This is a genomic window from Bifidobacterium sp. LH_743, from assembly GCF_056355775.1.
Window position 1 is genome coordinate 57,672 of record NZ_JBKESZ010000002.1, and the last position, 115,343, is coordinate 173,014.

Here is a 115,343-nt window from a genome sequence, read left to right on the forward strand (position 1 = left end):
GGGGATGATTCGCCGGCCACGACATTCGATGACCTGGACGGAGGGGAGAGCCCGACCGGCGACAGCCGGTCACTGATGAGCGGCCCCGTTCCTGAAATGCGGCGATTCGCCTCTCAAGCGGATGAAATGGATGCCGTACGAGAGTGGATTTATGAATTATGCGGCCAGGCGGAAGATCTGGACGACGATGAGTCCAACGACGAACATGTTGATCCGCGTAACGTATGCGTGGTGGCGAGAAGCCGCTACTGCATTGACCAGTGGTATAAGACGCTTGACGATGGCCTGCCATATGGCGTGTACCGACTTGGCAGAGAAGCGGAAAACAGGCAAAAGCAAGGAATCCGTATCGCTACCATGCATCGAGTCAAAGGACTGGAATTCGATTATGTCGTAGTGGTCGACGTGAACGATGGGATATGCCCGCCAAAGTCTGCATTGCAGTCCGCTGGCACCGACCCGGCCGCATTGAACGAGATCTACAAGGAAGAGCGAAGCCTCATCTACGTAGCCATGACACGTGCAAAAAAGGGTGTGCTGCTGACTGGCGTTTCTGCACAGGTCGGATGAAAAGGGAAGAGGAATCACCATGGACGCTGGCAAGAAAATCCTGCTGGACTTATTCACCGGTTCGCTTCGGTTCGTAGTGCCGGTGTACCAGCGCAGATACTCATGGGGTGAGGCTCAATGCCGGCAATTATGGTCCGACATCGTAACAGCCGGCAGGCACACTGATAGAACGCATTTCACTGGGTCGATCGTATGGATGCAGGAAGGCGGCATCGGCCCGGACGGTGTCAGCCAATGTCAACTCATCGACGGCCAACAGCGTCTCACCTCGGTGACCCTGCTGCTTATCGCTCTTGCCGAATACGCCCGTGAACATTCCAGGAGCCTGAGTTTCTCCGCAGACATGATCATCGACCGTGGTTATCTTATCGACAAGTACGCGAAAGGTGAAAACCGTTACAAAATGACGCTTTACGTGACATTTTGCCTGCCGTAATAAAATGAAGTCCAAGAAACGGCTTCATTCCAACGATTCCAAGCAGACGCCCACGCCGTGTCAAACGGAAACGTTAGGAAAAAAAGCGCATTAAAACCACTCCTGAGGTAGTCTAGAGGTGGTATCTCGAGTGGTACCACCAATCACGAGAAGACACGAAAAAGGAAAATCGAAATGCGCAGGTTCGGCAAGATCGTCGTCAAGCCAAACAAGTCGAATCCAAAATACATCGAGGCATCCTACCCCACACCGGTGGACGCCTTCGGACAATGGCCCGGACTGGCGGCGAGGCAGACCACCACCTTCCCGCTCACACCGGAAGGCCGCGACGATGCGGCCGCATGGCTCTCCGCAGCGCGAAAAAGAATCGATGCCGGAGTCTGGCAGCCCGAGAGGATCATCCGAAGGCGTGAGCGGGAGAAAGGCATGACCTTCGCCGAATTCGTGGACAAGTGGAACCGCGTCCGCTTGGAATCGGGAGTGCTGCACGAAGGCACGACGCGGCTGTCGGAGTATTACGGACGCATCCTCTGCAGACGCTTCGGCCACATGGTGCTCGACCGCATCGGCCCGAAAGACATTGAAGCATACGACCAAGAGCTTGCCGCCGAGACCACGGACCACGAGCGGCGCGTCAGGCTCCTCTACCTTCGGCAGATACTCGCCGCCGCCGCCAAACCGGACGCCGACGGCCATTCCGTCATCAAGCGCTCGCCTTTCGATGTCAGGATCCCACCAGTCCGCCGCCGAAGTGAGACCGAACCGGCCACCGCGGAAGAGCTCCGAGTCATCCACGATTCCATGCCACGCCATCTGCGCCTCGCCATCACGCTCGCCATCGCCGCCGGAGGACTGCGCATCGGAGAGGTCTGCGGACTGCAAAGGCAGGACATCGATCTCGATCGCCGCACCATCACCATCCGCCGGACCAGACTCGCCGAGAAACGCTCGATCGCCGGCGACCCGAAGACGCCGGCCAGCCGACGCACGGAGCCACTGCCCGAATCCGTCATCCCGGAAATCAAAGCACACCTCGACAGATGGGTCCAGGACAAACCGGACGCATGGATCTTCCGCAGCCGAATCAGCATCATCCACGACCGAAATTCGCCGATCGCACTATCGAGCATGCGCAGCGACTTCATAGCCGCCCGCCACAAGGCCGGACGCGACGACCTCAGATTCCACGATTTGCGCGTCACCGCGCTCACCATGCTCGCACAACAGGGCGCCACCGTCCGCGAACTCATGGCCGCCGCCGGACACACCACACCCAACATGGCCATCCACTACCAGCGCGCCACCGAGGAACGGCAGAGGGCGCTCGCCGACAAGGTCGCCGCCAACATCGCCACGCCGCAGCGGGACGCCACAGTCTCGGCTGAGAGCGACAAGGATAAGGAGATCGCCCGGCTCCGCGCGCGTCTGGCAGAGCTAGAGGCGGGGGAGTAGGCAAAGAAAAAGCCCGGCACATACTGCCGGGCTGTGACTGTATTGGTTCATTTACTGCTTGGTCATGGTTCCGCAGGAGCTGATTTTGAGCTGCTGGCCATTGCCTACCGTGACTTCCGGATAGCCGCCGCCAGGGAAATCGTTCTGGACGATGTTGTCGCCGTTGTCGGTCGAGATCTCCCAATAGCAGTCGCTTCCTACCTGGCTTGTGGCGCGATATGTGCCGGCGTCGATGTCCTTGCCGACCTGCCACACGCCGTCGGAAATGGAATTCTTCTTCGCCTGGTCCACTTGGCCGGTCAGGGACTGCAGCTCGGCCTTCTTCGCGTCCACCTTCTTTTGCAGGTCGTCGTGCTGTGCATTGAGGTCCTTGATGCCGGACTTCACGGTATCGGCCTCGGCGATCGCGTCCTTGGCGTCGTTGTATTCGTCGGCGATTCCGTTGTACTCATCCACGAGGCTGTTGTATTTCTTGATGAGCTTCTCGTAATCCTTGTTGTCCGCCGCCATGCTCTGCGCCACTTCCTTCGTGGCCGCTGACTTGGTGCCTCCGACGTATCCGATCGTCGCTGCCGCCATGCCGACTAGACATGCAATTGCGGTTGCCGTGCATACGGCTGAGCGTGCCTTGACGCTTCCTTGCATCCATGTGTTGAGTTGGGCTGCTTTGCGTTTGGCCCAGTTGTTGTTGAGCTGGAGTTTGCGCTGCTTCATGATTGTGTCCCTTCCATTATCGAGTCTTCTGCATTGATTCTGTTGGCCCATGCGTCGATGTCAATTTCTTCCTGGGAGGTTTCGAATTCGGTGATGACGTCTGGATCTTTGCTGATCTGGTCGGCGTCTTCGATGATTTGCGGCAGTGGTGTGCGCAGTGCTTTTGCGATCCGTTGCAGTTGTTCGTAGTCGGCGACTGTGTTTAGCTCCAAGATGCGTCGCAGTGTTCCGTAGGGCACGCCGGAAATTTGCGCGAGTGCTTTGACTTTCAGCTCTCGTGTTGTCATTGCCCTCTTGATTGCTATCGATAGCGCCTTTGATTCGATAGTGGGTATTTTCTTTCCTGTTGCCATGTATTCATGGTATGTCTCTTTCCACATTTTTTGTCTCATATGAGACACGCCGTGTTTTGATGTGGGCAACTTTTCATCTATCATGTCTCATATGAAACAACTAAGGTTTCAGATAAAGCTCAGGAGGTTTGATTTGGCAAAGATAGCGAACGTCACATCCCGCCAGCTGGGAGACGTGGTCAAGGAGTCCATCAAGGACGCCGGGCTAACGCAGGAGCAGGCCGGAATCAAGGCCGGAATCCCGCGCAACAGCCTCAACAGGAAAATCCAAGGCGGCACCTTCAACTTCGACGAACTGGTCCGCATCAGCCAAGCGACGGGACGCAAGCTCTCCAGCATCATCTCCGATGCGGAGGCGCTCGCCGACGCGGCGTGAGGGGGTGGCGGAGATGACCGACGTCACAGAACCGCCCAGGTATGTGCTCTGGGTGCCGCTCAAGGAGGCCGCGGCCATGGTCGGCGTCTGCGAGAAGACGCTCCTGAAGATGGCGCGGGACGGCAAGGTCAGGATCAGGCAGCCGAACGGCCCGCGCGGCAAACGGCTCGTCAAGGTCGCGAGCCTGCAGGACTTCGACGCCAAAGCGAAACACGGAATCTGAAAAACACGGAAGGACACGAAATGAAGGACATCAGGAAGGAATGCGTCAAAGCAATCTTCGACGACTTTGACCAGTGCGGCGACGCCATCAGGCCCGCCGTCAACGGTGAATGGGAGGAGATCGACGCGAGCCGTCCGCTCGGCCACATCGTCGGCTATGTCGACATCTGCGTCGCCGACCTCGTGGACATCGTCGTCGACACGATCAACAAGGAGCTGTGAGATGAGCTGGATGGACGACGGCGGATTCGAGATCAGGACATTCGACGACAAGGCCGGGCGAGCGATGGCGCAGATGAGCTTCCGCACCTCCACGGGACACTTCGACATCATCCTCGGCAAGACCGAAGTGCAGCGCATCCGCCGCGAATGCGGACGCGTCATCAAGGAACTCGACCAGAAAAGGGAACGGAAATGACCGACAGCGACTTCCGCAACGAAGACGACGCACCCACAGCGGAGAAGCCGCGCATGGCGTCCATCCTCCTCCTAGCGCTCTCCGCGGGCCTGTGCCTGTGGGTGCTGTTCGGCACCGACGCGTGCCACCACCCGCTCGAACACGTCGCGGCCTTCGTATGGCTGACCATGGCCACCCCGCCCATCGCGATGGCCTGGGCGGCAGGCCGATGGCCGGGACTGCTCGACAGGGCCATGCGCATGATCGGCGCGTGACCCACCGGCCGGAGCACAAGGACGCGGCACGACCGCCGGCAGGCACGGGGCTGGAAACTGTTCGGATACTTTCCCCGCACATTGCGGTTACATGCACCTCCCCCATCCCACGCCCGCCGGACGCGACGTCGCTGGAGGTTCGAATCCTCCCTCCGGCGCTAGGACGCCGACCCGTCAACGCCACCCATCCGAGGCTTCGCTCAGCTTCGCCCGGACGGGAACGATGGGAGAACCCCTTCTCGTTACTCTCGGGGCTCCCAGCGGGACGGCGCCCGCCACACGACGCAACACAACAGGAAAGGAAGAAGAAAATGCCAAAAGCGACCAACGAGGAACAGGCCGGACGCTGCCAGACGCCGGTGCGCGACCTGCTCAAGGGCGAATACCAGAGCGCCCTCCGCTGGAAATCCAAGCGCGTCGACGACTCCGCGGTCTCCGCGAAGGCGATGCTGCTGATCTCCGACGACATGTCCCTCAGCATCGACCAGGCGTTCGCCCTCGCATCCGGCGACGGATCCACGGCCACACCCGCCACCGAAAGGGACGACGCCAAGGCCACGGAGCCGGAAAGCCACGGGCCCGTCGTCGTGGCCGAACGGCCCAGGCACGTGGACGTCGGCCCCGTCGGCGGAGACGTCGAGCTCGAGTTCGTCGACTTCGGCCAGATCCCGCGCGACACCACGCCCCACGGCGGCAAGACCACCATGTACGCGGACGTCGCCGACCAGCTCAAACGCCACGCCGGACGCTGGGCGTGCATCAAGACGTTCCCCGCCACCCCCGGCAGGGAATGGGCGTCACGCCGGCAGGCGTGCCAGATGAGCCAGCGCATCCGCACCGGCGCGCTCGCCGCCTTCCGCCCGAAGGGACGCTTCGACGCCGTCACCACCACGCCCGAGCAGGGAGGCCCCACCCTCGTGTACGCCACCTGCCACCCGGTCGAAGCCTGACCGAAAGGAGCCACCATGGCCGGAGAGACCACACTCACCATCGTCGGCAACCTCACCGCCGACCCAGAACTGCGCACCACCCGGTTCGGAAAGCAGGTCGTCAACGTCACCATCGCGTCCACGCCACGCAACTACGACCGGAACACCGGACAATGGCAGGACGGACAGGGACTCTTCCTGCGCTGCACCGCATGGGACGACCTCGCCGCCCACATCGCCGCCAGCCTCGCCAAAGGCATGCGCGTCATCGCCCAGGGCAGACTCGGGCAACGCTCGTACCAGGACGACACCGGCGCCAACCGCACCGTCATCGAGATGCAGATCGACGAGATCGGCCCCAGCCTGCGCTACGCCACCGCCCAGGTCACCAAGACCAGCGCCCAGCAGGGACACCGGCCGCCCGCCAACGGCGGATACGCGGGAGGCGCCAACTACGGCGCCACGCCATCCCAGCCGCAGGCGCCCGCCACCGACCCATGGGGCCAGCCCACCGACGGCGGAGCCACCTTCGGAGCCTTCGGCACCACCGACGACAACGAGACGGAGCCCGAATTCTGATGGACATCGACCTCGCGATCAGCAAGCAGCTCTGGTGGACCCAGAACCGCCGCTCGAAAAGCTGGGTGCAGCCATACAGGCGCAAGAAGCAGGTCAAGGCCGTCGCCTACCTCACCTTCCGAAGCCTCATCAACAGCGGACGACTCGAAAAGCCCACCAGCTGGCCAGTCCACGTCACCGCCACCATCCACCCGCTCACCCACGGCAGATTCGACCCCGAGAACGCCGCCCCCATGGTCAAGGCCATCCTCGACGCGATCACCCAATCCGGCTACTGGCCAGACGACAACGCGGAATACGTGGTCGGCCCCGACTACAGGCTCGGCGAGCCAAGCACGGAGAAGGGCGTCTACCACATCACCATCACCATCGAAAACCAATAACAGGCACGGAAGGACACGAACATGGCAACCACCGAAGGATACGCACGCCTGTCCAACGGCCTCTGGCGCAACACCAAGATCCGCAAGACCGCCAGAAAGGACCCGCAGGCGCTCGCCGACTGGATCATGGCCATCAGCTTCTGCAGCGACAAGCTCACCGACGGCCACCTCACCGAGGACGACCTCCTGTTCAACCTCGGACTCGACGAGGACGAGATAGACCGCCTCGTCGAACTCGGCCTGCTCGACAGGACCGACGACGGCTGGGACGTCCACGGATACCTCGACCTGCAGAACAGCAAGGCCGACGTCGAGAAATCCAAGGAGGACGCCCGCCAACGCAAGGCCAGAAGCCGCCGCAGGAACACCGAGACCACCGAGGACACGACGTCACACGTGACCGATGAGGACGTCACAAGTGACTCACGCGTGACCTTTAACCAAAACCAAAACCAAAACCAAAACCAAAACTCCCTCACTCCTGACGTCGTGAGGGAGTGCGCGCCCGCGCTCGAGACCAGATCGGAACGCAGGGAACGGGAGCTCATCGACATGTGGGCGCCCACCGAGGCGCACCAGGGAGTCGCCGACGAACTCGCCGCCCAAGGCAGGCCACGCGTCGACCTCGACGAGCTCGCCACCACCTTCCGCCTCAAACTCCACGCCAAAGGCCTGAAACACTACGGCTACAAGCCCACCCTCGACGGCCTCGACAACGCCTTCTTCGAGTGGATCCGCAGCGAATCCCGCCAGCTCGCCGAAGGCCGACCCGCCCACTCCGGCAAACCGGAGCCAGCCCCGAAGCCACACACGCACACCTGGGCGTGCGAGCACGTACTCGCCCTCCTCGACAGGACGCCCGACACCGCCACGCCCGACGACGCCGCATGCATGCTCGCCGCCCAGCTCAACGACGGACTCGACCCCGGCAAGGCCATACAGGCGCTCATCGACGCGGGGGTCGTGGATCTGGACGGGAGCGTGGCATGAGGGCACGCGGCCACGTGTACGCCCACGTCGACTGGAGACGCATGGACGAATCCCAGCTCGGGGGCATGCGGTACGTCGCCTACACGCCCTCCGGCGTGGTCGACGGCAGGCTCGCGCCCATGACCGCACGCACCGGACTGCCGATGCCGCACCTCGTCGACCGGACGCTCGGCATCCCCGTCATCCTGCTGACCGCGCCCGACAGGGACAACGTCCTCCTGCCACCCTTCGAATCGATACTCACCCTCGAACAGAGATCCTGAAAACAAACCACGAAAGGAAACACCATCATGGAAGACCAGAACGGGACCACCCAATCCGGGCGGACGTCGCCCGCCGACCTCGACAGGAGCCTCGGACGCCTCGACGCGGCCGCCCGGCTCGACAGGCTCGTCACCGACCTGCAGAAGGCCGCCGCCAAGCTCGACGCATACGCCGCGTCGCTCATCGGCAACGACGACATCATCGTCGACGGGGCCGCCAGCCTCATCCTGCACCTCAACCGCAAGGTCACCGACAGGGCGCACAGCATGCGCAACACGTGCGAGAACCTCGACCAGTCCGACAAGCTCCTCGCCGAAAAGGCCAGGAAGGACGCCTTCATGGACCACATCATCGCCATGCGGCTCGACGGGGAGGACGACTGACCATGGCCACCGCCAGCGACACCAGACCCGACGCGCTCCTCTGGATCGACGTGGAGACCACCGGCCCCGACCGCGCCACCGCGCAGCTCCTCGAGATCGGCATGGCATGCACCGACCAGACCGCCACCAGCGATTACGGACGCTTCCACGCCATCGTCCGCCCCGGCACCATCGACCTCGCCCGCATCAGCCTGTGGGCATGGGACACGCACACGGCCAACGGCCTGCTCGACGAGGTGCGCCGCGCCAGCACGAAACAGAACGGGCCATCCGCGGTCGCCAACGCCGTCGAGGAATACCTCGAATCGCTCCAGCAGCGATACCACCTCGTGCCCACCGGCACCAACGTCGACTTCGACCTCGCCTTCCTCGGACGCCTCGGCGTCGACCTGAGCGACCTCAGCTACCGCAAATACGACATGAGCTCCATCCGCCGCCTCATCACCATCCTCGGCGGACCCGACCCATACCGCCACGACGGAAGCCGCCACCGCGTCGAGGACTGCCTCGGCCGCGACATCACCGACTACCGCCACTACCTCCGACTCCTCCAAGTCAGGAAGGACGAAGGCTGATGGACGGACTCGCCGCATTCATCCTCCTCACCGCCATCTTCATCGCCTGGCTCGGAGGAGACCACAACGGCCCCGACAACCCACAGGAATGACACCGACCACGAAAGGAGCCACACGAATGGACACGGACGACACGACACACAAGGGCATCGTCATGGCCATCACAGAGCAATCCGGCATGGATCCCAAACCATACGCGCTCGCCGCCACATCCATCGGACTGGAAGGCATAGCCGCGGGAATCGCGCTCACATGCGGCCACTGGCCGCAATTCCTGCTGTTCCTGGCACTGGACGTCCTCTTCGCCGTCATCGGCTGGCGCGCCGTCGACCGGGCGACCATGCGCAGGACCGAATGCAGGGAATACCTCGTCGACGGATGCCACAACATCATCATCGCCGGAGACGGCGCCACGGACAACGAAAGGACACGGAAATGACCAGCACCACCAACCACGAGGTCTGGGACGAGACCATCGGGCTCTACGGCACATCAGTGCAGAGCGTCGTCTGCATGGAGGAATGCTCCGAACTCATCCAAGCCATCAGCAAACGACTCCGCGGGGAACTCGACCTCGAAGACAACCTCGCAGAGGAGATCGCCGACGTGACCATCAGCATCTACCAATTGCAGCGGATGTACGACGTCAAGGACGAGGACATCCACAAATGGATAGACCGCAAGACCGAACGCCAGCGCGTGCGCAACAGCCTGCGAGCGCGGGACAGGGAGGACCGGTGATCTACGTCATCGTCGACGGCGAGATAGTCGAGATCCTCACCGAGCCGGACGAGGCGCTCGCCATGGCCAGGGCGCTCGCCGAATACAGGGGCGAGGCCGTGTTGGAGGACTGCGTCACCGGAAGGCGCACCGTCATCAGGAAAAAGGGAAAGGACAGGATATGAGCATGTTGGACGAAAGGGTCGAGAGGGAACGCGAGGAGCTTCTCGCCAGATCGCCGAAGAGGCTCTCGCCGATAGGGGACGTGGCCGTCCAGTCCTACGCGGACGGATACCGCGCCGGACTGATCGCCCGGCCGACCGAACGCGAGAGGGACGCGGCCATGCGGTACCTCGCCTCGCAGAACGTCCTGCGCAAGGACATCACCGTCATGGCCGCCATGGCCGTCGTCAACGGCATGTGCTCCGCCATGTCCGACGCGCTCGAAAGCGAGGGGCGTTGAGACGGCGCAATCCACATGGATGCATCACCTCCGGGGGATTGTTCATCTGCGCCAGCAACGGCATCGGCCCCGCGGGCCGCGACCGCCGCATCGGCAGGCTCGCGCACTGCTCCATCTGCGGCAGATGGTGGAGTCGGAGCCATACATCATCGCCATGGCTGACGCTCTGGACGGAAATCCCTGCCTGGACGGTATGGCTGCTCCACCACCACGCATGGAAGGACGCTACGGAACACAAGGAGAAGGAATCATGATAAAAGTCCGATACAAGAGACGTGACCACTTACTTCGCCTCGACGGTGTCCCTGTTGGCCGCTTCAAAGTGGGCGAGGACCCCATGGCTGCGGCCATAGGTGGCGCCAGCTTCAACATCGCCCTTAACGACGATGACGCCATCCGGATACGGGACGCCATCACAGCCGAACATCCGTTCGAACCGACCGACAAGCCGGCGAGCGCGGACCCACGGGACGCCGAGGAGATGCGTGAGCTGCTCTCCGAACTCGAGGAATCCCGGGACAAGGCGATCCACCTCGACCTTATGGCTCACCGGCATGACATGAGCGACGTTCAATTCAACCTGGGCCGCGTGGCCGCGTTCTCCACGGCCATCTCTGACTGCAGGAGCCGACTCATGCTCATGGACCAGCAGGACGACACGGAAGGGGAGTCATGAGCGACACTATCGAATCGGACGAGCTCCGCAGACGGCTCGCGCTGGCATGGGAGGCCGGATACTCAGCCGGATGGACCGACCAGCAATGCGACTTCCCACCCCGCACCGCAGACAATCCATACAAGGAGCACGCATGAGGAAATCCACCGAGGACAACATCATCAAATGGCACGAACGCGGATACACGATCTTGGAGATCCACCGCATCATGCCCCAATGCACCCTCAGCGAGATCAGGGCCGTCATCCTCAACCGCAATCAATTCGACGATGGCGCTCGCCGACGGTAGAATCTAAGGGAACATCCGTTCGAATCTAAGGAAGCCATGAGAACCAGCGCGCCATGTCCGAACTGCGGTAGCAGTCCCGTCCCGTCGGGGTGGACGGTGTGTCCGTCGTGCCTGCGCGGATACATCAGGGACATCGGCTCGCTGGCGCATGTGATTCCGGCGTTGAGGGCGTTGGCCGACCGTGCCGCGCATATCGGCGTGAGGACGCATGCGCCGTCGCGTGGCGTGGCGCCGCTGCCGATCAGCCTGCGCTGGCAGGAGCAGTGGGAGCGTGCCGCGCGTCTCATGCTCGACGTGGCCTCCACGGTGGACATCCGCTATGGCCTGCTCAGGCCGGAATCATGGCGCCGGGCGTGGCGCAAGGCCGTCTCCGGCCGCGACGCCCTGGCGTCCAGCGGCAGGACGCCGGACCTCATGCTCGACCTGCGTGCCACGCTCGTGGACCTCGACGGCATGATGCGCGAGCGCGGTCCACGTGTGACCGTGGTCGAGTGTCCGGAGTGCGGCCAGAAGGTCGCGGCTCCTTATGGCATGAGGGTGGGGGATTGTCCCGCCTGCGGCGTCCGTCTGGATCTCTCGTCGCTGGTCGCGGAGCATGAGCGGGACGCCCGGTCGCGCACCGTGGACGGCTCTCCGGCGCAGCTTGCGTCGTGGCTGTCCGGTGTGATCGGCCGGCATGTGTCCCGCAAGCAGGTCGAGTGGCTGCTGAGGTCCGGCAGACTCCACGGATGCGAGCGTCTCGGACATGGCGTGTGGCGTGTGACGGCCGGCGAGCTGTTGGACGCGTCGCTCGGGCTGGACTGACGCGACACGCCGAACGTTTGTTCGAAGTCCGCTCGCCGTTTAATGTGTATGGTGAGCGCGAACTGTGGGACGAGGTTCCGCGTGTTCGTGTCTTTTCGTGTTTGTGGAGGCCGTCCGGCGTTTGTCGGGCGGCCTCCATGCTTCGGTAGGCTCAGTGGCAGAGCCGCAGAGGCGCGCATCGACAGGGCGGCCAGCCGCCCAGGTTTCTTTCCCTCTTCCAATGCGTCGCGCGCTCCTGTGGGTCGTGGGTTCGACTCCCACCCGAAGCTCCCATGGATGGAGGCCCTGCATGTGGAAGGTATGCTCCACTCCAGGCTGTCCCCGCCTCGTGTCCTCCAGCTCCCTTTGCGACGAATGCAGGAAAGCCAAGAACCAACGCCGAACGCGCGGCCGCAATCCATACACGCTCAAGGCGCACAGGCTCGCAAGAGCCCGGGTGCTGGCACGGGACCCACGGTGCGTGTGCCCCGGCGACGGGCCAGGCGGATGCGGCAGGCACCATGGGCTGTGCGGGGCACCCGCCACCATCGCCGACCATTGGCCTTTGGAAAGAACCGAACTCGTCGAGCTCGGCCTCGACCCGAACGACCCGACGCGAATGCGCGGACTTTGCAAGCGCTGCCACGACAGCAAGACAGGAAGAACGAAACCTTCGGGCTTCAACGACCGAAGCCAAGCATGAGATCTCAAAGCGACGACGCTCCGCGAAGCGCCGGACAAAGGCGCCGAAGCCGCGCGACGCGCGACGGCGAGCGCAAGACCGAAGAGAGACGAAAGCGATCGATGCTTTTTCGTTTTCGTCTCGCGCCCCGTCGCGGCGAAGAGCGCGTCATGACCGAAAACGTTGGAAATTCAACGGAATCAACCCGCCGAAACACCCCGGGGGGTACCCCCTGATGGATTGGTGGCCCGAACCGCCGGAGAGCTGTCTCCGGGGTGCGGAGGGTTCAAAAGTTTCAGAGGGGGCTGGGCGAAAGGCCCGGCCTCCGACAGCGAAGGGGCGGCGCGAGGCCGTTCCGGCGATGGAGGAGACGACATGCCAAGAGGAGGAAGGCGCGTCAGGTCGGGTCCGATGCCGGATCCGTCGAGCGGCGCGAGCGAACGCAGGGGATACACGCTGCGCAGTCTGCCGAACACGGAATACAAGGGACGCCCGCCGAGATTCCCGCTGCCGCCGTACGTGATCCGCGACTTCGACAAGGAGTCGCAGGAGTGGGTCGAGGACAAGGCCGGTTCGGAATCCTGGAACGAGCGCGAGGCGGAACTGTGGAAACAGCTGTGGCGTCTGCCGCAGGCGCGCGCGTGGAAGCTTCCGCAATTGAAATACCTGCATTATCAGATCGGCTCGTACGTGCGCGAGTGCGTGGTCTGCGAGAGTCCGATGGCGAAGGCCGCGGACGTGGCCGTGAAACTCAGGCTGGAGGACCGCATCGGCCTGTCCGAGGCGGGACTGCAGGCGCTCGGCTGGAGGATCGCGGACGAGAACACGGACATGGCCGCCCACGAGACGCCCGCCACGGACGCGGAGGCCGCCGAGAGCGGCATGGACACCAAGATCGTCCAGTTCCCACGTCGCCTGAGGGCGTGACATGGCCGACGATTGGATCATCGACTTCCCGACATTGGCCGACCTGCAGGACGCGTGGGTGCGGAGGCATGTACGCCAGCCGGACGGCATCCTCCGCGGCAAGCCATTCTGCTGGTCCGATTGGCAATTCTGGTACGCCGCGCATCGCTGGCGGGTGCGCGAGGACGCGGAATTCGTGCCTCCCGAGGAGGTCACGGTGGATAATCCGCTCGTCCTCAACCAGGCCTTTCAATATCGTCTGACCGGATGTATCGGACCTCAGAAGACCGGCAAGGGGCCGACCGAGGCCTCATGCGCGATACTCGAGGCCTGCGGTCCGGTCGTGTTCGCCGGTTGGGCGAAGCCCGGCGACGTGTACCGCTGCTCCGACAACGGCTGCCCTTGCGGATGGGTCTACCACTACAATCCGGGCGAACCGAAAGGCATGCGTCACCCTTCGCCACTCATCCAGCTGACCGCGAATTCCGAGGACCAGGTGCGCAACGCCTACCGTCCACTCGTCGCCATGATACGGCTCGGGCCGTTGAAGCGGCTGCTCAAGGTGCGCGAGGGTTTCATCCGCATCCTGCGTCCTGGAATCAACTTGGACGATGACGATCTCGACCTTGACCGCATCGATGTGGTGACCGCCTCGGCAACCAGCCGCTTGGGTAATCCGATTTCGGATGCGGAACAGGACGAGGCAGGTCTGTACACCAAGTCGAACGGCATGCTCGACGTGGCCGACACCCAACGCCGCGGCGCCGCCGGCATGGGCGGCCGAACGCACTTCTGGACCAACGCCTACGACCCCGGCGAAAATTCCTATGCACAACAGCAATTCGAGACATCGGCATCGGATGTGTGGATCTTCTACCGCAACCCCGACCTGAACCCCGACCTGCGGCACAAGGACGGCACACCATACAGCTTCAACAACCGGCGCGAACGCCGCAAGATCCTCGAATGGGTCTACGCCGGCAGCCCCTGGGTGCCATTGGACTCCGTCGAGGCGGAGGCCGAGGCCCTCATGGAGAAGGATCCCGCGCAGGCGGAACGCTTCTTCGGCAACCGCATGGTGCAGGGAGGCGGCGCATGGCTCGAGGACGGACTTTGGGAGAGCTGCTATGCGGGACAATAGACCACTCAACAAATCAAGGATGCGGACGATGAGGCAATACAATCTTCCGCTGCTGCAAAAGGTGCGGACGGTTGGCCGATACGACATGCCAATGCTTGCAAAACAGGACGTCACCCCCCCTGACATGTTGATGGGCTTCAATTACGCGACCGGCAAAAAGACAGTCAAGCATTGCGGAATCCATTTCTTCATCGACGACTACCAATTCCAGCGAGTCTGGAACCAGCCGGACAGATACATCGCACCGCTCAAACGCTTCAAATGCGTGCTGGCACCCGATTTCAGCACATACATGGACATGCCGGAAGCGATGAAGATCTGGAACGTCTTCCGAAGCCGTCTGATCGGAGCATACTGGCAGGCCTGCGGACTGAAAGTCATCCCAACACTTCAATGGGCGGGCCCAGAGTCATTCCCGTACTGCTTTTCAGGCATTCCAAACAACTCCACCGTCGCGGTAAGCACGGTCGGAGTGAACGACAATCCGACGGCAGAACTCTATTGGCGGCTCGGCATGCGATATGCGATCGACAGGCTCGCACCGGAAAAGATTCTCCTCTACGGAGATGCCATTCCGTTTTTCGACTTCAGTGGCATCGAAGTGATCACATACAAAAACAGCAATGCGGAAAGGATGAAAAAATGGGCGGAAGAGGATCAAGCTCAGGCGCAGGACGTGGCGGACATGGCGGCGGAGGGGGAGGCTCTTCCTCTGACCTTTCATCCGTAAGCGACACGGATCTCACCAAGATGATGCGCGACGCGGGAAACCGCATGGACGCCGCATCGGAAATCATGCAGAGAACCGCGCACGGAGCCACGCAATACAACCAGCGCATGCCGGAAAGCGTCTTTCCAGAGGCAACCAAGGCGAACTACGACAAATACCAGGCAGCCTCCAAGGCATTCCGCACCGCCAGGGCACAGCGCGACAGAATCTCCGACGAACAGATCCGACGCCAACCAAAATCAAGCGGCACAAGCCGCGCATTCGTCAATTCCTTCGGCGAAGCGACGACAAGGGAGATCACAAACCAGAACTACCAGCGCTCGCAGAAGAGTTTGTCAAAATCGGTCTTGAGGAACATGGGATATTAGCGTGTCCGAGCATGAGCTTTGGCTTGAGAACCCACCGAAGGGCACCGAGGTGTGCCTCGGCTTCGACGGCTCCGAGAACGACGACTGGACATGCATCAAGGCCGAAACCCGCGAAGGCTTCATCTTCACGCCACGCTACGGCGAGGACCGGCGCCCCACCATTTGGAACCCGAAGACGTGGGGAGGACGCATTCCGAGAAGCGAGGTCAACGCCGCCATGGACGAGCTCAACGACCGGTACAAGATCGTGCGCGCCTACTGCGACCCCGGATTCCGCGACGAGGTGTCGTGGGAGTCGCAGATCGAGGCATGGGACTCGAAATACGGGCCGAAGAAATACATTCCCTGGGCGATGAGCGGCTCCAGCCGCATCACCGCCGTCTGGGAGGCATTGAAACGCTTCGAATCGGACCTCGAACACCACGCCATCACGCAGGACGGCTGCCCGATCACCATCACCCACATGCGCAACGCCCGCCGCTTCGCCAAATCCGGCGAACGGTACGGACTCGGCAAACCGAAACAGACAAGGAAAATCGACGCGGCCGTCACCAGCGTGCTCGCCCACGAGGCGGCATGCGACGCGCGCGCCGCCGGCTGGGGCAGGAAACGCAAGGCCTACCTGCTGACTGGTTCTACTACGAGGGGGTTCTAAATGATTCGTACCGCCGATGACGTGAATCGCATGGCGAATCTTCTCGCCTTGAAGATCGAGAACCGTCGGCCGGACATCAGGAAGCACACGGACTACGTGCGTGGCAAGCGCGGCACCCTGAAATTCGCGTCCGACGAATTCAAACGCTACATGGCGGACCGGTTCTCAGGTTTCGCCGACAACTGGTGTCTGCCTGTGGCGCAGGCGCCGGTCGAACGCATCCACTTCAAGGGCTTCATCCCATATGACGACCGCGAATTGGATTCGCACGTGATGCGCGTGTGGGAGCGCAACGACTGCGACCGCAAGCTGCAGGAGAGCGCGCTGATGATGACCACGACCGGACGTGCTTTCGGCCTGGTCACGTCGATGCCGGACGGCAGGGCGCGCATCAGCTTCGAGCATCCGGACAGCGCGGCAGTGCACTATGATCCGCTCACCGGCGAGGTCGATGCCGGGCTGCTGGTCCGATACGACGAGGAGCACGAGTTCGGCACGCTGCTGCTGCCGGACATGGTCTTCGACGTGGTGCGCGTGCGTGCAGGCGGGGACGACGAGCGTAACCGTCTGCCGCCCGGCGTGGAGGGCTGGCGGTTCGTGCCGGATTCGGCGCGCGAGAATCCTCTCGGCCGAGTTCCGCTGGTCGAATTCCGCAATCAGATGCTCCTGGATGACCTGCCGATCAGTGATGTGGAGCAGGTCGAATCGATGCAGGACGCCGTCAACGTCTGCTGGGCCTACACGCTCAACGCCCTGGACTTCGCGTCCATGCCCGCGAGGGTCATCCTCGGCGGCGACAGCCTGTCCGAACCGGTCTTCGACAGGAACACCGGAGAACAGGTAGGCGAACGCCCCGTGAACCTCGACAAGCAGGTCATGGAGCGCATCATGCAGATCACCGGCGACAACGTGTCGATCGGCGAATGGACAGCCAGCAACCTGCAGGCTTTCCTGCCGATCATCCAGAAGGCCGTCGAGCACATCGCGGCCGAGACACGCACGCCCGGCCACTACCTGCTGACGAATGCGGAGGTGCCGGCCACCGGCTACGAGGTCGCCGAAGCCGGCCTCGTGTCGAAGACATTGGAGCGCATCAGCTTCATGCGTCAGCCGGTGCGCGAATTGTGCGTGATGGCCATGATGCTCGAGGACGATGAGGAATCAGCCCGCATCCTCGAGGATTCAAAGGTCGTGTTCGCCACACCGCAATACCGGTCCGAGGCCCTCATGGCCGACGCGATGCTCAAATACAAGAAGCTCGGATACCCGTTGCAGTGGATCGCCGAGCAGATGGGTCAGAGTCCGGAGGACATCAAGCGCATCATGCGCATGGTGGACGACGAGAATCACGATCCGGAGATGGCGGAGATAGCCCGCAGCCTGCAGGTCGGAGGTGCATCTGATGACGGTGACGCTGGAGAGCCTGTCGGACAGTCGGCACACTCTGGCCAGACTGTGCCTGCTGGCCGTGAGGGCGGCGGACAAAACGTGGAAGGGCGTGGATCCGCGGCGGGTGCGTGACAGCTGGAATCGGACAAACGCCGATTTCCTTACGCTCTTCGCCACACTGCAGACCCGCGCCGCGAGCGACGCGATGGACGCGTCCACGTTGATGCTCGCCGAACAGGGCGACTACGTGCGCCCTGACGGTATTGCGAATCCCCTCGCCTTCGGGACGGGTTTCGCGCCGAGCGGCATCGACCTCGAATCATATTTCGATATCCCGGTGACGCGCACTTTGTCGGCCATCAAGTCAGGCATGGGCGAATCCGATGCCATGACGGCAGGTCGTGCGACGCTTCGCCAGATGGCCATGCAGGCCCTCGAGGACACGTCAATCAGCGCGATGGGCGTCAGCATCACGCAACGTGCCGGCGTCGGCTATGTGCGAGTCGAATCACCCGACTGCTGCCCAAGATGCGCCATCCTCGCCGGAAAATACTTCCGGCACAACAACGATTTCCTTCGTCATCCGAAATGCCACGGCCGCACCATACCCTGCAAAGGCAAGGAAAAGGCCGAGAAACAAGGCTGGATCACATCGCCGATGGACCGCTTCAACAACATGAGCGAAGAGGAGCAGGACAAGGTCTTCGGGCATGCCGACGCGCAGGCAATCAGAGACGGCGCCGACATCTACCAGGTCGTCAACGCGCATCGAGGCATGCGGCCGGTCGGACGCGGCAACATCGGCATGGCCACGTCCGAAGGCACCAGCCGCTACGGGTGGAGCCGCATGATCCGCAAATACGAATACGGCCAACGCCAGAGGCGCAGGCTCACGCCGGAGGGCATCTACAGCTTCAACCTGCCGCGCGAGCAGACCATCGAACTTCTGAAGCGCGAGGGATACATCCTGCCCGACAAGTGGCGTGAGCAGGTGCCGGAGCTTCGCCGCAGCCAATGGCTGCACGACAACGGATACCGCCAGGGACGGCATGAGGAGCTGACCGCGGCGCAGAAGCGTCTGCTCAATGCGCGGCTCCGCTACGAGGCCGCATTGGACGGCCACAATCCCTACCAGCCCGGCAAACCGGTCACGCCTGACGTGCTGGCGAAGGCCGAGAACTCGTATCGCCGCTGGCTTTCCAGCAACGGCGAAAAATACACCGAATGAAAGGAAACACTATGTCCGATGGACAACAGCAGGATCCGAACACCAACGATCCGGGCGCGCAGGAGCCACCCGTCGACTGGCACGACAAGTTCCTAGGCCAGAAAAAGGTCAACAACGACCTCGAGGCGAAGCTCAAGACCGCCTACGAGAAGGCCGACCGCGTGGACGACCTGGAGAAGCAGGTCGCTGACTGGGAGAAGCGCGGCAAGGAATTCGAATCCGCGCAGGCCACGATAGCCGGACTGCAGAAGCAGGTGCTCCAGGCGAATGTCACCGCCGCGGCCACCGGCAAGCTCATCAATCCGGGAGACGCATTGAAGCTTATCGATTTCTCCGACCTGACCGCGGACGATCAGGGAGGATACGACCAGAAGGCGATTTCCAAGAAAATCGACGATCTGGTCACGGCACACCCGTATCTCGCGCAAGGCGGGAACAAGGCTGGCCTGGCGGGAATCATCCCACCGTCAGGCGCCCGCGATGGCGATCATCAGGCGGGACAGCTCACCAGGGACGATCTGAAGAACATGACCCCGAAGCAGATCGAGGAGGCGCGCCGCAAGGGCCGTCTGGATGACCTGCTCGCAGGCCGCAGCAAGTAAGGAGGCCACCAGCAATGGCAATCACCAATTTCATCCCCGAGGTATGGTCCGCCGCCATCCTCGAAGCCCTGCGCGCGAAGCTCGTCTTCCCGAGCCTGTGCAACCGCGATTACGAGGGCGACATCCGTGAGGCCGGTGACACCGTGCACATCACCGGATACGACGACGTGACCGTGCGCAAGTACGTCCGCGGCCAGGCGATCACCGTCGACGATGTCAATGACAAGGAAGCAGCCGTTCTTGAAATCAATCAGTCCGACTATTTCGCCTTCAAGGTCAACGACCTCGACAAGGCTCAGGCCAAGGCGGACATGACTGGAAAGTTCACCAATTCCGCCGCCTACAACATGATGAAGAACGTGGAGAACTACATCTCTAATCTCATGGACACTGCCGTCAGCACGCCGGCGAAGACCGTGGACGTCGGCACCCCCGCCGACGCGTATCTCGCCGTCGTGGAAGCCGGACGGAAGCTTGATGTGCAGAACGTGCCTGACGAGGGACGCTGGCTCGTCGTCAGCCCCGACTTCTACGCGCTCCTGCTGCAGGACTCCCGCTTCATCGAAGGCACCGAAGCGGGCCATAATACGCTGCTCAACGGCGTGGTCGGCCAGGTGCGCGGCTTCACTGTCGTGAAGTCCAACAATGTGCCGCACAAGTCCGCCAGCCCGGACACGCAGTCCATTCTCGCAGGCACGAACGCTGCCGTCACCTTCGCGCAGCAGGTCAGCAACGTCGAGGCTATGCGCATGCAGACCGACTTCGCCGATATGGTGCGCGGCCTCGACCTGTACGGCGCCAAGGTCATCCGCCCCGAGTGCCTGACCAAGATTACCCTGAACCTCTCCACCGCCACCGGTCGTTCCCTGCAGGATGCGCAGACCCCTGTCGTGAGCGGTACCACCGGAGACAGCGACGGTGAAGAGGATGCTGCTGCAGGCAAGAAGAGCGGCAAGTAGTCGAGTCCGATGATCGGAGGCTGAAATGACCGCGCTCGCCACACTGGCCGACCTGAAGCGCAACGGCATCGACGTGGCCGACGAGCAGGCCGCGACCAGTCTGCTCGACTCGGTCTCCGATGCCGTCCGCTCGGCCGCCGGCTGCCCGATCACCCTCGGCGAATGGACCGTCGACATCCCCGGAGAGCAGTCCAGGAAACTCGACCTGCCCTGCAGGGCCGTCAGAAGCGTGTCCAAGGTCCTCGTCGACGGCGAGCCCGTCGACGACTGGAGGCTCCTCGGATCCTCGCTCTACCGCGAAGAGCCGTGGAGCCCCTTCGGACGCATCCCCTCGACCGTGACCGTCACCTTCAAGGGCGGCTGGAATCCGATACCCGCCGACATCGTCAGACTCGTCTGCTCGTACGTCGCGGCCGGACTCCACCAGCTCGAGGACGGCGGCCCCGGCGCCCACGCCGGAGTCAGCTACGAGCGCGTCGACGACGCCCAGGTCGGCTACGCGCAATCCGACACCGCCCAGATCGACGTGACCGAGCTGCCGGAAGCCACCAAGCGCAGCCTGCGCAACCGCTTCGGCGCCAACGTCACCTCGATAGGAGTGTTCCGATGAGAATCAGCGCATCCTTCCTCGCCAAGGCGAGACGCAACGCCGAGAACCTCATGACCGACCACTGCGCCGTCACCCGCCCCGGAGACTCCACCACGGATCCGGAAACCGGACTGCCGAGCACCGGCACCGCGAAGGTGTACGAGGGCAGATGCAAGGTGCAGACCAGCGGCGGGCTCGCCAGCGAGCAGACCGAGGGGAGCGCCGCCCAGAACATGGGCGCCGTCAGCCTGGTCTGGAGCCTGTACGTGCACTTCCCCTACGACACGTCCGGCCTGCGCGCCGGAGACGTCGTGGAGGTCACCGACTCCACGAACCCACTGCTCGAAGGCAGACGGTTCCGGCTCATCTCCCCGCAATCCGAGAAAAGCCACGCCACCGCCTGCCGCTGGAACGCCAAGGAGGACGCATGAGCATCGACGCAAGCCAACTCGAAGCGTTCGGCACGCAACTCACGGCCAACACCCTCGCACGACGCGCGCTCATCTCCGCCGCCGTCAAAAAAGGCGCCCAGAACGTCAAACGCGACATCGAAGCCGACCTGCGCACCTCCACCACCAAGGCATTCCGACGCATCCCCATCCACTACACGATGCAGACCGTCGGAACAAGCGGCATAGCCGCCGACATCAGCCCCACCAAAGGCGGACCCGGCAGCCTCGCCAACATAGCCTTCTTCGGCACCGCCAAAGGCGGAGGCACCCACAGCTTCTACGAACATGCCGAGGACGAACTCCCGGCGCTCGCGGAACAGGTCGCCAGGGTGGCGGGGGAGGTGGTCTGAAATGGCGTCGATCATGACATTGACCGACACGATCCTCGAACACATCCCGCAACCCGCGGACGGGTGGACGGTGTACCGGCAGACCGCGCCGAAGCCGACCGACAAGCCGCCGTGGATCATCGAGACGGTGACCACCAACGGCCACGTGGTCGGCGAGACGCAACGCCTGCAGGGCGGCATCGGCACGTTGCTGGTGCGCGTCGTGAGCACCACGGCCGACTCCGTCAACGTGATCGCCGACGACCTCATGATCCCAGCGCTGACCGGCAAGCGGTTCGTCGCCAAGGGCTTCGATACCGGCTGCCTCACACTGTTCTCCGACTCCGGCGCCTACTCCGCCGGACTGACCGCCGAGGAGACGGCGCTCCTGTACCAGTGCCGCCTGCTCACCTACAAATTCAACTGGTCACGCATGTGACGTGACCGCAACCAATGTTTCCAACCCCTTTCGGCGCGAGCCGCGAGGGGTTTCGTTTTAAGGAGCGAAATATGGTCCTCAATCTGGGAACCGAGATCCCGTCCACGCCAGCGGACGGCAAGGTCAACACCATCTGGGTGCCGACCATCAAGGACATCAACCATCCGACCGCCGCCGAGATCGGCGCCGGCACCGACCTGTCCAACTACGTCACCTTGGGCGGCTGGTCCTGCTCGCCGTCGCAGGACACGATCAGCGACCAGCGCGAAAACTCGTCCATGGATTATGAGAACCCCGGACGCAAGAAGATCAGCGGCCCGTCCGTCGAGGTCATCGACAACACCAACACCGAGCACTCCAGCCAGAACGCCGCCATGGACACCCTCAAGGAGGGCGCGGAAGGCTTCTTCGTCCGCCGATACGGCAAGGACACCGACCGCACCTTCGTCACCGGCGACATCGTCAACGTCTACTCGGTGCGCATCGGCATGAGCGCCAAGGACGCGATCGCCGCGAACACCGTGCTCCGCAGCAAGGTCAACTTCACCGTCAAGGCCCCCGGCTGGGCCGAGAACGTGAAGGTCGCCTGAACCGATTCTTCCCGCGCCGGACTTTTCGTCCCTTTCGCCGGCGCGGGAACCCCACAAAACCACCGCAAGGGACGCCACAGGACTTTTCAGCGCAAAGGAACGAACCATGCTCAAAGTGACCCGCAAGACCAAGACCGTCGAAATCATCCTCGACCAGGAACTCGCCGAACGCATCGCCGCGCTCGGAGACCAGCTCGCCCGAGAACTGACCGCCGAACAGGTCACCGAAGCCGGAGCCAACAACGCCGCCAAACGCACCGCCAAACATATCGAGGAACTCAAAAAGCAGGCCGAGGCCAGCACGCTCGTCATCACCATGCGCGCCATGGGCGTAAGCAAATGGGCGCAGACCCTCGCCGCCAACACCGTCACCAACGGCGCCGCCGCCGGAACCCGCGACATGTTCGGCACCGCCGCCACCGCACTGCCGCAGATGATCGAGACGGCCACCATCGGAGGCAAGCCCGTCGACGACGCCGACCTCACCAAGGACGCCCTGCTCACCCTGTTCGACGAGATGACCGACGGGCAATTCACCCCGCTCTGGCACGCCATCAACGAGCTCAACGGAACCGTCGCCGACCCAAAAGCGGCATTCGACCTAGCCTCGAAGGTTCTCCACGGCTGATCGAGGACCTCAGAATCTGCCGACAGCTCGGCATCAGCTACAAACGCTTCCTCGGCTGGGAACCCACATACGAAACCATCCGCGACAACCATCGCCGCATCATCGGCTACCGTCCCGAACCCGAATGGGACGAGACCGAACGCGACTGGATGCGCGCACTCGCCGCATACGAGCAGACCCTCTGCCCACTGTGCGGATTGCCGCGAGACATCTGCCAGTCACCCGACGCGGAATTCAACCTCCACGCCGAAACCAGCATCTGCTGGGCGTCCACCCACATGCAGGAAGCCATGCGCCGCTGGCAGAAAGCCAACAAGGACAGCCCCGCCAGAGACTCGCTCGTCGCACACCTCACCGACTGAAAAGGAGGGGAAATGGCCGACAACAAGAACATCGTCGTCCGACTCATGGCCGACACCTCGCAATACGAGACCGCGCTCGCCAAAGCCGGCAAAAGCACCGAGGAGCTCGCCGGAGGACTCGAGAAATCCGGCAGCAAGACCGGCATCGTCACCAAAGGCATCACCGCCGCCGGACTCGCCGTCGCCGCCTTCGGCGTCGCCTCCGTCAAAATGGCCGCCGACTTCGACGAACAGATGAGCACCGTCCAAGCCAACAGCGGCGCCACCACCGCCCAACTCGGCCAACTCCGCGAAGCCGCCCTGCAGGCCGGCGCCTCCACGGTATACACGGCATCCGAATCGGCTGGAGCCATCAACGACCTGGCCAAGGCCGGCATGAGCGTCTCCGACATCCTCTCCGGCGGTTTGACCGCATCCCTCAACCTCGCCGCCGCTGGCCAGATGGACGTGGGCGACGCCGCGGAATACATGTCGCAGGCGCTCACCATGTTCCACCTGTCCGGCAAGGACGCCACGTCCACCGCGGATGCATTGGCCGCCGGTGCCGACAAGGCCGTGGGCGACGTCTCCGACTTCGGCGAAGCCCTGAATAACTGCGGCGTCATGGCGAATTCCTTCGGAATGAACCTGCAGGAGACCGTCGGCGTGCTCGGCCTTTTCGCCCAGAACGGCATCGTCGGCGCCGAAGCCGGCACACAGCTCAATTCCATGTTGATGAAGCTCGCCAATCCGGCATCGGACGCGAAGAGCACCATGGAAGAGCTCGGCATCAGCACGCACGACGCATCCGGCAAATTCGTCGGCATGGCCAACCTCGCCGGCCAATTGCACGACAAGCTCGGCAGCCTCACCGACCAGCAACGCCAGCAGGCCGAAGCCACCATCTTCGGCAGCTACGCCATCAAGGGCGCCGGCATCATCATGGACGCCGGCAAACAAGGCGTCGAGGACTGGACCAAGGCCGTCTCCGACAGCGGCTTCGCCGCACAGCAGGCCTCCAACAAGACCAACAACCTCAAAGGCGACCTCAAGATGCTCGAGAGCGCCACCCAATCCGCCATGACCAAGATCGGCGAAGGCGCCCAGGGACCGCTCCGCAGCTTCACCCAAGGACTAACCGACCTCATCACCGACTTCGGCAACCTCCCCGCCGGCGTCCAACAGGCCATCGTCCTCGGCGCAAGCCTCACCGGCATCCTCGCCGGACTCCACAAGGCCGTCACACCACTCAACACCAGCACCAGCGCCGCAGCCCAAGCCTTCGGCCTGCTCGTCGACCCCATCCAACGCATCGCCATCGCGGGACCACAACTCAAAAGCGCCTTCACCGACATCACCACCGCCATCAAAGGCACCGACACCGCCGCCATGGCCGACGGACTCACCCGCACCCAAATCGCCGCCCGAGGACTCCGCGGAGGACTCGAAGGCATCGTCACCCTCCTCGGCGGACCATGGGGAGTCGCACTCACCGTCGCCGGATTCGCGCTCGCCGCTTTCAGCAGCGCCCAGCAGAAGGCCAAGCAGGCGCAGGACGAGCTCAAGACGAGCATCGAATCCAGCAGCAACATCGCCGAGACCATCGCCGGCCATTTCCAGGAGCTGAAGATCGGCGGTGAGGACGCGTCCAAGGCCATGAAGGAGATGGGCGTCAACCTCACCGACGTGACCAGCAGCGCCATGGGCAACGGCACCGCCATGCAGAAGGTCAAGGACGCGCTCGAGGAGTACGTCCAGGCCGCCGGGGACGACACCTCCGAGATGTCCAGGCGCCGCGCCGTGGCCGACGACCTCACGTCCGAAATCAACAAGGAATCCAAGGCGTACAAGGAAGCGTCCGACAAGGTCAAGGAAAAGACGAAGGCCGCGAATGATGCCGTGGGCGCCGATGGCAAGAGCGCCTCCTCCGCCAAGCAGGCGGCCAGCGCAACCAAGGATCTCGGCAGCAGCGCCAAGGACGCGGCCGAGGAAATCGACGGACTCGTCAAATCGCTTTTCGGTCTCGAATCCAACAATTTGACCGCCGACGAGGCCGTGGACCAGCTCAACCAGAAGATCGGCCAGCTGTCGGACACCTGCAAGGACAATGGTGTGGTCTTCGACCAGTACGGCAACCTGCTCGACAAATTCTCCGAGAAAGGCACGAAGACCAAGCAGGCTCTCGAGGACATCGCCAGCAGCGCGCAGAACGCCGCCGAGAAGATCCTCAAGCAGGGCGAGAACACCAACTTCTCCAACGGCGAACTCAATCGCGCCAGAGTGGTGCTGCATGACGCCCGCGAAGCGGTCGTCCGACAGGCCGAGGCGTCCGGCATGAGCGCGCAGGCCGCCAACGACCTCGCCGATCGCTGGGGCTTGAGCTCGTCTCACATCCAGTCCAGCATCACATTAATCGAAAAAGCCGCCCGCGATAACAAGGCGAAGCTTGACGTTGACGATTCCAAGGCCAAGAAGAAGACCAAGGACGCCAAGACGAGCCTCTGCAAGTTCCACGAGATCGACGCGAAGGCCACGCTGGACGCCGACGCGAAGAAGGCCGCGGCCAGCGCCAAGAAGGCGCAGAAGATGATGCAGGCCTTCAACAAGACCCACGTCAAGGCGACCATCGACGCGACCGACAAGGCGTCCAAGAAGGCCAAGACGGCCTCCGCGAACGTCAACAAGCTCAACGGCAAGAAGTCCACCGCCAAGCTCGACGCCAAGGACAACGCGTCGCCGAAGGTCGACAAGGCCAACGCCAAGAAGCTCAACGACAAGAAGAACACGCTCGACTCCACGGACAAGGCGACCCCGAAGACCGACAAGGCCAACTCCAAGAAGCTCAACGACAAGAAGAACACCCTGGACTCGACCGACAAGGCCGGACCGAAGGTCGACGCCGTCAACGCGAAGAAGCTGAAGGACAAGAAGGCCACCGCCTCGGTCAACGACCAGGCCACGCCGGTGCTCCGGTCCATCAACAACTTCAAGATCGCCGACAAGTCCTTCACCGTCACCGAGCACACGAAGAAGGACGGCGGCTACACCGGCGGCATGTTCACGGACGGCACCTTCCAGCATTTCGCCGCCGGCGGCATGTTCTCGGGCTATGTGGACCCCGCATGGGCGCCCGGCAACGGCCTCAGCGACAGCGTCTACCTGCTCAACGCCCGCCTCGCCGCGGGGGAGTACACGCACCGCGCCGCCGCGGTCGACTATTACGGCCTGGAAACGATGCGCGCCATCAACGAGCTACGCGTCCCACGCGAAGCGTTCAGTACCTCACGCGACATGCCGATCGTCGTCAAAGTCGAAATGCCGGCCGAAGCAGGCGCCACCACTGTCAACATGCCGATGAAAATCGTCACCACGCAACAGCCAAGCGTGACAGGCACCATCATCGGCCGCACCGCCAGCGCGGCAGTAAGGAGCGCTCGCTGATGTCAGACGTCACACTCACCGCGAACGGGTCGAGCGTCACCCTCCACGGCGACGGCGACTTCCAAGGGCCCGGCATCGCGCTGACCGGCATCGCCGGATGGTATCAGACGCCGGACCCGAAGATCACCGTCACCGCCAGGGGACAGGGGGACGGCGGCCACGACATCGCCGAATCCGACATCCTCTACGCGGCGCGCGTCGTGACCGTTGGCTACCGCGTCATCGCCGGAGACCGACAGGAGGCGCTCGGCCTGCTCGCCCAGCTCGACCGGGCCGTTCACGGCCTCGTCACCTGCCGCGTCACCGACCAGGGACAGGACACGCAATGTGTCGGCGGCTACTACAGCAGGAGCCTCGAGCAGAAGATCCAGAATCCCCTCTGGCAGAACTTGAGTGGCGACATCACGCTTGTATTCGAGCGTCCGGAACGCGTCACGGCAGAAGCGCGACGCATCCAGCTCACCGCACAGCATGTCAGCATGGCAGGCGGCGGCCTCGACTACAGCACAAACCACACCGGTCTCAGATACCCGCTCTCATACGGCCTCAAGGCCGAAGGCGCCGGCACCAACGTCGGAGTCCTAACCAACCAGGGATCCAGCCGCGCCTACCCGGTCTTCATCGTCAACGGTCCCATGCCCGATGGCGCGAGACTCGACTTCCCCGGATTGCAGCAGTCCATCCACTGCACGCAACCGGTCCAAGACGTGCCCCTCGTCCTCGACTCGCGCACGCGAACCGCCTCGATCGGAGGGCAGGACGTGAGCCGGACGCTGGAGGAGCGCGGCTTTCCTACGGTCCCGCCCGATAGATCCATCAACGTCGTCCTGAGCAGCCTTGGCGGCGGATTCGTCGACTGCGCGGTACGTGACACATACATGTAAGGAGTAGCAATGAGCACTGTTGCATTGGGCATCGCACCGAACACCAGCAACATCGGCGTGACACCGCTCGTCCACCGTCGAATCCTCGGCGCCCAGTTCGCCAACTGCGGCATCATCGACGGGTTGAACGTCACCGGCAGGAACGATCTGCGGTACAACGTCGGCGCGGGAGTGGCCGTCTGCTCGCGTGGTGACAGCGACGGCAAGACCATCGCCTACCACGAGGGAGGCCAGACCCCGGCCGTGTCCGCCGGAGACCCATCAAATCCGCGCATCGACATCGTCTGGATCTGCGCGCACAACCAGCTCGAATACAAGGATTCCGACAATTACGTCACCCTAGGCGTCACCCAAGGCACGCCAAGCGCGAACCCGGCCGAACCGACGATACCCGCCGGCTGCACCATGCTCCGCAAGATGCGCATGCCGGCCGGCGCGACCTCGACGGCCAGCGCCACCCAGATGTGGACGCCGGACTACGCCCTACCATACGGCTCCAGTCTCGGAAAACTCGGCGAGAACTGGGACCGTCGTGACATGACGGGCGATTCGACCGTCAAAAAATACTATTTCGAACAGCCCATCGACTTCACCCTGCCGACCGACAGGATGGTCGAATTCCAGTTCAAAACCAATCTGAGCTCCGCCGGCGCGACCTCCTGGAGCGACATGTCGCACCGGTGCGAATGGGCCATCGGATTCCAGCTCGACGGCAAGGACCTCGACCACTCCTGCGCCAACTTCGTCAGCTACGGCGCATGGCAGACACATGAGACCTCTTATATCGCCGCCGTGGCCGCAGGACGGCACACGGCAAGGCTGCGCACGTGGCTCCAAAACGGATCCGCACCCGTCTTCCACTACAACCCATCACAGGACAACAAGGACGCCCTCTGGTGCGGCCGCCGCTTCATCATCTGGGACAGGGGGCCGGTGGTATGAGCTGGCGCGCCTTCCTCTACGACGTTCAAAGCGGCCAACTGGCGCAGGAAATCGACATCCCCAGCTTCTCCTGGTCCATGACCGTGTCCGACTGCTCGTTCACCACCACCAAGGACAAAGGACTCGGAGACGACTCCATCAGCGGCCTCGACCTTCCCTGGACCGAAATCCCCGGCACCACACCAGCCGCCAGAGCTGCCGCACTCCAACCATATAAGCGTGGACTCGCACTCTTCTGGCGCTCGCCGATGGACGACCCGTCCTCATTGGGTACGCCGATTCTGGCCGGCGCGCTGGGTGTGCGCACGTCCAGCTGGCATGACGTTTCCGTGCCGGTCGTCAGCATGTTCGGCATGCTCGAGGACCGGTATCTCGTCCACGAGGGTGCGTTCGGCACCGGCGCGAACCACACCAGCACACGGAAATACCGGTTCGAAAACCTCAGCTGGCGCGCGTTGGCGTGCGAGGTGATCCGCCAATGCACCGAGACGAAGCCTGGCGGCTCGTTGCCGATCGACCTGCCTTATCTCAACGAGGTCGGCACGCACAGCCTGCCGTCCGACGGCGCGACGGAGGACAAGACCGCGGCCAAGACCAAATCCAAGAGACGCGAGACCTTGGCCGATGGCTACGTCGAGACCGTGGTGGACGGCGACACCAGCACCATCACTGAACAGCACGTGTCGAAGCGGACCAAGCAGGTCGCCGAAACCAAGCCGTACAGTTACCAGACGCGCAAGGGGACAGTGACCAAGCAGCACACGAGCACCAAGACCATCACCACGGCGCAGACCACCGTCACCAAGAAGACCGTCACCAAAAACCACACCGACTATTCGGAGCGCACCGTGACCACCACCACCGTGGTGTTCGCATTCGACGCGGACGGCAAGCAGACGGGAAGCACCACGTCGACGGACGGCCCGCACAAGACCATCCTGCCACGCCAGACCGTCGCGGAATACCAGGACAGCAATATCGGCAGCCACAAGTGCTCGGACATCCTCAAGAACATCGCCGACGCGGACGGCGGCCCCGACATGCAATTCCGCCTGTATCTGGCGGATTCGCAGCACATCCGCTTCCGCTTCCTCGCCGGCAGTGACGGAGACGTCCACCTCAACCAGGGCAGGCGGCTCAGCCTCTCCTGCCACCCGCAGGGCGGCACCCTCGAGAACATCAAGATCGACAGGTGCGCGCCCATCATGCGCGTCTATGCCACGGGGTCGGGCGCGGACAGTGGCACCATGTGCGCTTTGGCCGAAGACCTCTCCCTGACCAGACGCGAGGACCCATGGCCATTGCGCGAGACCACGCTCAGCGCGTCGGACGCGAAGACCTGGGAACTGCTCTCCTCGGCCGCGAATGCCGCGATGCTCGCCAACCGGCGGCCGCTCTGCCAACTGTCCGGCGAGATGGACGCCAACGACACCGACGCCAACGGCATGCCACTGCATCCGCTCGGCAGCTTCTGGCCGGGGGAGACCTTCGATGTCGCCATCGACGGATTCCCCGACTGGCCGGACGGCGTCACCACCATGAGGCTCATGCAGATGAGCGGAGACCAGACCGGCAAGGTCACCCTCAAATTCGACCCGATCGCCGAACCATTCGACTAAAGGAGGCATCACATGGCCAGTCACATGGAGATCAGGCCGGCCGACGACTCCCTCGCGCTCACCCTCGCCGAGGCCGCGTACTCCAAGGCCGGCATGCACGCCACCTATCTGACCGGCACCATCGCCGTGGACAACGGCGACGGCACGCAGACATGGCTCGGAGGCGGAGTGGCCGAGCCCATGCCCGGTGCCGGCGGCCTCATCCCGTTCGTCGGAGACACGACACCTCCAGGCCGTCCGATCGGAGTGTCCGCCACATCCTCATTGGAGGTCGCGTGCGCGCGCTGGGACGGCGAGCTCGAAGGCGGCATCCCCGCCGACTTCGACCACGTGGAGCTCTTCGCGAAGCCTGACAGCACGGGGAAGACCATCGACCTTGGCGCGCTGCGCGGCAGGGGAGAGATCACCACCGGCATCCTGCCCGTCGGCGACGTGGTCGAGATCTGGGCCGTCGCCTACGACTGCGCCCACGACGCCGACGGCCTGCCCGCCCCGAACGCGTCGCCGGCGTCCGACCACGCGACCATCATCATCGCGCCCGTCGTCTCCCAGAAGGACCTCAACGACAGCGCATCGGAAATCCTCGCCGCCGCGAAGACGGACACGGACACACAGGTCGGCAAGGTCTCCGACGACCTCGCGCAGGCACGCAAGGACATCGACGCGAACGCCAAAACCTTCACCGGCACCGCCCGTGGAGCCACCATCATCGGCTCCGAATTCCGCGACAGCGAGGACCCGTCCTCCGCGCACATCAAATTCAACGCGAGCGGCATGTATCTCGGCACCGGCCTCGCATATTCGGTCTCCACCGGCGTCCTGAGCATCAAAGGCGCGGTGCAGTCCGGAGGCTCAATCTCGGGCACCACCGTGACCGGCGCCATCATCCAGACCACTTCGGATGCCAACCGCGGCGTCAAGCTCACCTCCGGCGGTCTCGTCGGCTACGACCAAGCCGGCAACGCCAAATTCGTCCTGAAGACCGATGGCAGCGTCAAAATAGACGGCCCTGTCATGACCAACGGCCGCATCACCGCGCCAATCCTCGAAGGCGGCACGATCACCGGCGGCACGATCACCGGCACGAAAATCCAGTCCAGCACCTCGGACAAGGTCGGATTCAAATTGACAGGCGGGGCGCTCGACTTCTGGGACGACCAAGGCGAGAACACGGTGCACCTGAACGGCAAGGCCAACATGCTCGCCGGCAGCTTCGCCACCGCCCTGTCCGGACCTCGATTGGAGATGCGCAACACCACCACCGACGACGGCAGCGTCTACGGCCTCCTCGAATGCCACGACGCACAGTCAACCGCATGGTACGTCCAAGGCCAATCCCACGGATTCAACACCGACCAGCCGGACCCGGGAGCCTACAGGCGACTCAACATCGGCATCAGCCCCGACAACAGCGAGCTCAGCGTCGTCCGCTACAATTCCGGCGCATCCCGCGTCGTCATGGAAGCCGGACGCATCGACGTCAACGGCAGCGACGGCTGGGCGCGTCAGGTCGGCGGCCTCGGCATCTACGTCAACGGCATCCGCATCGACCCCGTCATCTACACCGACCTCAACGACTGGTTCGTCCCAGCCGCCGGCTGGACAGCCTACGCCGGCGACAGCGGCAAAGACCCACGAAGCCACATGACCGTCGTGGGCAACACCTGCTACATGCAGCTCGAACTCCAACGCTCGGACCGAAAAAGCGTCACATTCCAAACAGGCGACTACCAGGACATCGGATACTTCAAACAAGGATTCATCCCCAAAATCGGTCTCAACGTCCCATGCATCTTCAACAACGGCCAATACGGCGGCGCATTCGTACCAGGCAACATAGTCCCCAGCACCACCACCGGCATCAACGGCGACGGCAAATACCTCCGCGGCCACCTCCGCGTCGGCATGTGCCAAACCAACGACGCATGGTGGGTCAGCGTATTCATGATGTACACCCTCTAGAAAGGACCAAAAAATGACCGACACCACACAAAACATCCTCGACCTCCGACCACCAAAAGAAAGCATGAAAGCCGAACTCTACCGACTCGGCCTCCGCTACACCTACAGCACCGACAACGGCGAAATCTGGCAAAACGACACCCGCGGCATCCGAGCCACCATCACCAACAACAACCCAGACACCACCACACTCGAAGACATCACCACGCACATCACACAAAACATCGCGCTCGCCGACCTGCGGAACGTCACCCGCATCGACACGATGACCGCCTCCGACTGACGAAAGGGACACCAATGGAAATCACAGCGGACGCCACCGCCGTCATCGACGACCTCGCACGCCAGCTCGCCGACCTAGCGAAACAGAACGCCATCCTGCGCGCCCAACTCTCCGAAGCCATGAAAAGGCTCAACGCCACCGAAAACAAGGAGGAACAATGACACAAGTCAAATTCGATCTCGGCAGACTCGCCACGTCAGGAGTCGCCGACCTCGCCAACGAGCCGATCAGCATCACCCCGACCAACCGGTTCACCGCGGCCAACAAGAAGATCATCGTCAACGAGCCGATCGAAACCAACCTCGACACGCACGGCACCACGACTGTCAACCTGCCGCCGACCGGCACCGGATGGGCCTACACCCTGCATGTCGGCGCGAACGGCAGCCGCCACGAATTCGCCGTAACCTTCGACGTGCCGGACACCACCAACGCACTCAACTTCGCCGACCTCGTGACCGTCGACCCAACAACCCTCACACCAACCACCACCGGCAATCCGCTGGCTGACATCGACCAGTCCGACATCGACTGGGCGTTGGCCGCCATCCGCAACTGAGAAAGGACAGAAAATGGCAAATCCGGACAAGTTCATCCGCCTGCGCGATTTCGCGAAGATCATGCGCGCCCTGCGCGAGACCGACGTGGACGGCACGACCTTCCATTACGACGAATCGAAGCACGAATACGCGAATGTCAAGGAGTTCTACAGTCAGCACCGTTCCGGCCGCATCTACGGCGTGCAGTTCCCGCGCTACTCCTTCTCCCATGTGCCCACGGGCGTGAAGACCCACGACAACGCCAACCTGTCCGTGACGGTATCCACTGCCGCGAACGCCGGCCGCGACGACTACGCCTACCTCAACGCCTTCCAATGGCGCGACGTGAACGCCACCGTGGACGATTCCGGCGTGCCGCACATCACCGCCATCGAGGGCGACAGCCGATTCCGCCGCGATGGATCCAACGGCGATGTTTTCGTCATGGTCGCGCCCGGATATTTCCGCATCGACGGAGACGACAACCACATCGAATTGCTTTACAGCGACGAGCAGTACGACGGCTTCGAACCGATGCCGGGCCTGCTCCTGCCGGACGGCACCGAACGTCCCTGCCTGCTCTACGCGAAATACGGCGCGAGCCTGTCCGGCGGCATTCCGCGCTCCTGGAGCGGACAGAAGATAGATGCCGGCTTCGGCTGCCAGAACGACCAGATCACCCTCGCCCAGAAGAAAGGCAAGGGATACGCCGGCCAATGCCAGCCAGACGTCTTCTACTTCCAGCTCATGCTCATGCTGAAATTCGCCACCAAGGACATGGAGACCGCGCTCGGCGGATGCTTCGAGAACTACACCGCACAGGGCGCCGTCACCAAGGCCGAATCCAACGCCAAACGCGTCATCATCGCCAAGGACACCGCCGACAACATCCTCATCGGATCCACCATCAACATCGGCACCGACAAGGAACGCAACAACAGCGGCAACCACTCCGTGGCCGAGGCCCGCACCGTCCTGTCCAAGACCACCATCGACGCGACGAACGTGGCGCTCAACATCGACGGCGCCGCCATCACCACCACGACCACCACCTTCGTCAGCACCATGCCGTGGAAGACCGGCGCTACCGACTCCATCCGCGGCAGGGGAGACGGACGCCCGCAGACCGACCGCGCCGGATGGCAGCCGGTGCGTCTGCAGGGCATCGAACGCGGCAACGGCATCTACGAGGTCGACGCGGACGCCATCGTCAACGCCTACCTCGACGCGGACGGTGTCGGCCACGACGCCCTCTACCTCGTGCACGACATCACCAAGGCATCCAAGACCAGCACCGACAACTATGCGCTCATCGGCGAATTCCCGACCCGCGACAGGACCAACGACTCGAGTTCGCGCTTCGCCGAGGACTTCAATGTCGTCGACGGGCGCGTGTTCCTGCCGACCGGCATCGGCGCCACCTCCAGCACCGGCCTCACCGACGCCGTCTACGCCAATCCGGTCCAGGCGCAGGGACTCCGCCAGGTGCCCCGGTTCGGCGACCTCTGGGATGGCTCGGACTGCGGCGCGTTCCGCGCGAACCTGCACTGGGACCTGACGACCCGCTGGTGGGGCATCGGCGGCCGCCTATCCGCGCTCGGCCGCTCGAAGGCATGAGCCGAGAGCGGTGAGGGGTGAGTGCAGCGAGGGGGCGCAAGCCCCCTCATCATCCCGCTGAAAAACACATGGGACTCGGAGTGGCGCGCCTACCGTCCTTCGCGTCGTGCACCGGTTCGGCAACCTCAGGGATGGCTCGAACTGCGGCGCGTTCCACGCGAACCTGAGCAGGGACCTGACGAACCGCAGGTGGAACATCGGCGGCCGCATACCTGGACAATCCTGTCGAAAACATCAGAACACTCCGATTACCGTCGGCCTCGATCTGGGCCAGACGGCACGCCACGGCCAGATCCGAAAATGCAACACGAGCACGCGGCCGGTAGATGAACCCCGCCGGCACCCAAGGAACCTGACACTGGCGCGCAGATGCGCCAGCTACTACGGATACTTCATCCACTCCGACTCGACGCTCGTGCGCCGCCGCCGGCAGGTGGACGAGACCATGCGCATGGCCATGCGGACGCTGGCCCGCGCCAACCAACAACCAAGGAAGGAAAAAAAGATGAGCAAACTCGTCACCAGCGCTACACCGCTGGAAAAGATTGAATACTTCAGGCGGGGCGACGGCCTCGCCGACGTCTGGCTCCGCGAGGACATCAAGCAGGTCCGGCATCTTGGAACCGACGGCACCGAGACCACCGAATACACGGCGCAGGAAACCTACCTGTGCCGCGACCTGACCGAACAGGAGGTGGTCGAGCAATTCGACAGCCTCATCCAATCGGCCGAGATCGAATCAATGGACGACAAGGAGCGCATCGCACAGCTCGAGCAGCAGGCCGTCGACAACGCCACCGCCATCGCGGCCCTCTACGAAGCGCAGCTCACCACAGCGTCCGCCGCCGATGCCGAAGCAAAGGAGCAGGCATGAACACCTTGCAGCAAGCCATGATCGCCGTTTACACCAACCTCGTCCGCTCCGGAGCCCGCACCATCGAATCCATCCCGGAGTCACTGCGCGCCGAAGTGCAGAAGCGCCTCGACCCATGGAGCTCGGATGACGCCGCTTAGCCTCTTTTCAAGCACGGAATTCTGGACGTCGCTTCTCGTCGCCCTGGTCGGTGGCGGGGGAGTCGGGACCATCATCGGCGCCATCTCCAGCCGCCGCAAGGACACCGCGGACATCGCCGCGAAGGCGTGCGACATCCTCACCGATTCCGTCATCAAGCCATTGAGGGAACAGGTCGAGTCGCAGGAGGAGCAGATCCAGCATCTGGAGGACCAGCAGCGAAAATACTTCGCGCTCACGGCCTACACAAGGAGCCTTTTCCATTGGCTTCAGCAGTTCTGCGAGATCGTCGAGCCCGACTTTTTGAAAAGGCATCCGAAGCCGCATCTGCCGGACGAATTGCGCGCGGACGTGGCGCCGGAGACCGTGGAGGAACAATGACCATCATCGCCATCCTGCTGCTCTGCACGCTCATCCTCGTCTTCAACCACGGTGCGCACATGCACTGACCAGTTTTTCAGGCCATCCCATTCCGGGATGGCCTTTTTTATCGCCCGAAAAGGCAGGAAGGAGAGGACGTGAAGATCCTCAACAAAAGCCATCCGAAACACAAGCGACTGCCGCGTGACTGGCGCAAGCCATTCGCCGCCGCCATGATCGCCATCTGCATGATTGTGGCACCGGTCGCGTCGGCCGATACCGGCGTGGACACCGCAAGCTATCAAGGCTGCTGGAACGGCGCGCAGGCCAAGGCGGCGGGCGTCAATTTCGCGTTCATCAAGCTCAACCAGGGCACGGGATACGTCAACCCCTATGCCAATTGCCAGCTTGACGCCGCCCGGTCGGCCGGCATCCGCGAGGGTGCCTACGATTTCGCCAGCCCGCAGACCAGCACGCCGGAAGCAGAGGCCGATAAATTCGTGTCCGAGGCCCGCGCGCGCGGCATGGTCGGACGCGCCATCCCGGTGCTTGACTGGGAGCCTTCCGCTCCCGGCGGATATTGGGGCAAGCAGACATGGTGGGCTTTGCGCTGGGTCAACCGCGTCAAGGCCACGTGGGGCGTCAACCCGATGATCTACATGAGCGCGGCCATGATTCCGACCGGCGACTGGTCGGCCGTCGTGGCCACGAACGCCGGACTGTGGGTCGCGGGCTATCCGCGCGGCTACATGGGCGACCGGCTGCGTAATCCCGGCTCCGTGCCGTACAGCGTCAGCCCGTGGCCGTTCGCGGCCGCGTGGCAGTACTCCAGTTCCGGCGCGGTCGGCGGCATCAGCGGCGCGGTGGACGTCAACTGGTTCTACGGCGACGCCGTGACCTGGGCGAAGTACGCTGGCGCTCCGGCATCCTCCGTCACGTCCAACGCGACCACGCCGCCGCCGAACAACAAGACCAACGGAGCCCCGGTCGCCGACGCGAACACACTCGCCTCGGCCGTGATCCGAGGCGAGTACGGCAACGACCCGCAACGCCGCCAGCTGCTCGGCAGCCGCTACGCGGAGGTCATGGCCATCGTCAACCGTCGTCTAGCTGGATCCTCGGGCAGCGTGTCCGGAAACAACGGCGGAGCCTACTGCGTCGTCGTCAGCTCCGGTGACACCATGAGCGCGATCGCCGCGCGTTCCGGCCGCACCCCGGCCAGCGCGTGGAGCGTGCCCAGCGGCAACATCAACCGCATCTGGCCTGGGCAGCAAGTTTGCTACGGCGGCTCGACCGCTTCCAGTGTCGGTGCCCATGTCGTAACTACCTCGCATGTGGTCACCGCGGGCGAGAGCTTGTGGAAGATCTATGGTTCCGGCTGGCCGGCCGCGGCCCAACGCAACGGGTTGCGTGCCCCGTACACGATTTATCCCGGTCAGGTCTTGCACTGACCGGCCTCGAATTTTAAGGAGGTGTGGAATGGACGAATCTAATACCAATGGCTACCTGCTGCCAAACAAGACGTATCAGGCGCTCAAGTGGCTCGCGTTGATCGCTTTGCCGGCCGTCGCGTGGCTGGTCGGTGCGGTCGGCCCGCAGTGGGGATTGCCTCACTGCGGCGAGATCGTCACGACCATCAACGCCGTCGGCGTTTTCGTCGGCGCTCTGATCGGCGTGAGCCAGCTCACGGCCACCAAGCCGGACGATGATTCCGACAAAGATTAAGCGTTGCCACAAAATCAGCGACAACACTTAACAGAACTTCGTATCGGACTTAACAGCTGTTAAGCTGCCGCTAAGTCCATACGAAGTTTCCCCTCTCTCAGCCAAGGCTGGGGGAGGGGCTTTTCTTGTTATTCGGTCTTGTTCTTGCGTGGGCGTCCTCCGCCGACGCCGCGACCGGGACGACTGGCGTTCCATCGGTCGATGGTGTCGGGGAGCCATCCGCGAGTGCGGCCGATCGTGGCGTCCGGCTCGGGGAGCTTGTAGGCGCTGACTGCGGCCGTGCTGATGCCGAGCCGTTTGGCCACGTCGGTGACGCCCAGGTATTCGGTGGTCATTCGCCGTCCTCCCATTTCGTGGAGGCGAGGGCGAGGATTCCGGCGAAGCATCCGAGCGTGCCTGCCGGGAGGGCCTTGCCGCCGACGCCGAGCAGCAGGCTCACGATTCCTGCCGCGAACGCGATTTTGATTAGTTTGTCCTTCATTGTGCGCATGGGTTAATCTGGTGGGGCCGAGTCCCGGATAGGTAGAGAATCCGGGACTCGGTTTTCAGCGCCGTCCGTGTCGGCTTGGCCGGTGGATGAATATCAGGATGACGGTTGATATTCCGACCAGCGCGGAGCCGATGTCGCCGAGTATCGCGGCGATGTCCTTGACGGTCTGCCAGATGTTTTCCATGTTCACCTCCTTTCCTTGACATAAACTATATTAGCACAGTAAATAAAGTAATGCAAGTCGAAACACAAGAAAAACACCATGGAAGGCGGAGTCAGGCAATGCAAGGCTCCGCCTCTCTTTATCCATCCACCGCCAACCGAAGAGGTGGTGACCGCCGCAGTGGAAAAATGATGAATCCAACGACACTCTGGGAGTGGTATCTCGGGTGGTGCGACAATCCATCACCATTGAGAAACGGCTTCATTCCAACGATTAGATAGAGTTATCACGAAATTTGACGCTTTCCGGCGATGACCGGGAAGTGCTGCACGGCATGTGCGACCATGTGGCAGCCCCCGACCGTCCGAACCATACTGAAACGGACTCCCGTCTGAAAGCGAACCTTGATTTGTTCCGCTCACTTGTCGCCGCCATCGATGACGCGAACGTGGTATGGAACGGATTGCAGCGCCTTGAAGTCGTGTCCGTCACCCTGGACCAGGGGCGTGACGAACCGCAGCTGGTATTCGAATCGATGAATTCCACCGGACTTGATCTTGATACGTCCGACCTGGTGCGCAACTACATGCTCATGGGGTGCCCCATGGCCGAACAGAAAACCCTGTATGCCGACTATTGGCTGCCCATGGAACGCATTCTTGGCAATCTCTCATTCGACGCCTTCCTGCACGACTGGATGGTCGTCACTCTGAAGAGGCCCGTGCCCAAAGGCCGAACCATGTATTCGGAATTCAAGCGTTTCGCAGCCGATAGCTCCATGCCGCGTATGGAACGCACGCGTGGTCTCCTGGAGAGCATGCTGGAACATGCCGGATACTATGCCGTCATCAAAGGCGCTGCGGCCGCTGGCAGCGGCGACGCGAACGTGGACTACCGCCTCGAATCGATCCAAAACCTGGACAGCACGGTTACGGACCCGCTGCTTCTGTACATGTTCGCGGCATGGAAACATAATCGCATAAGCCGTGACGGACAGCTGCGCATGCTTGCGGATCTCGAATCGTATCTGTTCCGCCGAATGGTCTGCTCGGTATCCAGCAACGGATTGAACAAGCTTGTCCCGTCGCTGATCGCCAGACTCGACTCGGCCGAAAACGATTTGGCCGAAACCTTCGCCGCGCTGCTGCTCACCGAAACCGCCAAAGCCACACGCATGCCCACAGACGAAGAATTCAGGCAGGCTTTGCTTGGCGAAGACCTGTATCGCCCGGCATCGCGATGCAAGTACTTGCTTGCCGGATTGGAGAACCACAACCATCCCAAGGACCCGCGGACCTTCAGTGAATACTCTATCGAACACATCATGCCGCAGAACGCCATGGCGCATGCCGAATGGCGCGACATGCTCGGCGATCCCGACCGTTTCCCGCTGCTGGTGAACAGTCTGGGCAACTTGACATTGACCGCATACAACTCGGAACTTTCCGACGGAACATTCGAACAGAAGAAAAGCCGCGCGATCGGCGGGTACAAGAGTGAATACCTGTCTATTTCCGCCGAACTGCATGACGCCTCGCAATGGGATGAACGCGCGATCGCACAGCGAGGTGCCCGGCTTGCCGATATCGCATTGCAGGTGTGGGCGAGCCCCACAGCAGGGGAGCAGACCATGCAGGCCCTGCACGATTGGAATGTAAACCAGGGTGAGCGTGAACGGAACACCATTGATTTCGCCGGCCTGTGCAGCCGGGGAATCCTTTCCGCCGGGGATGTATTGGAAAGCCGATATGCCGGTGTAACTGCTACCGCGACCGTAACCGCCGACCATCGTATTCGGTTGTCCAATGGTGAGCTGTTCGACAGTCCATCCGGAGCATTCCGCCGCGCCAGAATGCTTGAAACCGGCGAAGACAAGCAGATCAACGGATGGACCGCGTGGAAACTTGCGGACGGAAGAACACTGAACGAGCTGCGGCAAGCTGCCAGCAATCCAGCGTTACGGCGCGATTTATGGAACGAGATGTACCGCTATGCCGCAACGCGAGCCGATTTCGTCACCGTATACGGCGACCCATCCGATCGCAAGCCGAACAGCGCCACATGGGCGAGCTTCGGGGTCGGCTCCAACTTCTGTCACCCTGACGGAACTTTGAATATCCGTGGCGGCTATATCGCGGTCGACCTATATTTCACCGACACATTCCAGTACTCGAAGCTATACGGCATGAAGGATTCCGTCGAACGGATACTATCGGATTCGGGCGAGGTGATGTGGGACGAACCGGATGCCGACAAGAAGAACCGGCATCTTTGGGTGCGGCATGATGTGGATTTCTCCGGCGATATGACGGGTGCCTACCAGTGGATGACGGACGGACTGCTCGCCATGCGCAACGTGTACGATCTGCTCGACTGATCGTCTTGACCGTTCTGACCGTTGTGCGTTCAACGCTTTATACAATGAACGTAGTCATCCGAAAAGAGGCCGCCATGAAATACGGAATGAGGAAACCCAGCTGGAAGAAAAGCCTGTCCGCGCGCACGAAGGGTCGTGCCACCCGCGCGGTCAAGCGGGCGCTGATCCCCGGCTACGGCAAGAAGGGCATGGGATGGCTGCACCCCAAGCGCAAGCTGTACAACACGGTCTACAAGAAGACCACGTTCAGCCTATTCGACCTGTTCAAGTAATCCGGACTAAAAGGAAAAACACATGTGTTCCAATCCAGACGCGCACGAGTCCCGACTTTCATTAGACCTTCCTCAACGGAACGCTGTTCCTGCCGATACGCTTTCCGCCTTCCAGGAAGTCCATGAATATTCAGCGAAGAACGGCCCACGCTTCCGTACAGCCGCTGCGATGTTTGATTCTCTCGGAATATGACAGGTCTCGCCATACGGGCATTGCATATGGCGAGATCTGTCTTTTCTGTTACTGCCTAGCCGTCAGCACTCAGACGAGCATGGCTTCGATGTTGTTGCCTTCCGGATCATGCACGAAGGCGGCGTAGTAGGTCGGACCGTAGTTCGGGCGCGGGCCGGGCTGGCCGTTGTCGGTGCCGCCGTTGGCAAGGCCGGCCTCGTAGAACGCCTTCACGGCGTCATTGTCGGCGGCCTGGAACGCCACATGGATCGGCGCGACGGCATCGCCCTCGGCGGCGGTGCTCACCCATACGGCGGAACCATCCTCGGCCACGAAAGCCTGAACACCCGGGAAAGCCGGGCCCTTGCCGTATCCGAGCGGTGCCAGAGCGGCCTCGTAGAATGCCTCTTCCTTCTCGAAATCCTTCACCTTGACGGTCACATGATTGATCATGCCATGTCCTTTCGTAGCAGGTGGCCCGTGCAGGCCTTTCACTACAGCATCGTAGGACGGAACAACGCTCGGCGGAAGAACGCACAACGAAGTGCCTTGGTTACCTCGAGGAAACCTTTGTGCGATTCCGCCGCTCAACGCGAGCTCGCGCACCCGAATTGTATTCGTGCGGCGTGTCGTTTATCGTGCCGCCAGCTCAGAGCGAGTCGGTCACGAACTGACGGATGAGCGCGACGGTTTTGTTGCGTTGCGTGGCGGAGGAGATGGTCGCGGTGCTGTCGCCCTGCTGCACGCCGTAGCTGCCGAACTGCGCATGGTTTGCGCCGGGGATCGTCTTCTCGTAGTACTTCTTCGGCATGCGGCCGCGTGATTCCTTCACTTTCCTGCGGTTGAGCACGCCGTCCCTGCTGCCGTACGCGGACAGCGCGCGCAGTTTCGTGCCGCTCAAGTCGACGGGTGAATAGGCGGCGAGCAGGATGATTCCGTCCCAGTCGTCCGCATGGTTGCCGACGTATTGCGCGGCCATCGCGCCACCCAGCGAATGGCCTCCTATATACCAGTGCTCGTACGAGTATCCGGCGATGTCGCCGCGTACCACGTTGGCGCGATTGATGCCGAGGATCGCGAGATTGCCGGGCATCTTCATCAGGAAGCAGTCGATTCCGGAGGCGGCGGTCTCCTGCATGAGCAACGCGTACGCGCTCGGCTCGACCTTCGCACCCGGATAGAACACCATCGCCGTCGATGAGCCCGGACCGTCGAACATCCATCCGTTCTCGATCTCGGTGACCTTCACCGTGGCGTTGGAAGAGATCGCATCATCGATACCGACCGCGTGATGGTAGTCGTTGACGTAGTACACGCAGTATCCCGCGACGACCAGGATGACGGCCACGATCGCGGCGAGAATACGATGGAATGTGCGCTGTCCCAATGAAACCTCCGAACCCTAAAAACACTCTTTCCCAACTGTAGCCGGTTCGTCTCTCCGGCCGTGTCGCCGAAATCCGTCTCGATATGTGGTCAGTCAATCGATTGATGTTGCATACAAAACAGCAAATAGGGGTTTTAAAGGGAAATCACGCCGATCGTTCTGTACAATCCGAAAACAGTTGCTTCAAAGGAAAGAAGACATGTCGTAAGGAATAATCAATGGGGAATTACCAGCATAACAACGGGCCATATGGTCCCATGCCGAACGGTGCCGACCCGACGCAGGAAAACAGGCAGTACGGGCGGTCGCCACAAAACCCGAGCGGGCAGTATTCCGGACCGCAAACCCCGAGCGGACCTCAGTACTCGGACCCACGATATGCGGGACCGCCATATGCGGCTCCATACATGCGGCAGCCCCCTGCATATCCCGGCCCTCAATCGCCGTATCCTCCGAATCCGGACTACGCCATGGTCCAGGAGAAGCCGAAAGCCAGCAGGGTTTCGTTCATCGTGCTCGGCGTCATCCTGCTGCTGATGGTCGGCATGTGCGTCTCATGCTCGGTGATCGCAGGCAATTCGGTCAGCAAAGGCATGCAGGTGCTCAGCGAGAAGCAGGCGCAATGGTGCCAGATCAAGAACGCGCAGCCCACCGACGGGCTCGACTCCGAGAAGGCGGTCAAGGAGGCGGAACGGCTTACAGACGTGCACAAAGGCGAGTCGCGGTGGTCGGTCTGCTCCACGCTGATGGGCGAATACGATGAGCAGACCGCCACATGGGCGTTGGGTCAGGTTGACGTCGACTGGGGTCGCAACGCGTTGCGGTATGCGGAATTGAACGATCTGAAGGACGAGGATCCCGCCGATGACAACGGCAATGAGATGATCACCATGAGGCTGAAGATAGCCGGTTTCACGCAGCAGCAGATCGACTACGCGAAAGCGCATTGGGACGAGACGATAGGCGACGGCGACACGGAGAATGATACGCCGCGGCATAACGAATATGGAAGCAGCGAGGAGGACGACAGCCTGTGAACAACCCGAATCCATACGGTCCGAACCCGTATAATCCGAATCCCCAAGGCAACAATCCGAACAATCCGCAACATGGCGCGCCCCGACAGGGCGGCCCGCAGTACGGTATGCCACCGTACAGCGGCCCCCAAAACGGGCAATATGGCCAACAATACGGACCGAATGGCCAATACGGACAAAGCGGACCATACGGCCAGTACGGTCATCAGTACGGTCAGCCGCGACGGCCGGAACCGCCCCGCATGCCGCAGATGCAACCGAATCTGCCATACGGCCGTCCGCCGCGCAAACTAAAAAGAACGATCGGCGGAGGCGGCGTTGCGGCGATCATCGTCAGCGTCCTGCTCGTGCCGATCCTGCTATTCGTGCTCCTGTTCGGCGGAGGCCTCATCTTCTACAGCAAGAAAATCGACGAAGCCACAGCCGACGGCGGCTCCCAAATCGACAAGAACAAGCCCAAGGCCGGCAGCATCGACGTATGGTACAACATTTCGGAACGACCGGACTACCAGAAAACCGTCGACTACATCCACAAACTAGCCAAAGAAACGAAACAGGCCGTCAACGATGATGAAAAAGGCTTCCTGAAGAACAATAATCTGCCCTACAACAAAACCAACAGGGAATACGTCGAAACCTACGTGCACATGCTCCAGACGTACGACGAATACAAAACCAAGGACAGCGAGCTCAACAGCGTCGACACCCAGGAACTGGACGACATGATCTCCTACCGCAAAACCCAAGTGGACCAGATCGTGGAACAATTCGACAAACATGAACATCTCGGCGCGAAAACCGTCGCCACGGACGAGGAAGGCGGCAAACGCGACGTCTACACGGACACCCGAACCAACATGCGCAAAGCATGGGACGAGCACGAACAGCAGGTCGCCCAATACCAATACAACGGCAACGATTGGATCGGCGCAGCCAAGGAGGCCGCAAGGCTGGCCGGCATAGAAATCGACTGGAACATCTACAACGCCGACAAAGTATGCACGCCCCAAGACTACACCTACGTGCAGGCGCTGTACTGTCCCATGACCCCGAACCTGATATACGCCAATTCAAACCAATCCCACTGGGACACCGCGTACGCATTGGCGACAGTGAAACACGAGATCGCCCACCACGCCATCCACATGCGCTGCGGAACCTTATCGCCGCCAGTCGTCAGGTCCGGCAGCACGAACCGCACCGAAGCTGTGACCAGCAGCTACGCGATTATGTTCCTCGGTGCCGACTCCGAACAACTGAACATGGTGCGTGGAAACCAATACCGTTTCGACGACGAATCAAACGCCATGGCCGCGAAGATCCACAACAACCAATGCAAAGTGGAATGACAACGGTTGTAGCCGGTGCCGCCTAGCATGCATAACGGAAACGACGCCGAACGCAAAAACCGGCGCCGCAAAAAAATGCAGGAGAGGCGGTTCGAATCGACATGGACAGCAACAGCACCGACAACGCACGGCCGACAGCAACGAAAAACGTGACACCCGCAGTCACCCCATGGGGCAAAAACCGGGTGAAGAACACCGAAACCGGCAAACACGTGCTCATCATGCCAGGCATCGGCTACACCGTGGACCGGCCACTACTGTACTGGGCTGCGCAGGCGCTCGCGGCCAACGGCTGGTTCGTGGACCGGCTCGACCTGAAACTCACGGAAAGCGTCGAATTCCCGGAAATGATCGCATGCATGGAACGCGTGGTGGACGAATGGCGTGACGCTGCAATCGAACACGCCGCAGAATCCGGAGAGGAAGCACAGCTTCTGGTCGTCACCAAATCACTGTCCACACTCTCATACCCGCATTCCGCGAAACTCGGCCTACGCGTCGTACTGCTCACCCCGGTACTGAACCCGCCGCCATTCGACAAGCACAAGTCAATCATCCCCGCACCCCTCCCAGGAGCGGCGTCAAGCCCAATGCCACTAATCTGCGCCGGCGACGCCGACCCCTACTACGACGACACCAAAGCACACCTACTCACCGACCACGTGCGCACATACGCCGGAGCCAACCACTCCATCGAAGTACCAGACGACTGGCAGACCTCACTCGACTACCTGAAACAAGTCACACAAGCCATCGTCGACTACGCCGGCTGAAAAACCAAAAGAGACCGAGCAAAGAACGGACCCGCCATGCGCATCATACTGCAGAAGGTAAGCCAGGCATCCGTCGACGTCGTCGACGAGACAAGCGGAAAACCCGACCCCACATTCGAACCACAACACATCGACACCGGCTACATGCTGCTCGTCGGCGTAGAAGACACGGACGGAACAAAACAAGTGGAATGGCTCGCCCGAAAAATCGCCAACCTACGCGTCTTCGAAGACAACAACGGCAAAATGAACCATTCCATCCACGACGTGAACGGCAGCATACTATCAATCTCCCAATTCACCCTCTACGCGGACATACGCAAAGGCAACCGACCAAGCTTCGTAAAAGCCGGCGCCCCAGACCACGCCGAACAAGTATGGCACCAACTCAACAACGCCCTACGCGCCCAAAACCTCACCGTCAAAGAAGGACGATTCGGCACCCACATGCGCGTAACCCTCACCAACGACGGCCCAGTCACCATCATCCTCGACACCAACGAACTCGGCATATAAGACACCGACACGTCACACATAAGATACGCCATCGGCACCAAAGAAAACACCACGCATATCCTACGGTTGACATAGGGTTAACCGCATGGGAACAGGGAACCAACACAAACTCATCGTCAACTGCCTACCGTTGACCGACACCGAACGCGCGCAATTCACACGCGCCGCAAAAGGCATGCCACAAGAATTCATAGGCAACCCAACACAACGCGGCAACATGGGATGGACAGCCGAAATCCCCGACAACCTCAAAACCAAAGCCACCGCAATCATCGGCAACATCCCACCCGAACAATGCGCACAATGCCCCAAACTCGAATGGCTACAAACCTGGAGCGCCGGAGTCGACAAATACCAACAACCCGGCATCCTACAACCCGGCTCCATGCTCACCAACGCCACCGGCGCATACGGACAAAGCGTATCCGAACACATGTTCGCCATGATGTGGGCCATCATGAAAAACCTCCACATCTACGCCGCCAACAACCCACAAGCCACATGGCACGACGCCGGCCGCGCCATCAGCCCAACCGACAAAACCGCACTCATCATCGGCACCGGAGACATCGGATCACACTTCGCACAACTCTGCAAAAACACCGGCATGAACACCATCGGCATCCGCCGCCACACCACAGTCAACACACCAGGCATCGACCACATGGTCGGCATCGAATCACTCGACAACGTCATCCAATACGCCGACATCATCGCCATGAGCGTCCCCTCAACCCCAGCCACACACCACCTACTCAACACACAACGACTCACAAAACTCAAACCCAACGCCATCATCCTCAACGCCGGACGAGGAGACGCCATCGACAACCAGGCACTCGCCAAAGCGCTCGCAAGCGGCGCGATTCGCGGTGCCGGGCTCGACGTGACCGAACCGGAGCCCTTGCCGGCCGAATCGCCGCTGTGGCGTGAACCACGGTGTCTTATCACTCCCCATGTGGCGGGTGGCAAACCATCTGGAAGTTACGGAACGGCGCATCATCGCCATCGCCTTGGGCAATGTGCGCTGCTATGCCAACGGTCAGTCGCTCGATAATCGCATGCCGCTCAGGGGATGATTGAAAGGGAAGTGATACAAAGGTGCCGGGCGGAAAACCGTCCGGCACCTTCGCGTTCCAATAATCTGTATCTGTTATTCGCAGGCCACTCCATCATGGTCGCGGTCCAGTTGCGAACGGTATCCGGGCTGCCCTTGATAGATGGGCGCCGCGCCGGCCGCACGCGCGGCCGTGCAATTCTGGTAGTAGACATCCTGCTGCTGAGGTGCTGGAGCGGATTCCTGAGCCGGCTCCGGGGTGGAGACGGATGATGAGGTCTGCTGGTCGGACTGCTGTGTCTGTTCCTCGGATTGCGACTGGTCGTCCTGCGTCTGCGCGTCCTGCTGATCGGACTGATCAGACTGATCAGACTGATTGGTCTGGTCGGATTCCTCGGTGGTTTCGGTCGTGGACCCGCTGACTCCCGTATAGTCGGGGACGGTTTGCGTCGGGCAGGAGGACAGCACCTTGGTCATGGCCTCCTTCTCCGCTTTGGTGACCCACAGCGAATACTTGTGCTTCACTCCGATTTGTCGCGCCACGTACTCGCAACGGAAGCCCTTGTTGGACGGCAGCCATGTCGCGGCATCGCCATCGGACTTCTTCTGGTTGGCGCGTCCCTGCACGGCCAGCAGATTGTACGGATCGTTCGCCAGCTCGGTGCGTTTCGTCTTGCTGAGCTTCTGCGCGCCCTTCTGCCAGGCGTCGCTCAGTGCCACCACATGGTCGATCTGCACGGCCGTGGAGGTCTTCTTGCCCTTCTTGAACCTGATGTCCTTGCCGGTGTATGGATCATGCAGTGTGCCGGACTTCACCACGCACTTATGGGTGCCCCACTTATACTTCACACTGGTCAGGTCGCGATTGAGGATGTCGTTGCGGGTGTCGCAGCCGTTATGGTCCACATCCGCCCACGCCTTGCCGAACTGCGTGCGCTTGTACCCCGTCTTAGGGGCGCGTCCCTTGACTTCCAGCGTATCCAGCACCTCGGTGGCGGATTGTCCCGCACCGGTGCCATCGGTCGGCTCATCGGCGAACGCCGAGCCGGTCGGCAGTCCGACCAGTAGACTCGCTGCCAGCAATCCGGACAGTATGGTCGTCATTGATCTGTGTCGTCGCATGGTATGCTCCTTATCTCAAAACCCTCCGATCTTTACAGAATATCTCTTGGCTCCGGTTGAATCGCCCGCCCATGACGGGGAGCTGTTTCCGTCATGGTCAAGACATGCGGCGAGAATCGGGCGTATGACAAACAACAAGGCAATCAAACCAGAACTTCTCACACGGTACGCCAAGGATTTCAACGCGGATCGTGCCAATCTCGTGGCCGCCAATGCAGCTGTCTCCGAAGGCGTGCTCGAAGCCGCCACCGATTACAAGGGGCAGCGTTCCCTGCCGCGTGACTTCTCCATCGAACTGAAGCAGGGCTCCATCACCAACCAGCGCCATTCCGGCCGGTGTTGGATGTTCGCCTCCCTCAACACACTGCGCTACGAGCTCATGCATAAGTGGGGTCTTGACGATTTCGAGTTTTCCGAGAACTATCTGTTCTTCTGGGACGCGATGGAGAAGTCGAACACGTATCTGGAGAACGTGCTGTCCACGCTTGACGAGCCGACTGACAGCCGTCTGTTCCAGGAGATCAATTATGGTCCGGCGGACGATGGTGGCTGGTGGCAGATGTTCGTCGCCTTGGTCGACAAGTATGGCCTCGTACCGAAGAGCGCCTATCCGGAATCCGCCAATTCCAAGAATTCCGACGCGTTCAAGCAGTATCTCAACAGCAGGCTGCGTCAGTTCGCCGCGGACCTGCGTGAGCGTCATGAAGCTGGCGCATCGGTCGACGAGCTGCGCGCTGTCAAGGACGACGACATGTCCACCGTATACCGCATGTGCGCGATTTCGCTGGGTGAGCCGCCGGAGAAATTCGATTTCCTGGCTCGCGTGAGCGATGATGATAAGAAGGACGGCAAGAAGGATTCCGAAGGCAAGTCCGACAAGCCGAAGAGCGGCAAGGACGAGCGTCGGCAGATCCGCGAGACCGGTATCACGCCGATGGAGTTCTACAGGAAGTACGTGCCGGTGGATGTCGACGATTTCGTGACGCTGTGCAACGTGCCGATGGCTTCCCGTCCATTCAATAAGCGTTACCGCATCCGCTACACCGCCAATGTGGCTGAGGCCAGCGACATGGAGTTTATCAACGTGCCGCTCGACGTGTTCAAGAAGGCCGCCGTCGACCAGATTAGCGCCGGACACCCGATTTGGTTCGCCTGCGACTGCACGCAGTTCTCGTTGCGTTCCGCCGGCTATTTCGATTGCGACAGTGTGCGCGTCGACCAGCTGTTCGGCACCGGTTTCGATTTCGACAAGGCGCACGGCCTCAAATACGGTGACAGCCCGAGCAATCATGCCATGACCATCACCGGCGTGAACCTCGACGAACAGGGCAAGCCAAACCGTTGGAAGGTGGAGAACAGCTGGGGCAAGGACAACGGCGTGGACGGCTACTATGTGGCGTCCGACGCATGGTTCGACCGCTACGTGACCGAGATCATCATCCGCAAGGAATACCTCGATGACGCCACCCGCGAGCTGCTGACCGCCGAGCCCGTGGAGCTTGATCCGTGGCAGCCGCTGACCAAGCGTTGCCGCTGACATAAAGTCCCTGACACATGCTTCGCGAAGCCGTGGCTTGGTTTCAGGCCACGGCTTCGCTGTTCCTCTGGGCTGGTACAGTGGCATAAGAACAAATGTGCGAACGATTGGGGTTCAGGTGACGGATACTCTGGCATGGCTTTCCGACGAATTGCGCAGCGAATGCGGACAGCCAGTGTTGCAGCGCGCCCGTGGCATAGCTAGCCAGTGGCGTTCCAAAATGTCCGATTTGCATTGCCTGAACGACGGTTCCTCCGATCGCATCACCCTGCATGCCAGTGTGCGCGGTACCACCTCGCCGTCCAGCCGATATGAGGTGCAGGCCACAATCGACCTCGGCGACAGGCTTTTCCTGGCACGATACTGCTCCTGTCCCGCGTTCGACGGATCCCAGCACGGCTACGGCACCCGTCGTACTTTCGACTACCACAACAGTCCGAAATACCGTAGTTTCGACAACGATGACGATTATGATTACGTTGACGATTATGACGATTTCGGCTCCGGCGCGACCTATGGCCACGTCGACGATGATGACGATCCCGTCCGTTCAGACGGCCGGCGCTATACGGGCATGTGCAAACATGTCGCCGCCATGCTGCTGCTTTTCCTGCAGCAGCCGGAACGATTCCAAGGCTTCCATGCGGCCGCGGCGACACCCCGCGACCTCGCCGATGCCATGCGTTCCATCGACGCAAGTGACGGTAACGCCGGCGAAGGCGCCCAACTCAAGGTCCTCAAACGAATCGTCGATGCGAAAAGCCGGCTGATAGCCGAACAACGCGGCGTTCCCGGACAAGGAACGGTCGCCGGAGTGAAACGCAGGGCGAATTCGCCGGTCGATGTCACGCCGGGAAGCGTGTATCTCGATCCCACATTGGTCTTCAGCCATGACGCCGTGCACCTGTCGTTGCATATCGGTTGCGCAGACGCTGACTATGTGCTCAAAAGCATCTCGAATTTCGTATCTGACATGCGGATCGGAAGATACGAGTCATACGGCAAAAAACTCGCGTTCACCCACACGCCGGACATGCTCGACACGTTCTCCCTGAAGTTGTTCCGCTTCCTGCAGCAAGTGATCGACTCCCGCGCGGCCGCGCAGCTCCAGAGCGGATACTATTACGGCGGAACGGTGCGCGTCGACCGCGAGCTCATGCTCACCGATTGGGAGGTCTGCGACCTGCTTGACCTGTTCCGCGCGATGACGTGTGAGGAATACGAGGAACGTGAATCGAAGGCACGTGTCCTCCTGCGTGAGTCAGACACTAAAGGGCTGAGACGACTGCTCGTCGAAGATGCCGAACAAGCCCGGAAATCCGGTCCGAGCCGTATCCAACTGACCAATGGGGGAGGGGAACCGTTCGGCATCGACATCATCGACGGCGATCCCGACATCATGCTGAACGCCGCCTATGTACGTGAGGGCACGGTATCCGGAGTGCGGATCACCTCGAACCGCGTCATCGTGGACGTCATCCAAGGACGTGGAGGCTTCTACATCCTGAGCCATGAGCGGCTTGACGACCGCGCGGATTCGAGCAAGGTGAGAATAGACGGCCTGTTCCGATGCACCGACAAATTGCGCCCCGCATTGCGGGTGCTGCCCGATCTATGCTCCGCCGACCCGGACGGCGTGTTCATCTCCGAAAACGACTGGCCCATGTTCGTCCGAACCATCGTGCCGAAACTCACTGAAGCCGGCATCGGCTTCGACATCCCGCAGGAAGTAGCCGACGCGGTCGGCGCCGACTGCCAAATCGAATTCTATCTGGATCGGGACCTGTACGGCATCACCTGCGAGGCGGTGGCGAGATACGGCGATTTCGTCTTCCAACTGGTGCCGACCGCCAAGGAGCTACGCGGAGTCATCAACCCCGATTCGCGGTCAAATGCATCGCGGGTCAAGCGCGATCTGTCGCGTGAATCGTTCGCTGTGCAGGTGGTGCGCCAGTTGTGCCCGACGTGGAGTTCCGTCGACGTGGCGCGTATCAAGGAGGAGGACGAGCAGGCGATTCTGCTCATGCTCACCGACGGCGTCGACATTCTCAGGTCGGTCGGTCAGGTGTTCTCCACGGCCGCATTCGACGGCATGATGCAGCCGAATCCACCAAGCGTGAAAGTGGGACTGTCCATCGATTCAAACCTTGTGGAGATCTCTCCGATCGCCGACGAGGTCCCGATGAACGAGGTCGGCGCGCTGCTTGACTCCTATCGCAGGAAACGCCGCTACCACAGACTCAAAAACGGCACGTTCGTGGATTTGAAGGAAGCCGACCTGCACGAGCTCGACCAGGTGGCCACAGACCTTGACCTCGACGAGGAAACGCTTGATTCCGGAACCATCAAAATCCCTGGATACCAAGCCTTCCTGCTGGACTCCCAAGTGGATGACGAGGACAAGAGCCCATCGTTTGTGGATTACGTCAACGACGTGAAAATCATCGATCCAAAACGCTACGAAGTGCCCGAACGCCTCAAGAACGTACTCCGCCCATACCAGGTCGAAGGCTTCCAATGGCTGTCCACCTTGTGGGACAAGGGTTTCGGAGGCATCCTCGCCGACGAGATGGGTCTAGGCAAATCCGTGCAGCTGCTGTCGCTCGTCGAAGCGCGCAAGGGGAGTGGTCCCGCGTTGATCGTCTGCCCGGCGTCGCTCGTCTATAACTGGGCCGCGGAATGCGAGAAATTCGCCGGCGATCTCACGGTTGAAGTTGTCGCCGGCACGAAGGCGCAGCGACGCAAGGCCATCGCGTCCGTGGCGTCGCATTCGCTGACGGACGACGACACATCATACGACGGTGCCGACGTGGTCATCACATCCTACGATTTGCTGCGACGCGATGTGGAGGACTATGCCGTCTGCCATTTCGCGATGATGGCCCTTGACGAAGCCCAGTACATTAAGAACCACGCCACGAAACTGGCGAAGGCCGTCAAACGGGTGCCGGCCGACCATCGCTTCGCGCTGACCGGAACACCGATCGAAAACCGGTTGAGCGAACTGTGGAGCATCTTCGACTTCCTCATGCCGGGACTGCTCGGCACATACGCGAAATTCCGCGAGAAATACGAGCAGCCGATCATGGCGCCTGGGCCTGAGCATTCCGTCATGGCGGACAAACTGCAGGCACTGGTCGGATTGTTCATCAAACGACGTCTGAAGAAGGACGTGCTCATCGACTTGCCCGACAAATTCGAGAACGTGATCACCGTCAAACTGGAAGGTGAGCAGCGCAAACTCTACGCCGCGCACGAGCAGAGACTACGGGCCACGCTCACCAAAACGGCCGACGCCGATTTCAACACCAAGAAGATCCGCATCCTCGCCGAATTCACGCTGCTGCGTGAGATATGCTGCGACCCGCGGCTGGTATACGCCGATGCGAAGAACGCCTCCGCCAAACTCGACGCCATTGCGGAACTCGTGGCCACCTGCATGGACGAAGGCAGAAAGGTGCTCGTATTCTCACAGTTCACCTCGTTCCTCGAACTCATTGGCGTCAGGCTCGCCGAACAGGGCGTGGACTATTACACGATCACCGGCGAGACGCCGAAGAGGCGCCGCGTCGAGCTGGTCAACGAATTCAACGGCAACGACGTGCCTGTGTTCCTCATCTCGCTCAAGGCGGGCAACACCGGTTTGAACCTGGTGGGCGCCTCCGTGGTAGTGCATGCCGACCCATGGTGGAACGCGGCCGCGCAGAACCAGGCCACCGACCGAGCGCACCGCATCGGCCAGACGCAGGATGTGAACGTGTACCAGATCGTCGCCAAGGACACCATCGAGGAACGCATTCTGAAACTGCAGGAGAAGAAAACCGAATTGGCGCAGCAATTCACCGACGGAACCGCATCGGGAGGCATCGGAACGCTCGGGAAGGACGATCTGCTCGGCCTGCTGTCGTGACATGCGGTGGAAGCATGGCGGGCACGCTTCGCGACAGACGCGCACGGCATCCCTCCCGTTTCGAATCGTAGGACGAAACCGTCCGACGGCTTGCAAATATCGCATGGTGGGCGTATATATGGACAGGCAAGTTTCAGGGAAGGTGAAATTCCTTACTGGCGGTAACGGCACGACCGGCATCAATAACGGCCCCATACCGAAGCCCGCGACCCGCGAAAGCGGCTGATCCGGTGAAAATCCGGGGCCAACGGTTACAGTCCGGATGGAAGAAACGGAGCTCAACATGAGTGTATCCTCTCCTACCAATACAGCATCCGATCAAGCCGACAAGCCGCTGTCCCGTCCGGACAACGCCCATTCCACGGGAGTCGCCGATTCCGGACGCTGGTCCACCAAACGCATCGCCATGTACGCGCTGTTCGTGGCGCTGTCCATGGCCGTCAGCTTCATCGAATTTCCTATCATTCCGGGCGTGCAGTGGCTCAAATACGATCCATCCGGCATCGTGAGCCTCGTCGCGGGCTTCGCTTTCGGACCGGCGGCCGCGGTCATCGTCAGCGTGCTTGGATTCATACCGCACCTGTTCACCAATCCGTGGGGAACGCTGATGGCCGTGCTCGTGGCATTGGGACTATCCGTTCCAGCGTCCCTCATCTACAGAAGAAACAAGACCCGCAAGGGAGCGTTGATTGGCATCATCGTCGGCGCCGTGGTGGCACTGGTTCTGGCCATCGTCGGCAACGTCATCGTCACGCCGTTCTACGCCCACATGACCACCGCCCAGGTGGTGGCGCTCATTGTGCCGGCCCTGCTGCCGTTCAACGCGTTGAAGTTCACCATACACGGCGTGGTCACATTCCTGATCTACAAGCCGGTCTCCAACCTGCTGAACCGTTGAGCCCCGTTCGTCATCGAATGAAATGAGCATGGAGGAATCTTCCGCATCCGTCGGAAGGTTCCTCCAGCCGTTTTGGGAAGGAAGACCTCCATGGATCCAATCAATACGCCAGTTGTGAAGCTGCGCAATGTGCGTTTCACCTATGATGGCGGCGCCACATGGGCACTCGATGGAATCAACCTCGACATCCAGCGCGGCGAACGCATCTGCCTGACCGGTCCGAACGGGTCGGGCAAGACCACGCTGTCGCGGTTGATCGCGGGATTGATGGCACCCGATGAGGGTCGTGTCACTTTGCTGGGCAACACGGTGTTCGACGACGCTGGAGCGCATGCCCAGGCCTACCGCGCGGCGCGTCGCGGCATCGGCGCCGTGTTCCAGAATCCTGAGGATCAAATTGTCACGACGGTCACGGAGGACGATGTGGCGTTCGGTCCGGAGAACCTCGCGGTCACGCATGACGAAATTGGTGAACGTATCACCGGATCGTTGGAAGCGGTGGACATGGAGGATTTCCGAGCCGCCGATCCGACGCGCATGAGCGGAGGCCAACAGCAGCGCATTGCCATCGCGGACATGCTTGCCATGGATTCCGAGGTGCTGGTGCTGGACGAGCCGACCGCCATGCTCGACCCGTCAGGACGCGCCGACATCATGCGCGTGCTGGACGAACTGCAGGAACGGGGTACCACCATCATCCTCGTCACCCATCATGAGGATGAGCTCGACCATGCGGATCGCGTGATCCAATTGGATTCCGGCCATATTGTGGGAAACGGGCCGGCCGGGGAAAGCCCGCGCCTGCCGATACGCTCCGTCGGTCTGCCCAAACGCGTCCTGGAGCCACGAGACGAGACAATCATCGACGTGAAAGATCTGTCGTATCGCCACGCGGGTGCCGAACACGACGTGTTCGACCATTTGTCGTTCTCCATCGGCAAAGGCGAGACCGTGGCGCTGATGGGGCATAACGGCGCCGGCAAAACCACCTTGGCGCGCCTGCTGTGCGCGTTGACGAAGCCAAAGTCCGGATCGATTGTGATTGACGGTATCGCCGTGGCCGCAACGAAACGTAACGGCGCGGTGAAACCACCTAGCCGCCGGAACCGTGCGAAGCTGCGGCGTACAGTCGGTTACGTCATGCAGCATCCGGAACGTCAACTGTTCGCCGAGACCGTGGCCGAGGATGTGGCGTATGGTCCCTCCAATCAGGGATTGGACGCATCCGAAGCCGCCGGCCGGGCCATGCGGGCCATGAGACTGCTGCACATCGAGCATCTGCGAGACCGTTCCCCGTTCGGTCTGTCGGGCGGTCAGCAACGGCTTGTGGCGATCGCCGGCGTGATCGCCTGCGAGCCGAAGGTACTGGTGCTGGACGAGCCGACCGCCGGACTCGACGAGGAAGCCATCGCACGAGTGCATGGACTCATCCACGAACTCAAATCGCGCGGCGTGACCATGCTGGTCATCTCCCACTCGCAGGAAGAAGTGGACGAGATCGCCGATCGAACCATTGTGCTGGGGGAGTCCGTGACCGCGCCGCCCACTGGCTCGGTGGAAACGGAATCTTCCACAAGTCAGGATGGGACGGACATCGGAACGCGTGACGCAATCGAACGGCAAAACTGGCTGAAGCGCCTCGACCCGCGTGTGAGCATGCTATCCGCATTGGCTCTCATGTTCTCCGCATTCGCCATAAGCTCGTTCTGGCAATTGCTGCTCGCCGTGGTTCTCATCGGCGCGGTCGTTGTGGCCGGACATGTCGACGTGGGCCGTCTCATCGCCTCGGTGCACGTGTTTTTGGCGATGTTCGTCTTCTGCGGCCTGCTCAATGTCTTCTTCGTGCGCACTGGAAACGTTGTGACGAATATCGGGCCGATTCCCATCACCGACGACGGCATACGCATTGCGGCGCTATACGCATGCAGGTTCGCCGTGGTTATCGTCATCGGTGCGATCTTCCTCGATTCCACCACGCCGACGGCCATGACCGATGCGTTCGAATCATTGCTTTCGCCATTTGCCAGACTGGGCATACACGCGCAGGAGACCGCATTGGTGATGAGTCTCGCCCTGAGATTCTTGCCGACACTCGGCATGGAGGCGAAGGCCATTATCGACGCGCAGGCGGCACGTGGCGGCGGCATCGAAACCGGATCGTTCGCGAATCGTGTCAAAGCCTTGGCGGCGATCGTCGTGCCCGTGTTCGCCGGCGCGATTCGCCACGCCGACAATCTGAGCCTCGCGTTGGACGCGCGTTGCTACGAGGAGGGCATGGTTCGCACACATTGGCGGATCATGCGCATGCGCCGCGGCGACGGCATCGCGTGCTGCGTGGTCATCGCGTATCTCGTGGCGTTGACGACGTTGGGCACGTTGATGTGAGCCAACCGGCCGGGATATGTGCGTCCGCATCGGCGGCTTTCGCGTGTCCTGGTGGCGTTGTCCGCTCTTGACGGTTTAAGCTGGAAGCCGGCAGATATGCCGACGGAAAACAAGGAGCCGACGATGACGTCAAGAATATCCAAAACCATCGAACCGTTCGCATTGGTACACATCAATATGGTCACGGGAGACGAGCGCGGTACTCTGCTGCCGGATATGACGATTCTCGTCGGCGCGCATGGACGTATCGAAACCGTGGCGCCGAGCGTCGACGTGCCGGTGCCGAACGAATACCATGTCCTTGACGGCACCGGGAAATACGTGATGCCGGGGCTGATCAACGCGCATACGCACCTGTTCTCGCAAGGACGACCGCTCAATCCGAAAATGGCCACACCAAAGGGCCAACGCATCACCGCGGCCATCGTGCATTCTCCAGTTGGCAAGCCATATGTGGCGGCCACGGCGAAGAACAGCATTCGCACGCTGCTGGAATCCGGGGTCACTACCATCCGTACTCTGGGCGACATCGCCTACGAGGCGGTGGCATTGCGCGACGGCATAACCGCCGGTGAGGAAGTCGGCCCGCACATCCTCGCTTCGGGACCGCTGTTGGCCATTCCGGATGGGCATGGGGCTCCGTTGATCGCATTGGAGGGGGAGACGGCCCAGGACATGCGTATGAATACCCGCCGCAATATCGCCAATGGCGTGAACGCGGTCAAGATCGCGGCGACCGGAGGCGTCACAGATTCCGCAGGTGTTGGGGGAGGCCGGCGCTCCGCAGATGACGGTCGAGCAGATGCGTGCCATCTGCGATGAGGCGCATGACGCCGGCATCCTCGTCGCCGCGCACGCGCAAAGCGCGGAAGGCGTGCGCAGGGCGTTGGCCGCCGGCGTGGACACCATCGAACATGGCAGCAGGCTCGACGATACACTGATTGAAGCGTTCAAGCACAACCCAAACGCGTTGCGCGGATATTCGGCGTTGATTCCAACGATTTCCGCTGGATTCCCACTGCACGCGTTCGGTCGCGATGTGACCGGCATCACCGAAATCCAAGCCGAGAATTCGAAGACCGTGGTCGACGGGATGATCGCCGGCGCCCGCGCCGCGCATGAGGCCGGCGTGCTGGTGGGCGTCGGCACGGACACGGCCATGACGTTCGTTACGCAGTACAACACCTGGCGCGAATTGGCATTGCTGGTCAAATATGCCGGATTCACACCTGCCGAAGCGGTGCGAGCCGCCACTCGGACGAATGCGAGGATTCTCAACGTGTCCGGTATCACCGGTTCGCTGGATGAAGGCAAATACGCCGACATGATCGTGCTGGACTCGAATCCACTGAATGACTTGTCCGCCTTGGCTCATCCGAAACTTGTCGTTGCCGCCGGGCACCCCGTATGGCATCCCTCACCGAAGCGTTTCGACGACATCGACCATCTGCTCGACGAGGCGATGCGGCGCGAGGCGTGAAGGCATGTTTTACCGTCCTCACGCTAGGCTGGTGCGGGTACTTACAGATAGGAATGGAACAACATGGCACTTACCAAGAAACAGGTCAAGCAGCTGCGAGGCCTGGCCACCAAGCTCAATCCGCTCATCCAGGTCGGCAAGAACGACCTGAGCGAGAACGCCGTCAAGCAGGCGGACGAGACCATCGAAAAGCGAGAGCTCATCAAGTGCTCCGTGCTTGACGGTTCCGGTCTGACGGCCAAGGAGGCCGGCGAGGAGCTTGCCGAACGACTCGGCGCGGAACTCGTCCAGGTCATCGGGAACCGTTTCGTGCTCTACCGCCGTTCCAAGCGCGACGACGTGGAGCACATCCGTCTGGTCCGCGAATAATTGACAGGCGACGATCAAACGCACATATGGCCGTTGAAATGTCGTTTCGTGCGGGAACCGCAGTGGTCTTCCATGCGAAACGACATTTTCATATCGAGGGATATCTTCTCATAAGGGGCTATATCGCATTCGATAGGGCCTACGGCATTCCGCGACATGGGTGGAGAGAAACATCGTCCATGGTTGAGGGCGGGTGCAAGAATGGAACGCATGACTGAAAAGCATGTTGCGAAAAAGACCATCGAAAAGCTGGCTATCGTCGTGGTGACCTACAAGCGTCAGCAGCTGCTCGCCACCCTGTTCGAATCCATTGAAAAGCTCACCGTCGCCCCATGGCGCATCGTCATCGTGGACAACGAGCATTCCGAACAGACCCGCGGCATGGTCGAAGAATTCCGCACCAAAATCACCGGACGATGGGGTTCCACCGTGGCCGACCAGTCCGGCAATGAAAGTCGTGTGGTCTACGCGCCGCAGACCGAGAATCTCGGCGGAGCCGGCGGATTCTCTGCCGGCGTGAAGAAGGCCTATGAGCTGGGCGCCGAATGGTTCTGGGTCATGGATGACGACGTCGCCGTCATGCCGGAGGGCATTGAGCGCCTCGCCAAGTGGACCGACCGCCATGATGTGATTCAGGGCAGCCGGTACGACTATGACGGTGGTCCGTTCTACTGGCAGTACGATTTCATCGTCCCGCTCGGCATCCCGAATCCGATAGCGCCATCCACGTTCGGCCCTGCCGGCTATCGCGTCATGGACACGTTGTGCTTCGAGGGAGGCCTGTTCCGCCGCAACATCGTTGAGAAGATTGGCCTGCCGGATCCCCGCTTCTTCATCTACTGGGACGACACGATGTATGGTTATCGCGCCAGCAAGGTCACCAACCCGATCGTGGTACCCGACGTGGTGCTGCGCCGCACGCGCGAGATTGGCAACTGGGACATCGCTGGAGTTCGCCAGCTCAACTCCACGTCCGACATGAACCGCTACCACATCATGCGCAACCGCGGCTACATGGCCCGTTATTTCATGACATATGGCGATTACCGTCCGCTCTTGTTCGGCTTGGGCACGCTACTGACAGCGGCGAAGGAGCTGATCCGTCTGACGATGGTGGATCGCGAGCATTTCAGAACCGGCATCGTGCAGATCGCCAAAGGCTGGTGGGATTCACGCAAGCTGATGCATGATCCGGACTGGCGCCCGATGCCTCCGTTGAAGTGATTCGCCGGATTATTTCCGTTCGTTCGTCCCGTGCCGATGGGGTCATCCGCACGGGACGAATTCGTTTGCAAAACATACCATCGCGATGTTCACCAAGTTAAGCATTGCAGTTTATGCAATCGCTCTCACCGATTGTGCATGTCGTGCGCGTTTTTGGCTATATTGCGAGTTACCATGGCATCTGCCGGTTCGATTACACCCACTATCTACCTTGAAGAGAGGTCAAAGATGATTGAAACTGCACAGGCGTTCGGCGTTGACATTGGCGGCTCCGGTATTAAGGCCGCTCCGGTCAATCTCGAGAAGGGCGAATTCGCCGAACCGCGTCTGAAGATCCTCACCCCGGAGGTTTCCACTCCGAAGGCCGTCGGCGAGATCGTGCGCCAGCAGCTCGAACACTTCGAGGTTCCCGAATCCGCTCCGGTCGGCATCGCTTTCCCGGCTCCGATTCACGTGGGCGAGAAGCTTGGCTACATGGCCAACTTGGACCAGTCCTGGGTCGGCGTGGACGTCACCGAAGTGTTCTCCGAAGCCTGCGGTCGTCCTGTCACCGTGGTGAATGACGCTGACGCTGCCGGTCTTGCCGAACAGCAGTTCGGCGCTGCGAAGGGCCAGGATGGCCTCGTCATCGCCACCACGCTGGGCACTGGCATCGGCACCGCGCTGATTTTCAACGGACAGCTCATCCCGAACACCGAGCTCGGCCATCTGGAACTTCTCAAGGGCAAGGGTGACGCCGAGAAGTACGCCGCATCCTCGGTCCGCGAGAAGCTCGACATGGGCTACAAGAAGTGGGCGAAGCGCCTGACCAAGTATTACTCCCTCATGGAGTTCTATCTGGATCCGCAGCTGTTCGTCGTCGGCGGCGGCGTGTCCCGCGTCTCCGAGAAGTTCCTGCCGTACATCGACATCAAGACTCCGATTGTCGCGGCCAAGCTGCACAACGAGGCCGGCATCATCGGCGCCGCATACTACGCGAGCGTCAAGCAGCAGTGATGCGCTGACCGATCGAAGCCGTTAAAGGACCGTCCGAAATGCCGGACGGTCCTTTTTCTTTGCCGCCGATGGTCCTGGATGGCTCTGTCGGCAGTCCAAGGAGTAGGGTTGGCATCATGCGTTTTTCCTCAAGAGTCGACATCAGCGAACCCAATCCCATCGCCAAAGCGGAAGCCGCGGCCAAAACGGCCGGCAGAACGCTCGTGAAGCTCAACGACTCCAATCCGACCAGGCACTCGTTGGCGCCGGCCATGGTGCCCGATATCTATTCCGCCGACCCGCGCGGTCAACGATACGCGCGTGAGGCGCTGTCCGCGTTCCTGAACACGCGTGGAGCGTTGCATTGCTCCGCCGAAGACCTGTATATTCTGAGCTCCACATCTGAAGCCTACTCATGGCTCATCAAACTGCTGTGCGACGCCGGCGACGCCGTGCTCGCACCGAAGCCGGGATATCCGCTCATCGAATCAATCGCGCGTCTCGAATGCGTCGACATGATCGAATACCAGCAGCGGTTCGACGGCTCATGGTACATCGACGTGGCGGAGCTGAAAGCCGCGCTGGAAGGTGCGGATGGCGGGCGTATACGGGCCCTGGTGCTCATCAACCCCAACAACCCGACGGGCTCGTACGTCAAACCATCCGAACGTGAGGCGATCGTCGGCCTGTGCAGGGATCACGACGTGGCCATCATCGCCGACGAGGTGTTCTACGATTACGATTTGGAGCCGTTCGACGGCAATGCGCGTCTCGCGGGGGAGACCGGAACGCTCACGTTCGCATTGGACGGCTTTTCGAAGATGCTTGCCGCACCGCACGCCAAAGTCGGCTGGATCCAGGTGTCCGGACCGGACGAGGAAGTGGCGGAGGCCAAGCGCCGTCTCGATGTGATAGCCGACGACTACCTGCCCATGAGCGAGATCGTGGCCAAACGTATCCCCGCGCTGCTGCAGGCCGCGCCCACGCAGACCGAACGTGTACGGCAGCGTGTCCGTGGCAATCTCGCCATGTTGCATGCCATGCTTGACTCCGACGGGCAGGGGCTCGTCAGCGTGCTACGCGCCGAAGGAGGATGGAACGTGCTGCTGCGCGTACCGAGCGTGATCGACGAGAACGATCTCGTGTTGCGCATGATTGAACGTCACGGCGTCTCCGGACAACCCGGCTACTTCTTCGATATGACCTCCAACGGCTATCTGGCCATATCGCTGCTGCCTGAGCCAGGTGATTTCCGCCGCAATGTGCAAGTGATGGTCGACACCGTCAACGAGCTCATCGACGGTGTCGACTGAGATGACCGATTTGGTGGACGGGCCGGACTGCGTGGCCGGCCCGTCCACATGCCATCACGCCTTGGCGGCCTCGTATTTCGAACGGACCAGATCCATATAAAAATCCACTGCGTCGCACGGCGTCCCATCGAACACAACCTTGTGGTCATCGACGACAAGCGTGCGGTCGATCGCGTATTCCGGACGGACGATCAAATCCGTGTCATGCGTTGCGAACACGACCTGCTTGTCATAGCTGAACAATGCCTGTGCCACGCGGGCGGACGACACTTCGTCCAATCCCTTGGTCGGCTCGTCGGCGACGAGCACGGCGGGGGAGAAACTCAACGCGGACGCGATCGCCAATAGGTGCCTTTTCTCCCCATCCAACGAGGAAGCCGGCTCGCGGGATACGGCGGCCAAGTCGAAATGCGCAAACAGATTGCCGATGATTGCCTGGCGTTCGCTTTCCGGCACCTTGTGTTTCCTGAGCGGCAGCTCGACCGCCTCGCGGATGGAAGCAGCTTGGTAATATGCGTTCGGCAGCTCCTCGCGACGCACACGGCCGATCATGTCCTCGACATGTTTCAGCTCCCGTTTCACCGACGGGTCATAGGAGACGCCATCCGCTTCGATACGGACGGTTCCGGATGTGGCGGTCAAGGCACCATCCAACAGTTTCAGCAGTGTTGTCTTGCCAGCGCCGTTCAGACCGATTACCGCCACACGCCTGCAATCGGGCGTGATGTCCAGCGTGGTGGCCTCCAGCCCCACGGCGCCATCCTCATAGGTGTGGGCGGCGGAATCAAGATGGAACGTGACGGACGAGGCCGGTGCGGAACGTTTGCCGGAAAACAGCGAATCGAAGAAACCCATACTGCCGATTGTAACGGACCTTGTGCGAATCCTCTCGCGGGGACCGTGAATGCTTCCGCCAAAGCCGGGACGGAAACACAGGTCAAGCGAAATAGAATCCGGAGAAATCGTACGAGTATACACGGTAAATGTAGCTCGAGCTGAGCGACATCCTGTATTGCGCGACCAGGCTGCCATCCGACGAATACTGGCCGAACAGCCCCTGCATACCGGAATCGACGAGGATATTGCCGTTGCCGAGCTCCTGTGCGGAGGAAACGTATGGGGAATACGGCACGTTGAACGAGGCGACCTCCGTGTAGGTGCCGGCGTTTTCGTCCACCAGATATCTGCGATATTGTGATCGCGCGGTGTCGGAGGAGAATTCCGTGGAGATGCCGTCGATGACCGACCAGTCGAAGTCGGGGCGCGTCAGCGCGGTGCCGTAGTTGTTGTCGAACATGTACAGGTAGTACTGGCCGTCCGGCAGGGAATCGTCGGCGACGTAGGTGATGGAGTGCTGTCCGCCGGTGTCGGAGAAGTCACCATCCTTGTCGAGGAACGCGGATGCCTCTTTCGTGCCGTCCCACACGGATGGCTCTCCAATCATGTAATCCAGTGTCGGCACGCCTTCCAGATCATTGATTTTGATGATGGTGGATGTCTCGCGGGCGGAGAACAGCGCGGAACCGTCGTCCAACAGTTGAATGGTGTTGCAGTGCAGCCAATCCCAACGGTTCTTGGCGGTGGAATCGGATTCATCGGTGCCTGCATGCGTGGTGGATGCCTTGTAGTCGGCGAACATCTCACCGAAATCAAGCAGGCGCGTCACGCTGCCGGTCGTGGTGTCCAGTTTGATGACTTGGTCCTGCACGGCGTTGTCGCTGCGATCGAGTTCGGTGGCGAGCAGCACGATGTTGCCGTCGTCATCCATCGCATAATCATGATGGAGGATATAGCTGGATCCCAGGTCGAGGATCTTCTCGAGTTTGCCGAGCCGGTTCATGCCCACCATGTGATGAGTGGACGCGGAGAACCACATCAGACCGTTGTCATCGAACAACAGTCGGTGCGAACGGTAGTAAAGTACGGGGATTTCGCCTCGCAGTACGCCGTTCGTATCGTAGTAGAACATGAAATCCTGTTCGTCGGAATCATTGCCGAGAATCGTATACAGGCCATCGCCGAGATCCTCGCCATCGTCGGCGGTGACGGTTCGTTCGAGCTGGACTTCCTCGCTGCCGAGCTTCGAAGGCCCCTTGCGTGTGATGGTCTTTGTGCGTGTGCCGCCATTGGCGTCGGTGAGGGTTAACGTGATCGTGTTGGTGACGTCGGGAACGAGTCCGAGCAGTTGGAATTCATGGGTCTTGCTGTATTGCGATTTCTGATACGCGTCGCGTGTGAAATCCGCGTAGCCGTCCGCGTGCACGGTATAGGAGACGGAGACCTCGTCATCAGTGGTGAAATAGACCACCAGTGACGTGGTGTTGGTTCCGTATGGATTCTCGGCCATGAAGATGTTGTCCTCGGTGGCCTTCGACGCGGACTCCGCCTGTCGGAGCTTGTCGTCCGCCATGGTCTGGTATTCCGTGGTGTATACGTTTTCGATACGCGCGTTGAGCCGTTCGATGCGGTTCTTCCTAATCGCGGCGTCGACATTGCCGTAGCTTGCGAAGCAGACGCCCAAGGACACCACGGTGGCGAGAAGGACCGCCATCCAACGGAAAAGACGCGGATGGCTACGTGGCGATGGAATCGGCTTCATGGTTGGCAACTCCTAGGATTCATCTCAGAGCAAAACAATGACATTTGACACCATTGTCGGTGAAACTCAAAGCAACCCGGAAAAAAGATTGTAAAAAACCCGAAAGGAACCTGAATTTTTGCCGAAAAAAGCATCACAGCATCGAAAACCATGATCTCACGTCCAAAAACAGGCCGGGATTGTTGCGCAACAGTTCGTCGTCGCGTCCAGGCAGAAACAGCGACAACAGCGTGATGGCAATCATGAACAACAGCAGCGCGAGGAACCCGGCTCTGACCAGCCAGCGCAGGCGTGGCCGCGCGATGTCCAGCACGCAGGACAACGCAGGCAACGCGGCCAAAGCGAACAACCATCCAAAATCGGTGATGTAGCGCCATCCCAATCCCGCCATACGCGAGTCGAGAACGACAAGCAACAATCCCAACGCCAGACAGGAAACCGACATTTTCCACATGCCACGGCCTTCCGTGCCACGCGCCCCTCGACGCAGGAACGGAACTGCGAAAGCGGCCAAAGCCAATGGCGCGATCGCGAACAAACCTCCTGGCATCGCCTCGGTGAACTCCCAGGACGGCAATGGTGCCGGGCTGACCGCAAGGAAGGGGAATGCGTCCGTGAAGCGCAACGGCAGAAACAGGTAGTAGACGACGGTCAGCACGAGATTCGCCAACGACTGATGGTAGTTGGTCATATCCGTGACAGTCATCTGATAGGACGACCCGAAATCGAAAGGCGACCCAAAGCGGGCCGCATTGTACGCCAGCAAAGGAACGATCACGGCCAGCGCCGGCACCAAAGCCGCCAGCGGGACGCGAAGCAGACACCATGCCGAACAGCGTGGCATCCGCTTCGCGCTGATGGCACGACGGAAAATCTCACGGATTTGCGGCCAGAAGATCACCAACGCCAGCAACGCCACCACAATGAACTGTGGACGGCATCCCAGATTCGCCGCAATGCACACCGAGCCGGCGGCCAGACGGGGAAGCGACAATGATTGCACGACATCATCGCCATTTTCCCCATCGGTCGAAACCGGAACACGTTTCGTGGCGCCCAGCCACAGCCATAATCCAAGAGCGCTCAAAAACAGGGAAGCCGCGATGGGCACAGAGTAGAAGTTCGTTCTGTACCACAGGTACACGCCATTGGATGCCAACAACATAAACACGCACAGCATACTGACCGCGGCCACAGGCATACCAGGACGAATCCTATCCACCATACGGATCACCAGCAGACAACCAAACACCAGAAAACCAAGCATCAGCAACGGCACCGCCGCACCCGATGGCATCATCAACCCGCCGTCGACGAACAACGACGTCACCGCACGATACGGCAGGAACAGCAACAACGCCGGCACCACGCCGAAATACGAATACCAATGACCCCGATAGAACGCGTAATCCCAATACACCGGACCCACACCCTGATCAAGCAGACGTTGACGCGTGCCCACATCATAAGGGTTCGCCGCGTCACGTAACGCATCCGGCGTATCCAAATCCAACCATGTATGACCATCAAGCAACGCTCGGGCCACATAATCATATTGGTCGAAATCATACGTATACATGCCATCCGCATGAAAGCTCAACGGGGCGGCCGCCACCAACTGCCACACCACCACCGCCAAAGTGGCCACCGCGGGCACCGCAAGCAGCACGCCCAGCCATGCACGCTGCCGCACGCTTGACGTGTCCAACGGCACCCGCCACAATCCGGAACCAGGACGCCAAGCTAACACCAACGCCAGCAACGCCAGCATTAAACCAATCCGCAAAGGACTCAACGAAAACGGCACACGCACATTCGCGCGCACCGCCTCAAACGGAACCACCGAACCCTCCGGCTCTAGAATCCGCACACACACCGTTCCCCCGGAAGCGGCCGCTCGCACATACTCCGAACGCGGCGAGGACAACGACACCGCCTCGACCCGACCGGGAAGCCGATTCACATCAGGACGCACCTGAACCGTGGACAGCACATGTGCGCCGCCATCCATCGCCTTGCGCACCGCCTGCGACGAAGCCGGAATAACGCGCACATACTCCGACGAGCCATCCGCATCTACCTGCATGTACGCCTGCGTCGGATCAACAACCTTCAACAGTCCCTCATCCGTCCGTTCCAGACCGGGCCCCAACACGTTAAACGCCGCCGAGGAATCACCCGACGCGGCCACCGACCGCCAAAACGGCATATTGCACAACACGCACTCAATCGCCACCATCACCGCAAAAGCGACTACAATGACCACGCACATACGATGACGAGCCTGAAAACGCTGCTTCGAAAAAGTCACGTCATTATTCTAATGGCTTTATGTCGCGTCGGATTGAAAGAATGGCACACATGTCTCACCACACACCATCTGCTCCGGCAAACCAACCGGAACGCAACCGAACCATGCTCGAACGCGTCAGGCAAGGTGTGCGCCAAATCATCAACCAGACCAAAACGGAACACAGCCACGCCAACCCCTTCGGAAAGGCACTCGGCAAGCCCGACGACATCATCGGCGAACTTACCCGCAACGCCATCCGACTCAACCCGCTCGTCAAACGACACATCATCGACGGATTCAACGACGTGCCGGGAAACCTACGCCTCGGATGGGCCCAACTGCCACAAGCCCACGGCCACGCATTCTCCATCGGACTATTCACCGACAACGACCACTTCGCGCAGATCGCGCTTGCCGACGGCAAGGCACGTGTCTTCGCCGGCACGGACCCGGACATGGATACGCAGGAGCTAGAGCCGCGTCTTGTCTTCGTCAAGGAGGAGACGCTCACCTTGGCCGATGGTCCAAGACTCGGACATCCGGTCAAAGGCAAGCCGAAAACGGTTCATGCCACACAAGGCGGCGTTGTGGGACGCATGACAGGCGGCCGCATGATGTGGCTCGCCTCCTGGCTCAAAACAGGTAACCGCTACACGCTCGAGCAGATGCGCGCCAACCTGCCCGCCGACATGCGCTTCGACCTCGAATACCGGGACGCCATCACCATCGCATTCTTCGCCGCATACATGCTGCCCCAGATGAACGGTCTGCTCATCGGCTTCGGCTCCGGCAACATCTTCCGCAGGCTCAACCGCGAGGCCCCCATGGGCGCTATCCGCCGCTCCATTCGCGACACCATGAGCGCACGCTCGCACGGCATGCGAGTCTCCGGACTGGAAGACTATTTCGCCGACCTGATGCGCGAGGCGCACGCGATCGACGCCGTCCAAGGACTTGAATCAGTGCACGGCGCCGAACCCCTGCACCTGTACACGTCCAGCTACTCCGGTTGCTACTTCTTCGCATGGGACTCGTCACTGCCGTTCCCCGCAGCGCTCCACGCGCTCAACATTGAAGGAAATCTCAACCGTTTCGCCGCGGTCAGCTCATGGCTGGAACGTAACGCGCGCGTCGGAAGCCTGCCCACGGAGGACACTGTCACACGAGCCCAAGCCGCTCAAATCGACTTCGCATTACTGCAAAACCCGGCGTTGATCGCACTGAAACCGGATGACCGGTTCGGTGCGATTCTCGACCCGAACCAGGATGACGGCATCCACGCGGCCGCCCGCCTTGTGGACATCGCAGGCGACTTCAGACGGGAAATCGCGGAAGCGACCACGAATAACACGCTGGGAGATGACCACAGCGCGGACGGAGGCTCCGAATGGGTATACCGTCAGACCATGTCCCGTCTGTTGCGCAGCATGCGCCTGCCATACCGGTTCGACGTCGACTTCAGATGCAACCTCAACGATGGCGAGGTCGCGATCGGCTTCACCTCAGCCGGCGTATCCATGATGCCATCCACCCGATATGATGCCCCACGCCATACTTGGGTGGACCTGACCGCCGCCGAACGCGCGCGTATGAGCGCCGACTACAATCTGCGCGTTGGGCTCATGATGGCCGCACTGAGCTTCGGTGCCGACCCGAATGTCGAAAACGTATCCATGCACATCGACTCGATCGGGCTGGAGGAAGCCGTCGCCGAGCAGGACTCCGCCATCAGCGAGCTGATGAGCGAGGCGCTCAGCGCCTTCGAGCGCATCCGCACCGGAGACATGGGCACGGCCGGATCCAAAGCCGATCCGAAAGACGGTGACTTCCACGGCGACCCGTCACGGCCGACCCTGCCCCGGACCAGCGAAATCATCACGGATCCGGATGACACCGGCACGTCCGACCATACGGACGCGGATGACACGCTCGACAGCCGATTCGAAGATCTGATGAAAGACATCGACTTCGACGAAATGGCGTTCGAAGTGCCGGATGGTTCCACTGACGGCGACAATGACACCGCACACGAGTCGGAATCCAACATGGACGAGGCCAACGGTCTGCCCGACGAAGACGACGACCCAATGGCGCAGCTGCGCAAAAACCCGACCGTGCGCAACCTTGTCACCGTCACCTTCACCCGAAACGAATTCCTGAAACGAATCCAAACCAACGGACTTGCCGACCCCACCGAAACTTACCGCATGTTCGATGCCGAAATGGACGTGGATAGCATTGGAGCGCTGAAGCCCATCGACGCCACTTTCGACCTGCGAGATAGTCGATTCTCGCCAGCCGGCAGCCAAGAGGAGCCCGAACTTTCCGACCTGCGTTTCAATGACCGCACCGCGCAACTCTTCGGTTGCGACGACATGATGGGACTGTCCATTCAACGCGCCGATCTGCTGCAACGTGCGGTAGGGGAATTCCATCGCCTCGCGCAAAGCGACGGTATCGAATCGGTCGACAAGGCCAAACAAGCCATGGACATCATCAACGCCATCAGTGACCCCGAACTGACCGAGCTGGCCCCACAGGTCACCAGTGCGCTGATCGACGGCAACGACACCCCCGACTTCTCCTTCGCGCTTGCCGACTCGCTTGATGCCGACAGGCTCAAGGCCCGCGACCTGCTGTTCTCCGGCGAGATCGACCAGGCCATCGAAACCGCCCAGGCGGCGTTGGATCGCATGGACCAGACGTTCGAGACGAACCCCGGCGTGCCCCGCTACTTCAATTCATACGCGGAACGCGTCATCTACAACCGTATGTTCGCCACCAAGGACGAACGTACGGTGCTCATTCCCGACAACCTGTTCTATATGCACATGGAGCTTGCGGACGTGCTCGCGCAGGTCAAAGGCGTCGACGCGGCCCTGCCCCATCTCAACGCCATGGTCCGCTATGCGCCCGCCTACCCGCTGTCGCATCTCAAGCTCGCCGTGCAGCTGGGACGCGCCGAGGATTGGGATCCGGCGCGTGCGGCCTGTCTCAATGCGCTGAACGTAGCCCTCGACCGTGAGGACGCGTCGTTCGCCTACTACCGGCTTGCCTATGCGGAATGGATGTGCGACCGCTTCGACATCGCGGCCGCCGCGTACATCATGAGCGAGGAAATCGCTCCCGGGCGTATTCCCATGCTGGAAGGTGAGTTGCAGGAGCTGATGGGACGCGCCCAATCGCAGTGCATACCGGTGCCGACGAATGTGCAGGAAGCCATCCACGTGCTTTCCGACGCGGGCTTGCCGGTATGGCCGAACACGCCGGTCGCTCCGCTGATGCATAAAGCTGCGCGTGTCTGCGTGGACGAAGGCATGTTCGTGCCGGCCCGTACTCTCTCGGTCGCGGCGATGCGTATGGATTATGAGGACCGCGACGGCACGGATGTGGTGCAGATGCAGTTCCTGCGTTCTCTGAACAACTGACGTCGGACGACGATAAATCGAACATTTATATGATGATGGATGCCGATTCGGGCGCCTGCGGATGCGACGTGACGGCAACGAATGGAAAGCGGTGGAAATGACGAGTCGTGATGATTCCGAACAGCTGGCGTGGGATTTCGACGCTCCGGAAAGCGCCGGCGATTCCACGGCGGTCGTGGCCGATGAGGGATTGATCTCCTTCGCTCCTGGCAGTGAGCAATGGATTGCGGCATTGCAGCCGACCGATGCCGATGCGATGCGCCTCGACAAACTTGACGTGGCTTCGTTGAATGCCGAAGAGGCCGCGCGTCTGTGGGCGCGCGTGGCCTCTTGGGTGGAATCGGACCAAATCGCATATTATATCGACGACGCTCCCGTATCCTCCGATGCCGCGTACGATGCCCGTCTGCGTTGCCTGCAATCGCTTGAGACACAGTTTCCATCCCTTGACTCGCCGCAATCACCGACCCACCGTGTGGGTGGCACGTTCTCCAATGACTTCGCTTCCGTGCGTCACCCCTCACGCATGATGAGCCTCGATGACGTGTTCTCCCTTGAAGAGCTACGCGAATGGTACGACGGGGTGCTCAAGGGACTGGACTGGCCGGAATCGAAGCCGCTGCCCATGACCTGTGAGGTGAAGATCGATGGTCTTGCGTTGAACCTCATCTACCGCAACGGCGTGCTTGAACAGGGATTGACGCGAGGCGACGGCGTGACCGGTGAGGACATCACACTCAACGTGCGCACCATATCCACCATTCCGCAGAATCTTGCCGGTCCCAAAGAGGACATTCCCGAATTCGTGGAAATTCGCGGCGAAGTGTTCATGCGTTGGGACGATTTCCACACGCTGAATGCCGAGAACGAGGATGCTGGCCGCGCGCCGTTCGCCAATCCGCGCAACGCCGCCGCGGGAAGCCTGCGACAGAAGGATCCGCGCATCACCGCCACTCGCCGCCTGAGCTTCTATGCGCATGGCATCGGTTCGCTGCGTTGGGGCGAAGGACGTGGAAAAGACGGCCATGATGTGGTCAACGACCAGTCCGAAGCCTACGAACTGTACAAAAAGTGGGGCGTCCCGGTCTCTCCCCACAACCGCGAGGTCACGTCGTTCAAGGAAATCCTCGACATGATCGACTATTACGGCGAACACCGAGGTGACATCGAGCACGCGCTCGACGGCATCGTCGTGAAAGTCGACGATCTGGGCCTGCAGCGTTCCCTGGGCGCCACATCACGCGCGCCGCGTTGGGCCATCGCCTACAAGTATCCGCCGGAAGAAGTCAACACCGAACTGCTTGACATCACCGTGCAGGTGGGGCGCACCGGACGCGTGACTCCGGTGGCGATATTGAAACCAGTGTATGTGGCCGGTTCCACCGTATCCCGCACCACATTGCACAACCCATTCGAAGTGGAACGCAAAGGCGTGCTCATAGGAGACACCGTGGTGGTGCGCAAAGCCGGCGATGTCATTCCCGAACTCGTCGGCCCGGTGCTGGAACGCCGCAAGGGACGAGAGGACAAACTGCACAGGTTCGTGATGCCCACGCACTGTCCGAGTTGCGGCACCGAACTCGCCCCGGCCAAGGAAGGGGACAAGGACATCCGTTGCCCTAATGTGGAATCCTGCCCGGCGCAGCTGACCGAACGCATCATCAACCTTGCGTCACGCAAGGCGTTCGACATCGAACATCTGGGAGACCAGTCCGCCATCGCATTGACGAATCCGGAGGAGGACCGCCCGGATTCCATCGACACCTACGCGCCGAACATCACCGAGATTCTTGTGAAGCCTGGCGAAGAGCCGGAACCGTATGAACCGGCAATGGGTCTCGAGCTGCCCGTTCCGCAGACGCCGGTGCTGTCCAGTGAGGCCGGATTGTTCTCATTGACGGCCGATGATCTCAAAGACGTGCGTGTGTGGCGTGAGGCGCCGATCATCGAGATCCATGAATCGACCGCATCGAACGGCAGGACCAGGAAAGTACGCAAACGCGTGGGTGGATCCGGCTTATGGCATCAGGTGCCCGCATTTTGGACGACACCGACTCCGGCGCGCAAACGTAAGGAGACTGATGTCGATACGAATGCGGAGTATCCGCAATACGTCGTGCCGGACGATGCCGTGGTGGTCCGTGAGGAAACGAAGGTAATGCGCGGAGGAACGTCCAGCGTACAACCGGTGTATATCCGCCCGGCGGAGAACACCCGGAAAATGCTGGACGAAATGAATAAGGCCCGGCACGTCGACCTGTGGCGGGTATTGGTGGCGCTGTCCATCCGTCGTCTGGGACCGCCCACTGCACGTACCATCGCCAGCGCGTTCGGAACGTTGGATGCCATCGAACACGCCACGGAGGATGAACTGTCGCAGATCGACGGCATCGGTCCGGAAATCGCCGAATCCGTGGTCAAATGGTTCGCGGCCGCTCGACAGCCCGGCGACTGGCGCGGGGCTGTGCTCGACGCATGGAAGGCCGCCGGCGTGGGAGTGGGACAAGCTCAGACCAGCGGCCTGCCACAGACTCTGTCCGGCAAAACAGTGGTGGTCACCGGCTCACTTGAGGACTTCTCTCGTGATTCCGCCAAGGAAGCCATCGTTCTGCGTGGCGGCAAGGCAGCGGGATCAGTCAGCAGGAAAACGGATTGGGTCGTCGTCGGCGAGAATGCCGGGTCGAAGGCCACGAAGGCCGAAGAATTGGGTATTCCCATGCTCAATGAGGACCAGTTCAAACAACTGCTTGACACGGGAACTGTGGAATAACCGCCGCAATATCTGGCATGCCGTGCCGCGACCCGCTACTCTGGTACGCGGCACAAGGAGGAAACATGAGCGACGAGCGCACCATCGAAGCGCGCATCTATGAACGGTTGAGCAAGGTGATCGACCCCGAATTGGGCAGGTCCGTCACCGATTTGGGCATGATCGCTGCCATTGATGTCACGCCGGTGACAGGTGGAGACGACACGTACGACGTGCGCGTGCGGGTGGAATTGACCGTGGAGGGTTGCCCGCTGTCGCAGGCCATCACCGACCGAATCAATGAAGCGGTTGTCTCATATCCCGACGCCACACTGGTACCCAGCATCGAAGTCGGCTCCATGAGCCAGGACAAACTCAGCCAACTGGTGGCGGGCCTCAAATCGGAGCGCAAGCAGAATCCGTTCAACAAGCCCGGCATCAAAACCCGTATCTTCGCCATCGCATCCGGCAAAGGCGGTGTGGGCAAATCGTCCGTCACCGCCAATCTGGCGGCCACATTCGCGGCGCTCGGCTACGATACCGCCGCCATCGATGCGGATATTTACGGTTTCTCACTGCCACGGCTGTTCGGCGTGCATTCGCAGCCCACGAACCTGAATGGCATGCTCATGCCGGTCAGTGCATGGGGTGTGAAACTGATTTCCATCGGCATGTTCGCCGGAGCTGACAGGGCCATCCTGTGGCGCGGTCCGCGGCTGCAGCGTTCGTTGGAACAGTTCCTGGCCGACGTGTGGTGGGGTGAACCCGACGTGCTGTTGCTTGATTTGGCTCCTGGTACCGGCGACATGGCGATTTCCGTGGCACAGGCCTTGCCGAACGCCGAATTGGTGGTGGTCACCACGCCACAGCCGTCCGCTTCCGACATCGCGGTGCGTTCCGGTCTGGTGGCGTTGCAGGTGCCGATGAAGGTGCGCGGCGTCGTGGAGAACATGAGCTATTACGAGCACAAGGGTGAGAAACTGCGCATCTTTGGAGAAGGAGGAGGCATGCGAGTGTCCGAACAGCTGACACACAGTCTCGGCTATGATGTGCCGTTGCTCGCGCAGCTTCCGCTGGAGCCCGAATTGCGTGAAACCGGCGAGGCGGGACGTCCGGCCGTGTTGACCGAAGAAGGCGCGTTGCGTACGGACGGTATCGGAAAGACATTCAAAGGACTTGCCGAAGCGCTGATGCGCATGCCGGCCTAGGGTTCCGATTGAGTGATTCGCCGTCGATTCACATATCGTCGGCGAATCACGAAGTGAGACGATTCCGGCGTATATCCTGGGATGCATGTAATGTCGGGGCCAGACACGGGGGCTATATGGCTGAGAAGAAGCAACCGCTTCGACCGTATGAACGTATACCGGACAATGCCGGCGCACGGACGTCATCCGAATGCCCGTGCCTTATCTAAGAGAGAAAGGCGCATTTCCTATGACTGAGCAAGAACAGTCTTCCGCAATTCGCAAGCACAGCAACAAGTGGCGTGTGGTCGATATCGTCGTGACCGCCATCATCGCCGTCGCATCCGGCGTGATTTTCTGGGGATGGGACATCGTCTGTACCGCTCCATTTGGCCATCTTCGAAGCTGTGACCCCCGGTTTTGAGGGACTGCTCAACGCTTTCTGGCTGTTCGCCGGTCCTCTGGCCGCCATTATCGTACGCAAGCCCGGTGCCGCGCTGTTCGCGGAGACCCTTGCCGCGGCGATTGAACTCACCATGGGCAACCAGTGGGGCGTCGGCGGCTCCCTGATTGTCGGCATCATGCAGGGACTTGGCGCCGAAATCGGTTTCGCGATCTTCGCATACAAGAAGTGGAATCCACTGTCCTCTGCCATTTCTGGTGCTCTCGCGGGCATCGGCTGTGGTCTGTACTACTGGCTCACCAATCCGGCTTGGAACGCGTTGCGTGTCAGCATCTACCTAGGCACGTCCATCATCTCTGGAGCGGTGCTTGCTGGTGTGGTGATGTATTTCCTGCAGGTGGCCATCGCCAAGACCGGTGTGCTTGACCGTTTCGAATCCGGTCGCACGCAGGAACTGGTCTGACCTGCCGATGAGGAGTGAATCCCGCATGCCGCTATGGTGTTGCGGGATTTTTCTTGTGTCATCGCAGGACATGATGGGGAGATACGGCATGGTGGGCAACAGAAAGGGCGATGAATGACTACTGATGTTCAGAATATGACCGCGGCCCGGGTGACCGCGCATGATTGGGGATGGAGACATGCCTCACGTAAGGATTTCGCGTTGCGGCATGTCGACTTCGACATCAAGCCGGGGGAGCGTGTGCTGCTGCTCGGCGCTTCCGGGGCGGGAAAATCAACGTTGATGTCCGGCATGGCCGGCGTGCTTGGCGGCGATGATGAGGGCGAGCGGGAAGGCGAGCTGCTTATCGACGGCGTCGATGCCCGCGAGACGCGTGGCCGTTGCGGTCTTGTGCTTCAGGATCCTGATTCGCAGACGATTCTGGAACGAGTAGGCGATGACACCGCATTCGGCTGTGAGAATCTGAATCTGCCGAAGGATGAGATCTGGCGTCGAGCTCGGGCTGCTCTCGATCTTGTCGGACTCGACTACATGCCGTTCGACCGTTCGACGAGAGGGCTTTCCGGCGGCCAACGCCAACGTCTTGCACTGGCTGGCGTGTTGGCCATGCATCCCGGACTGTTGTTGCTTGACGAGCCCACCGCCAATCTTGACCCGGATGGTGTCAAGGAAGTGCACGATGCCGTCCGCCGTGTGCTCGAGCAGACCCATGAGACGCTGGTGGTGGTGGAGCACCACATCGACGTGTGGCTCGACTTGGTGGACCGCGTCATCGTGCTTGGCAAGCCTGAGAAGGATTCGCACGTCGGTGGAGTGATAGCCGATGGCGCTCCGGATGAGGTGTTTGGCCGCATGTCGCGGACGCTTGCCGATGGTGGAGCATGGGTTCCGGGACGTGCCATAGAAAGCCACGCGCCCCGCCCAGAGCACCGTGAGCCACATGATGTAGTGCTGTACACGAAGGATTTGAGCTTCGGCTATGATTCCCCTCTCGGCGAGCATGTCGATTTGCAATTCCATGCCGGCGAGGTGACCGCGTTGATTGGTCAGAACGGTGCGGGCAAATCCACGCTTGGTCTTACTCTGGCAGGTCTGCTCCAGCCGATTGCCGGACGGGTATGCATGGTGGACAATCTTGTGCCTGACCATCGTGAGAATAATGTGACCACATGGAAAAGCCGTGAATTGCTGGGCCGTGTCGGCATGGTGTTCCAGGAACCTGAACACCAGTTCGTGGCGGCCACTGTACGCGACGAAGTGGCCATCGGTCCCAAAACCATGGGAAAGTCCGATGCGGAGGCATATGCCATTGCGGACACGCTGCTGGAACGGCTGCAGCTCTCCCGTTTCGCCAAGGCGAACCCATTCACCCTGTCGGGCGGTGAAAAAAGAAGGCTGTCTGTGGCGTCCATGCTTGCCGCTGCACCGAAAGTACTGGTCATGGACGAACCGACGTTCGGGCAGGATTTCGTCACATGGACCAGCATGGTCCGGCTTATCGCCGGCGTACGCGATCAAGGGTGCTCGGTAATCATGATCACCCATGACGAGCCGCTCATTACGGCGTTGGGTGCACGTCGCATTCTGGTCAGCGTGGGGGAGTGAAATGGAAGAGGTCAACAATAACGACGGACAGACTGTGAACGGACAGGTGGAGACCATCACCGTGGTGTCCCACAAGAACCGCCGCAAGGATGCGAAGCCGGCGTCACCGTCATGGTTCGTGGCGAAGCTTAATCCGGTGAGTCGCTTCATCGGTGCCCTGCTGCTGTGCATTCCGATGTTCTTCACACTGGATGTCGTTTCGGCGTCCGTGGCGTTCGGATTGGAGATGCTTCTGCTGTGGATCGGCGGCGTGGCTCCCTGGACGGTACTGCGTAAGACCTGGCCCGTTTGGATAGCGGCCGCGGGCAGCTTCATCTCCGTGGCATTGTACGGCAAGACCTCCGGCGAGGTGCTGATCAACCTAGGCGGAATAATCGTTGTCTCCCAAGGCTCTCTCTATCTGGCGTTGGCCACGTTCCTGCGTGTCGCCGCAATTGCAGTGCCGGGCGTGATTCTGGCTTTGGGCCTTGATCCAACCGATCTCGCCGACGGTCTTGTGCAGATTCTGCATCTGCCGCAACGTTTCGTATATGGTGGTCTTGCTGGTATGCGCATGTTCACACTGCTGCAGGACGATTGGCGTGCGCTCGGCCAATTGCGTCGTTCGCGTGGTCTTGGCGACGGCAGTACCATCAAACGTGTTTTCTCACAGGCATTCAGCCTGCTCGTCGTCTCCATCAGACGTGGTACGAAACTCGCCACCGCCATGGAAGCCCGAGGGTTCGGCTCCGACGCGCCGCGTAGCCAGGCGAGGGAATCGAGACTGCATGCGGCCGACTGGCTGTTTTATGCCATCTGCATTGCCGTGCCGGCAATCGCATTGATCACGGCATATTGCACAGGTTATTGGCATTGGGCGTTCGACAACGTATCCAGCTGATGGTCGGATGCCTGATTCGAAAAAACGCTTCCCGCGAATGTCCTGATAAGGATGACGCGGGGAGCGTTTTTCGTCAATGCGGATTCATGGAATCCCATCCGCGGGCAAATGACTATCTGGCGAGTTTGTCAAGCAGCAGTGCCTCGGTGATGACGTTGTTCTTCAATGCCGGCAAACTGATGGATTCGTTCGGGCTGTGTGCGTTGGCTTTCGGATCTTCCGGACCGGTGACAAGTACCTGCGCCTTCGGGAAGATGCGTTGCAATTCCGGAATGAACGGAATGGAGCCGCCTTCGCCCTTGTTGACCGGAGCCACACCGAAGGCCTCCTCCATGGCGTCCATGGCGTCCTTGGTGGCTTCGGCATCCGGATCCATGGCCCAGCCCATGCCGTTGTCAAGCTTATCCACCCACACTTCGGCACCGAACGGCGCGTGCTCCACCATGAACGAGGCCAACGCGTCCTGCGCCTCCTCCGGACGCTGGTTCGGCGCGGTGCGCAGGCTCAGACGGAACGTGGTCTCGGGGGAGATGACGTTGAAGGATCCTTCCACAGGATGCGCGTCGAAACCTATGACGGTGACGCTCGGCTTGGTCCACAGACGGGAAGCCAACGAGCCGGTACCGGCGAAACGATACGATTCGACGGTACCCGCATCCGCGCGCACGGTCGCCTCATCCATATCGCGCTGCAGACCGCCGACCGGTTCTTCGGAAGCGATGCCAGGCACCGCCAAATCGCCGTTTTCGTCATACATGGAGGAAATCAGCATCGCCGCGAGCGTGTTCGCGTCGAGGATCGGACCTCCGTATTGGCCGGAATGCACCGGATGCTCCAAAGCCTTGACATGCACATCGATATCGGTGTTGCCACGCAGCGAGGTGGTCAACGACGGAATCTCGGCGGACCAGTTGCCAGAATCGGCCACGATGATCACATCGGAATCGAACTCGTCCCTGTGGTCTTCAATGAATGGGATGAAACTCGGCGAGCCCATCTCCTCTTCGCCTTCGATGAACACCTTGATGTTCACCTTCAGTTCGTCGCCCAGTGCCTTCAGAGCACCGGAATGAATCGCGATTCCGCCGCCGTCATCCGCGGCGCCACGACCGTACAGTCGCGTGTCGATTTCAGTGCCGACGAACGGATCGGTGTTCCATGCGTTCGGATCAGGCACCGGTTGCACGTCATGATGCGCATACAGCAGTACGGTCGGTGCGTCGTCATCGACGATTTTCGATCCGATGACTTCCCATGCGCCCGGCGTGCCGTCAGGATTGCGCGATTGCGCGACCTTGGCGTCGACGCCGACCTCGCGTAGCTGCTCCGCAACGAATTCGGCGGAACGTTTCATATGATCCGCGGTGATGCCTTTCGCGGAAATCGATTGCAATGCTATCTTCTTGTTCAACACGTCGACGATGCGGCTGAAATCCGCCTCGACGCGTGCGCGAATCTCCTCGGCACGTGAATCTGCCATAATCCCGATACTCCCTATACAACATATGTACGCGTCATGGACGCGGTCGAATTTCGTTAACGAGTGACTATTGTATCCGGCTGCCATGGCCCGTCCAACCGGTTTCAGAAGCGGTGTCGGGGACTTTGCCGGGCGTCGATACGTCACCTTACGCTCTATAGGCATGAGTTTGTTTAGCAAGAAGGAGCAGCCTGCTCAGGAGGCCGCTGAGGACCAAAGCGAAAAGCCGACGTCCGGCAAAGGCCGTCCGACCCCGAAACGCAAGGACGCCCAGGCGCAGAACCTCCGTCCGCTCGTACCTAAGGATCGCGAGGCGAGCCGTAAGGCTGCGAAAGCCCGTATGCGCGCGCGTGAAAACGCCGAATACGATGCCATGCAGAGTGGTGACATCAACCATATGCCGAAATCGGAGCGTCTGCCATGGCGCGTCTACATCCGCGACTATGTCGACGCCCGTTTCAATCTGGGAGAATTCTTCATCCCGGTGGCGTTCATCATCCTTATCGGTTCCATGATCGTTACCTATGCGTGGCCTGCCATGGCATTGCCGCTCATGCTGATTATGTACGTTTATCTGTTCGCCGTGATCATCGATGTGGTGATTATGTGGCGCAAACTCAAGAAGAAGCTCATCGAGAAGTTCGGCGAGCAGTCCGTGGCCAAGGGTATGCGTTCCGGCTCTTACGCGTGGAGCCGTGCCATCCAGATTCGCCGTTGGAGGCTTCCGAAGCCTCGCTATCCGAAGCGCGGACATTGGCCGGAGTGACTTGCAGCGAACAAGTCGCCATTTTTTCAAGCCGTCAGCGAACAGCCGACGGCTTTTCCATTACCATGGAAGATATTATGTGCCGGGGGAAATCATTCGCTCCGCCGGCGCGTGCTCGTATCAATGAGGAATGAATCGGGATTTAACAATGGCTCAACAGCATTTCGATATCGCTATCATCGGAGCTGGCCCAGGCGGCTATTCCACGGCGTTACGTGCCGCGGAACTTGGTAAAACGGTGGCGTTGATTGAAAAGGACGCGACGCTCGGCGGCACATGTCTCAACCGCGGCTGCATTCCATCGAAGGCGCTATTGACCGCCGTCCATAGCGTCGAAACCATACGCAATGCCGAACGTATGGGCATTAACGCCTCGTTGCAAAGCATCGATTTCGGCAAGTTGCGTGATTTCCGCGTTTCCACGGTGGAAACGATGACGAAGGGATTGATGGGACTGCTGGCGCATCGCGGCGTCACCGTATTTCGGGGAGATGCTGTGTTGCGTGGTGCGCACACGGTGGATATCCTGCCCGCTCAGGGGCAGACGCATGTATTGCGGTCCGTAAAGGCTGAGGTCTTCGAGCCCACTGATACGCGATTCACAATTGTCGCAGATGATATCGTGTTGGCAACCGGTTCGCGGCCCCTCGCATTGCCCGATAATCCTTTCACTGGCGCTTTGATTGATTCCACCCAGGCTTTGGAACTGAACACGCTTCCCGCCAGCGCGGTCATTGTCGGAGCGGGCGCGGTGGCGTTGGAATTCGCGTCGCTGTGGAACGCCGCTGGTTGCAAGGTGACGTTGCTGATTCGCAAGGATCGGGTGCTCTCCACTTGGGAACGCCGCACGTCGATGACGCTGACGCGCGAATTGAAACGCAGGGGAGTGGAGGTGATCACGCGCACTGCTGTGGAGCATGTGGACACCGGAGCGAATCTGGGCGCTACCGTGCATTATCGGCAGAACGATTCCACGGAAGAGCGCGTCGCATATGGCGAGGTGGTTCTTGCCGCCATTGGCCGTGTGCCGAACACCGATGCAGACTGGTTCCGTTCCAGCGGTCTTGCGCTTGACGACCGCGGTTATGTCGTCGTCGATGGATTCGGACATACGAATCTTGATGGCGTGTGGGCTTTGGGAGACATCACTCCCGGACATGCGCTGGCGCATCGTGCGTTCGAACAGGGCATCACCATCGCCGAAAAGATCGCCGGACTCGACCCAAAGCCGGTACTTGATGAAACCGTGCCTCAGGTGGTGTTCTCCTTCCCGGAGGCTGCAAGCGTCGGACTGACGCTCGACCAAGCGAAAACCCGTGAGAATGTGCTGGAGCCTGAAGAAACAGCCTATCCGATGCTGTCCAACGCGCGCATGCTGATGAGTGGCGAAGGCGGATCGATGACCATCGTCAGCGGCGAATTCGCCGACGAGCCAAACAAACGAGTGGTGCTCGGCATGCATATCGTCAGTCCGATCGCAAGCGATCTCATCGCGGAAGCCGAGCAATTGGTCGGCAATCATGTGCCACTCGCCGATGCCGCACGATTGATTCATCCGCATCCCACATTCAGTGAGACGCTCGGCGAGGCGCTGCTCAAAGCGGACGGGCGGCCATTGCATACGAGATAGGGTGTGCGGGAAGGTGCGCACGATGGTATGGCCGCACACCAAATGGCATGGTTCCTGATAGACTACCATCCCAGTGCGTGTAAACGAACCGTCAAGCGAGGAAGTCGATGGCAGATAAAGCAGAGAAAAAGAAGCAGAAAAAGCAAAGCACCATCAGCCAGATCATTCAGATCTTCAAGTACACCCACGCTGAGGACAAGGCACTCCCGTGGCTGTGCGGAGGTGTTTTTGTGGCACCTATCATCGTGTTCGTCGTGCTGGGCATCGTATTCAAATGGTCGGTGATCGGTTGGATCACCTCCATGATTCTTGCGATTCTGCTGGGTGTCCTGTTCGCCACCATGATGCTCACCAGGCGCGCCGACAAGGTCGGTTATGCCAAAATCGAAGGTCGACCGGGCGCGGCCATCAGCGTGCTCGGCAACATCAACAAGGCCGGCTTCAACTTTCCGCAGGAGCCCGTGTGGGTCGATCCGAAGACCAAGGATGCCATTTGGCGTGGTACAGGCTACAACGGCATTTATCTGCTGGGCGAAGGCGAGTATGGTCGTGTCAAGCGTGCCATGGATCGTCAGGAGCAGCGCATCAAGGGCGTGACCGCCGGCTCTGATATTCCGGTCTATCGCATGTACGTCGGCACTGGTGAGAACCAGACCCGGCTCAAGGATGTGCGTAAGGTCCTGCTCAAGTTCAAGAGCTACCAGCCGACCCATCACAAGAACAAGCTGATGGCCGCCATCCATCCGAAGACACGTTTTGTGCTTACCAAGACCGAGCTCACCGTGCTTAACGAGCGTTTGCGTACTCTGCAGCTGAAGAACGGTATGAGCGTGCCGAAGGGCGTCGATCCCATGCATCCGCAGCGTATCAGCCGTCGTGCGATGCGCGGCCGCTGACCGGACGGAATCACGTCTTATTTATTATGGAAAAGCTCCGATCTCGTCATGTGATCGGAGCTTTTCCATATTCGGCACGCATTCATGTCCACTAATTGAACGTCGATTGCCTTACTTGGAAGACGGCATGCGAACGTTTGTAACAATCGAATCCCGTTTTTCCGCGAAATCACCCTCCGAATATGTCATTACGAAACATTCTCGTAACCCAAGTGGCGAGTGAGCGAAACGAGCGGCCATAGACTAAGAGCCTGTAAGCAACTTATTCGAAAGGAGCGGTCCCGTGACTGCACTTGAAACCAAGGCTGATGCTGAGGCCCTTATCAACAAGGAAGGCATTGAATATGTCTCCGTTCGCTTCACTGATCTGATCGGTGTTCAGCAGCACTTCACCGTGCCGGCAAGCGAATTCCTGAAGGATGCCTTCACCGACGGCATGCCGTTCGATGGTTCTTCCGTGGAAGGCTTCCAGGCTATCAACGAGTCCGACATGAAGCTGGTGCCGGATGTTTCCACCGCATTCATCGACCCGTTCCGCAAGCACAAGACCCTTGACGTGGCCTTCTCCATCGTCGATCCGCTGACTGACGAGCCGTACTCCCGTGATCCGCGTCAGGTCGCAGGCAAGGCAGAGGCTTACCTGAAGTCCACCGGTATCGCCGACACCGCTTCTTTCGCTCCGGAAGCCGAGTTCTTCATCTTCGACAAGGTGCGCTTCGAGAACTCCATGCAGCGTTCCTTCTACGAGGTGGACTCCATCGAGGCTCCGTGGAACTCCGGCATCGACACCGAAGACGACGGCACCCCGAACATCGCGTTCAAGAACCGTGTCAAGAAGGGCTACTTCCCGGTTCCTCCGATCGATCACACCCAGGATTTGCGCGACGACATGGTCGCCAACCTGCAGAAGGTCGGCCTGATTCTCGAGCGCTCCCACCACGAGGTTGCCGGCGCTGGTCAGCAGGAGATTAACTATCGCTTCAACTCCCTGCAGCATGCAGGCGATGACCTGATGAAGTACAAGTACGTTGTCCACGAGACCGCCGCCCTGGCAGGCAAGGCCGCGACCTTCATGCCGAAGCCGATCGCAGGCGACAATGGTACCGGCATGCACTGCCACCAGTCCCTGTGGAAGGACGGCAAGCCGCTGTTCTACGACGAGAAGAACTACGGTGGTCTGTCTGACATCGCCCGTTGGTACATCGGCGGCCTGATTAAGCACTCTTCCTCCGTGCTGGCCTTCACCAACCCGTCTCTGAACTCCTATCACCGTCTGGTTCCGGGCTTCGAGGCGCCGGTCAACTTGGTATACTCCGCTCGTAACCGTTCCGCCGCTATCCGTATCCCGCTGGCTGGCACCTCTCCGGCTGCGAAGCGTATCGAGTTCCGTGCTCCGGATCCGTCCTGCAACCCGTTCCTCGCCTTCTCCGCACAGCTGATGGCTGGCCTGGACGGCATCCTGAACCACATCGAGCCTCCGGCACCGGTCGACAAGGATCTGTACGAGCTGCCGCCGGAAGAGCATGCAGGCATCAAGCAGGTCCCGAGCTCCTTGGCCGAAGCCATGGACGCCCTTGAGGAGGATCATGACTTCCTCACCGCAGGCGACGTCTTCACTGATGACCTGATTGAGACTTGGCTGGGCATCAAGCGTGGTGAAATCGACCAGGCTCGCCTGGCTCCGACCCCGCTGGAGTACGAGCTGTACTTCCACATCTGATAGCCACGGCCCCTGAGCCCTACTGCCGGTTGGAAAACGGCGGTTTCAGAATAACTCAGGTCACTTATAAGTCACTTATCCGTGGCTTCGAAACGCGCAAGGCCTCCACAAGGACCGTCATGGTCCGCGTGGAGGCCTTGCGCGTTCCCTTACTCCGGGCTGCCCGGCAGGGACTCCAGCCAGTCGTCCAGGTCGCGCCGCCGGATGCGCATGATGGTCGTGTACGCGTAGCAGGCGATGAGGTCGCCGCGGCGCACGGCCTGCCTGATGTTCGCCTCCGTCAGCCCGGTCAGCGCGGCCGCCTCCGGCACGCCCAGCAGCGGGCGGTGCTCGATGGGGACGAACGGTTTCTCCTTGGGGGCCGATGATTTCTTCTGTGGTTCCGTCATGGCGATGGCTATGCGTCGCGCGACGCATAGCCGTGTGGTATGGGAATATCACGATTCATAAGGAAAATGCCGGGGGGGGGGCTTGCGCTCCCGGCCCTGATCACGCTGCTGGGACTGCTGACCGCGTTCGTTACGCCGGTCGCGTCGGCGGCGAGCACGTATGACATCACGGACGTCGGGGATGCGAGCTGGGTCAGCGTCACGGATGCGGACGGCAAGGAGCTGTCCGGATTAACCACTGAGGCGTCCAATGTGCCGGTGACGGCCACCATCCATATCGACATCAATGACATGGCGGCGCTTAAGGAGGGCGATGTCGTGACGGTCGGCATGTCCGCCACGAAGGGCAGCCACTTCTGGCCCAACCTTTTCACCAATACCAATCTACCCGCGTATTTTGTGGACGGTTCGGGCCGACAGGTATTCAGCGTCCGTGTACATGACGTGCGTACCTTGCTGCTTGTCCGTACGGGCGAGTAGGCCCAGGGTGGTTTTTCGGTCGCGTTTGATGTGAAGAGCACATTATGGGGCGACAGCGCGGCGACCACCAGCGAATGGCGCATCGGCAAGAGCTCCGTCTACACGTTTGCCAGCCGGCCGGCCAAAAGCAGCCCCTGCAGGTCTAATGGGATCTATCCCGGCATGGGTGTGTCCAATGGCGCCATCAATCTCAGCGTCTGGGCCGACAACTGCGCGTCAATGGCGACCGTCGCCAAGGACGGCGACACGTCCGCCATTGGCACGGGAGATGTCGTCGCATGGTTCCACGCCACTCCGGAGACAGGGCGGATAACAAAAGCCGATCTTTGGGCGTGGGGCTACTGGGTCGAAAGGGCTTATGATGAGAACACGCCGGGTGCCACCTATGATGTCCGCGACAATGCGAATTATCTTGCCCGGGACACTGATGTGAATGTGTCCACGTTCGATGCGGCGAAGACGAACCTGAAGCCCGGACACTATGCCATCCAGACACTTCCCGACGGCTCCCTTGCGGTCGCATGCAACTACGGCTCCCGCCTGCCTGGATTGGAGAACAGTCTGCAGGTCCGGAACATAGGCGACGAGACCACGCTGAAGCTGTTGGCGAAGACCGGACATATCTGGCAGAACGCGCAGTTTGGTGTCTTCCTTCATTTCGCCGACGAGTCCATCCCTAACCGCGTCAAGGTCGAGATGCAGTCCACCGAATCCGCCTACCAGACCAAGACCCTGACCACCAAGCCGATAGAGCCTCCGATCGGCCAGGGCCAGTCCGCCATCCGCTACGACCCCAACGGCGGCGACGGCGACGCCTTCAAGAAGGTCGGCGACCCCGGCACTGCCGCCACCACGGCGGAGGCCGGCGTCTTCCTGCGCCAAGGTTACACGTTCGCGGGCTGGAACACCAAAGCCGATGGCTCGGGCACGGCCTATCAGGCCGGCGCGGCCATCGCCTATCCGGCCGAGGGCGACACCATGACCCTGTACGCGCAGTGGACGCCGGTAGCCTACAAGGTCCGCTTCGACGGCAACAGGGCCACGTCCGGCTCCATGGCCGACCTGAAGGCCACGTACGACGCGAGGGCCGCGTTTCCCGCCAACAGGTACGCCAGAGCCGGTTATGCGTTCGCCGGTTGGAACACGAAGCCGGACGGCAGTGGCACGTCCTACAGGGACAGGGCCGACATCGTGAACCTGTCGTCCACGCGGGACGACGTCGTGGTCCTGTACGCGCAATGGCGTGGACTGGTGACGGTGCTGCCCGACACGGGCGGCCATGCCACCCATGCGCCGCTGATCGTCGGCGGTATCGTCACCGCCGCGGCTTCGGCTCTCGCCGTGGTCGCCCGCCGCCGCGCCAGTCGCCACGCGGCCTGACGGGGACGCATGACGTGGGCATGGACGACATCAGAAAAGGCATACCGTATGTTCCCTCCGACCCAGGTTTCTACCGTGAGGACGGCCTCGTCGATTGGCTGCGCACGCAGGAGGGCATCTGGCTCCACTCCGTCTTCCCGTGCAACGCGCGGTGGACGCTGGACGCCTCCCGCATGGGGCCGCGGCCGTTCATGGTGAGGCTGACGCCGATTGATTTCGGGGACCTCGACCAGTACGATGCCGCGCCCGAAGACGCGGGCTTCTGGTTCGACGACCGCGGGCCCATATTGTGGCTGCGCACCATAGAGGGGATATGGCTGGTCGCGGACCTGGAGGCGCCCTATTGGTGGTCTCTGGACGTGAACGGCATGCCCGCCGTGGACATGGCGCACCTGCACGCGGTCACGCTGGCCGAGGCCCGGGCGCTGGTCAACACCGTCGAGGTGGAGGGCATCGACCCATTGGACACGTACGACGGGATCGCGGGCACGCCGGGGGAGTAGGCGGACGGACGAAAGGCGCCCCGGAGCCGGAATGGACGGCTCCGGGGCGCCTTCGTCGTCTTTCGGGCGAGACGTGCCGGCCGCGTCCGGCGAAAGGAGAAGGACCCCGCCCGAGGATATGGGCACCAAGAACGAACGGGCGGGGCCCCGCGCGGGCGGTTTCGGGGAAGACTCGGAAAGGTGGAACCGAAAACCGCCCGCGACGCTCCCCATGCGTCCCGCGGCGGGGACGGTCAGCGAGCCTTCTTCCTCGACGCGTGCCGCATGATCTGGACGGTCGGATGCAGGGCGGCCATGAGCAGCAGGGTCAGGGCCGTCGCGACGGCGAGCAGGAGCAGCATGCCCTTCACGTCCATCTGGCGTTCGGCGGCGCGGGCTTCGTCGTCGTAGGGGACGCGGTGGGCGCGGACGATGAGCCGGCGCGTGTTGAGGCCCGGCGGGTCGCAGGTGTACAGGGTCAGCAGGGTGTGGCCGCCGTCGGCCTTCAGCGCCCGCCGCTCGGACGCGGAGCCGGGGTCTACGGTCCAGCGGCGGTCGACCCGCCATGCGACGGTGCGGCCGCCCGCGTCCGTGTATATCATGTCGCCCCGGTCCAGCTCGCCGACGCGGTAGAACAGGAGCCGCACGTCGAGCCCGCGGTGGGCGGCGATGACGCTGTTGCCCGGGTCGCCGACGGGCAGCGTGGTGCCGTGGATGTGGCCCGCGCCCTGCTCGAGCGTGCCCGCGGACGTGCCGTGCCCTATCGGCAGGTCGACGCCGATGGACGGTATGCGGATGCGCGCCATGGCGTCGCCCGCGCCCAACTGGCTTAGATAGTCCCTGTCGGACTTCCACGCGGGCGTGTCCGTGCCGGAGAACGGGTCGGCGGCCTCTCCGACCGCGACGGAGCCGCCGTCGGAGAGCAGTTTTTTGTCGTAGCGGGCGGCCCGGGCGAGCATGGCCGAGTCCTGACCGCCGGACGTGTCCACCCGGGTGCCGGGGTCGTAGGTGATGGCGAGCATGGCGAGCAGCGGGCTGGACAGCAGCAGCGCGCCGACGACCATGAGGATGACGCCGCCGGCGGACCAGCCGCGCGGGACGCGCCTCCGGTGGCGTGGGGACGGGCCGTCGATGATGACGTCCCAGGATGGCTGGATATGGGCGGTGGGCATGCGATATGGCTATGCGTCGTCGGCCATGCCGGAAGACGGGAACGCCCCCGGCTCCAAACGGAACCGGGGGCGTTCTCCTATGACCCTATGGCCTTCAGGTCCTTGTCAGGCCCTGCGGCGGCGGGACACGATGGCCGCGCCGATGGCGAGCAGGGCAAGACCCGTGGCCATGGCCGCGCCGAACAGGACGGTGCCGCCGGTCTTGGCGAGCATCACGTTGATCGGCTGGTTCAACAGGGTCAGGTCGGCCGGCACCCAGCTGGTCTTGTCGTCCGCGTAGTACTTCTTGGACGCGTCCTGGCCGCTCCACTTGGCGGTCTGGCTTCCGACGGCCTTGGTGATGGTCAGGCCGGCGGGCAGCTTGGACGTGTCGGCGCGGAAGGTGAGCATCGGACGCACGAGCGGGACGATGCTGTTGTTCTGGGTGATGGTCTCGGTCGCCTCGGTCTGCGCGTCCGGGGTGACGTAGTTGGACTTGTCGTCGGCGAACTTCGCGGCGATGGTGATGTCCTCGGAGCTCTTCAGCGGCTGGTAGTCGGTCGGGGCCTTGGTCTCCTTGAGCGTGTAGGTGCCCAGGTCGAGGCCGCGCAGGCGGAGCAGGCCTTCCGGGCCGGTGACCACGTGGTTGGAGCCGTTCTCGCCCGGCTTCGCCTCACGGTAGACGCCGTCGGACACCTTGACGAGCTTCAGCGCGGAGCCGTTGGCCTTCGCGTCGGAGGCGTTGCCGTTGTCCTTGACGGTCACGTCGAACTCGGCGCCCGCGAGTCCCTTGTAGGAGGTGGCGGCGCGCTTGTGCAGGTCGATGTCGTAGGTCCACTGCTTGACGACCACGTCCGGCGTGGTGGTGGTGCGTCCGCTGGTCACGTCCTCGGGCTGGTTGCTGTAGACCAGATGGTTGCGGTTGTTGACCTTGTTGCCGTTGTCAAGCGCCTTCTCGGTGACCTGCGCGGTGTACTTGATCTCCACCTGATGGCCGTACAGCGTCTTGGTCTTGTCGTTGGCGGCCAGGTCGCCGTAGTGGTTGACGAGCCACTTGCCGAGTCCGATGACCATGTGGCTGGCGTCGCCGTCCTGCTGGTCGAGGTAGTACCACGCCTCGGCGGTCTCGGTGGTCTGTCCGTTGGCGGACGCGCTGTTCGCGCCGGCCGGCATGTCCGGCAGGGAGGCCACTTCGGTCAGCGGGATGGACACGGTCTTGCCGGTCGTGTCGGTGATGGTCGCGGTCGGGACGGAGTTGATCTTCAGTCCCTTGGTGGTCTGGTCCTCGACGCGGTAGGTGTAGATCCACGGGCGTCCGTTGTCCTTGGCGTTGCGGTAGGCGCTCAGGTCGGGCACGCGGTAGTGGACGACGTACGGGATGACGTCGCCGACGTCGGACGCGTTGTCCGCCGCGTCCTTGCCGGTCGTCAGGGACTCGTCGCGCTTCTTCGGCGGGTTCTGGTCGCCGGTCGGCAGGACCTCCTGGTCGTCGACGTTCTTGATGGTGATCTCGCCCAGCTTGCCGGTGGAGCCGAGCTTGTCGCGGTCCATCGGCTGGTTGTAGCCGTCGACGGTCGCCAGATCGGCGTCGGACGGCTTGGACGGGACGATCATCGGCTGCGCGGAGCCCACGTTGTACGTGGCGTTGAGTCCGTTGAGCGTGCCGGTCCAGGTGGTGTCGCCGCCGGTGTCGAGGATCAGGTAGACGCCGGAGTCGTCGATCGGGATGGTGCAGGAGGCGCCGGCCCCGCAGGTCACGGTCGCGGAGTGCGGCTGGGCCTTGACGGCCGCCAGGGCGGTGGCGTCCTTGACGATGGAGTCGGCGAACTCGCGGACGGTGCCGACGTACGCCTTGTCGGGGCTGTTGGTGCCCATGTGCTGCGGGCCGGACTCGTTCCAGCCGAAGCCGAACGTGCCGGCGGACTGGTCGGAGCCGTCGGACTGGCGGAAGCCGCCCATCCACGCGATCGGGTCCTTGCCGGAGTCGGCCCAGCCGGGCAGGTTCGCCACGTTGCCGCCGTTGACGCCGGTGACCTTGGCGAGCACCGGGTCCAGGGCGGTCTTCAGCGAGTCGGGCGTGTGGACGGCGACGCCGTCCAGGTCCTTGTACTTGCCGTCGGTGGACACGTAGGTGCCGTCGACGTAGTCGGCGAGCCGGTACGCGGTGAGCATGCGGCCCTTCAGCGTGTTCTGGTTGCCGCCGGCGTTGACGACGAGGCTGAGCGGCGTGGCCGCGTTGGCGGCCGGCGCGCACGCCAGCGCGGCGAGCGTGGCCATGGCCATCGTGGACGCCATGATGCGTTTGGTGTGACCCATCTTCTTGTGTTCCTTTCCGCCCCGGACGTCCGGGGCATCCATTGGATTACGTGCGTCCTCTATGCGGACAGGGGAGGGCGGCATGAGGACGTCGCGGGGCATCGCCCGATATGGTGCGTGGGCCGACTGGAGACGGAGACGCCCCGGAGCCGATTCGATGGCTCCGGGGCGTCTCCGTCTCCTATGGCCCTACGGACCTATCAGCGGTTCGGGTCCGAGTCCCTGCGCCGCAGGGCCGCGACTCCGGCGGCGAGCAGGCCGAGCGTGACCAGTCCGGCCAGCGCGCCCGCGCGGGCGACGTCATAGCGTCCGCCGGTCATCGGCGGCATGATGTTGCCCTCGAGCCGGTTGCCGACCGTGACGGTCGCGCCGTTCATGCCCTTGAGCAGGGCCTTGGCCTCGGCGTTGGAGCCGGTGACGGTGACGGCGGCCTTGTCGGCGCCGCCGGCCACCTTGACCATCCAGTACGTGCCCGCGGAGGGCTTCGCGTAGGATGCGGGAGCCTTCGTCTCGGCCAGTTTGAACCAGCGGGTCCCGGTCGCGCCGATCGTGCCGTCGAGCAGGTGGGCGGAGCCGTTCGCGTCGGTCGTTACCGTCTTCGGCGCGGTGCCCGGCTTCGCGGTGGAGCCGGTCTGGTCGGTGGTCTCGGTCAGCGTGAACGTCGCGCCCTTGACGGGCTCGTTGGACCAGCGTCCCTGTCCCGGCTGGCCGAGGTAGGCGAGCTTGGCCAGGTCGAGGCCGAACGTCGTGTCCGTCGTCCACTGCTCGGCCTTGTCGGTCAGGCCGTCCACCCTCAGGGCGTCGTAGCCGGACTGGGCCGGGATGTCGAGGTCGTACCAGTAGCGGCCGGCCCTCCACGCGCTCCAGCCGAAGTCGGCCGGCGTGAACGCCGGGCCCGCCACGTCGCCGTTGGCGGCGACGGTCGCGGTCTTCGCTTTGGATGCGTCGGCCTTGACGGCGGTGTCGGACGCCGCGTAATGCAGCGTGCTCGTGGCCTTCAGGGTCTTGGCGCCCGGGAAGGCCAGATGCAGGACGTCGTGCGTGGCGGCGGTGCCGCCGGCCCGGGCGAACGTGCCGGCCGCGGTGGTGGTCGCCTTGCCGGACTGTTTGTCGAGCCTGAACTGCTCGGCCGCGTCCGCCTTGCCCTCATGGCCGAGCGAGCCGCCCAGCTGGAGGACGCCCGTGTCGCCGGACAGCGTCGCGTCGGCCTTGTCGACCCACACGTCGAACCAGTAGTGGTCGGACGCGTTCGCGTTGGCGGTCCACAGGGAGCCCATGCCCAGATCGGCGGGCGTGAACGCCGGGGAGTCGACGCTGGCGGCGCCGTTCGCGGGCACCTTGACGGCTCCCGTGTCCTTGACCGCCGTGGCGGTCGTGCCGTCGGCCTTCGGATAGTTCAGGCGCACGTGCACGCGGGCCACGTTCAGGGCCGCGCCGGTGGAGGCGAGCCTGACGGTGTCGTGGACCGGGTCGGCGTTCGCGGTGGACGCGGTGCCCTTGGAGGCCTGCGTGGTGATGGCCAGCGTGGCCTTGGTCGTGTGGTTGACGACGTCGAATTGCTCGTTGGCGTCGTTGGCGCCCGGCACCGACACGGCCTTGCCGTCGACGGTCACCACAAGGTCGAACCAATAATGGCCGACACGCCATGTCTTCCAGCCGAACAGGGCGGGCGTGAAGTCGCCCGACTTGGTCGCGCCGTTGGCGTTGACCTTGAGGGCGAGCGACTTGGACGCGTCCGCGGCGGCCTTGGCGGAGGCGGCGTGGTTCAGCGTCAGCGTGGCCGCGAACGTGGTGCCCGCCGGGTAGCCGGTGGTGCTCGCGGTCACGGTGTCATGCACGGCCGTGGCCGACTGGTCGGTCAGGTTGCCCGGGGCGTCGGTCTTGGTGGTGAAGCCGTTGGACTTGTGGACGGCGACGTCGAAGCGCTCGTTCGGGTCGTTGGCGCCGGCGACCGTGACCGCCTTGCCGTCGACGGTGACCTTCAGGTCGAACCAGTAGCGGCCGGCCTTCCAGGTCTTCCAGCCGAACAGGGTGGGCGTGAAGTCGGGCGACTTGACGGAGCCGTTGGCGTTGACCTTGAGGGCGAGCGACCTGGACGCGTCGGCGGACGCTCCGGCGGAGGCGGCGTGGTTCAGCGTCAGGGTGGCGTCGAACGAGGTGCCGGCCGCGTAACCGGTGGTCGTGGCGGTCACCGTGTCATGCACGGCCGTGGCCGACTGGTCGGTCAGGTTGCCCGGGGCGTCGGTCTTTGTCGTGAAGCCGTTGGACTTGTGCTCCGTGACGTCGAACTGCTCGTTCGGGTCGCTCGCGCCGCTGACGGTGATGGTCTTGCCGTTCGGGTCGACGGCGGTCAGGTCGAACCAGTAGTGGCCGACCCTCCACTTGGTCCAGCCGGAGAACGCGGATGGCGCGATGTCCGGGGACTTGGTGGAGCCGTTGACCGCGGCCTTGAACGTGACGGCCCTGGCCTTGGAGGTCGTGCCGTCCGCGGCCCTGTGGTTCAGCGTCAGGGTGACGTTGAACGTGGAGTTGGCCGGGTAGCCGGTGGTGCTCGCGGTCACGGTGTCGTGCACGGCGGTCGTCGACAGGTCGGTCAGGCCCGCGGGCGCGTCGGTCTTCGTGGTGAGTCCCGCGGTCGGCTGGGACACGGTCCAACGCTCCGCCGCCACATTTATACCGTTGATGGCTTTGCCGGACGGGCAGCCGGTCTGGGCGGGGATGACGAGGTCGTACCAGTATTTGCCGGCCTTCCATGCGGTCATGCCGAGGTCGGACGGCGTGAACGACGGTCCGGCCGTGGTGGCCCTCGCGTTCAGCGTCGCGGTCTTCGACTTCGTCGCGTCGGCCTTCGTGGCATTCGCGTCGGCCGCCCAGTTGAGCGTACTCGTCACGTTCAGCGTCGGCACCTCGTCGAATGCCAGGGTGATGTCGTCGTGCACGGCGGTCGTGCCGCCCGGACGGGCGAACGTGCCGGCCGCCTTCGTCGAGGCGAAATTATCCTGAATTCCGACAAAGAACTGCTCGTTGGCGTCGGCCTTGCCGTCATGCGACGGGGTGGACGTGAGCGCGACCTTGTTGCCGGCCGCGTCCGTCACGTCCGCCGGGTCGATCCTGACGTCGAACCAGTAGCGGTCGGAGGCCTTCAGGTTCTGGTGCCAGTTGCCCGTGAAGCCCAGGTCGGACGGCGTGAATGTCGGCGAGGACACGGTCTGCGACTTGCCCGCGGCGACGGTCACGTTCGTGATGGTCTTCGACGCGGTCCTGACACCGCTGTAGCCCGGGTAGTTGAGCGTCACCGTGGCCTTGGCCACCTTGACGTCCGTCCCGCCCGTATTGGACAGCGTGACGGAGTCGGACACCGGATTGCGGTTGTTCGCGGAGGCGCCGTTCGCGGAGGCCTTCGTGGAGACGGACAGGCCGGCCGAGCCCAGGGAGACCTTGAACTGCTCGTCGGCGTCGTCCTTGCCGACGTGGTCCCAGTACGTCTTCGCCAGAAGCGGCGAGTTGGCCTCGTTGAGCACGTCCACGGCCGCGTCGAACCAGTAGGTTCCCGGCTGCCAGGACGTCATGTCGAGGTCGTCGGGCGTGTACCACGGGGTGTACAGGGTGTGGGACGAGTCGATGGCCCATCCCTGGCCGCCGCGCTGGAGCGCCTCGTCCGTGATGGTCACCGTCTTCATCTTCGAGTCCTTGACGGTCTTGCCGTCCTCGCTCGCGTAGTGCAGCCACGACTTGAGGATCGGGCCCTTGTAGTCGCCCTTCTCGGACGCGCCGCGGTCGTCGGGCAGCCACCAGTCGTCGCGCGGGGTGACGGTCACCTGGTCGCGCACGCGCTGGGTGCCGCCCGCCGTGGGCGCATCGGACTCGGCCTCGGCCTTGGTGTCGAGCTTCAGGGTGGTCGGGGTCCTGTACCACTCCTCCTTGTTGTTGCCGTCGCCGTAGTGGTAGTACTGCTTGTCGCCCAGGCCGCATGTCTTGCCGGGGGCGCACTTGATCCACGTGTCGAACCACAGATGGCCCTTCGGCCAGTACGGCTTGCCCCAGTTCGACAGTCCGGACGAGTTGAACGGCTTGGTCCAGAACGGGACGGTCTGCCCCTTCTTGATTTGGACGGTGCCGTTGCCCGAGCCCCAGTGCTCCGTGATGACCTGCTCGTGGTCGACCTTGTGGTCCCCGTCCTCGTCGACCCTCAGATGGGTCTCGATGACGACGTTGGAGAAGTCGGCGTCGTTCTCGGTGGCGGTCACGTCGATGCGGTCGCGCACCCAGCGGGTGTCGTGCTCGATGCCGCCGTAGTTCGCGTTCTTGGAGCCGTCATAGCCGCCGTCCACGTAGTTCCACTTGTTCTGCGAGGCGTCGTAGCCGTCGGTCGACTGCGCCTGCGTGGTCAGGTTCAGGCCGAAATGGTAGACCGGCTGGTCATGGCCCAGCACGACGCACGCCATGCGCGCGTTGCCTCTCGTGGCGTCGTCCGCCAGGGCGCCCACATAACTCAGATAGCCGTTCCGGTCGGAGGAGTCGGCCTGCATCTCGTTCTTGCCGCCGGCGTTGTACGCGCTCCAGAACGCGTTGCGCAGGGCGCCGCTTCCCGGACTGCCGTGATAGGGCGCCTTGCCGACGACCACGCCGTTGCTGTAGGCGATGTTGCCGAGGAATGTGCCGACGGCGACGATGCGGTAGTAGGACTTGTCATGCCCGTATCTGTTGACGGCGTTCTGTCTGGCGCTGTCGCACACCGAATTGAACTCGTCGCGCGTGCCCGTCCAGCTGTCCTTGTTGTAGTAGCTGTTGGTGACGTTCCTGGCCCAGCCGCCCCAGTTCATGGCCACGTTGACGGCGTTGCCGTCGCGGTTCTTCGTGTCCTGGAACCACCAGCGCCACTCCATGCCGGAGCCGGAGCCTCCGCCGTAGCCGTTGACGCCCGCGGAGCCGCCGACGTCCTGCACGGCGACGCCGTCGTCAAGGCCGAACAGGGACAGGATGCCCCGCTTCGCCCTTCCAAGCAGTCCGGAGATGCCCTTGGCGTCGTCGGACCGCACCGCCGCGCCGGTCAGCGTGGCGGCGCCCATGCCGCGTCCCCTGACGACGCCTCCGTCGGCGGTCGCGGTGCCGGCCAGCACGGCGGTGTCCGCGTCCGTGCCGCACACGGCGACGTAGACGCCCGGATCGAGCCGGACGGAGCCCGCGCCCCTGGCCTTCGCGTCGGCCTTCGCCTTCGCGTCCTCCAGCTCCCTGGCGTAGGCGCGGGCGAACGCGCCCACGCGCGGGTCGGAGGCCCCGAGCGCCCATGCGGCGTCCAGCGGATCGGCGGAGCCGTCGAGCGTGATGCCCGCCGATTCCGCGGCCTTGGAGGCCTTTCCATGCGGCGTGATGGCGGTCCGCGTGCCGTCCTCCGCCACCTGGAATCCCGCCCTGTCGTCCGTGTCGGCGCTGACCGCGTGGACGCCGGTGAGCGTGCCGTCCGTGTCGCGCTCCAGCGCGTCCATGCTCCAATCGCCGACCTTGTACAGGCCGATGTCCATGCCGTCCAGCGTGGTGCCGTCGGCGGCCTTGATGTCGAACGACACCTTGCCGTCGGCGGTGTCGGCCCACGCGGAGCCGGCCACGCCCGTGGCGAGGGTGGCGGCCGCCGCGATGGCGGCGAGCAGTCTGTTCAGCCGTTTTGCCATGGTTCCCATGTCCTTTCTTTTCCGGAGAATCCTTCTGTGACACGGGAGGCTATGCGGGCAAAAGGGAAGACCCCCGGGGCCGTGATCGGCTCCGGGGGTCTTGGGGATTCCTCGGCGTATCCTCAGCCGCGTCCGGTGACGCGGTCGAAGTCATGCCAGGCATGCCATTCGGGCACCCACGTGCGTCCGTGGGCCATCGCTCCGGTCCTCTGGTCGAAGTAGTACCAGGCTCCGTCCTGACGCTGCAGGCCGTGGACCATGATGCCCGTGACGCGGTCGTAGCGGACCCACTTGCCGCCGTTCGACGGGACGTACACGTCGCCGTGCCTCATCGCGCCCGTGGTCGGGTCGAAGTAGTACCAGCCGGTATGCTCCGCGTCGTAGTCCACGTAGCGCTCCCCATGGGCCATGATGCCGGTGGTCGCGTCGTAGTACACCCACTTGCCGCCGTTCGACGGGACATGGCGCATGCCCTTGGCCATCTCGCCCGTGGTCGGGTCGAACCAGTACCAGCCGACGTGTCCGGCCTTCGTGGAGTACTGCTCGCCCTTGACCATGCGGCTGTCCTTGTCGAAGCGGACCCACTTGCCACCCTTCGACCTGTCGGACTCGTCCTTCGGAATGAACACGTCCTTGTCGCGGGCGATCGAGCCGTCCGCGTCCGCCCAGTACCAGGCGTCGGACGCCTTGTCGTAGAAGGCGTGGCTGCGGGCCATGCGGCCGTTCTCGTACCAGTGGCGCGTGCCGTCCTCGACGACCCAGCCATCCTTCACCGTGGGCTTCGACGCGGCCCTCCAATGCGCCGTCAGTGTCAGGTCGGCGGTCACCGGCGCGGAGAAGTCGTACCTCGCATCGCCCTTGTACCAGCCGTCGAACACGTAGCCATCGCGGGTCGGGTCGGCGGGTTTCGTCGCCTTGGCGCCGTCCGTGACCTTCTGCGCCTTCACCGCGGTGCCGCCCGCGGAGTCGAACGACACCGTGAACGTGGCCGGGGCCTTCGCAGTCCAGTGCGCGTACAGGTTCAGGTCGGCGGTCACCGGCGTGGAGAAGTCGTACCTGTTCCCGCCCGACTTGGCCGTGTACCAGCCGTCGAACGCGTAGCCGTCGCGCGTCGGCGCCTTCGGCTCGGCGATGGGCCGGCCCGCGCGGACGGAGCGGCCGGAGATCATCTGTCCGTTGCCCGGGTCGAACGACACCGTGCACACGCGGGCCGACGGGTCGGCCCTCCAATGCGCGGTCAGCGCCACGTCGGCCGAGACGGGCGTGGAGAAGTCGTACTCGGAACCGCCCCGGTACCAGCCGTCGAACAGGTATCCATCCTTCGTCGGGTCGGCCGGCCTGGAGGCCGTGCCGCCGCGCCTGACCGTCTGGGCGTCCACCGCCGTGCCGCCGGCCGCGTCGAACGACACGGTGAACGTGGCGTTGTTCCACGCGTCGGCCGCGGCCTTCGCCCGGTCGTAGGCGGTCTTCGCGTCCGCGGCCGCCTTCGCGGCCCTGTCGTAGTCGGACACGGCCTTGTCGAGCGGGGCCTTGTAAGCGTTCACGTCGGCCTCGTAGTCGTCGACCGACATGACACGGCCCTGGGAGAACGTGTTGTCCCAGTATTGCCTTTGGGTCACATAAAGCGGATCGCTTGCCATGGAGAAGTCCTGCACCAGGTCGCCGGAGCCCGCGTACTGCAATTCATCGTTGACGATGTTCAGGTAGTGGCCGGCGCCATTGCTGTTCACGCCGTTGAACTGCTCCTTTTCTCCGTAGTAGCAGGCGGCCATGCCGTCCTCCCAGTCACCGCAGATGTTCTCCGCTTCGTTCGAGAAGTCTCCATAATGGGTGGTGCCGTCGGAATCGACGTAATTGCGGTCCCCGTGCGCCTCCGCGACCGCCATCAGCCCATCGGTCACCAAAAGCGGCTTCAGTTGCTTGCCGCCCCTGTCCGGATAGCTCGACACCTTCGGGCTGATTCCCTCCTCGGCGCGGAACTTATTCATCTGGCGAATCGCCTTCAATCCGCGCAGCATCGAATCCAGTCGGGTGTCACTGCTTCCGTCGGCCTTCATCTTCCTGATGTCGCTCGCGTAGTCATGCCCGGTCAGCGTGCCGTCGTCCGTCAGTATCCTGACCGCGTCGTCCGCGCCGCGCGCGCGGAAGTATCCGACCGTGCCCTCGTCCAGCGTCGCCTGCGCCCTGTCGCGCGCCGACTTCAGCGCGTCGCGGCTCTCGACCGCCCTGTCGTACGCGGCCTTCGCCGCCGTCACCGCCGCGTTCGGGTCGTCCGTCCCGTCCGCCTGCGCGGCCGGCGCGGCCAGACCCGCCGCCAGCGTCGCCACGGCCGCCAGCGCGGCCACCCATCTTGCCCTAGCCATCATCGGCTCCTTTCATCTCCGCCCGGGGTCACCCCGAAACGGCTTGTTTCTTTATTGTATGCATGGAGGCCATGCGTCCCGTACGCATTCGCCGCCGCGGACGGGGCCGCTGCGACGTCATGGCAAGGCACGCCGACTGACGGACGGCCGATAGGCTGATGACACGGGCGCCTTTGTCGTATTCCCGACACCCGACGGGCCGGACATGACGAAGCCCCCGGCGGAAAGGGAATCCGCCGGGGGCGCTTTTTTCGACTTGCCGGGCCGGGGCCGTCGGCCTTCGCATGCCGTCCTCAGCCGCGTCTTGACTGGTTGCGGACCTTGTTGATGAAGTCCATGGCCTTGCGGGTGTTCGCGTTGCCGACCTCGGTCATCCACGCGAAGTCGGGGCCCTCGACGGTCAGGTACTTCTCGCCGCCCTTGCTTTTCTTGAAGGCGAAGGCGAACACGCCGAGCAGCAGCAGGCGGGTCGCCGTGACGCGGGACTGCAGCTCCGAGCCGCTGACCAGATCGATGGACACGCCGGCGAACGGACGTATCTCGCCCTTGCATTCCAGCGCGTGCTCGTACAGCGTGATCTTCGTGCCGTCGTCGCCCTTGAACGACGCCAGACGACGGCCGTGGTCGCGCAGTCCGAACGTCGTAGGGGCTGTGGCCGTCGGAATGGCCGTCGTTGCCTGCGTGGGCGTCGTGGCCGGCGCGACGGGTTGCGGGGGAGCCGCGGCCGCGGACAGCGGCGTCGGCGTCAGGGGCTTCGCGGCCAGGATCTCGCGGGCAAGGGCATGGGCGTCCCTGCGCGCGTTCCGGCCGAACACGATGCAGTACGGCGTGCGTCCGGCGCCCACCGTCCCGGACGGGACCATCGTGGGCGTCGGGCCATCCAGGACGCTGACGGCGAGAATGCCGCCGGAATGACCCGTCTCCGACATGGCCACTCCGGCGACGCTGGCGATGGGGACGCTGACGGCGCCGTATCTTTTCGTCGTGAAGGTGACGACCCGTCCGTCGAAGGCGACGGAATCCTGCGGACCTTGCAGAAGCATTTCCTTGAACCTCCTAGTCGTTCAGATGCTCGATGGCGTAGTTCGCCTCGTCGGGGGTGAACTTCTCGCCGTACTGGCTGGTCAATTGGTCGCGGATGGCCTCCGGGCTCATGGCCATGGTGCTCTGGTAGTCCCTGGCCTTGGCCAGCGCGTTCGCGTTGTAGTCGGCGTCCAGATGGTCGAGGGCCCAGCTCGCGGCGTCGGGGCTGAACTTCTCGCCGTATTCGCTGGTCAGCTGGTCGTAGATGCCTTGGCGGGACATGTGCATCATGTTCGAGTAGCTCTGCGCCTTGGCCAGCGCGCTGCTCTGCTCCGGCGTGGCGTTGGCGATCTCCTGCTGGCGGTTGTAGTGGTCGGTGGTGTCGACGGTCAGGCTGATCCTGCCGTCGGACACGGTGGCGTCGGTCACGGTGTAGGCGGTGCCGCCCGCGATGGCCGCCTTGACGGCGTCGGTCTGGTCGGTGCCGTCGCCCGTGCCGATGACGCCCAATTGGCCCTTCGACTCCAGGTCGTTGATGACGCCTGCTGCGTCCTGGCCCTTGTAGCCGTTGGCCTGCGCCTGGAGCTCCCGCTTGGCCTTGGCTTCGGCCTCCGCCTTCGCCTTGTCCTTCTCGTATTGCCTCTGGTAGGAGGAGGACGATTGGGTGGCGGTGGTGTCGGATGATCCGCCGCCCTGTCCCGCGATGCCGATGACGACGACGGCCGCGATGACGGCCCAGAACCACCAACGCCTGTGCAGGGGAGTCCTGCCGTTCGCGGTCAGGTGGGTGGTGAGCGGCGTGGGATGGTCCGGTCTGGCCTCGTCCACCGCGGTGGCCAGGGCGCGGAATTCGTTGATTTGGGCGGCGTCGAAGGAGACCCCATAGGCGCCGGGCCTCTTCGGGTCGAAGGTCGCGTAGCCCTTCGCGGTGCGGATGGTCGGATAGAACCAGCCCCTGCCGGAGCCGGCCGGCTCGATGAGGGTCACGGCCGCCACCGAGGAGAGGGGCACCACGGCGGGCTTGGGGTCACGGGGCGCGAATCCGCGGCGCCGGCGGACGAACGTGATGGCGTTTCCGTCGAAGGTGACGGAGGCCTCCCGGCCCTGCGCGGAGAACGGCGGGACGGGGCCTCCCGTGGGAAGCGGCATGGTCCGCGTCTCCGGTTGGATTTGGGCGGGCTCATCGGGTGCCGCCGGCGCCGCCGTTGGTGGCTGGGGCTGGAATGTCATGTCCGGATTGGTCATTCTCTTCTCCTTCTCGTCGTCCCTCTCTTCGGGGACATGGTCCCCATATACCCCCAAGGGTACTCCGCCCGGCGGGGAGGAGGGCGGAGGGTCGAATGTTTTTTCGCGGTGGCCATGCGCCGTGTGCGACCAGGCTTTCGCCGCGCGCGTGCGTCAGGATGTCCGGCGGCGGATCAGGATGCGCGAATACACGCGCTTGCCCTTCACGACCCCACAGCCGCCGCGGTCCTCGTCATCCTTCACGTAATGCAGGTCGGAAAGCACCTGGCGTGGGGCGCATGCCCTTGTATTGCCGGAGGCCTGCCAGATGATCTCGAACTGGTCGGGATTGTATTTGTCCATGAACGTGACTGGCACGCCCATGACGCCGAAGTAGTCCTCGGGGATGTCCTTGACCTTGGAGACCTCGATGGCGTCGTAGTTGTCGTACTTCGGGTACTTCGACGGGTCTTCGTTGTAGCGGTGGTAGAGGAAGATGTCCTCGTGGCGTTTTTTGATGTCCAGATTCGTATACCAGCGGCACAGGCCATTGACCTGCTTAGTGGTTCCCTCGCCGGGGATGGTGAACTCGGACGGGGAGGTGAACCCCAACCATAGACGGTCATCGCGGATCAGAGGGAAAATCTCCTTGCAGATGACCGCGTTCTTGTTGCCCATGATGACGAATTTCTTGTCATGCTCCATCAGCGTCGCCACGTACTCGCGGAACAGCGAGAACGGCGGATTCGTCACCACGATGTCCGCCTCGTCCAGCAGCTCGAGACATTCCTTGGACCTGAAGTCCCCGGCGCCGTATGTCCCGTCGCCATGCAGCTCGACCAGCTCGTTCTCGCCGGAATCAAGCAGGTTTTTGATGTCGTCCATGTCAAGCCCTCCGTCGCCGGTGGTGTCGCGGAAGACGTTGACGACGGCCTTGTACGCCCTGCGGTGCCGTCCCGTCTGCTCGTCGACGTCGTCGTCGAACAATGACGGCTGGTACTCCCCGCCGGCGATGGGGGAGCCCGAGTAGCAGGTGGCGATCAGCTTGCGTAGCCCGAAGTGGTTGAAGTTCAGCGCGAAGTACTTGAAGAAGTTCGACTCGAACGGGTCGTCGCAGTTGCAGAGCACGACCTTGTCCCTGAAATGGTCCTTGTAGTGGACGAGCTCATGCTCGATGTCGGTCATGCGCGTGTAGAATTCGTCGTTTTTGGCCTTCTTGGCGGCCGATAGTTGGCTGTTACCCATGCCCGTGGCTATGCGTCACGGCGCACGCGCCGGACCGTCAAGGGCTTCTGACGGCCCGGATGGCGGGACCGCCGAAGTCCCGGCAATCAAAGAGAGCCCCCATGGCCGCGGGAACGGCCACAGGGGCTGGAATCACTCCGAATGGACCTGCGCTTGATCCATCGGCCCCATGCGTCCCCAAATACGGACGATGCCGTCCCTCGAAGGCGGCCCGTTTTCGGGCTCCTCCCTTGGGCTTCGTATCCCAATCCGGGATAATGCCGCCAATCACCCTTGCGGCATTGTGGGCGATGTAACGGTCGTAACGCGATGTAACGCGATGTAACGTTCGGCCTCAGCCCATATGGGAGTAGGGCTGAGGTCGAACGTTACATACCGTTACATCGCGTTACATTCGCACGGCTTCGACGTCGGTTCCGCCCATCCGGGCGTTTTTCGCCAATGCCCCTACATTGCCCCCAAGTCATCATGCTCCCTCCAGGACGCATAGGGGATGGATGACAACAAACCGACAGAAAGGAAGTCCGATGGACAAGCTCCCAAGGATGTACACGTCGGCCGAATGCGCGGAGGTCTGGAAAGTCAGGCCGAAGGCGGTCGTGCCGATGTGCCATCGCCTGGGGATTGGCGTCTACCGGCTGGGCCGCCGCGCGGTGAGGATCGACGCGGACGACTTCGACCGGGCGACGCTCGCCTCCAGGGAGTGAACAAAGAGAGCCCCCATGGCCGCTGGAACGGCCACAGGGGCTGGAATCACTCCGAATGGACCTGCGCTTGATCCACATCCCGCCCTATGCGTCCTGTCATGGCCGCATGGAGCGGGGGACGTCCTCTCCCGTATCACAAAGGAGGACATCCATGTCCAGAACACTGCCGACCGTGCCCCTGCGGCCCGTCGAGTCGGTCTTCAATCCGACGCCGTTGCCATCCCTCGCGCCGGGCATCATGCCCGACGTCGGAAACGCCTCCGCGGCCATGTCGGCCATGGTCACGGGGATCACGGCCGCCACGTCGGAATACGAGCCCTACGACTTCTCCACCTACGACCACAGGCACATCATCCTCCCCGGCTCCATCCAGCATCCGGGCCGCAAGCTGGAGGGGGCGCCGCAGGCCGCCTATCTGGTCCGGCTCACCCTGCTGGGCGAGCAGAGGTACGCCTTGGACACGGAGGGCATGCTGTGGGTGTGCTGGATGGGCCGGTGGCGCCCCACCACCGATCTGCTCGCCGTCACCGGCGGCAAGGGCGTGAACTACGACGCGTTCGTGCGCTCCATCCTGGAGACGTACGACGGGCAGCTACCGCGCCTTCAGCTGGGCGCCCGTTTCGACAACGTCGGCCTGCTCCGCGGCGGCGGCATCGTCACGCCCGACGATCCCCGCTTCGATGCCCCGTGGGCCATGGAGTTCGAGGGCGAGGAGTATTCGGCCGAACGCGCGGAATACGGCCTGGCCATGGCGCGGACCGTCACCGCTTCCGATGTCGACACCCGCATGCTGTGCCGCGTGGCCGCGGCGCCGCTCATGCGCGACCATCTGCAGTACATCTACGACCTGCTGGGCGAGGGCGGCAACGGCAAGGGCCATTTCCTGAACGCCCTGCTCGACCTGTACGGTGGTCTGGGCTCCGAGTTCAGCCTTGCCGACTTCGCCGGCATCGGCAAGGTCTCCAGCACCGCCTACGAGCAGGCCGGCATCCCGCTGACGAACCATCTGCTCGCCGTCGATACCGACGCGCCCGATCCGGGACTTGGCAATCAGGAGCGGTTGAAGAAGGCCACGACCGGCGAGGGCGTCGCCTCCCGCCAGCTTGGCCGCGACATGGTCCTGGTGCCGACCACCGCCGTCATCGTCATCGCGTCGAACCGCACGCCGTCAATCGCCTCCGACCCAAGCCAGAACCGCCGCTGGCGCTACGTCAACCTCGACAAGACGGGCAAACCGGTCGACCGCTGGTACGACGCGCTGCACTGCGAGAACCTCGCGCTCGAACTGTTCATGGCGGGCTGCTCCGAATGGGCCCACGACCCGGTCGGCGTCAATCCGGCGCCGGCCTTGGTCCACGATCTCGACGATTGGGGCACCGAGCTTATGGCGCGCCTGATCGAGGTGGGCGACCCGGACCCGGAGCTCGGCTTCGACCCGGACGCGTATCTGCCGTCCTCCTGCGTCACCGTGCCGGAAAGCACCCGCGACAAGGCCGCCCAACTGGGCATGCTGGGACTGGCCAGCCGGACGAGGCGCGACGTGCTGCGTCTCGCCGGGGACGAGGCCAGGGTGTGCCGTTGCTTCGTCATCGACAGGCCGGAGCTGTTCGCCAAGTTCGTGGCGACGGTGCCGCCCGAGCCCAAGGATCCGCCGGCGGAGCCCGACGCGGACCCGGCGCCCGCGCTTGAGCCCACGCCGGACGAGCTGACCGGCCTCAAGCCGATCGCCCGCACCTTCGGCGGCGTGGAGACGCAGCTGGGCGCGATGTGCTGGACCGGCAACGTGTTTCCGCTGCGCGGCCGGGGCGACGACGCCAAGGCGCCGGCTGTGGCGTTGGAGCCGATGCTGAAGACCCCGGTCGGCTTCGTCTTCGACCGTTGCGAGCACGACGAGCCCATGCGCGGCTTCGCGCCCGCGCCCGGCTTCATGGTGCTCGATCTGGACATCCCGAAGGACGCCGACGAGGGCAAGCCGGACGGCTACGGCGTGCTGCGCACGCTGGGCATCGGCATCGGCGACCCGGCGCTGGTCGTGCGCACCGGCTCCGGCGGCTACCACCTGTACTACCGCATTCCCGATGGCGTCGACATCCCACAGTTCGCCCACAAGAGCATCCCGCTGCCCGGTCTGCCCGACTACGAGGCCGGCGTGCCGATCGACACGCGCGTCGGCGGCGTCGGCTTCGTGGTGATGCCGGGCAGCTCCATGCCCGACGGGCGCAGCTGGCAGGTGGTCCGCGAGGGCGACATCAAGGTCGACCATGTCCTGCCCGCCGACTTGCTGGATCTTATCCGTCAGCTGGCGCATCCGAGCCCGAAGCCGGCCGAACGGCCGCGTCCGCGCCATCCGGCCGCGCCCGTCGACGGCGCGTACGTGCCGCATATGAACACCACCCCGGTCGCCGAGGGCGCGCGCAACGACACCATGTCCCGCCATGTCTGGGGATGGCTGAAACGGGCCCGGGAGCACGGCATGTCCGACGCCCAGCGCGACTACGGCCTCGACCGTATCCGCGAGCGTTTCCGCGCATCGGGCCTGCCTGATAAGGAGATCGAGGACTGCATCAGCCACTCGATGAAGAAGCTGGGCTTCTGATGGAAGGGAGCGCATCGTGAGAAGCATCGAGACCGAATACGCGGGCCGCAGGTTCCGCTCGCGTCTGGAGGCTCGGTGGGCCGTGTTCCTGGACGCCTGCCACGCCGACTGGGAGTACGAGCCGCAGGGCTACGTGCTCGACGACGGCACCCGCTACCTGCCCGATTTCCAGGTCCGCGGCGTGCGGCTCCGCCATACCGACGGCATGGACGTCACCGACATCGCCATCGAGGTCAAGGGCGTCATGGACCCGGCGTCGGAGGCGAAGGTCAAGGCGTACGCGGAGGAACGTCCCATCCTGGTGCTTGGCGGCCTGCCGCACGGCCCGAACTACGCCGCCAATCTGTCCTATGGTCTGGAGGGTGACGGCGCGGTGGCGCTGCTGGAGCCGTCCGGCCGCCGTTTCGTCGTGCCTGGTGTCGACGATGACGGGCGGTTCGCGCTGTTCGATGCCGGCTGGCCCGCATTGGCCTATCTGGAGTCGAAGCCCACGCGGGACGCGTACGCCAAGGCGGCCATGGCCAGGTTCGAGTTCGGACAGACGCCCGGGCCGCCGGCTGGCGAAACGGTGGGGGAGGACGAACCGCCCGCGGCTGGGCCGGTCGGAGGCGGTTCGCCGGCCGCAAGGAGGCCGATCAGCCCGCTGGACGGTCTGTCCGACAAGGAGATGAAAGCCGTTCAAGGCGTCGTCTGCCAGGGATTCGCCCCTATCGGCAGGGGTGTCCATTTCAAACGGGACTTCCTGGCGGACGCCGGGCTGACCACCGTTCTGCGTGACGGGACGTTCGTACTTGCCGTTGGGGACGAAAAGGCGTTCGCACCCTATCGCCAGGCGTTGCTGCGTATCGCGCGGGCCGATGGAGGCTCCGCATTCGAAGAGCCGTATGACGCCGAGCGCTTCGCCATCCGGGAGATCGCGGAGAAGGGCTTCACCGTGTCCGCCGAGAATCCGTATCTGGAGCGGGGACGCCGTTACAGCCCGAAGTTCATCAGGCGCGCGGGATTGAAAACCGGTCGGCGTTTCGGCAAGTTCGGCCTGATGGTCAAGGACAAGGGCGCGTTCGCCTTGTACCTCGCGATGGTGAAGGGCACGGAGGACCCGCCCGACCCGGATCACGGACGTTGACCGATTGGCCGCCATCATGGCGTACATGGCGACGCTGACGTCGAAGGACGGCGACTGACCCGTCTCCGATACGACGGGCGCCCCCCGGAGCCGATCAAAAGGCTCCGGGGGCGTCTCTTTACGTCTGGACGAGAAAAGGGGAGGGCCACGCCCGGCCGTAGGCTTCCGGGGAACGGCGGGGCATGGCCCTCATGCGGACGGGCCGGGAAAACAGGGAAAAGGAACGCGGTCCGTCCGCATCCCGCTCTATGCGTCACGTTGTATGCGGGATTTGGCCGGGGCGGATCGGCATTGGTCATTGCCCGTGTACGCTTGCGGGCGAGGTTTTCGTTCCGACGACGCCATCCAAGGCGGTTCGGGACCGAGGACTTCATGAAGGAGGACATCTGCCGCGACCGGCCGACGGTGCGCCGGCGCCGCCGACCGGTCAGGTTTGGAGCCGACCCATGGGCTCCGGTTGGGATTCCGTCGTTTGGCAGATGAGTCCCGCAGGGGATTTTGGTCTTCTGGCGTCTTTTCTGTTCGCGCCGTCAGGGGCGGAACGTCGCATCCACCGCGTCGAAATCGATGCGGCAGCCGCCTTCGTACAGTCTCAGGGACCTTCTGACTTCCTGCCTTCTCGCGGCGTCCTTCCTTTTCGACCGCTTGGACACGATGTCGTACGTTTTCAGCTGTGGTCCCGTCTTCATGACCATGATGATGTTCCTGGCGTCCGCCAGCCTTTCGCCGGGCATCTCCAGGGCCGTGCACGGCCGCAGGATCCCTCCTCTGTCGGTGTAGCCGAGAACGCATGGCAGATTCGCGCATATGGCGTCGGCCTTCGTTTTTCCGGGCAGCCGCGGGTTCCTTACCATCATGATGGCCTTGGCGTCGATTCTGACGAGGGTGGGCAGGACCCGTCCCTTCGCCACGGTTCCGCCGTTGTTGCGCCGTATCCCGTTCGTCGGGAGTCTGCCCGAGACGGCCCTGTCCCAGAATTCCAGGGCCGACATGTCCGGATAGTTCACGCCGCACAGATGCATGAAGTTGTCCGCCGCGTAGAAGGTCTCCAATGGGGCGCCTCCGCCGGCTGGAATGAAGAGGACGCGTCTTTCCAGCAGCCGGTCCCTGTATACGGGCGCGCACTCATGGATGGTGCGGATCGTCTCCGATGGATTGAAAGCATCCGGCTGATGCGGGCCCATGATTTCCTTCCGAAGAATAGTCGACGCCGGGGCCCTTGGGCTTACCGGCGTCAAATGGTCTTTTCCGTCGTCCGCGAACGACTTCTCGTGAAATTGTAATGGGCACGCTCCCTTGACCGGACCATTATCGTCCGTCCGGACCTGGACTGGCATGTTCCGCCTTCATCGGGCGACGCCAATCATGCTGGCGGCGGCTTCCTTTTTACGCGGGACCGGCGCGGAACGTTCGCTGGAGGAGCTAAGACGTTCTGCCTATAAGTATGCACGTCGTCATGACGGAATCGGCTCCCTTCGTCGGTGTTATGCGCCGAATCATCACGTTTCCGGCGTGTCGGTCGGGCCTGCCCGTGAATCCGCATGGCTCCCTTGACGGGCGCATACCGCCTGAGCCCTACTGCCGTGCGGTGTCCAGCCATGTTACCCCAAAGTTACCCGGAATTTTCCGTCGTTTTCGGCGCTTTGTCCGCCCGTCGGCCATAATGCGCATGGTTTTGCATGGAAATGCATGGAAATGCCATGTCGGGGACGACTTAGGGGGTGTCGGTGGCGTTTTATGCCATCCATGCGTCTTCATGCATAACCGTGCAGAAACAAGCGTCCCTGTATGCGTCCCCGTGACGTTCAACGCCCTCCTTGAAACGGCGGAATTCCAACGTTCTCGGGAGGGCGTTCCCGTTCCGGGTAACATCCGGGTAACATGGCCGGGGACCGAAGCCGCCGCGACACGCCCGGAGAGAAGGAATCAGCCGAACGTGGCGGACACGGCGTCCATGGTCTCGGCGCGGCGGTTGGCGAACGCGGCCGCGTACGTGTTCAGCGTCGTGGTGGCGTCCTCATGGCCCATCAGGTCCTGGAGGGTCTTCACGTCCGCGCCGTTGGCGATGGCGACGGACGCGAACGTGTGCCGCAGGGAGTAGAGCGTCAGCCGTCGCCCGTCCGGCCTGACGCCGGCCGCGGCGACGGCCTTGTTGAACACCGTCTGGCCCCATGCGGGGAAGCGCAGGCGCAGTCCGGTGGGTGTCGTGAACAGCGGCTCGCCCCCGTCCCGGCCCGCGGCGAGGTCCTCCAGGTCCTCGCGCAGGAACGCGGGGATGGGGATGCGGCGCCGGCCCTTGACCGTCTTCGTGTCGCCCTGCACGCATTCGCCGTGGCCGACCCTGGCCTTCGTCATCGTCTTCGACACGACGACCACGCCGTGCCGGAGATTCAGGTCGCGCACGTCCAACGCGGCCATCTCCCCGGGCCGCATGCCGGTGGACGCGAGGAACAGGACGAGCAGACGGTCCATGGGACGACCGATGACGCCCGCCATGTCCGCGATGGCGCGCACCTCGTCGGGGGTGAACGAGTCGACGCGTTGCGCGGGCACGCGGGGCAGGCGCACGCCCGCGGTCGGGTCGGCGGCCACCCATCTGCGGCGCACCGCGTATCGGAGTATGGAGCCGAGGACCCTGCGCACCCCGATGGAGATGGAGCATTTCGTGAACGGCCTGCCGCGCTTCGTGCGGATGGCGCCGGAGTCGAGGTCCGAGACCCATGCCCTGACGGCCTGTTCGTCGATGTCGCCGATGCGGGTGGCGCCGAACCTGGGGCGGACCATGGCGTCGTAGCGGTGGCGGTAGTTGTCGATCGTGGCCGGGCGCACGCCCGTGTGGTCGGCGAGCCACATGGCGAACACCTCGTCCAGGGTGCGCCGTCCGCCCTTGGGGTCGACGTACCGGCCGGAGCGGATGTCGTCGTTCAGCTCGGCGACGCGCGCCTCGGCGGCCTCGTGGGTGGCGAGGCTCTCGCGGTGCTGCCGGCCGTCGGCGCGCCAGCAGACCTGCCAGCGCATGCCGCGTCCGTAGTCCGCGGTCCTGAGCGCGTCGGGCACGTCGGCGGCGTCGGGGTTCGCGGCGACCTGCCGCCGCATGCGGGCGGTCGGGGTCGTCTCCACGCCGTCGACCACGGCCTTCGCCTTGAGCCACCGGTCACGTATCCATGCCTTCGCCATATCCGTCTCCTATATATAAGGTGTCTATTCGCCGCGCGCGAACGCCTCGATGGAGGCGCGGTTGAAGTACCACCGGCCGCACGCGGTGAAGCCGATGATGCGCCCGTCGTCGACGAGCCTGCCGACGGTGCGCGGGTCCCTGACGCCCAGCATCCTCATGGCGGTCGGCCTGTCGACCAGCAGCTGCTCTTCCGGCAGTTCGTTCGTGTCCATGTCGCGCGTCCTTTCGCATATGCGTGCATTTCCATGCGCATGTATGCGTCGCGTAACATGGTGTGGCATGAACAGGCTCAGGGGATTCCGTCTGCGGATGGGCATGACGCAGGCCGAGCTGGCGGAGGTCATCGGCACCACGCAAAGCCATGTCAGCGAATACGAGAGCGGCCGACGCCGGCTGGCGGCCATGCCCGCCCTGCAGTTCACGCGGCTGATGACCGTGTTGGAAGTGTCGCCGTCGCTGCTGCTGGAGGACGACGTGGAGACGCCGTACCCCGACCTGCAGGACCGGCTCCGCGACGCCCGCGCGGACGTGGACCGTCTCCGCCGCCTGTACGCCGCCGAACCCGACGACGACACGCTCCACAGGCTCGTCGACGCCGAGATCAGGCTGGGAGGGGCGCAACGCGACTGGGAGGCCGAGGCTCGCCGTGCCACAGTCAGAGACCCTCGTCCAGAACACGGGCCAAAGCGTCGTACGCGCGGCTGACTTGGACGTACGGCTCCGGCGCCGGGTCCAGCGGCCCCAGCGGGTATCCGCGTCCGCAGCGCAGGCAGACCAGCGTGGCCGCGCCGCCGTCCAACGGCGCCGACCTGGACGCCAGGCCCCAGCAGACCGGGCAGTGCGCGCGCCCGTGCGCGCCGGCGAACGCGTTCACGGCCGTATCCTGTCAATGCGCGTCAGCCCGTAGGCCGCGCCCAGGACGAAGAACGCGTTGACCGCGGCCGGGCGGGACAGGGACACGGCCATGCCGGGGCCCGCGATGAGCGCGCCGCCCGTGGCGTCGGGCATGAACGCCAGCCCGCCAAGCGCCCGGGGCGGCTCGTCCTCGCGGCCGGCCTTCCATCCGACCTGGTGGAACGGGCAGACGAGGCCGTTCTCCTCCCGGTCCAGTTCCGTCCCGCAGGCCGAACAGCGCCACACGCCGCCGTCGCGCACGGGCCTGGCCTCCTCCATGGAGCGCAGGGGGCGTTCGGGTATCCAGACGCGTTCGTCGTGGATGTCGATAAAGGACATGGGTTCCTCCTTTACGTCGTCTGCTCCACCTTGACTCCCGCCATGCCCGGATAGGCGGCTTCGGTGTGGTCGTTACCGCTCAGTACCGTTCCGGGACGCGCCGTCTTTTTTTCGTTTGGTTGTGGGTGGACAATCGGTGGCATGAAAATGTCAATCAAGTCAGGATGAGTCGCGTGATGCCACTCTTGCGGAGTATAAGAAATTCAAGGAGGAATGCCGCAGGGAATTAGGAGATCGTTCTAAATTCTTAGATGTGTTTGTAGCCGCGATACGCGACTTCGTCTCCACTTTCCGCGGCATGTGAGCGCCATCTGCGCACCTCGCCCTTCCAATCCGTGAACCGGGTTGACCTTCGGATGGCGTTCATGTCGATTTCCGGCAATGGGTCGGGCTTCTCTTTGCCGGTCGGGTCGCCATGCCCCAAGGCGATTTCGGACAATCGCCACAAATCGCCGGGAAAAGGTATTCCGTACATCCTTTGACCCCCGCGGTAAAGCATAAGGGCCGTGATCGCGTCGTCCTGGCTTTCGAGAATGTATGTCATATCCTGCAGGTCGATGCCGTATTCGCGGTAGATGTCCTCCCTGCTCACGGATGGGCGGCAGTGGCGGCCATATGGATCTCTCTTGTCCGTCCGAAGCCATTTCGGATGGACAAGAAGCCCATGCCTTAGATACCAATGCATCAGTCGATCCAGTGAATCCTCCATATGGTCCTTTATGCGTCCGCCCCGCTCGACCAATGGATTCCGGGACGCTTGCTTCTTAAAACTGTAAAAATTTGGGGAACTGCGACAAAATGGTGCTGACGATTTTTGTCAGCTGAAGTTCATGTACAACGAAACGCGGCATAGCTATAAGCATGATGATGTTACACTTAGAACAGTTAGGAACACTTAAGGGAGTAGAATCATGGGCGTAGATGTACTGGGGACGATAAGTAAAAAAACTATAGATGAGCAAGACGTTACAGATGCTTATGCGGCACTAAGCCAGCTTCGGAAACAGTCCCCTTTTGCCCAAGTGCTTGCACATATGCTTAAATCAGCATCCAATGGGGAAACTTGTGTCATTTCTAGCGCGCCGAAAGAACTTTCAACAGAGGAAGCCGCAGAATATCTTAATGTCAGCCGACCGTACGTTAGCAGACTTATTAAACACGGCATCCTTGTTTCTCGAAAAGTAGGCAATCGCCACCGTATTAGTCTTGACGCTCTCACGGAGTATCAAAAGCGTCACCAAGAGGCACAGGGCAATTATGTTCAGGACGTTTCTAGTCGTCAACAGGATATCAATGAGCTCATGGACAAAGCAGCTGTAATCACAAAGGAAGACGAAGATGAAATCGCCGATCTTTTAGACTAATTTCAGTTGGCGTATCAAAGTTCTGGATTTTGCGAAAAACGGAGTTGCTCTATGATTTCCTCTGTTATCTTTGACCGTTTTTCGCATTCCTCGCATATAGGTTTCGCTACGTTTCCATCTTCAGTAGGCACAAAGACAGCTCCGCATAAGGCATAAACGGGGAGTCCGTAGACGAGAGCGTCGGTAAACCCTTCTTTAGGAACAAGATGAAGTACTGGTTGCGCATCGAATGTCGTGTCCGTGCTCTTTGTAATTGCCGGCATTGGCATTTGCAAAGAGGCCAGCAATTGAGTCAATCTCGCACAGTTCAATGTCATTATCCAGTAGAATTCTTTTTTCGTGCCATATTCATGTTGAACTTGGTCATTGTCGGGCTGTACGAAGTGGATTGCCCGGGAGAGGTCTTTTTCGTCTTCCCTGGATAATTTCTTTGTCTTTATAATCATATCCACCAGAACCGGGATTGATTCAAGAGAAGAAGTATCTGGAATTGGATCACTTTCGCATTCTATATAGATAGGAATGTATTTAAGACTACTGTTGGCGTTTTGATGTAGACGAAGATTGAATTGGCCCCTTCCCTCCTCTGTCTGCAATGCGCGCTTAAGTAGGCCGATAAATTCCCAAACATTATCCAGAAAGCGTTTTTCCTCCGCTTGCCTTGCCTCTTCTCTGTCTCTGATTTTGTAGTCAATGTTTCGTGGCTGCCAAGTTCCTTTTGATGATTTCAAATAATCAATCAGCCGGTCGCAATACTTGGTATGCGGGCCGGCATGTATCAGCCATGGATCGCCCTCTTCGTCTTTAGTCATCAATGCGCCACGGGCCGCGGCTGAATCATCGTGTCGGTCACGCACTTCCAGTACGGGGCAACCAACATATTTCGCCGCGTTGGATATTTCGTTCCGCTTGGGGTTGCCTGTCCCTTTCATCATTTTTCTTGCTTCATCAAGTAAGAAATGTGGGAAGACATTTAAATTCAGCCTGTCAAATGTCTGCTGTATGTTTCCTTTTTTCAAGCCTTTGATTAGACGCTGACATTCTGAATCTCTGTATCCTTGATCGGGCAGCATCTTCTTTAATAAGACATTTATAGTGGGACGTACATCGCGCATATGCTCTAAGTATACCAGACGCGTGTTTTTAAAACCTTTCCGCAAAAAGAATCACGTTATCTACTGTTTTCTAGCATGTATCAATGTGGTCGTCCATTATATAAAGTCTCATATGTCGAAAAATATGTGCTGCATCTTTTCCGGGACGCATGCGCTTCGGCATGGAGGTACCGGAACTGATGACGGCCCCGCAGGTGGCACGTATACTTGGCGTATCGACGGAGACCCTGCGCAAGTGGAGGGCGAGAAGGATATGCCTGCCGTACGTGCGCGTGGGCCGGCATATCCGCTACAAGGCGGCCGACGTGGCCGCGTTCGTCGAACGGGGCACGGTCATGCCCGACGAAGGCCAGGGGAGGGGATAGTCATGGGCGTTCCGGTCATATACACGGATTTCGACGGCGTGCTGAACGCGTTCCCCGACGACAAGGTGCTGCGCCGCGGGGGAGTCGGACATACCGACTGGCTGAGGGACGACGACCCGCGCAAGCCGCTGTATGACGAGGCGCGGGCGTTCCGTCTGGACGGCAATGCGCAGGCACGCGTTTCGGTCGGACGCTTCCGCATCCACTGGTCCACCGAGCTGACGGACGCCATGTACGCCCTGGCCGTGTCGGGGCGCGCCGAACTGAACTGGCTGTCCACGTGGCAGCCGTACTGCGTGAGCACGTTGGATCCGATGCTCGGCTGGGATCCGAGAATCGTCCATAACACGGTTTGGTACGATCCGGTCACCGGTGAACGACGGTTGACGGGCAAGCTGTCGACGATACTGTCGCGCGTGCGCGCGGAACGGCGTTCGGAGGACCCGTCGCCGATTGTGTGGATCGACGATGAGGAGTGCTATAGCGACGCCGTGGAGGAGGTCAGGGCGGAGAATCCCGCGGCGCCGGTGCTGATGGTGCGGCCGGACATGCACATCGGCGTCAGCCGACGCCAGTGGGAGCTCGTCGAACGTTTCGTCGACGACTGGCGCGGCTTCCCGCCCGTCACGTTCGATGACGAGGACGACGAGGACGGCAGCCGCGCCGCACGCGGGGAACACGTCGGACTGTAGTAGGGAGGAACATATGGCGGACGACGGAATCGAATGGGAGCTGGAGGACCTGGACGGCGGCGTCCTGTACGACGTGTTCTACGAATCCACGACCATGCT

114 protein-coding genes, 1 tRNA gene, 3 pseudogenes and 1 riboswitch (2 of these 119 cut by a window edge) are annotated in these 115,343 nt (G+C 62.1%); of the genes and pseudogenes, 92 read left to right on the plus strand and 26 right to left on the minus strand.

Annotated elements, in window-relative coordinates:
* The 3 genes from AC1ATL_RS03280 to AC1ATL_RS03290 form a co-directional block, all read left to right on the plus strand.
* Positions 1–570: the 3' end of a UvrD-helicase domain-containing protein gene (locus tag AC1ATL_RS03280; protein ID WP_476568451.1), read on the plus strand. 1,932 nt of this gene lie to the left of the window's left edge; only the last 570 of its 2,502 coding nucleotides appear in the window; the start codon falls outside the window, past its left edge; it ends in the stop codon at positions 568–570.
* Between the two features lie 19 nt (positions 571–589).
* Complete coding sequence (locus AC1ATL_RS03285; RefSeq protein WP_476568453.1) at positions 590–1,006, plus strand: DUF262 domain-containing protein; 417 nt, start codon at positions 590–592, stop codon at positions 1,004–1,006.
* Between the two features lie 174 nt (positions 1,007–1,180).
* On the plus strand, positions 1,181–2,458 hold the full coding sequence (locus AC1ATL_RS03290) for a tyrosine-type recombinase/integrase (protein WP_476568455.1): 1,278 nt from the start codon (positions 1,181–1,183) through the stop codon (positions 2,456–2,458).
* A gap of 51 nt (positions 2,459–2,509) precedes the next feature.
* Here AC1ATL_RS03290 and AC1ATL_RS03295 read toward each other — a convergent pair whose 3' ends face one another.
* Both AC1ATL_RS03295 and AC1ATL_RS03300 read right to left on the minus strand, forming a co-directional pair.
* On the minus strand, positions 2,510–3,172 hold the full coding sequence (locus AC1ATL_RS03295) for a hypothetical protein (protein ID WP_476568457.1): 663 nt from the start codon (positions 3,170–3,172) through the stop codon (positions 2,510–2,512).
* A complete protein-coding gene (locus tag AC1ATL_RS03300) occupies positions 3,169–3,609 on the minus strand; it encodes a helix-turn-helix domain-containing protein (RefSeq protein ID WP_476568459.1) in 441 nt (146 codons plus the stop codon). Before AC1ATL_RS03300 ends, AC1ATL_RS03295 begins: the two co-directional genes overlap by 4 nt.
* Before the next feature lie 49 nt (positions 3,610–3,658).
* On the opposite strand from AC1ATL_RS03300, the gene AC1ATL_RS03305 reads away from it, so the two are divergent.
* The 52 genes from AC1ATL_RS03305 (at position 3,659) to AC1ATL_RS03560 (ending at position 38,241) form a co-directional block, all read left to right on the plus strand.
* Complete coding sequence (locus AC1ATL_RS03305; RefSeq protein WP_476568461.1) at positions 3,659–3,901, plus strand: hypothetical protein; 243 nt, start codon at positions 3,659–3,661, stop codon at positions 3,899–3,901.
* A 13-nt stretch (positions 3,902–3,914) separates the two neighbouring features.
* A complete protein-coding gene (locus AC1ATL_RS03310) occupies positions 3,915–4,124 on the plus strand; it encodes a helix-turn-helix domain-containing protein (protein WP_476568463.1) in 210 nt (69 codons plus the stop codon).
* Positions 4,125–4,144: 20 nt separating this feature from the next.
* Positions 4,145–4,345: a hypothetical protein gene (locus AC1ATL_RS03315; protein WP_476568465.1), complete on the plus strand. Its 201-nt coding sequence runs from the start codon at positions 4,145–4,147 to the stop codon at positions 4,343–4,345.
* Between the two features lies 1 nt (position 4,346).
* The gene (locus AC1ATL_RS03320; protein WP_476568467.1) at positions 4,347–4,541 is read left to right on the plus strand and encodes a hypothetical protein; all 195 of its coding nucleotides are present in this window, start codon (positions 4,347–4,349) and stop codon (positions 4,539–4,541) included.
* Positions 4,538–4,795 (plus strand): hypothetical protein, encoded by a 258-nt coding sequence (locus AC1ATL_RS03325; protein ID WP_476568469.1) that lies wholly within the window; start codon positions 4,538–4,540, stop codon positions 4,793–4,795. The genes AC1ATL_RS03320 and AC1ATL_RS03325 overlap by 4 nt, the downstream gene beginning before the upstream one ends.
* 311 nt (positions 4,796–5,106) lie before the next feature.
* Complete coding sequence (locus AC1ATL_RS03330) at positions 5,107–5,745, plus strand: hypothetical protein (RefSeq protein ID WP_476568470.1); 639 nt, start codon at positions 5,107–5,109, stop codon at positions 5,743–5,745.
* A 15-nt stretch (positions 5,746–5,760) separates the two neighbouring features.
* Positions 5,761–6,303, plus strand: a complete 543-nt coding sequence (locus AC1ATL_RS03335) for a single-stranded DNA-binding protein (RefSeq protein ID WP_476568472.1) — start codon at positions 5,761–5,763, stop codon at positions 6,301–6,303.
* Positions 6,303–6,686 (plus strand): RusA family crossover junction endodeoxyribonuclease, encoded by a 384-nt coding sequence (locus AC1ATL_RS03340; RefSeq protein WP_476568474.1) that lies wholly within the window; start codon positions 6,303–6,305, stop codon positions 6,684–6,686. The genes AC1ATL_RS03335 and AC1ATL_RS03340 overlap by 1 nt, the downstream gene beginning before the upstream one ends.
* A 21-nt stretch (positions 6,687–6,707) precedes the next feature.
* Complete coding sequence (locus AC1ATL_RS03345; RefSeq protein WP_476568476.1) at positions 6,708–7,676, plus strand: hypothetical protein; 969 nt, start codon at positions 6,708–6,710, stop codon at positions 7,674–7,676.
* Positions 7,673–7,939: a hypothetical protein gene (locus tag AC1ATL_RS03350; RefSeq protein WP_476568478.1), complete on the plus strand. Its 267-nt coding sequence runs from the start codon at positions 7,673–7,675 to the stop codon at positions 7,937–7,939. Before AC1ATL_RS03345 ends, AC1ATL_RS03350 begins: the two co-directional genes overlap by 4 nt.
* 27 nt (positions 7,940–7,966) lie before the next feature.
* On the plus strand, positions 7,967–8,323 hold the full coding sequence (locus AC1ATL_RS03355) for a hypothetical protein (RefSeq protein ID WP_476568480.1): 357 nt from the start codon (positions 7,967–7,969) through the stop codon (positions 8,321–8,323).
* A gap of 2 nt (positions 8,324–8,325) precedes the next feature.
* A complete protein-coding gene (locus AC1ATL_RS03360; RefSeq protein ID WP_476568482.1) occupies positions 8,326–8,898 on the plus strand; it encodes a 3'-5' exonuclease family protein in 573 nt (190 codons plus the stop codon).
* Between the two features lie 118 nt (positions 8,899–9,016).
* Positions 9,017–9,337 (plus strand): hypothetical protein, encoded by a 321-nt coding sequence (locus AC1ATL_RS03365; RefSeq protein WP_476568484.1) that lies wholly within the window; start codon positions 9,017–9,019, stop codon positions 9,335–9,337.
* Entirely contained in the window at positions 9,334–9,639 is a 306-nt protein-coding gene (locus AC1ATL_RS03370) for a hypothetical protein (protein ID WP_476568486.1), read from the plus strand. The genes AC1ATL_RS03365 and AC1ATL_RS03370 overlap by 4 nt, the downstream gene beginning before the upstream one ends.
* Entirely contained in the window at positions 9,636–9,803 is a 168-nt protein-coding gene (locus tag AC1ATL_RS03375) for a hypothetical protein (protein ID WP_476568487.1), read from the plus strand. The genes AC1ATL_RS03370 and AC1ATL_RS03375 overlap by 4 nt, the downstream gene beginning before the upstream one ends.
* A complete protein-coding gene (locus tag AC1ATL_RS03380) occupies positions 9,800–10,081 on the plus strand; it encodes a hypothetical protein (protein WP_476568489.1) in 282 nt (93 codons plus the stop codon). Before AC1ATL_RS03375 ends, AC1ATL_RS03380 begins: the two co-directional genes overlap by 4 nt.
* Positions 10,078–10,335 (plus strand): hypothetical protein, encoded by a 258-nt coding sequence (locus AC1ATL_RS03385; RefSeq protein ID WP_476568491.1) that lies wholly within the window; start codon positions 10,078–10,080, stop codon positions 10,333–10,335. Before AC1ATL_RS03380 ends, AC1ATL_RS03385 begins: the two co-directional genes overlap by 4 nt.
* Positions 10,332–10,757 carry a hypothetical protein gene (locus AC1ATL_RS03390; RefSeq protein WP_476568493.1) on the plus strand — a complete coding sequence of 142 codons (426 nt, stop codon included), beginning with the start codon at positions 10,332–10,334 and terminating at the stop codon, positions 10,755–10,757. Before AC1ATL_RS03385 ends, AC1ATL_RS03390 begins: the two co-directional genes overlap by 4 nt.
* On the plus strand, positions 10,754–10,894 hold the full coding sequence (locus AC1ATL_RS03395) for a hypothetical protein (RefSeq protein WP_476568495.1): 141 nt from the start codon (positions 10,754–10,756) through the stop codon (positions 10,892–10,894). The genes AC1ATL_RS03390 and AC1ATL_RS03395 overlap by 4 nt, the downstream gene beginning before the upstream one ends.
* Complete coding sequence (locus AC1ATL_RS03400) at positions 10,891–11,046, plus strand: hypothetical protein (protein WP_476568497.1); 156 nt, start codon at positions 10,891–10,893, stop codon at positions 11,044–11,046. The genes AC1ATL_RS03395 and AC1ATL_RS03400 overlap by 4 nt, the downstream gene beginning before the upstream one ends.
* 36 nt (positions 11,047–11,082) lie before the next feature.
* Positions 11,083–11,850, plus strand: a complete 768-nt coding sequence (locus AC1ATL_RS03405) for a transposase family protein (RefSeq protein ID WP_476568499.1) — start codon at positions 11,083–11,085, stop codon at positions 11,848–11,850.
* 139 nt (positions 11,851–11,989) lie between these two features.
* Positions 11,990–12,119, plus strand: a tRNA-OTHER gene (locus AC1ATL_RS03410).
* 767 nt (positions 12,120–12,886) lie between these two features.
* Positions 12,887–13,438 (plus strand): hypothetical protein, encoded by a 552-nt coding sequence (locus tag AC1ATL_RS03415; RefSeq protein WP_476568501.1) that lies wholly within the window; start codon positions 12,887–12,889, stop codon positions 13,436–13,438.
* Position 13,439: 1 nt separating this feature from the next.
* Positions 13,440–14,558, plus strand: a complete 1,119-nt coding sequence (locus tag AC1ATL_RS03420; protein WP_373585304.1) for a terminase — start codon at positions 13,440–13,442, stop codon at positions 14,556–14,558.
* A gap of 28 nt (positions 14,559–14,586) precedes the next feature.
* Positions 14,587–15,288: a DUF4417 domain-containing protein gene (locus tag AC1ATL_RS03425; RefSeq protein ID WP_373585305.1), complete on the plus strand. Its 702-nt coding sequence runs from the start codon at positions 14,587–14,589 to the stop codon at positions 15,286–15,288.
* A gap of 65 nt (positions 15,289–15,353) precedes the next feature.
* Positions 15,354–15,656, plus strand: coding sequence for a hypothetical protein (locus AC1ATL_RS03430; RefSeq protein ID WP_476568503.1), 303 nt, complete (start codon positions 15,354–15,356; stop codon positions 15,654–15,656).
* 1 nt (position 15,657) lies between these two features.
* Positions 15,658–16,311, plus strand: a complete 654-nt coding sequence (locus AC1ATL_RS03435; protein ID WP_476568505.1) for a terminase — start codon at positions 15,658–15,660, stop codon at positions 16,309–16,311.
* Positions 16,312–17,832: a phage portal protein gene (locus AC1ATL_RS03440; protein ID WP_476568507.1), complete on the plus strand. Its 1,521-nt coding sequence runs from the start codon at positions 16,312–16,314 to the stop codon at positions 17,830–17,832.
* Entirely contained in the window at positions 17,714–18,928 is a 1,215-nt protein-coding gene (locus tag AC1ATL_RS03445; RefSeq protein WP_476568509.1) for a hypothetical protein, read from the plus strand. Before AC1ATL_RS03440 ends, AC1ATL_RS03445 begins: the two co-directional genes overlap by 119 nt.
* An 11-nt stretch (positions 18,929–18,939) precedes the next feature.
* Positions 18,940–19,530: a hypothetical protein gene (locus AC1ATL_RS03450; RefSeq protein ID WP_271718066.1), complete on the plus strand. Its 591-nt coding sequence runs from the start codon at positions 18,940–18,942 to the stop codon at positions 19,528–19,530.
* 14 nt (positions 19,531–19,544) lie between these two features.
* The gene (locus AC1ATL_RS03455) at positions 19,545–20,489 is read left to right on the plus strand and encodes a major capsid protein (RefSeq protein WP_368099928.1); all 945 of its coding nucleotides are present in this window, start codon (positions 19,545–19,547) and stop codon (positions 20,487–20,489) included.
* 25 nt (positions 20,490–20,514) lie between these two features.
* Positions 20,515–21,099: a hypothetical protein gene (locus AC1ATL_RS03460; RefSeq protein WP_476568511.1), complete on the plus strand. Its 585-nt coding sequence runs from the start codon at positions 20,515–20,517 to the stop codon at positions 21,097–21,099.
* Positions 21,096–21,509 (plus strand): DUF6093 family protein, encoded by a 414-nt coding sequence (locus AC1ATL_RS03465; protein ID WP_476568513.1) that lies wholly within the window; start codon positions 21,096–21,098, stop codon positions 21,507–21,509. Before AC1ATL_RS03460 ends, AC1ATL_RS03465 begins: the two co-directional genes overlap by 4 nt.
* Positions 21,506–21,880, plus strand: coding sequence for a hypothetical protein (locus tag AC1ATL_RS03470; RefSeq protein ID WP_476568515.1), 375 nt, complete (start codon positions 21,506–21,508; stop codon positions 21,878–21,880). Before AC1ATL_RS03465 ends, AC1ATL_RS03470 begins: the two co-directional genes overlap by 4 nt.
* Positions 21,881–21,893: 13 nt before the next feature.
* Positions 21,894–22,298, plus strand: coding sequence for a transcriptional regulator (locus AC1ATL_RS03475; protein WP_476568517.1), 405 nt, complete (start codon positions 21,894–21,896; stop codon positions 22,296–22,298).
* 71 nt (positions 22,299–22,369) lie between these two features.
* Positions 22,370–22,888 carry a phage tail tube protein gene (locus AC1ATL_RS03480; protein ID WP_476568519.1) on the plus strand — a complete coding sequence of 173 codons (519 nt, stop codon included), beginning with the start codon at positions 22,370–22,372 and terminating at the stop codon, positions 22,886–22,888.
* A gap of 106 nt (positions 22,889–22,994) precedes the next feature.
* Positions 22,995–23,516, plus strand: a complete 522-nt coding sequence (locus AC1ATL_RS03485; protein WP_476568521.1) for a DNA primase — start codon at positions 22,995–22,997, stop codon at positions 23,514–23,516.
* Positions 23,517–23,665: 149 nt separating this feature from the next.
* Complete coding sequence (locus AC1ATL_RS03490; protein ID WP_476568523.1) at positions 23,666–23,878, plus strand: hypothetical protein; 213 nt, start codon at positions 23,666–23,668, stop codon at positions 23,876–23,878.
* A 12-nt stretch (positions 23,879–23,890) separates the two neighbouring features.
* Positions 23,891–27,298, plus strand: a complete 3,408-nt coding sequence (locus tag AC1ATL_RS03495) for a phage tail tape measure protein (RefSeq protein ID WP_476568525.1) — start codon at positions 23,891–23,893, stop codon at positions 27,296–27,298.
* Positions 27,298–28,182, plus strand: a complete 885-nt coding sequence (locus AC1ATL_RS03500) for a hypothetical protein (RefSeq protein WP_476568527.1) — start codon at positions 27,298–27,300, stop codon at positions 28,180–28,182. Before AC1ATL_RS03495 ends, AC1ATL_RS03500 begins: the two co-directional genes overlap by 1 nt.
* A gap of 9 nt (positions 28,183–28,191) precedes the next feature.
* A complete protein-coding gene (locus tag AC1ATL_RS03505; RefSeq protein WP_368099935.1) occupies positions 28,192–29,124 on the plus strand; it encodes a hypothetical protein in 933 nt (310 codons plus the stop codon).
* Positions 29,121–30,743: a hypothetical protein gene (locus AC1ATL_RS03510; RefSeq protein ID WP_476568529.1), complete on the plus strand. Its 1,623-nt coding sequence runs from the start codon at positions 29,121–29,123 to the stop codon at positions 30,741–30,743. Before AC1ATL_RS03505 ends, AC1ATL_RS03510 begins: the two co-directional genes overlap by 4 nt.
* Positions 30,744–30,755: 12 nt before the next feature.
* A complete protein-coding gene (locus tag AC1ATL_RS03515) occupies positions 30,756–32,705 on the plus strand; it encodes a hypothetical protein (protein ID WP_476568531.1) in 1,950 nt (649 codons plus the stop codon).
* A gap of 13 nt (positions 32,706–32,718) precedes the next feature.
* A complete protein-coding gene (locus AC1ATL_RS03520; protein WP_476568533.1) occupies positions 32,719–32,988 on the plus strand; it encodes a hypothetical protein in 270 nt (89 codons plus the stop codon).
* A 14-nt stretch (positions 32,989–33,002) separates the two neighbouring features.
* Entirely contained in the window at positions 33,003–33,149 is a 147-nt protein-coding gene (locus AC1ATL_RS03525; RefSeq protein ID WP_476568535.1) for a hypothetical protein, read from the plus strand.
* Positions 33,146–33,547 (plus strand): hypothetical protein, encoded by a 402-nt coding sequence (locus tag AC1ATL_RS03530; protein ID WP_476568536.1) that lies wholly within the window; start codon positions 33,146–33,148, stop codon positions 33,545–33,547. The genes AC1ATL_RS03525 and AC1ATL_RS03530 overlap by 4 nt, the downstream gene beginning before the upstream one ends.
* Positions 33,548–33,560: 13 nt before the next feature.
* Positions 33,561–35,144 (plus strand): hypothetical protein, encoded by a 1,584-nt coding sequence (locus tag AC1ATL_RS03535; RefSeq protein ID WP_476568538.1) that lies wholly within the window; start codon positions 33,561–33,563, stop codon positions 35,142–35,144.
* Between the two features lie 505 nt (positions 35,145–35,649).
* Positions 35,650–36,018, plus strand: a complete 369-nt coding sequence (locus AC1ATL_RS03540; RefSeq protein WP_333721248.1) for a hypothetical protein — start codon at positions 35,650–35,652, stop codon at positions 36,016–36,018.
* Positions 36,015–36,158 carry a CD1375 family protein gene (locus AC1ATL_RS03545; RefSeq protein ID WP_195537617.1) on the plus strand — a complete coding sequence of 48 codons (144 nt, stop codon included), beginning with the start codon at positions 36,015–36,017 and terminating at the stop codon, positions 36,156–36,158. The genes AC1ATL_RS03540 and AC1ATL_RS03545 overlap by 4 nt, the downstream gene beginning before the upstream one ends.
* Positions 36,145–36,537 carry a PRTRC system protein E gene (locus AC1ATL_RS03550; protein WP_195537611.1) on the plus strand — a complete coding sequence of 131 codons (393 nt, stop codon included), beginning with the start codon at positions 36,145–36,147 and terminating at the stop codon, positions 36,535–36,537. The genes AC1ATL_RS03545 and AC1ATL_RS03550 overlap by 14 nt, the downstream gene beginning before the upstream one ends.
* 137 nt (positions 36,538–36,674) lie before the next feature.
* Positions 36,675–37,967 (plus strand): GH25 family lysozyme, encoded by a 1,293-nt coding sequence (locus tag AC1ATL_RS03555; RefSeq protein ID WP_195537610.1) that lies wholly within the window; start codon positions 36,675–36,677, stop codon positions 37,965–37,967.
* 28 nt (positions 37,968–37,995) lie between these two features.
* Positions 37,996–38,241, plus strand: coding sequence for a phage holin (locus AC1ATL_RS03560; RefSeq protein WP_476568542.1), 246 nt, complete (start codon positions 37,996–37,998; stop codon positions 38,239–38,241).
* Positions 38,242–38,369: 128 nt separating this feature from the next.
* Here the strand turns inward: AC1ATL_RS03560 and AC1ATL_RS03565 are convergent, their stop codons facing one another.
* The 3 genes from AC1ATL_RS03565 to AC1ATL_RS03575 form a co-directional block, all read right to left on the minus strand.
* Positions 38,370–38,576, minus strand: a complete 207-nt coding sequence (locus AC1ATL_RS03565) for a helix-turn-helix transcriptional regulator (protein ID WP_046999708.1) — start codon at positions 38,574–38,576, stop codon at positions 38,370–38,372.
* Complete coding sequence (locus tag AC1ATL_RS03570) at positions 38,573–38,722, minus strand: hypothetical protein (RefSeq protein ID WP_158332670.1); 150 nt, start codon at positions 38,720–38,722, stop codon at positions 38,573–38,575. The genes AC1ATL_RS03565 and AC1ATL_RS03570 overlap by 4 nt, the downstream gene beginning before the upstream one ends.
* 64 nt (positions 38,723–38,786) lie before the next feature.
* Positions 38,787–38,915, minus strand: coding sequence for a hypothetical protein (locus tag AC1ATL_RS03575; RefSeq protein WP_021913380.1), 129 nt, complete (start codon positions 38,913–38,915; stop codon positions 38,787–38,789).
* A gap of 313 nt (positions 38,916–39,228) precedes the next feature.
* Between AC1ATL_RS03575 and AC1ATL_RS03580 the strand changes: the two genes are divergently transcribed.
* Together AC1ATL_RS03580 and AC1ATL_RS03585 are read left to right on the plus strand one after the other, a co-directional pair.
* Positions 39,229–41,271 (plus strand): GmrSD restriction endonuclease domain-containing protein, encoded by a 2,043-nt coding sequence (locus AC1ATL_RS03580; protein ID WP_476568945.1) that lies wholly within the window; start codon positions 39,229–39,231, stop codon positions 41,269–41,271.
* Between the two features lie 74 nt (positions 41,272–41,345).
* A complete protein-coding gene (locus AC1ATL_RS03585) occupies positions 41,346–41,543 on the plus strand; it encodes a hypothetical protein (RefSeq protein ID WP_033509668.1) in 198 nt (65 codons plus the stop codon).
* Positions 41,544–41,805: 262 nt separating this feature from the next.
* Here AC1ATL_RS03585 and AC1ATL_RS03590 read toward each other — a convergent pair whose 3' ends face one another.
* Entirely contained in the window at positions 41,806–42,168 is a 363-nt protein-coding gene (locus tag AC1ATL_RS03590; RefSeq protein WP_169079387.1) for a VOC family protein, read from the minus strand.
* A gap of 196 nt (positions 42,169–42,364) precedes the next feature.
* On the minus strand, positions 42,365–43,102 hold the full coding sequence (locus AC1ATL_RS03595) for an alpha/beta hydrolase (protein WP_476568546.1): 738 nt from the start codon (positions 43,100–43,102) through the stop codon (positions 42,365–42,367).
* 470 nt (positions 43,103–43,572) lie between these two features.
* Between AC1ATL_RS03595 and AC1ATL_RS03600 the strand changes: the two genes are divergently transcribed.
* From AC1ATL_RS03600 to AC1ATL_RS03620, 5 genes and pseudogenes are all read left to right on the plus strand, one after another.
* A complete protein-coding gene (locus AC1ATL_RS03600; protein ID WP_476568548.1) occupies positions 43,573–44,139 on the plus strand; it encodes a hypothetical protein in 567 nt (188 codons plus the stop codon).
* Positions 44,136–45,488: a hypothetical protein gene (locus tag AC1ATL_RS03605; RefSeq protein WP_476568550.1), complete on the plus strand. Its 1,353-nt coding sequence runs from the start codon at positions 44,136–44,138 to the stop codon at positions 45,486–45,488. The genes AC1ATL_RS03600 and AC1ATL_RS03605 overlap by 4 nt, the downstream gene beginning before the upstream one ends.
* 101 nt (positions 45,489–45,589) lie before the next feature.
* A complete protein-coding gene (locus tag AC1ATL_RS03610) occupies positions 45,590–46,261 on the plus strand; it encodes a hypothetical protein (RefSeq protein WP_476568552.1) in 672 nt (223 codons plus the stop codon).
* 36 nt (positions 46,262–46,297) lie between these two features.
* Complete coding sequence (gene dtd, locus AC1ATL_RS03615) at positions 46,298–46,777, plus strand: D-aminoacyl-tRNA deacylase (RefSeq protein WP_476568554.1); 480 nt, start codon at positions 46,298–46,300, stop codon at positions 46,775–46,777.
* Positions 46,778–46,862: 85 nt separating this feature from the next.
* A pseudogene (locus AC1ATL_RS03620) lies at positions 46,863–47,856 on the plus strand (D-2-hydroxyacid dehydrogenase).
* Between the two features lie 74 nt (positions 47,857–47,930).
* Here AC1ATL_RS03620 and AC1ATL_RS03625 read toward each other — a convergent pair.
* Complete coding sequence (locus AC1ATL_RS03625) at positions 47,931–48,938, minus strand: GmrSD restriction endonuclease domain-containing protein (protein WP_476568947.1); 1,008 nt, start codon at positions 48,936–48,938, stop codon at positions 47,931–47,933.
* Positions 48,939–49,080: 142 nt separating this feature from the next.
* Between AC1ATL_RS03625 and AC1ATL_RS03630 the strand changes: the two genes are divergently transcribed.
* The 9 genes and pseudogenes from AC1ATL_RS03630 to AC1ATL_RS03670 all read left to right on the plus strand — a co-directional run bounded on the left by AC1ATL_RS03630 (position 49,081) and on the right by AC1ATL_RS03670 (position 63,047).
* Positions 49,081–50,493, plus strand: a complete 1,413-nt coding sequence (locus AC1ATL_RS03630) for a C1 family peptidase (protein WP_476568556.1) — start codon at positions 49,081–49,083, stop codon at positions 50,491–50,493.
* Positions 50,494–50,611: 118 nt separating this feature from the next.
* A complete protein-coding gene (locus AC1ATL_RS03635) occupies positions 50,612–54,403 on the plus strand; it encodes an SNF2-related protein (protein WP_476568558.1) in 3,792 nt (1,263 codons plus the stop codon).
* A gap of 125 nt (positions 54,404–54,528) precedes the next feature.
* A riboswitch (FMN riboswitch) is annotated at positions 54,529–54,681 on the plus strand.
* Positions 54,682–54,686: 5 nt separating this feature from the next.
* On the plus strand, positions 54,687–55,301 hold the full coding sequence (locus AC1ATL_RS03640; RefSeq protein ID WP_476568560.1) for an ECF transporter S component: 615 nt from the start codon (positions 54,687–54,689) through the stop codon (positions 55,299–55,301).
* A 90-nt stretch (positions 55,302–55,391) separates the two neighbouring features.
* Entirely contained in the window at positions 55,392–57,686 is a 2,295-nt protein-coding gene (locus AC1ATL_RS03645; RefSeq protein ID WP_476568562.1) for an energy-coupling factor transporter ATPase, read from the plus strand.
* Between the two features lie 123 nt (positions 57,687–57,809).
* Positions 57,810–59,166, plus strand: a pseudogene (locus AC1ATL_RS03650) (metal-dependent hydrolase family protein).
* Between the two features lie 63 nt (positions 59,167–59,229).
* Positions 59,230–59,535 (plus strand): YhbY family RNA-binding protein, encoded by a 306-nt coding sequence (locus AC1ATL_RS03655; RefSeq protein ID WP_026646955.1) that lies wholly within the window; start codon positions 59,230–59,232, stop codon positions 59,533–59,535.
* A 210-nt stretch (positions 59,536–59,745) separates the two neighbouring features.
* Positions 59,746–60,759: a glycosyltransferase family 2 protein gene (locus AC1ATL_RS03660; RefSeq protein WP_476568564.1), complete on the plus strand. Its 1,014-nt coding sequence runs from the start codon at positions 59,746–59,748 to the stop codon at positions 60,757–60,759.
* Between the two features lie 228 nt (positions 60,760–60,987).
* A complete protein-coding gene (gene ppgK / locus AC1ATL_RS03665) occupies positions 60,988–61,755 on the plus strand; it encodes a polyphosphate--glucose phosphotransferase (protein ID WP_432623807.1) in 768 nt (255 codons plus the stop codon).
* A gap of 116 nt (positions 61,756–61,871) precedes the next feature.
* Positions 61,872–63,047 (plus strand): pyridoxal phosphate-dependent aminotransferase, encoded by a 1,176-nt coding sequence (locus AC1ATL_RS03670; RefSeq protein ID WP_432623809.1) that lies wholly within the window; start codon positions 61,872–61,874, stop codon positions 63,045–63,047.
* 54 nt (positions 63,048–63,101) lie between these two features.
* Here AC1ATL_RS03670 and AC1ATL_RS03675 read toward each other — a convergent pair whose 3' ends face one another.
* From AC1ATL_RS03675 to AC1ATL_RS03685, 3 genes are all read right to left on the minus strand, one after another.
* The gene (locus AC1ATL_RS03675) at positions 63,102–63,902 is read right to left on the minus strand and encodes an ATP-binding cassette domain-containing protein (RefSeq protein ID WP_476568567.1); all 801 of its coding nucleotides are present in this window, start codon (positions 63,900–63,902) and stop codon (positions 63,102–63,104) included.
* A gap of 82 nt (positions 63,903–63,984) precedes the next feature.
* Positions 63,985–65,646, minus strand: a complete 1,662-nt coding sequence (locus AC1ATL_RS03680) for an aryl-sulfate sulfotransferase (RefSeq protein WP_476568569.1) — start codon at positions 65,644–65,646, stop codon at positions 63,985–63,987.
* Between the two features lie 133 nt (positions 65,647–65,779).
* A complete protein-coding gene (locus AC1ATL_RS03685; RefSeq protein ID WP_476568949.1) occupies positions 65,780–67,918 on the minus strand; it encodes a hypothetical protein in 2,139 nt (712 codons plus the stop codon).
* A 143-nt stretch (positions 67,919–68,061) separates the two neighbouring features.
* Here AC1ATL_RS03685 and AC1ATL_RS03690 point away from each other — a divergent pair, with 143 nt between their 5' ends.
* The 6 genes and pseudogenes from AC1ATL_RS03690 (at position 68,062) to AC1ATL_RS03715 (ending at position 78,654) form a co-directional block, all read left to right on the plus strand.
* Positions 68,062–71,367: a tetratricopeptide repeat protein gene (locus tag AC1ATL_RS03690; protein WP_476568951.1), complete on the plus strand. Its 3,306-nt coding sequence runs from the start codon at positions 68,062–68,064 to the stop codon at positions 71,365–71,367.
* 97 nt (positions 71,368–71,464) lie between these two features.
* Positions 71,465–74,137 carry an NAD-dependent DNA ligase LigA gene (gene ligA / locus AC1ATL_RS03695; RefSeq protein WP_432623817.1) on the plus strand — a complete coding sequence of 891 codons (2,673 nt, stop codon included), beginning with the start codon at positions 71,465–71,467 and terminating at the stop codon, positions 74,135–74,137.
* A 65-nt stretch (positions 74,138–74,202) separates the two neighbouring features.
* Positions 74,203–75,324 carry an Mrp/NBP35 family ATP-binding protein gene (locus AC1ATL_RS03700; protein ID WP_476568571.1) on the plus strand — a complete coding sequence of 374 codons (1,122 nt, stop codon included), beginning with the start codon at positions 74,203–74,205 and terminating at the stop codon, positions 75,322–75,324.
* Positions 75,325–75,553: 229 nt separating this feature from the next.
* Positions 75,554–76,169, plus strand: a pseudogene (locus AC1ATL_RS03705) (ECF transporter S component).
* 114 nt (positions 76,170–76,283) lie between these two features.
* The gene (locus AC1ATL_RS03710; protein WP_476568573.1) at positions 76,284–77,774 is read left to right on the plus strand and encodes an ABC transporter ATP-binding protein; all 1,491 of its coding nucleotides are present in this window, start codon (positions 76,284–76,286) and stop codon (positions 77,772–77,774) included.
* A 1-nt stretch (position 77,775) separates the two neighbouring features.
* A complete protein-coding gene (locus AC1ATL_RS03715) occupies positions 77,776–78,654 on the plus strand; it encodes an energy-coupling factor transporter transmembrane component T family protein (RefSeq protein WP_476568575.1) in 879 nt (292 codons plus the stop codon).
* Positions 78,655–78,766: 112 nt separating this feature from the next.
* Here AC1ATL_RS03715 and AC1ATL_RS03720 read toward each other — a convergent pair whose 3' ends face one another.
* Positions 78,767–80,134, minus strand: a complete 1,368-nt coding sequence (locus AC1ATL_RS03720; RefSeq protein WP_432623825.1) for a dipeptidase — start codon at positions 80,132–80,134, stop codon at positions 78,767–78,769.
* A 163-nt stretch (positions 80,135–80,297) separates the two neighbouring features.
* Between AC1ATL_RS03720 and AC1ATL_RS03725 the strand changes: the two genes are divergently transcribed.
* The 4 genes from AC1ATL_RS03725 (at position 80,298) to glnA (ending at position 85,146) form a co-directional block, all read left to right on the plus strand.
* Positions 80,298–80,900 carry a DUF3043 domain-containing protein gene (locus AC1ATL_RS03725; RefSeq protein WP_476568577.1) on the plus strand — a complete coding sequence of 201 codons (603 nt, stop codon included), beginning with the start codon at positions 80,298–80,300 and terminating at the stop codon, positions 80,898–80,900.
* A 148-nt stretch (positions 80,901–81,048) separates the two neighbouring features.
* Positions 81,049–82,530, plus strand: coding sequence for a dihydrolipoyl dehydrogenase family protein (locus AC1ATL_RS03730; RefSeq protein WP_476568579.1), 1,482 nt, complete (start codon positions 81,049–81,051; stop codon positions 82,528–82,530).
* Between the two features lie 107 nt (positions 82,531–82,637).
* Complete coding sequence (locus AC1ATL_RS03735) at positions 82,638–83,426, plus strand: DUF4191 domain-containing protein (protein ID WP_476568581.1); 789 nt, start codon at positions 82,638–82,640, stop codon at positions 83,424–83,426.
* A 283-nt stretch (positions 83,427–83,709) separates the two neighbouring features.
* A complete protein-coding gene (gene glnA / locus AC1ATL_RS03740) occupies positions 83,710–85,146 on the plus strand; it encodes a type I glutamate--ammonia ligase (protein ID WP_476568583.1) in 1,437 nt (478 codons plus the stop codon).
* Positions 85,147–85,295: 149 nt separating this feature from the next.
* Here the strand turns inward: glnA and AC1ATL_RS03745 are convergent, their stop codons facing one another.
* On the minus strand, positions 85,296–85,535 hold the full coding sequence (locus AC1ATL_RS03745; protein WP_476568585.1) for a helix-turn-helix domain-containing protein: 240 nt from the start codon (positions 85,533–85,535) through the stop codon (positions 85,296–85,298).
* Positions 85,536–85,601: 66 nt separating this feature from the next.
* On the opposite strand from AC1ATL_RS03745, the gene AC1ATL_RS03750 reads away from it, so the two are divergent.
* From AC1ATL_RS03750 to AC1ATL_RS03760, 3 genes are read left to right on the plus strand one after another with little or no spacing between them, the layout of a single operon-like run.
* On the plus strand, positions 85,602–86,015 hold the full coding sequence (locus AC1ATL_RS03750; RefSeq protein ID WP_476568587.1) for a hypothetical protein: 414 nt from the start codon (positions 85,602–85,604) through the stop codon (positions 86,013–86,015).
* 30 nt (positions 86,016–86,045) lie between these two features.
* Complete coding sequence (locus AC1ATL_RS03755; RefSeq protein ID WP_476568589.1) at positions 86,046–87,395, plus strand: InlB B-repeat-containing protein; 1,350 nt, start codon at positions 86,046–86,048, stop codon at positions 87,393–87,395.
* Between the two features lie 20 nt (positions 87,396–87,415).
* Positions 87,416–87,898 carry a hypothetical protein gene (locus tag AC1ATL_RS03760; protein ID WP_476568591.1) on the plus strand — a complete coding sequence of 161 codons (483 nt, stop codon included), beginning with the start codon at positions 87,416–87,418 and terminating at the stop codon, positions 87,896–87,898.
* 233 nt (positions 87,899–88,131) lie between these two features.
* Here AC1ATL_RS03760 and AC1ATL_RS03765 read toward each other — a convergent pair whose 3' ends face one another.
* The 7 genes from AC1ATL_RS03765 to AC1ATL_RS03795 form a co-directional block, all read right to left on the minus strand.
* Positions 88,132–89,049 (minus strand): sortase, encoded by a 918-nt coding sequence (locus tag AC1ATL_RS03765; protein WP_476568593.1) that lies wholly within the window; start codon positions 89,047–89,049, stop codon positions 88,132–88,134.
* 105 nt (positions 89,050–89,154) lie between these two features.
* Positions 89,155–91,344 (minus strand): SpaA isopeptide-forming pilin-related protein, encoded by a 2,190-nt coding sequence (locus AC1ATL_RS03770; RefSeq protein WP_476568595.1) that lies wholly within the window; start codon positions 91,342–91,344, stop codon positions 89,155–89,157.
* A gap of 200 nt (positions 91,345–91,544) precedes the next feature.
* Positions 91,545–97,022: a prealbumin-like fold domain-containing protein gene (locus AC1ATL_RS03775; RefSeq protein ID WP_476568597.1), complete on the minus strand. Its 5,478-nt coding sequence runs from the start codon at positions 97,020–97,022 to the stop codon at positions 91,545–91,547.
* Positions 97,023–97,135: 113 nt separating this feature from the next.
* Entirely contained in the window at positions 97,136–99,376 is a 2,241-nt protein-coding gene (locus AC1ATL_RS03780; protein ID WP_476568598.1) for an InlB B-repeat-containing protein, read from the minus strand.
* A gap of 293 nt (positions 99,377–99,669) precedes the next feature.
* A complete protein-coding gene (locus AC1ATL_RS03785) occupies positions 99,670–100,419 on the minus strand; it encodes a hypothetical protein (protein WP_476568600.1) in 750 nt (249 codons plus the stop codon).
* 13 nt (positions 100,420–100,432) lie between these two features.
* Positions 100,433–101,644 carry an Ltp family lipoprotein gene (locus tag AC1ATL_RS03790; protein WP_476568602.1) on the minus strand — a complete coding sequence of 404 codons (1,212 nt, stop codon included), beginning with the start codon at positions 101,642–101,644 and terminating at the stop codon, positions 100,433–100,435.
* 153 nt (positions 101,645–101,797) lie between these two features.
* Entirely contained in the window at positions 101,798–102,868 is a 1,071-nt protein-coding gene (locus AC1ATL_RS03795; RefSeq protein WP_476568604.1) for an adenine-specific methyltransferase EcoRI family protein, read from the minus strand.
* 527 nt (positions 102,869–103,395) lie between these two features.
* On the opposite strand from AC1ATL_RS03795, the gene AC1ATL_RS03800 reads away from it, so the two are divergent.
* The 3 genes from AC1ATL_RS03800 (at position 103,396) to AC1ATL_RS03810 (ending at position 107,297) form a co-directional block, all read left to right on the plus strand.
* Entirely contained in the window at positions 103,396–103,575 is a 180-nt protein-coding gene (locus tag AC1ATL_RS03800; RefSeq protein ID WP_476568606.1) for a hypothetical protein, read from the plus strand.
* A gap of 151 nt (positions 103,576–103,726) precedes the next feature.
* A complete protein-coding gene (locus tag AC1ATL_RS03805) occupies positions 103,727–106,171 on the plus strand; it encodes a bifunctional DNA primase/polymerase (RefSeq protein ID WP_476568608.1) in 2,445 nt (814 codons plus the stop codon).
* A 16-nt stretch (positions 106,172–106,187) separates the two neighbouring features.
* On the plus strand, positions 106,188–107,297 hold the full coding sequence (locus tag AC1ATL_RS03810) for a PDDEXK family nuclease (protein WP_476568610.1): 1,110 nt from the start codon (positions 106,188–106,190) through the stop codon (positions 107,295–107,297).
* 530 nt (positions 107,298–107,827) lie between these two features.
* Here AC1ATL_RS03810 and AC1ATL_RS03815 read toward each other — a convergent pair.
* From AC1ATL_RS03815 to AC1ATL_RS03825, 3 genes are all read right to left on the minus strand, one after another.
* The gene (locus tag AC1ATL_RS03815) at positions 107,828–108,481 is read right to left on the minus strand and encodes a PBECR4 domain-containing protein (RefSeq protein ID WP_476568612.1); all 654 of its coding nucleotides are present in this window, start codon (positions 108,479–108,481) and stop codon (positions 107,828–107,830) included.
* Between the two features lie 742 nt (positions 108,482–109,223).
* Positions 109,224–110,474, minus strand: coding sequence for a tyrosine-type recombinase/integrase (locus AC1ATL_RS03820; RefSeq protein ID WP_476568614.1), 1,251 nt, complete (start codon positions 110,472–110,474; stop codon positions 109,224–109,226).
* A gap of 24 nt (positions 110,475–110,498) precedes the next feature.
* Positions 110,499–110,687 (minus strand): helix-turn-helix domain-containing protein, encoded by a 189-nt coding sequence (locus AC1ATL_RS03825; protein ID WP_476568616.1) that lies wholly within the window; start codon positions 110,685–110,687, stop codon positions 110,499–110,501.
* Positions 110,688–110,730: 43 nt separating this feature from the next.
* On the opposite strand from AC1ATL_RS03825, the gene AC1ATL_RS03830 reads away from it, so the two are divergent.
* Positions 110,731–111,180, plus strand: coding sequence for a helix-turn-helix domain-containing protein (locus AC1ATL_RS03830; RefSeq protein ID WP_476568618.1), 450 nt, complete (start codon positions 110,731–110,733; stop codon positions 111,178–111,180).
* A 165-nt stretch (positions 111,181–111,345) separates the two neighbouring features.
* Here the strand turns inward: AC1ATL_RS03830 and AC1ATL_RS03835 are convergent, their stop codons facing one another.
* Complete coding sequence (locus tag AC1ATL_RS03835; protein WP_476568620.1) at positions 111,346–111,708, minus strand: hypothetical protein; 363 nt, start codon at positions 111,706–111,708, stop codon at positions 111,346–111,348.
* 247 nt (positions 111,709–111,955) lie between these two features.
* Positions 111,956–112,417 (minus strand): hypothetical protein, encoded by a 462-nt coding sequence (locus AC1ATL_RS03840; RefSeq protein ID WP_476568621.1) that lies wholly within the window; start codon positions 112,415–112,417, stop codon positions 111,956–111,958.
* 202 nt (positions 112,418–112,619) lie between these two features.
* Between AC1ATL_RS03840 and AC1ATL_RS03845 the strand changes: the two genes are divergently transcribed.
* On the plus strand, positions 112,620–113,072 hold the full coding sequence (locus AC1ATL_RS03845; RefSeq protein WP_476568623.1) for a helix-turn-helix domain-containing protein: 453 nt from the start codon (positions 112,620–112,622) through the stop codon (positions 113,070–113,072).
* A 14-nt stretch (positions 113,073–113,086) separates the two neighbouring features.
* On the opposite strand, the gene AC1ATL_RS03850 is transcribed toward AC1ATL_RS03845, so the two are convergent.
* Positions 113,087–114,187: a DUF3039 domain-containing protein gene (locus AC1ATL_RS03850; protein WP_476568625.1), complete on the minus strand. Its 1,101-nt coding sequence runs from the start codon at positions 114,185–114,187 to the stop codon at positions 113,087–113,089.
* A gap of 179 nt (positions 114,188–114,366) precedes the next feature.
* Between AC1ATL_RS03850 and AC1ATL_RS03855 the strand changes: the two genes are divergently transcribed.
* The 3 genes in view from AC1ATL_RS03855 to AC1ATL_RS03865 are tightly spaced (at most 13 nt apart) and all read left to right on the plus strand, a layout consistent with a single transcriptional unit that may run on beyond the window.
* Positions 114,367–114,552, plus strand: a complete 186-nt coding sequence (locus tag AC1ATL_RS03855) for a helix-turn-helix domain-containing protein (RefSeq protein ID WP_476568627.1) — start codon at positions 114,367–114,369, stop codon at positions 114,550–114,552.
* 2 nt (positions 114,553–114,554) lie between these two features.
* On the plus strand, positions 114,555–115,244 hold the full coding sequence (locus AC1ATL_RS03860; protein WP_476568629.1) for a hypothetical protein: 690 nt from the start codon (positions 114,555–114,557) through the stop codon (positions 115,242–115,244).
* 13 nt (positions 115,245–115,257) lie between these two features.
* Positions 115,258–115,343 carry the 5' portion of a zeta toxin family protein gene (locus tag AC1ATL_RS03865; RefSeq protein ID WP_476568631.1) on the plus strand. 1,264 nt of this gene lie beyond the right edge of the window, so only the first 86 of its 1,350 coding nucleotides appear in the window; it begins with the start codon at positions 115,258–115,260; its stop codon lies beyond the right edge, outside the window.

Coding starts and splice junctions, on each gene's coding strand:
- AC1ATL_RS03285 (WP_476568453.1), top strand. CDS start 590: ATGGACGCTGGCAAGAAAATCCTGCTGGACTTATTCACCGGTTCGCTT.
- AC1ATL_RS03290 (WP_476568455.1), top strand. CDS start 1,181: ATGCGCAGGTTCGGCAAGATCGTCGTCAAGCCAAACAAGTCGAATCCA.
- AC1ATL_RS03295 (WP_476568457.1), bottom strand. CDS start 3,172: ATGAAGCAGCGCAAACTCCAGCTCAACAACAACTGGGCCAAACGCAAA.
- AC1ATL_RS03300 (WP_476568459.1), bottom strand. CDS start 3,609: ATGATAGATGAAAAGTTGCCCACATCAAAACACGGCGTGTCTCATATG.
- AC1ATL_RS03310 (WP_476568463.1), top strand. CDS start 3,915: ATGACCGACGTCACAGAACCGCCCAGGTATGTGCTCTGGGTGCCGCTC.
- AC1ATL_RS03315 (WP_476568465.1), top strand. CDS start 4,145: ATGAAGGACATCAGGAAGGAATGCGTCAAAGCAATCTTCGACGACTTT.
- AC1ATL_RS03320 (WP_476568467.1), top strand. CDS start 4,347: ATGAGCTGGATGGACGACGGCGGATTCGAGATCAGGACATTCGACGAC.
- AC1ATL_RS03325 (WP_476568469.1), top strand. CDS start 4,538: ATGACCGACAGCGACTTCCGCAACGAAGACGACGCACCCACAGCGGAG.
- AC1ATL_RS03330 (WP_476568470.1), top strand. CDS start 5,107: ATGCCAAAAGCGACCAACGAGGAACAGGCCGGACGCTGCCAGACGCCG.
- AC1ATL_RS03335 (WP_476568472.1), top strand. CDS start 5,761: ATGGCCGGAGAGACCACACTCACCATCGTCGGCAACCTCACCGCCGAC.
- AC1ATL_RS03340 (WP_476568474.1), top strand. CDS start 6,303: ATGGACATCGACCTCGCGATCAGCAAGCAGCTCTGGTGGACCCAGAAC.
- AC1ATL_RS03345 (WP_476568476.1), top strand. CDS start 6,708: ATGGCAACCACCGAAGGATACGCACGCCTGTCCAACGGCCTCTGGCGC.
- AC1ATL_RS03350 (WP_476568478.1), top strand. CDS start 7,673: ATGAGGGCACGCGGCCACGTGTACGCCCACGTCGACTGGAGACGCATG.
- AC1ATL_RS03355 (WP_476568480.1), top strand. CDS start 7,967: ATGGAAGACCAGAACGGGACCACCCAATCCGGGCGGACGTCGCCCGCC.
- AC1ATL_RS03360 (WP_476568482.1), top strand. CDS start 8,326: ATGGCCACCGCCAGCGACACCAGACCCGACGCGCTCCTCTGGATCGAC.
- AC1ATL_RS03365 (WP_476568484.1), top strand. CDS start 9,017: ATGGACACGGACGACACGACACACAAGGGCATCGTCATGGCCATCACA.
- AC1ATL_RS03370 (WP_476568486.1), top strand. CDS start 9,334: ATGACCAGCACCACCAACCACGAGGTCTGGGACGAGACCATCGGGCTC.
- AC1ATL_RS03380 (WP_476568489.1), top strand. CDS start 9,800: ATGAGCATGTTGGACGAAAGGGTCGAGAGGGAACGCGAGGAGCTTCTC.
- AC1ATL_RS03390 (WP_476568493.1), top strand. CDS start 10,332: ATGATAAAAGTCCGATACAAGAGACGTGACCACTTACTTCGCCTCGAC.
- AC1ATL_RS03395 (WP_476568495.1), top strand. CDS start 10,754: ATGAGCGACACTATCGAATCGGACGAGCTCCGCAGACGGCTCGCGCTG.
- AC1ATL_RS03400 (WP_476568497.1), top strand. CDS start 10,891: ATGAGGAAATCCACCGAGGACAACATCATCAAATGGCACGAACGCGGA.
- AC1ATL_RS03405 (WP_476568499.1), top strand. CDS start 11,083: ATGAGAACCAGCGCGCCATGTCCGAACTGCGGTAGCAGTCCCGTCCCG.
- AC1ATL_RS03415 (WP_476568501.1), top strand. CDS start 12,887: ATGCCAAGAGGAGGAAGGCGCGTCAGGTCGGGTCCGATGCCGGATCCG.
- AC1ATL_RS03420 (WP_373585304.1), top strand. CDS start 13,440: ATGGCCGACGATTGGATCATCGACTTCCCGACATTGGCCGACCTGCAG.
- AC1ATL_RS03425 (WP_373585305.1), top strand. CDS start 14,587: ATGAGGCAATACAATCTTCCGCTGCTGCAAAAGGTGCGGACGGTTGGC.
- AC1ATL_RS03430 (WP_476568503.1), top strand. CDS start 15,354: ATGCAGAGAACCGCGCACGGAGCCACGCAATACAACCAGCGCATGCCG.
- AC1ATL_RS03440 (WP_476568507.1), top strand. CDS start 16,312: ATGATTCGTACCGCCGATGACGTGAATCGCATGGCGAATCTTCTCGCC.
- AC1ATL_RS03445 (WP_476568509.1), top strand. CDS start 17,714: ATGACGGTGACGCTGGAGAGCCTGTCGGACAGTCGGCACACTCTGGCC.
- AC1ATL_RS03450 (WP_271718066.1), top strand. CDS start 18,940: ATGTCCGATGGACAACAGCAGGATCCGAACACCAACGATCCGGGCGCG.
- AC1ATL_RS03455 (WP_368099928.1), top strand. CDS start 19,545: ATGGCAATCACCAATTTCATCCCCGAGGTATGGTCCGCCGCCATCCTC.
- AC1ATL_RS03460 (WP_476568511.1), top strand. CDS start 20,515: ATGACCGCGCTCGCCACACTGGCCGACCTGAAGCGCAACGGCATCGAC.
- AC1ATL_RS03465 (WP_476568513.1), top strand. CDS start 21,096: ATGAGAATCAGCGCATCCTTCCTCGCCAAGGCGAGACGCAACGCCGAG.
- AC1ATL_RS03470 (WP_476568515.1), top strand. CDS start 21,506: ATGAGCATCGACGCAAGCCAACTCGAAGCGTTCGGCACGCAACTCACG.
- AC1ATL_RS03475 (WP_476568517.1), top strand. CDS start 21,894: ATGACATTGACCGACACGATCCTCGAACACATCCCGCAACCCGCGGAC.
- AC1ATL_RS03480 (WP_476568519.1), top strand. CDS start 22,370: ATGGTCCTCAATCTGGGAACCGAGATCCCGTCCACGCCAGCGGACGGC.
- AC1ATL_RS03485 (WP_476568521.1), top strand. CDS start 22,995: ATGCTCAAAGTGACCCGCAAGACCAAGACCGTCGAAATCATCCTCGAC.
- AC1ATL_RS03490 (WP_476568523.1), top strand. CDS start 23,666: ATGCGCGCACTCGCCGCATACGAGCAGACCCTCTGCCCACTGTGCGGA.
- AC1ATL_RS03495 (WP_476568525.1), top strand. CDS start 23,891: ATGGCCGACAACAAGAACATCGTCGTCCGACTCATGGCCGACACCTCG.
- AC1ATL_RS03500 (WP_476568527.1), top strand. CDS start 27,298: ATGTCAGACGTCACACTCACCGCGAACGGGTCGAGCGTCACCCTCCAC.
- AC1ATL_RS03505 (WP_368099935.1), top strand. CDS start 28,192: ATGAGCACTGTTGCATTGGGCATCGCACCGAACACCAGCAACATCGGC.
- AC1ATL_RS03510 (WP_476568529.1), top strand. CDS start 29,121: ATGAGCTGGCGCGCCTTCCTCTACGACGTTCAAAGCGGCCAACTGGCG.
- AC1ATL_RS03515 (WP_476568531.1), top strand. CDS start 30,756: ATGGCCAGTCACATGGAGATCAGGCCGGCCGACGACTCCCTCGCGCTC.
- AC1ATL_RS03520 (WP_476568533.1), top strand. CDS start 32,719: ATGACCGACACCACACAAAACATCCTCGACCTCCGACCACCAAAAGAA.
- AC1ATL_RS03525 (WP_476568535.1), top strand. CDS start 33,003: ATGGAAATCACAGCGGACGCCACCGCCGTCATCGACGACCTCGCACGC.
- AC1ATL_RS03530 (WP_476568536.1), top strand. CDS start 33,146: ATGACACAAGTCAAATTCGATCTCGGCAGACTCGCCACGTCAGGAGTC.
- AC1ATL_RS03535 (WP_476568538.1), top strand. CDS start 33,561: ATGGCAAATCCGGACAAGTTCATCCGCCTGCGCGATTTCGCGAAGATC.
- AC1ATL_RS03540 (WP_333721248.1), top strand. CDS start 35,650: ATGAGCAAACTCGTCACCAGCGCTACACCGCTGGAAAAGATTGAATAC.
- AC1ATL_RS03545 (WP_195537617.1), top strand. CDS start 36,015: ATGAACACCTTGCAGCAAGCCATGATCGCCGTTTACACCAACCTCGTC.
- AC1ATL_RS03550 (WP_195537611.1), top strand. CDS start 36,145: ATGACGCCGCTTAGCCTCTTTTCAAGCACGGAATTCTGGACGTCGCTT.
- AC1ATL_RS03560 (WP_476568542.1), top strand. CDS start 37,996: ATGGACGAATCTAATACCAATGGCTACCTGCTGCCAAACAAGACGTAT.
- AC1ATL_RS03565 (WP_046999708.1), bottom strand. CDS start 38,576: ATGACCACCGAATACCTGGGCGTCACCGACGTGGCCAAACGGCTCGGC.
- AC1ATL_RS03570 (WP_158332670.1), bottom strand. CDS start 38,722: ATGAAGGACAAACTAATCAAAATCGCGTTCGCGGCAGGAATCGTGAGC.
- AC1ATL_RS03575 (WP_021913380.1), bottom strand. CDS start 38,915: ATGGAAAACATCTGGCAGACCGTCAAGGACATCGCCGCGATACTCGGC.
- AC1ATL_RS03580 (WP_476568945.1), top strand. CDS start 39,229: ATGTGCGACCATGTGGCAGCCCCCGACCGTCCGAACCATACTGAAACG.
- AC1ATL_RS03585 (WP_033509668.1), top strand. CDS start 41,346: ATGAAATACGGAATGAGGAAACCCAGCTGGAAGAAAAGCCTGTCCGCG.
- AC1ATL_RS03590 (WP_169079387.1), bottom strand. CDS start 42,168: ATGATCAATCATGTGACCGTCAAGGTGAAGGATTTCGAGAAGGAAGAG.
- AC1ATL_RS03600 (WP_476568548.1), top strand. CDS start 43,573: ATGGTCCAGGAGAAGCCGAAAGCCAGCAGGGTTTCGTTCATCGTGCTC.
- AC1ATL_RS03610 (WP_476568552.1), top strand. CDS start 45,590: ATGGACAGCAACAGCACCGACAACGCACGGCCGACAGCAACGAAAAAC.
- dtd (WP_476568554.1), top strand. CDS start 46,298: ATGCGCATCATACTGCAGAAGGTAAGCCAGGCATCCGTCGACGTCGTC.
- AC1ATL_RS03625 (WP_476568947.1), bottom strand. CDS start 48,938: ATGACGACCATACTGTCCGGATTGCTGGCAGCGAGTCTACTGGTCGGA.
- AC1ATL_RS03630 (WP_476568556.1), top strand. CDS start 49,081: ATGACAAACAACAAGGCAATCAAACCAGAACTTCTCACACGGTACGCC.
- AC1ATL_RS03640 (WP_476568560.1), top strand. CDS start 54,687: ATGAGTGTATCCTCTCCTACCAATACAGCATCCGATCAAGCCGACAAG.
- AC1ATL_RS03645 (WP_476568562.1), top strand. CDS start 55,392: ATGGATCCAATCAATACGCCAGTTGTGAAGCTGCGCAATGTGCGTTTC.
- AC1ATL_RS03655 (WP_026646955.1), top strand. CDS start 59,230: ATGGCACTTACCAAGAAACAGGTCAAGCAGCTGCGAGGCCTGGCCACC.
- AC1ATL_RS03660 (WP_476568564.1), top strand. CDS start 59,746: ATGACTGAAAAGCATGTTGCGAAAAAGACCATCGAAAAGCTGGCTATC.
- ppgK (WP_432623807.1), top strand. CDS start 60,988: ATGATTGAAACTGCACAGGCGTTCGGCGTTGACATTGGCGGCTCCGGT.
- AC1ATL_RS03670 (WP_432623809.1), top strand. CDS start 61,872: ATGCGTTTTTCCTCAAGAGTCGACATCAGCGAACCCAATCCCATCGCC.
- AC1ATL_RS03675 (WP_476568567.1), bottom strand. CDS start 63,902: ATGGGTTTCTTCGATTCGCTGTTTTCCGGCAAACGTTCCGCACCGGCC.
- AC1ATL_RS03680 (WP_476568569.1), bottom strand. CDS start 65,646: ATGAAGCCGATTCCATCGCCACGTAGCCATCCGCGTCTTTTCCGTTGG.
- AC1ATL_RS03685 (WP_476568949.1), bottom strand. CDS start 67,918: ATGTGCGTGGTCATTGTAGTCGCTTTTGCGGTGATGGTGGCGATTGAG.
- AC1ATL_RS03690 (WP_476568951.1), top strand. CDS start 68,062: ATGCTCGAACGCGTCAGGCAAGGTGTGCGCCAAATCATCAACCAGACC.
- ligA (WP_432623817.1), top strand. CDS start 71,465: ATGACGAGTCGTGATGATTCCGAACAGCTGGCGTGGGATTTCGACGCT.
- AC1ATL_RS03700 (WP_476568571.1), top strand. CDS start 74,203: ATGAGCGACGAGCGCACCATCGAAGCGCGCATCTATGAACGGTTGAGC.
- AC1ATL_RS03710 (WP_476568573.1), top strand. CDS start 76,284: ATGACTACTGATGTTCAGAATATGACCGCGGCCCGGGTGACCGCGCAT.
- AC1ATL_RS03715 (WP_476568575.1), top strand. CDS start 77,776: ATGGAAGAGGTCAACAATAACGACGGACAGACTGTGAACGGACAGGTG.
- AC1ATL_RS03720 (WP_432623825.1), bottom strand. CDS start 80,134: ATGGCAGATTCACGTGCCGAGGAGATTCGCGCACGCGTCGAGGCGGAT.
- AC1ATL_RS03725 (WP_476568577.1), top strand. CDS start 80,298: ATGAGTTTGTTTAGCAAGAAGGAGCAGCCTGCTCAGGAGGCCGCTGAG.
- AC1ATL_RS03730 (WP_476568579.1), top strand. CDS start 81,049: ATGGCTCAACAGCATTTCGATATCGCTATCATCGGAGCTGGCCCAGGC.
- AC1ATL_RS03735 (WP_476568581.1), top strand. CDS start 82,638: ATGGCAGATAAAGCAGAGAAAAAGAAGCAGAAAAAGCAAAGCACCATC.
- AC1ATL_RS03745 (WP_476568585.1), bottom strand. CDS start 85,535: ATGACGGAACCACAGAAGAAATCATCGGCCCCCAAGGAGAAACCGTTC.
- AC1ATL_RS03750 (WP_476568587.1), top strand. CDS start 85,602: ATGCCGGGGGGGGGGCTTGCGCTCCCGGCCCTGATCACGCTGCTGGGA.
- AC1ATL_RS03760 (WP_476568591.1), top strand. CDS start 87,416: ATGGACGACATCAGAAAAGGCATACCGTATGTTCCCTCCGACCCAGGT.
- AC1ATL_RS03765 (WP_476568593.1), bottom strand. CDS start 89,049: ATGCCCACCGCCCATATCCAGCCATCCTGGGACGTCATCATCGACGGC.
- AC1ATL_RS03770 (WP_476568595.1), bottom strand. CDS start 91,344: ATGGGTCACACCAAACGCATCATGGCGTCCACGATGGCCATGGCCACG.
- AC1ATL_RS03775 (WP_476568597.1), bottom strand. CDS start 97,022: ATGGGAACCATGGCAAAACGGCTGAACAGACTGCTCGCCGCCATCGCG.
- AC1ATL_RS03780 (WP_476568598.1), bottom strand. CDS start 99,376: ATGGCTAGGGCAAGATGGGTGGCCGCGCTGGCGGCCGTGGCGACGCTG.
- AC1ATL_RS03785 (WP_476568600.1), bottom strand. CDS start 100,419: ATGCTTCTGCAAGGTCCGCAGGATTCCGTCGCCTTCGACGGACGGGTC.
- AC1ATL_RS03790 (WP_476568602.1), bottom strand. CDS start 101,644: ATGACCAATCCGGACATGACATTCCAGCCCCAGCCACCAACGGCGGCG.
- AC1ATL_RS03795 (WP_476568604.1), bottom strand. CDS start 102,868: ATGGGTAACAGCCAACTATCGGCCGCCAAGAAGGCCAAAAACGACGAA.
- AC1ATL_RS03800 (WP_476568606.1), top strand. CDS start 103,396: ATGGACAAGCTCCCAAGGATGTACACGTCGGCCGAATGCGCGGAGGTC.
- AC1ATL_RS03805 (WP_476568608.1), top strand. CDS start 103,727: ATGTCCAGAACACTGCCGACCGTGCCCCTGCGGCCCGTCGAGTCGGTC.
- AC1ATL_RS03815 (WP_476568612.1), bottom strand. CDS start 108,481: ATGGGCCCGCATCAGCCGGATGCTTTCAATCCATCGGAGACGATCCGC.
- AC1ATL_RS03820 (WP_476568614.1), bottom strand. CDS start 110,474: ATGGCGAAGGCATGGATACGTGACCGGTGGCTCAAGGCGAAGGCCGTG.
- AC1ATL_RS03825 (WP_476568616.1), bottom strand. CDS start 110,687: ATGGACACGAACGAACTGCCGGAAGAGCAGCTGCTGGTCGACAGGCCG.
- AC1ATL_RS03830 (WP_476568618.1), top strand. CDS start 110,731: ATGCGTCGCGTAACATGGTGTGGCATGAACAGGCTCAGGGGATTCCGT.
- AC1ATL_RS03835 (WP_476568620.1), bottom strand. CDS start 111,708: ATGTCCTTTATCGACATCCACGACGAACGCGTCTGGATACCCGAACGC.
- AC1ATL_RS03840 (WP_476568621.1), bottom strand. CDS start 112,417: ATGGAGGATTCACTGGATCGACTGATGCATTGGTATCTAAGGCATGGG.
- AC1ATL_RS03845 (WP_476568623.1), top strand. CDS start 112,620: ATGGGCGTAGATGTACTGGGGACGATAAGTAAAAAAACTATAGATGAG.
- AC1ATL_RS03850 (WP_476568625.1), bottom strand. CDS start 114,187: ATGCGCGATGTACGTCCCACTATAAATGTCTTATTAAAGAAGATGCTG.
- AC1ATL_RS03855 (WP_476568627.1), top strand. CDS start 114,367: ATGACGGCCCCGCAGGTGGCACGTATACTTGGCGTATCGACGGAGACC.
- AC1ATL_RS03860 (WP_476568629.1), top strand. CDS start 114,555: ATGGGCGTTCCGGTCATATACACGGATTTCGACGGCGTGCTGAACGCG.